Genomic DNA, 114,513 nt, shown 5'->3' with positions numbered 1-114,513 from the left:
TGGTGGCCCATCAGCCTGCCGAGGTGCGCGCCGTGCTCGACGCGGTGCAGGATGCGGCCGCGCAGGGGGCCTGGTGCGTGGGCGGCCTGCGCTACGAGGCCGCGTCCGCCTTCGACGCCGCGCTGCAGACCCATGCCGCCGATGGGCCGCTGGCCTGGTTTTCCGTGCACGACGCGCCCCGCCCCTGGCCCGCGCCGCCGCCGCCGGCCGACGCTCCCACGCTGCCGTGGCGGCCGCCGCTGGAGCGCGCCGCCTTCGACGCGGCCCTGGCGGCCATCCACGAGGCCATTGCCCGGGGCACGTATTACCAGGCCAACTACACGGCGCCGCTGCGTGCCACGCCGCAGGGCGGCGGGCCGCAGGCGGTGCTGGCGTTGTTCGCCGCCCTGCAGCGGGCGCAGCCCGGCGGCTACGCGGCCTGCATCGACATGGGCGGCGAGCAGGTGCTGTCGGTCTCGCCCGAGCTGTTCTTCGACTGGCAGGCCCGGCGCGATGGGGGCGGCGACATCCTGGCACGGCCCATGAAGGGCACGGCCCCGCGCGGCGCCACGCCCGGCGAGGATGCCGCTTTGGCCGAGCAGCTGCGCGCCTCGCCCAAGGAGCGTGCCGAGAACGTGATGATCGTGGACCTGCTGCGCAACGACCTCGCGCGCATCGCCCTGCCGCACAGCGTGCGGGTGCCTCGCCTGTTCCATGCCGAGCCGCTGCCCGCCGTGTGGCAGATGACCTCGGACGTGCAGGCGCGCACCCGGCCCGGCATGCGGCTGGCGCAGGTGTTCGCGGCGCTGTTCCCCTGCGGTTCGGTCACGGGCGCGCCCAAGGCCAGCGCCATGCAGGCCATCCGCCGGCTGGAGGACGGGCCGCGCGGCTTCTACTGCGGCGCCGTGGGCCTGGTGCGGCCGGGCGCGGATGGCGGCATCCGCGCCACCTTCAACGTGCCCATCCGTACCGTGGTGCTGCGCGGAGCGCAGGCCACGTGCGGCATTGGCAGCGGCATCACGGCGGACGCCACGGCCGACGCCGAATGGAACGAATGGCGCCACAAGCGCGCCTTCCTGGAGCGCGCCAGCATGCCTTTCGAGATCCTGGAAACCCTGCGGCTTGACGGCGGCCGGTTCCGCCACCTGGACGAGCACCTGGCGCGCATGGAGCAGGCCGCCGCGCATTTCCACCACCCCTGGAACGGCGCCGCCGTGCGCCAGTGCCTGCAGGACCTGGCGGCCGGCCATGCGCAGGGGGCCTGGCGCGTGCGCCTGCTGCAGGGTGCGGCGGGCGCGCCGCGCGCCGAGGCCTTCGCGCTGCAGCCCACGCCCGAGCCCGTCGTGCTGCGGCTGGCCGACCGCCCGCTGGCCGAGGCGCACGGTGAATTCGTGCGCCACAAGACCACGCGGCGCGCGCACTACGCCGCCTTCGCGCCCGCCGCGCCCGGGGTGTTCGACACCGTGCTCTGGAACGAGGCTGGCGAGATCACCGAGGGCACCTTCGGCAACATCGCCCTGCTGCTCGACGGCCGCTGGGTCACGCCGCCGCTCTCCTGCGGCCTGCTGCCCGGCGTGGGCCGCGCCGTGGCGCTGCGCGAGGGCCGCGTGCGGGAGGCCGTGGTGCGCCTGGACGACCTGCCGCGCGTGCAGGGCTGGGCCTTCATCAACAGCCTGCGCGGCTGGCTGGAGGCGCGGCTGGCATGAACGCACTCCCCTGCACCAAATCAAGCGCGCGCCGGCGCAGGCATGGCACGATAAGGGGCCGGGGTTTTTTCGGACCGGCCACAAGGGGAACCCATGGCGCAAGATGACATCAGTTTCACGGACTTGATTGCCTCGTCCATCCACGACATGAAGAACTCGCTGAACGTGCAGATCAGCGAGCTGGAGAAGATTTCCGAGCAGTGCAGGAAGGATGGCGACCTGCAGGCCTACGAGGACCTGGGGGGCGTGATCTACCAGGCCAGCCGGATGAACTCCAACCTGGTCCAGCTGCTGAGCCTGTACAAGCTGGACAAGGCCATCTATCCGATCGACATCGCTGAATGCGACATCGCCGAGCTGGTGGGCGACGTGCTGCTGCAGAACCAGTCGGTCATGGACTTCAAGAACATCACGGTGACCATGGACTGCAGCGGCGACTGCCTCTGGTACGTGGACCGCGACCTCGTGGCCGGCGTGCTGCTCAACGCGCTGAACAACGCCTACCAGTACACCCGCGACAAGATCCGGGTGGCCGCGCGCATCCAGGACGGCTGGCTGGAGCTGCGTGTCGAGGACAACGGCCAGGGCTACCCCGCCTACATGCTGCGCGACGAAGCGGTGGCGGGCGCCAAGGGCGTGAGTTTCCTGACCGGCAGCACGGGCCTGGGTTTCCATTTCTCCTCCCAGGTGGCGCGCATGCACAGGAACGGCGAGCGCCAGGGCGCGCTCGTCATCGAAAACGGCGGCGCCTATGGCGGGGGCTGCTTCGTGGTCCGCCTGCCTTGATCGAGGAAGAGTCCCATGTCCATTTCCCTGACCAAGGCACGCACCCTCGTCGTCGACGATTTCCAAGGCATGCGCACCATCCTGCGCGACATCGTCCGCGCCATGGGCGTCACGCAGGTGGATACGGCGGCCAACGGCCGCGAGGCGCTCAGCCTGCTGCGCGGCAGCCGCTACGACGTGGTGATCTGCGACTTCAACCTCGGCCCGGGCCTCAACGGCCAGCAGGTGCTGGACGAGGCGCGCCTGCACGACTACATCGGCGTCTCCACCATCTGGGTCATGGTCACGGCGGAGAAGACCGCCGAGATGGTCATGGGCGCGGCCGAGGTCAAGCCCGATGAGTACCTGCTCAAGCCCATCAACCAGAGCATCCTGGAGAGCCGGCTCGAACGCCTGATCACCAAGAAACAGGCCCTGCGCGGCATCGAGGAAGCCATCCGGGCGCGGGACTATGCCACCGCCATCAGCCGCTGCGACCAGCTGCTGAACGCCGAGGCCGCCAAGCCGCAGGAGATCCTGCGCATCAAGAGCGACCTGCAGCTCAAGGTGGGCGACCATGACGGCGCCAGGGCGCTGTTCGAGTCCGTGCTGGCCGCGCGCAGCGTGCCCTGGGCGCGCACCGGCCTGGGCAAGGTGCATTTCCACAAGGGCGATTTCGAAGCCGCCCGGAACACCTTCCAGCAGGTGCTCGACGAAAACCGCATGTTCATCGAGGCCTCCGACTGGCTGGCCAAGACCCTCGACGCCATGGGCGAGCGGGTGCAGGCCCAGCAGGTGCTGGCCAGCGCCGTCAAGCTCTCGCCCAACTCCGCCAGCCGCCAGAAGGTCCTGGGCGAGACGGCGTACAAGAATGGCGCCCTGGAGGTGGCCCAGGCCGCCTTCGAGAAAACCATCAAGATCAGCGAACACTCGTCCAACAAGAACCCCTCGGCCTATATGGCGCTGGCCAAGGTGCTGTCCGACAGCGATACGCCCGACGAGGCGCTGAAGCTGCTGGCGCGCACCAAGGAAGTGTTCAAGGACAGCGCCGACATGGCCATCCAGACGGCGGCGGCCCAGAGCGCCGTCTACCAGAAGGCCGGGCGGCTCGATGAGTCCCGCGCGGCCATGGCGCAGGCCGAGGAGCTGCTGGGCCAGACCGGCAAGATCAGTCCCGAGACCGCCATGGAGGTGGCGCAGGGCATGCTGGCCCTGGGGCGCAAGGACCAGGCGTTCGGCATGATGCGCGACCTCGTGAAGAACCACCACGAGGACCACCGGCTGTCGGAGCAGGTCCAGGGCCTGTTCGAGAAGGCGCAGATGGGTGCCGAGGGGCGCTCGCTCATCGCCCAGTCGCGCGAGGAGGTCGTCAACATCAACAACCAGGGGGTGATGCTGGCCAAGCAGGGCAATTTCGCCGAGGGCGCGCGTCTGCTGCGCACGGCCCTGCAGAACCTGCCCCACAGCCAGGTCGTGATGATGAACCTGTGCGGCCTGCTGATCGGCCAGATGCGCGCCGAGGGCCGCAGCGACGCGCTGACCACCGAGGTGATGGGCTTGCTCGAACGCGTGCGCGAACTCAACCCGGACAACGAGAAATACCGCCAGTACCTGGCCATCCTGCAGCCCGGCGGCGGCCGGTAGGCCGCGTGCCGGTGTGGGCCGGGCGGATGGGTGCTATCAATAGTGAAGCTGAAAGCGCCTGTCCCTTGGGCGATTTAGCGCTATTTCATCCAAAAATCAAAGTCGTTCCTTGGTGTAGGAAGGCCGGTCCATGTCCACGATCTCCACGCTCAGCTGCACCAGCACCCCGGCGGGTCGCGGCACGAGGCGGCGCAGCACGGCGGCGATGCGCTCGGAGAAGTCCTGCTTGGCCTCGGGCGTGCGGCCCGACAGCAGGCGCAGCTGCGCGTGCACGAAGGCGCGCTCCTGCGGCGCCGTGCCGATGGCGTAGCTGCCATGCACCACGCAGCGGCTCTTGAGGTCGGCCTCGTCGGCGATCTCGGGGCTGGCGGTGACGGCCTGGTTCAGCGCGGTCAGCACCTGGGCCTCGGGAAAGCCGGCCAGGTTGGCGGAGTATTCGATGGTGAGGTGGGGCATCTCGGTATTCCTTTGGGTTGCGTTGCGTCGCAGCCTATGCACCCGGCGCGGCCCAGGCCAGCGGCCGCCGTGCAAGGGCCGTCCCGCCGCACTGGCGGCGTCCCCCTTCCCGGCGGTAGCCGAGAGAAGGGGGAAGGCGCGCAGCGCCACAGGGGGTTGTCATTCTTGCTGCGTGGGGACATGGTCGCGCAGTTCGGTCTGGCGGTTGTTGGCGTCCACGAACACGAGCTGCGGGCGGTGCGCGGCCACGTCGGCCTCGGGCACCTGGGCGAAGGCGGCGATGATGAGCAGGTCGCCCACCGAGGCGCGGCGCGCGGCCGAGCCGTTCACCGAAATCATGCCGCTGCCGCGCTGGCCCTTGATGGCGTAGGTGATGAAACGCTCGCCGTTGTTGATGTTCCAGATGTGCACCTGCTCGTTCTCGCAGATGTTGGCGGCGTCGAGCAGGTCCTCGTCGATGGCGCAGGAGCCCTCGTAGTGCAGCTCGCAGTGCGTGGCGGCCACGCGGTGGATCTTGGATTTGAGCAGGGTGCGGTACATGGCGGTGTCCTTCAATGGTTGACGGGGGGCACGAGGATGGTCGGCGCGGCGGGCGCGGCCAGGTCGGGATAGTCGCGGCTGTAGTGCAGGCCGCGGCTCTCGCGCCGCATCTGCGCCGAGCGCACGATCAGGTCGGCCACCTGCACCAGGTTGCGCAGCTCCAGCAGGTCGCGCGTGATGTGGAAGTGGGAATAGAACTCGTGGATCTCGGCCGTGAGCATGGCGATGCGGTGCGCCGCGCGCTCCAGGCGCTTGTTGGTGCGCACGATGCCCACGTAATCCCACATGAAGCGGCGCAGCTCGTCCCAGTTGTGCGAGATGACCACGGACTCGTCGGCGTCGGTGACGCGGCTATCGTCCCAGCGCGGCAGCGCCGGGATCTGGGTGCGTGGCGCGGCGGCGATGTGCTGCGCGGCCGCGCGGGCGAACACCATGCATTCGAGCAGCGAGTTGCTGGCCAGGCGGTTGGCGCCGTGCAGGCCGGTGCAGGCCACCTCGCCCACGGCATAGAGGCCGGGCAGGTCGGTGCGGCCTGACAGGTCGGTGAGCACGCCGCCGCAGGTGAAGTGCGCCGTGGGCACCACGGGGATGGGTTCCTTGGTGATGTCGATGCCCAGCTCGGCGCAGTAGGCCAGGATGTTGGGGAAATGCTCGCGCAGGAACTCCGGGCTCTGGTGCGAGATGTCCAGGTGCACGCAGTCCAGGCCGCGCTTCTTCATCTCGAAGTCGATGGCGCGCGCCACCACGTCGCGTGGCGCCAGTTCGGCGCGCGCGTCGTGCTCGGGCATGAAGCGCGTGCCGTCGGGCAGCAGCAGCTTGCCGCCCTCGCCGCGCACCGCCTCGCTGATGAGGAAGGACTTGGCGCGCGGGTGGTACAGGCCGGTGGGGTGGAACTGGATGAACTCCATGTTGCCCACGCGGCAGCCGGCGCGCCAGGCGGCGGCGATGCCGTCGCCGGTGGCGGTGTCGGGGTTGGTGGTGTAGAGGTAGACCTTGCCGGCGCCGCCCGTGGCCAGGATGGTCTGCGGCGCGCGGAAGGTGACCACCTCGTCGCTGGCCGCGTCGAGTGCGTACAGGCCCAGGCAGCGCTGGCCCGCCAGGCCCAGCTTGCGGCTGGTGATCAGGTCCACCAGCGTGTGGTGCTCGAACACCGTGATGCCCGGCGTGGCGCGCACCACGTCCATCAGCGTCTTCTGCACGGCCGCGCCCGTGGCGTCGGTCACGTGGGCGATGCGGCGCGCGCTGTGGCCGCCCTCGCGCGTGAGGTGCAGTTCCTCGCCTTCCAGCGTGAACGGCACGCCCAGCCCGCGCAGCCAGCCGATGGCCTCGGGCGCGTTCTCCACCACGAAGCGCGTGGTGGCCAGGTCGCACAGGCCGGCGCCGGCCACCTGGGTGTCCTGGATGTGCGCGGCGAAGCTGTCGTCGTCGGCCAGCACGGCGGCGATGCCGCCCTGGGCCCAGCCGCTGGAGCCGTCCTGCAGCTCGCGCTTGGTGATCACGGCCACGCGGTGCGTGGGCGCCAGGTGCAGGGCGGCGGAGAGGCCGGCCAGGCCGCTGCCCACAATCAGAACGTCGAAATCGTGCGATGCCATGGGTGTCGGTGGAGTAAGGGTTGCGGGTGCCGGGCCGCCATGGGCCCGGCGGTTCAGGCCGGCGTATAGGCCAGCCGGACGTAAATCGGGGCGAAGGCCTCGGCCTGGGTGATCTCGATGAGCGTTTCCTTGGCCAGCTCCAGCAGCGCGATGAAGGTGACCACGAGCACGGTGGAGCCCTTCTCGGGGTCGAACAGCGTCTCGAATTCCACGAAGCGCTGCCCCTGCAGCGCCTTGAGCACTTGGCTCATGTATTCGCGCACGCTCAGTTCCTCGCGCGTGATCTTGTGGTGCTGCACGAGCTTGGCGCGCTTGAGGATGTCGCGCCAGGCGTCCTGCAGGTCCAGCACATGCACGTCGGGAAAGCGCGGCTGCAGGCTCTGCTCGATATAGACCTGCGCGCGCAGGAAGTCGCGCCCGTACTGCGGCAGGTTGCCCAGCTGCTGCGCGGCGAGCTTCATCTGCTCGTATTCGAGCAGGCGGCGCACCAGTTCGGCGCGCGGGTCCTCGGCCTCCTCGCCGCCTTCCTGCTTCTTGGGCGGCAGCAGCATGCGCGACTTGATCTCGATGAGCATCGCCGCCATCAGCAGGTACTCGGCGGCCAGCTCCAGGTTGCGGCTGCGGATCTCTTCCACGTAGGCCAGGTACTGGCGCGTGAGCCCGGCCATCGGGATGTCGAGGATGTTGAAGTTCTGCTTGCGGATCAGGTAGAGCAGCAGGTCCAGCGGCCCCTCGAAGGCCTCCAGGAAGACCTCCAGCGCGTCGGGCGGGATATAGAGGTCGGTCGGCAGCGCGAACAGCGGCTCGCCGTACAGGCGCGCCAGCGCCACCTGGTCCACCACCTCGGGCATGGCTCCGGGCGCCGCCGGACCCAGGGCGGGGGGCAGGGCGTGGGCCTCGGCGTCGGTGGAGCTACCCATGGGTGCTTCTGAAATGATAGCTGCCAGCGCTCATATTCATTGCGCTGGAGGCTAATTCCATTGTTAATGCTTGTCGTTGTCCGTCTGGTAGACGTAAGGCTTCTGCGGCACGCGGGCGGCGCCGAATTCCTGCCAGAGGCTGCGGTCCACCTGCTTGTCCCACAGCAGCGCGCGGCCGGCCTGCTGCTGGGCGTCCAGCTCGGGGCGTTGCTTCTTGAGCTGGTCGATGAACTGGGTGGCGTCGGAGGCGTAGTGGGGGCGGGCGAAGATGGACATGGGGTATTGGGCTAAGCTGTGGCGCAGGATTTTACCGGGGACCGCCATGCCACCTTCCAGAAGCCTTTTTGCCGCAGCCGCCATGGCGCTGGTCCTGCTGGCTGGCTGCGATCCGCAGCGCATCAGCGAGCTGGAGCCGGGCCGCTCCACCGAGGTGGATGTGCGCGACCGCTTCGGCGTACCCGACAACGTCTGGGACGCGGGCGGCGGCGTGCGCACCTTCGAATACAACCGCCAGCCCGCCGGGCAGACCAACTACATGATCGACATCGGCGCCGACGGTCGCCTCGTGGCGGTGCGCCAGGTGCTCACGCCCGAGAACTTCGCGCGCATCCAGGGCGGCATGGACATGGCCGAGGTGCGCCGTCTGCTGGGCAAGCCCGCCAAGGTCACGCCATTCGACCTGAAGCAGGAGATCCACCACGACTGGCGCTACCTCGACGGCCCGAACACGCCCATGGTGTTCACCGTGGTGACCGACCGTGGCATGAGGGTGCTCCGTACCGAATCGGGCCCGGATCCGGCCGCGCCCCAGAACGCGGGAGGGGGACGCTGACGGCTGGTGTCGGGCAGCCAGTTGGTGTTTTGCCCGGGCGCAGGTGGGCATGGTGCGGGTCGCCATGGGCCTTGGGGTCAGGTCCCGACAAGGTCCGGCCACTACACTGACGCGGCTACCGGATGATACGTACCCCCTCCATGCCGTTTTCCCCCGCCTTCCGCCCCCGACTGCTCGACGCCCTGCGCGGCTACACGCGCGGCCGCGCCCTGGCCGATATGGGCGCGGGCCTCACCGTGGGCATCGTGGCGCTGCCGCTGGCCATGGCCTTCGCCATCGCCAGCGGGCTCAAGCCCGAGGCCGGGCTGTGGACGGCCATCATCGGCGGCTTCCTGGTGGCGCTGCTGGGCGGCACCAATGTGCAGATCGGCGGGCCGGCCGGGGCCTTCATCGTCATCGTCTACGGCATCGTCGAGCGCCACGGCGTGGCCAACCTGCTCATCGCCACGGCCTGCGCGGGCGTGCTGCTGTTCCTGCTCGGGCTGTTCCGGCTCGGCAACCTGGTGCGCTTCGTGCCGGTGAGCATCGTCATCGGCTTCACCAACGGCATCGCCGTGCTCATCGCCCTGTCGCAGGTGAAGGACTGGCTGGGCCTGGAGATCGCCAAGATGCCGGGCAACTTCTTCTCGCAGATCCACATCCTGAGCCAGCACATCGGCACGGTGAACCCGCATGCGCTGATGCTCGGCGCGCTGTGCCTGTTCGGGCTGTTCCTGTGGCCGCGCCTGTTCATGCACGGTTCCCCCGTGCTGCGCATCGCCGAGGGCCACACCGTGCGCTCGTTCGCGCGCGTGCCGGCGCCCGTGGTGGCGCTGGTCTCGCTCACGCTGCTGGCCCACTGGCTCGACTACCCGGTGGAGACCATCGGCTCGCGCTTCGGCAGCATCCCGCAGCAGGCACCGGCGTTCGCGCTGCCCGATTTTTCATGGGACAGCGTGCGCCTGCTGGTCACGCCCACGCTCACCATCGCGCTGTTGGGCGCGATCGAGTCGCTCTTGTGCGCGCGCGTGGCCGACCAGCTCGCCACCGACCCGCATGTGCGCAAGCACGACCCCAACCAGGAGCTGATGGCCCAGGGCGTGGCTAACCTCGTGGTGCCGTTCTTCGGCGGCATGCCGGTCACCGGCACCATCGCGCGCACCGTGACCAACCTGCGCGCGGGCGCCACCACGCCCGTCGCGGGCATGGTGCATGCGGTGGTGCTGGCGCTCATCGTGCTGCTGGCCGCGCCGCTGGCCCTGCACATTCCGCTGGCCGTGCTGGCGGGCATCCTGCTGTATGTCGCCTGGAACATGGGCGAGTGGCATGAATTCGTGCGCCTCAAGCACTTCAGCAACCACTACCGCCTGCTGATGCTGGGCACCTTCTTCCTCACCGTGGTGTTCGACCTCACGGTGGCCGTGGAGGTGGGGCTGGTGCTGGCCTGCGTGCTGTTCGTGCGCCGCATGAGCGCGCTGTTCCGCGCCGATCCGCTGCCGCCGACGGAAGACGAAGGCGCTCCGCCACGTCTGGCCTGGCGCCTGCACGGCGCGCTGTTCTTCGGCGCCGCCGCCAAGATCGATCCGCTGGTGCAGGCCGTCGAGGCCGCGCCCACGGGCGTGGCGGTGGAGCTGGACATGCGCGACCTGTTCGCGCTCGACACCACGGGCCTCGAAGGGCTGGAGCAGATCCTCAAGGCCGTGGGTCAGCGTGGGGGCGTTCTGCGCGTGACGCACCCGCAAGAGCAGCCGCGCTCGCTCATGGAGCGCTCGGGCTTCAGCGCCCGGCTGGCGGCGCAGGATGCTGCTGCCAGTCCCCCGGCGAGCGCCCCGTCCAGCGCCGGAACGCCCGGTTGAAGGCGCTGGCCTCCGAAAACCCCAGCCGCCGCGCGATGCGCACGAAGGGCTCGCCCCCACCCGCCACCGCCGTGCAGGCCAGCGCGCGGCGCACGCCGTCCACCAGATCGGCATAGTGCCCGCCCTCGGCGCGCAGGCGCCGGGCGAAGGCGCGCTCGCCCAGTCCGAACTGCCGCGCCGCCTCGGCCCGGTCGGGCACGCGCCCGTCGAGCGCGACCACCAGCCACTGCTCGACCCGGCTGCGCAGCGGCGCCGACACCGACAGCGCCGCGAGCTGCGTGGAGGCATGGGCGCGGTGCAGGCTGGCCAGCTCGGCGTCGGCCTGGGGCAGGGGCGCGTCGAGTTCGGCGTTGTCGAGCAGCAGGCCGTTGAAGGCCTGCTCGAACTGCACTTCGGCCGCGAACACCTCGGCGTAGGCGGCTTGGGGGCCTATCTGGCGGTGGCTGAACTGCACACGGCGCGGCCGCACGGCCCGGCCCGTGACCCAGCGGCTGAAGGCCACGGTGGCCGCCAGCGCCGCCTCGACCTGGTGCGGGCTGAAGGCCAGGCTGCCCTGCTGTGGGTGGTAGACCACCCAGCTCTGGCGCTCGCCGGCCAGGATCTGGAAGCGCCCCCCGTCGCTGATGAGGCGCTGGTACTGCTGCACCACGCCGATGCCGGCGCGCAGCGTGGCCGAGGACAGCATGATGTAGCTCACCACGTTGAAGCTGCCCGGCCCCACGGTGCGCCCAGCCTGCAGGCCGAAGGCCGGGTCGCCTGTGAGTTCGGCCGCCGCGCGCCACAGCCGCGTGATGTCGTCGATGGGCCAGCGCGGCTCGGTCAGGCGCGCCGGCGGCAGGCCCGCGCGGGCCAGCAACTGCTCGCGCGTGATGCCGTGGCGCTCGGCCGCGGCCACCACGGTGTGGACCCAGCTCATGGCCACGCTGGGCTCTGAAGTCAACATGCCTGGTCTCCAAAGTCAAGGCTCTGGCGATCATAAGACGCTATCGTCCAGCCCATAGAGAACCAGACAGGTTCCACGACAAGGAGACAAAAACCATGGGAGCACAGCACCATGACGTGGTGATCGTCGGCGGCGGCCTGGCCGGCATCGTCACCGCGCTCGAAGCCCTGCGCGCGGGCCAGTCCGTCGCGCTGGTGGACCGCGAAACGCCCGAGCGCCTGGGCGGCCTGGCCCTGTGGGCCTTCGGCGGCATGGCCCTGGTGGGCACGCCGCTGCAAGCACGCATGAAGATCCCCGACACGCCCGAGACCGCGCTGCGCGACTGGGTGCGCTTTGGCGAACTCGACGCCGACGACACGCTGGCGCTGCAGTGGGCGCGCCACTACGTGGAGCATTCCCGCGCCCAGGTCTACGACTGGCTGCTGGGCGAGGGCGTGAAGTTCATGCCCGCCGTGAACTGGGTGGAGCGTGGGCGCTTTGGCGACGGCAACAGCGTGCCGCGCTACCACGTCGTCTGGGGCACCTCGCGCGAGCTCACGCGCCGCATGATCGCCGCGATGCGCGCGGCCGGCGAGGCGGGCAAGGGGCGGCTCACGCTGCTGCACCGCCACCGCGCCACCGCGCTCGACCTGCAGAAGGGCCGCGCCTCGGGCGTGCTGGCGGTGAACGAGGACACCGGCGCCGAGGTGCGGCTCCAGGCCCCCGTGGTGGTGCTGGCCATGGGCGGCATCAACGGCGGCCACGAACAGACCCGCGCCAACTGGCCGAAGGACCGCGCCATCCCGGCCTCCATGCTCAACGGCGCCCACCCCTACGCCGACGGCCAGATGCACCACTGGGTGGCCGAGGCGCTGGGCGCACGCATCACCCGCGCGGGCGAGATGTGGAACTACGCCGCCGGCTTTCCGCACCCGTTCCCGCACTTCGAGGGCCATGGCCTGTCCACCATCCCCTGCAAGTCGGCGCTGTGGCTGGACCACCAGGGCCGGCGCATCGGCCCCGAGCCGCTGGTCACCGGCTTCGACACCCACTGGCTGTGCCAGCGCGTGGCCGAGCAGGAGCAGCCCTGGACCTGGCACTTGCTGAACTGGCGCATCGCGGCCAAGGAATTCGCCATCTCGGGCGCCGAGCACAACCAGCGCATCCGCGACATGCAGTTCCCCGCGTTCCTCAAGGAAACGCTGCTGGGCAACCACCGCCTCGTCAAGCAGATGGCGGCCGAAAGCAAGCATTTCCTGGTGGACGACACGCTGGCCGGCCTGGCCGCCAGGATGAACCAGCTCACCGGCACGCAGGACGTGCGGCCCGAGGTACTGCAAGCCACGGCCGATGCCTTCGACGCCAATTTCGCCCACGGCGCCAAGCTGCACAACGACGACCAGATCCGCCGCATCCTGCACGCGCGCCAGTGGGGCCCCGACAAGCTGCGCACCTGCGCGCCCGCGCCGCTGCAGCAACGCGGCGCGGGGCCGTACATCGCCATCCAGATGCAGCTCATCACGCGCAAGAGCCTGGGCGGTTTGCGCACCGACCTGGCGAGCCGCGTGCTCGATGGCAACGACCAGCCCATTCCCGGCCTGTACTGCGTGGGCGAGGCGGCGGGCTTTGGCGGCGGTGGCGCCAGCGGCAAGCGCTCGCTGGAGGGCACCTTCCTGCCCGGCTGCATCCTCACGGGCCGGGCGGCGGCGCGGCACTTCAGCGCCGCCTGACAGGTCGGCACACCCCGCGCCGGTCCGTACCGCCGCCGGCGCCATGACACCCGTCCAGAAAGCAACGCGATGAGCACCAATCCCCCCATGGCCGACCTGGCGCCACACATTCCGGCCCCGCTGCGCGACTGCTTCGCCGCGCAGCGCGCCGCCTTTGCTAAAAACCGCGCCCCCAGCCTGGCCGAGCGCCGCGCCGACCTGCGTGCCCTGCACCGCCTGCTGGTGGACAACCGCGAGGCGCTGGTCGAGGCCGTGAACCAGGATTTCGGCTGCCGCAGCCGCTTCGAGACCCTGATGACCGAGCTGCTGCAAGGCCAGGAGGCGGCGCGGGACGCCATTCGCCAGTTGCCGCGCTGGATGAAACGGCAAAGGCGCCCGCTCGACATCACCCAGTACCCGCTGGCCAGCGCCTGGGTGCAGCCGCAGCCGCTGGGCGTGGTTGGCATCGTCGTGCCGTGGAACTTCCCCATCGCCATGGCCGTGCAGCCCATGATCGGCGCGCTGGCGGCGGGCAACCGGGTGATGGTGAAGATGTCGGAAAACTCCGCCCACCTGGCGCGCCTGCTGCAAGGCCTGCTGCCGCGCTACTTCGCGGCCGATAAGGTGAGCGTGTTTGCCGATGCGGACGCCGGGCCGGGGCAGTCGCTGGGCCCGCTGTTCACGCAACTGCCGTTCAACCACCTGTTCTTCACCGGTTCGCCGCAGACCGGCAAGGCGGTGATGGCCAACTGCGCCGCCCACCTCACGCCCGTGACGCTGGAGCTGGGCGGCAAGTCGCCGGCCATCGTCGCGCCCGACTACCCGCTGGAGAAGGCCGCCGAGCGCATCCTGTGGGTCAAGATGCTCAACGCCGGGCAGATCTGCACCAACGTGGACTACCTGTTCCTGCCCGAAGGCCAGGAGCAGGATTTCATCGCCCACGCGCAGCGCACCGTGGCACGGCGCTACCCGCAGCTGACGAATGGCGACTACACCGCCATCATCGACCAGCGCCAGTACGACCGCCTGCAGGCCATGCTGGCGGATGCCATCGCCCAGGGCGCGCAGGCCATCCCCCTGTGCCCCGGCCAGCAGGGCGACGCGGCGCGGCGCATCATGCCGCCCGTTGCGCTGCTGGGCGTGCACGACGGCATGCAGGTGATGCAGCGCGAGATCTTCGGCCCGCTGCTGCCCATCCGCGGCTACAAGAGCAAGGAAGAGGTGGTGCAGTACGTCAACGACCGGCCCCACCCGCTGGCGCTGTACCTGTTCAGCCACGAGCGCGGCCTGCAGGACTACTACCTGGGCCAAACCCTGTCGGGTGGCGTGACGCTCAATGACACGCTGCTGCACGCCGGCCAGCACCACCTGCCGTTTGGCGGCGTGGGCGCCAGCGGCATGGGGCATTACCACGGGCGCGAGGGCTTCCTGACCTTCTCCAAGCTGCGCCCGGTGTTCCGCCAGGGGCCGCTGCACACGGTCGATTTCCTCCTGCCGCCCTATGCCGGGCTGGCGGGCAAGGTGCTCGACGTGATGCTCTGGCGCAGCCGCTGAGCGCGCCGCCACCCACCGCACAACCCAAGGAGACAAGCCATGCAAGGGGATTTGGTGTCGAGCGTGCTGCTGCCGCTCATCCTGGCGTTCATCATGTTCTCGCTCGGTCTGGGCCTCACGCCGGCCGACTTCCGCCGCATCCTGGCGCAGCCGCGCGCGCTGCTGGTGGGCGTGGCCTGCCACTTCGTGCTGCTGCCGCTGGCCTGCTACCTCATGCTCACGCTGCTGGGCATGGGCGGCGTGTTCGCCGTGGGCTTCATGGTCCTGGCGGCCTGCCCCACGGGCAGCACCTCCAACCTGCTGACCTACCTGGCGCGCGGCGACGTGGCGCTGGCGCTGAGCTTCACCGCCGTGGCCAGCGTGCTCACCATCTTCACGCTGCCGCTCATCGTCACCTGGGCGCTGGGCCACTTTCTCGGCGCGGCGCGCGCCGTGGATGTGCCCGTGGGCCAGATGATGGGCCAGGTGGCCCTGGTGCTGGGCGTGCCGGTGAGCCTGGGCATGGCGGCGCGCCACCGCTGGACGGCCTGGGCGCTGCGCTTCGAGCCGCGCGCGACCCGGGTGGCCACGGTGCTGTTCGTGCTCATCGTGGTGCTGGCCGTGGCCAAGAACTGGGCGCTGCTGCGCGACAACTTCACGACCCTGGCGCCGTTCGCCGTGGTGCTCAACGTCAGCATGCTGGCCCTGGGCTTCGCCGTGGCCTGGCTGGCGCGGCTGTCCTACCGCCAGTCGGTCACGCTGGGCATCGAGACGGCGGTGCAGAACGCGGCGCTGTCGCTGGTGATCGCCAGCACCGTGCTCAAGGACGACGCCATGGCCATCCCGGGTGCGCTGTATGGCGTGCTGATGTACGCCGGCGGCCTGGTGTTCGCCCTGGCGATGCGGCGCTTCGGCCGTGGCCGCGCCCCGGAGGCCGTCCATGCTGCCTGAGCTGCGCTACCCCTCCACGGCGCAGGACTGGCGCCGCCTCGCCGAGCGGCGCCTGCCGCGCTTCCTGTTCGACTACGTGGATGGCGGCGCCGGCGACGAGCGCACGCTGGCGGCCAACGTGGAGGACTTCGCCGCCGTGCGCCTGCGCCAGCGTGTGCTGGTGGATGTGGACCGCGTCGATACCTCGGCCCCGCTCGCCGGCCAGCGCTGCAGCCTGCCGCTGGCGCTCGCGCCCATCGGCCTGGCCGGCATGGTGGCGCGCCGAGGCGAGGCCCAGGCCGCGCGCGCGGCGCATGCGGCGGGCGTGCCGTTCACGCTGTCCACCGTGGGCATCTGCCCGCTGGCCGAGGTGCGGGCCGCCGCACCGGCGCCGTTCTGGTTCCAGCTCTACATGCTGCGCGACCGCGGCGCCGTGCGCGCGCTGCTTGACCGCGCCTGGGACGCCGGCTGCCGCACCCTGGTCTTTACCGTGGACCTGCCGCTGACCGGCATGCGCCACCGCGACATCCGCCACGGCATGGCGGCCCAGGGCGCGCGGCCGGCGCTCATCAAGGCGCTGCAGGTGCTGGCGCGCCCGGGCTGGCTGGCCGACGTGGCGGTGCAGGGCAAGCCGCTGCTGTTCGGCAACCTCGCCGAGCAGGTGCCCGGCGCGCGCGATCTCAACGCCTTCAAGGCCTGGGTGGACGCGCAGTTCGATCCCAGTGTCACCTGGAAAGACATCGAATGGCTGCGCGGCCACTGGAAGGGCCGGCTGCTACTCAAGGGCATCCTCGACGTGGAGGACGCGCGCTCCGCCGTGGCCGTGGGCGCGGATGGCATCGTTGTTTCCAACCATGGCGGGCGCCAGCTCGACGCGGTGGCCTCGTCCGTATCCAAGCTGCCCGCCATCGCCCGGGCCGTGGGCGGGCAGACCGAGGTGCTGGTGGACGGCGGCGTGCGCAGCGGCGTGGACCTCTTCAAGGCCCTGGCGCTGGGCGCGCGCGGCGTGCTCATTGGCCGGCCCTGGGTCTGGGCGCTGGCGGGCGGCGGAGAGGCTGGCGTGCGCAGCCTGCTCGCCACGCTGCAGCGCGAACTGCTGCTGGCCATGACGCTGGCCGGCGTGACCCGCATCGCCGACATCGGCCCCGGCCACCTCGACGCGGATTGATAGGAAAAACGGCTGCAGCGATTACCTGTCAAGCGCCAGCAGCTATACATACAGTAGCAAGGAGATTCCCTATGAACGGCGCACAAGCCCTGATGAAGACCCTGGCCGATGCCGGCGTTGAGGTCTGCTTCACCAACCCCGGAACGAGCGAGATGCACTTCGTTGCCGCCCTCGACAGCGAACCGCGCATGCGCGCCGTGCTGGCCCTGTTCGAGGGCGTGGCCACGGGTGCGGCCGACGGCTACGCGCGCATGGCCGACAAGCCCGCCGCCACGCTCTTGCACCTGGGCTGCGGCCTGGGCAACGGCCTGGCCAACCTGCACAACGCGCGCAAGGGCAAGGTGCCCGTGGTCAACATCGTGGGCGACCACGCCACCACCCACACGCAGTACGACGCACAGCTGCAGTCCGACATCGAGACCGTGGCGCGCAATGTCTCGCCCGGCTTCGTGCGCACCTCGCAGAGCACGGCAGCGCTGTGCCAGGACGCGGTGGACGCCATCGCCGCCGCGCGCGGCCTGCCGGGCCAGGTGGCCACGCTGATCCTGCCGGCCGATGTGTCCTGGGGCGAGGGCGGCGCGCCCTGCACGCCACCGCCGGCGCCGCGCCCCCAGGCGGCGGACGACGCCACGGTGCAGGCCATCGCCCAGGCCCTGCGCGCGGGCGGCAAGACCGCGCTGCTGCTGGGCGGGCAGGCGCTGCGCGAGCCCGGCCTGCGGGCCGCCGCGCGCATCGCCGCGCACAGCGGCGTGAAGGTGTTCGCCGAGGTGTTCCCCACGCGCCTGGAGCGCGGCGCGGGCCTGCCCGCCGTGGAGCGCATCGCCTACCTGGCCGAGCTGGCCGGCGTGCAGCTCGCCGGCATCGAGCACCTGGTGCTGGTCGATGCCAAGGCGCCCGTGTCCTTCTTCGCCTACCCCGGCAAGAAGAGCTACCTGGTGCCCGACGGCTGCACCGTGCACACGCTGGCCACGCCGGAGCAGGACGCCGCCGCCAGCCTGGAAAAACTCGCCCAGGCCCTGGGCGCCGCCCAGGCGCAGCCCACGCTGCAGGCACCGGCCCGCCCGGGCCGCCCGCGCGGCAAGCTCACCGCCGAGAAGGTCTGCAAGGCCGTGGGCCACCTGCTGCCCGAGAACGCCATCGTCATCGACGAGGCCATCACCTCGGGGCTGATGCTCGGCCCCTTCACCGCCGGCGCGCCGCGCCACGACCTCATCACGCTCACGGGCGGCGCCATCGGCCAGGGCCTGCCCAACGCCGTGGGCGCGGCCATCGCCTGTCCGCAGCGCACGGTGCTGGCGCTGATCGGCGACGGCACGTCGATGTACACCATCCAGGCGCTGTGGACCATGGCGCGCGAGCGGCTCAACGTGGTGTCCATCATCTTCAACAACGCCTCGTATTCGGTGCTGAATGTGGAACTGGAGCGCGTGGGCGCCGAGGAGGTGGGCGCCAAGGCCAAGTCGCAGCTCGACCTGGCCGGGCCGGAGCTCAATTTCGCGCACCTGGCGCAGGGCATGGGCGTGCGCGGGGTGCGCACCACCACGGCGGAGGAATTCGTCTGGGCGCTGGAGCAGGCGCTGGCCACGCCCGGGCCGCACCTGATCGAGGCCATGGTGCCGCAGTCGCTCAGCGGGCTCAAGCGCAAGCTGTTGCCGTGGCTGCTGCGCTCGCTGCCGAGCCTGCCGCAGCCGGTGGCGCGGGCGCTCAAGCGGAAGATTGCTCCTTAAGGCTTTTTTGGCGTTTGGGGCTGGATGGGCATGCGGTGCTAGCTATTGTTTTCGTAGCTAGTGGCTGTTGCTTGGTTGAGGGCGGAGGCCGGGATGTCGCCCCGGCGGGCGACTCACTTTTCTTTGCTTCGCCAAAGAAAAGTAAGCAAAAGAAAGGCGACCCTACTGTCCGTGACCCCTGCGCTTCGCTCCGGGGCAACCTGCGATGCTCGCGCAGGGGGTGCGCCGTGGAACTCACTGCGCGCTGGCGCGCTCCGTTCGGACAACCACGGCAAGCCAGAGCACGAAGCATGCGTGTCCTTCGGCACGCATGCCCACCCCCTGCGCTGCGCTTCTCGGCACGGCCAGAAGGGAACCCATCGAACAGCCACACGGGCCATCGCTGCGCTCGGCCCCGAGAGGCGCTGGCGCTTTGCGCCGCGAGCGCCAGGCCGAGCGCAGCGATGGCCCGTGTGGTTTTCAACCCCTTGTGGCTGCGCCTGCGGCGGGGTGGTTGTGGGGTGGCATGCGCGTCGGAGCGCGCATGCTTCGTCAACTGACTCGCCGTGGTTGTTCGAGCGCAGCGCGCCAGCGCGTAGCGAGTTCCACGGCGCACCCCGCAAGCGCACCGGCGCAGGTTTGCCCCTTCGCAACGCGAAGGGGTCGCAGACTGAGGGTCGCCTTTCTTTTGGGTACTTTTCTTTGGCGAAGCAAAGAACAAGTACCTCGCCCGCCGGGGCGAGACCCGGCCTCCGCCCTCAATCCAGGCACGCCGAAAACTATCAAAAAGATAGCTGCCAGCGCAATACTAGAAAGCGCTAGAGGCCAAAAAATCAACGAACCCGCATCCCTGGCGTCGCCCCAGGCCACGGGTTCAGCACGTAGATCCCCGGGTTCGTCTTCTCGTCCGCATGGCTGCCCGCCAGCACCATACCCTCGGACACGCCGAACTTCATCTTGCGCGGCGCCAGGTTGGCCACCACCACGGTCAGCTTGCCCACCAGGTCGGCGGGTTGATAGCTGCTGGCGATGCCGGAGAACACGTTGCGCGTGCGGCCCTCGCCCACGTCGAGCGTGAGGCGCAGCAGCTTGGTCGAGCCTTCCACGGCCTCGCAGTTCACGATCTGGGCGATGCGCAGGTCGATCTTGGCGAAGTCGTCGATGGTGATCGTGGGGGCCAGTTCCTCGCCGCCGGGTGCTACGGTTTCAGGAGCTTCTGGCGCTTGCTGAGCCTGGGCTGGAGGCTCGAACAAGGCATCAAGCTGCTTCACGTCCACGCGCTGCATCAGGTGCTTGTACTCGCCGATCACATGGCCCTTGCCGAGCATGGCCTGGGCGCTGGCGAAGGTGAAAGGCTCGACCTTCAGGAAGGCCTCGACCTGCGCGGCCAGGGCCGGCAGCACGGGCTTGAGCAGGATGGTGAGCAGGCGGAAGGCTTCGATGCAGGTGGTGCACACGTCCTGCAGGCGGCCTTCCATGCCTTCCTGCTTGGCCAGCTCCCAGGGTTTGTTCTGGTCCACGTAGGCGTTCACGCGGTCGGTCAGCAGCATGGTCTCGCGCAGGGCCTTGCCGTATTCGCGTTCGGCCAGCAGCTCGATGATGGAGGGCGCCACGGTGCGCAGGTGGTCCAGCAGCGCGTCGCCGTCGGCCGACACCTCGCCGAGCTGGCCGCCGAAGCGCTTGCTGATGAAGCCGGCCGCGCGGCTGGCGATGTTGATGTACTTGCCGACCAGGTCGCTGTTGACGCGCAGCATGAAGTCTTCGGCGTTGAAGTCGATGTCCTCGTTGCGGCTGCTGAGCTTGGTGGCCAGGTAGTAGCGCAGCCATTCGGCGTTCATGCCCAGGCCCAGGTACTTGAGCGGGTCCAGGCCCGTGCCGCGGCTTTTGCTCATCTTCTCGCCGTTGTTCACCGTGAGGAAGCCGTGCACGAACACCGAATCGGGCACCTTGCGGCCGCTGAACTTCAGCGTGGCGGGCCAGAACAGGGTGTGGAAGGTGACGATGTCCTTGCCGATGAAGTGGTACTGCTCCAGCGCCGGGTCGGCCATGTAGGCGTCGTAATCCTCACCACGTTTTTCGAGCAGGTTCTTCAGCGAGGCCAGGTAGCCGATGGGCGCGTCGAGCCACACATAGAAGTACTTGCCCGGCGCGTCGGGGATCTCGATGCCGAAGTAGGGCGCGTCGCGCGAGATGTCCCAGTCGCCCAGGCCCTCGCTCTGCGTGCCGTCGGGGTTGGTGCGCACGGTGAACCACTCGCGCACCTTGTTGGCCACCTCGGTCTGCAGGCGGCCGTCCTGCGTCCAGTCTTCCAGGAAGGCGACGCAGCGCGGGTCCGACAGCTTGAAGAAGAAGTGCTCCGAGTGCTTGAGCACCGGCTTGGCACCCGAGAGGGCCGAGTAGGGGTTGATGAGGTCGGTGGGCGCGTACACGGCGCCGCAGACCTCGCAGTTGTCGCCGTACTGGTCCTTGGCGTGGCACTTGGGGCATTCGCCCTTGATGAAGCGGTCGGGCAGGAACATGTTCTTCTCGGGGTCGAAGAACTGCTCGATGGTGCGCGTCTCGATCAGGCCGTTGGCCTTGAGGTCGCGGTAGATGTCCTGCGCGAGCTGGTGGTTCTCGGGCGCGTCGGTGCTGTGCCAGTTGTCGAACTGGATGTGGAAGCCGTCGAGGTACTGCTGGCGCCCGGCGGCGATGTCGGCCACGAACTGCTGCGGCGTCTTGCCGGCCTTCTCGGCGGCGATCATGATCGGCGCGCCGTGCGTGTCGTCGGCGCCGACGAAGTTCACCTCGTTCCCCAGCAGCCGCTGCGTGCGCACCCAGATGTCGGCCTGGATGTACTCCATGATGTGGCCGATGTGGAAGTTGCCGTTGGCGTAGGGCAGAGCGGTGGTGACGAAGAGTTTGCGTGCGGGCATGGGAGCGGCTCTCGAAGCGGATTCGCCTTTTTGGCGGAACCCTTGATTTTACGGGCGCGTCGCCCAGGCGTCAGCCGGGCCTGGGCAAGGGCCGGGCGCCCTGGGCACAATCCGCGCCACAACAAGACCACCGAGGAGACAACCATGATCAAGAAACTGCTCATCACCGTGGGCGCCGTGGCGCTGGCCGGCCTGGCCTACCTGCTGGCCTGGCCCGTGCCCATCGCCCCCGTGGCCTGGCAGGCGCCGGCGGCGCCCGGCTACCAGGGCGCGCACGCGCCCAACCAGCGCCTGGCGAACCTGCGGATGATCGACCTGCGCGGCGAGGTCGGCCCCGAGCACATCGCCATCGGCAAGGACGGCAAGCTCTACACCACGGTGCTCAGCGGCAATATCCTGCGCATGAACGCCGATGGTTCCGACAGCGAGGTGTTCATCAACACCGGCGGTCGGGTGCTGGGCTTTGATTTCGACGCGGCGGGCAACCTCATCGCGGCCGACGCCGTCAAGGGCCTGCTGTCGGTGTCGCCCGCAGGCCGGGTGCAGCTGCTGGCCGACCGCGTGGGCGACGACCCGATCCGCTACGCCGACGGCGTGGTGGTGGCCAAGAACGGCAAGATCTACCTCAGCGACGCCTCCACCCGCTTCGCCCCCAAGGACTGGGGCGGCACCTTCGAGGCCAGCGTGCTCGACATCCTGGAGCAGGCGGCCACCGGCCGGGTGCTCGAATACGATCCGGCCAGCCGCGCGGTGCGCGTGGTGGCCAAGGGCCTGAGCTTCGCCAACGGCGTGGCGCTGAGCAGCGACGAGCAGCACCTGTTCGTCAACGAAACCGGCAAGTACCGCGTCTGGAAGATCGCCGTGGACGCGCAGGACCTCGACATCGCCCAGGGCGCAGGCGACCAGGCCCGCGTGCTGCTGGACAACCTGCCGGGCTACCCCGACAACCTCATGCGCGGGCTGGACGGAAAGATCTGGCTAGGCTTCGCCAAGCCGCGCAACCCCACCATCGACGGCATGGCCGGCAAGCCCTGGCTGCGCGCGCTGACGCTGCGCCTGCCGCGCGCACTCTGGCCCATCCCCAAGGCCTACGGCCATGTGATCGCCTTCACCGAGGACGGCAAGGTGGTGGCCGACCTGCAAGACCCCTCGGGCGCCTACCCCGAGACCACCGCCATCACCGAGACGCCCGAGCGCCTGTACGTGCAGAGCCTGCACGCCAAGGGCCTAGGCTGGTTGGGGAAGTGAGCACCCCCCTGAGGCCCTGTGGGCCTTCCCCCCGCTCTCGCAGTGCTGTGCACTGCGGGCAGGGGGACGCACCCGGTGGCCGGGCAAAGCCCGCTCCACGGGTGCCCTGGCCCTCGCTGGTAGCGCCGCGAGGGCGTACGACTCCGTGAGCGCCAGCAAGAGTGTGCCGTTGAGCGTGGGGTAGCGTCAGGCCTTGGGCTTCCGAGGCAGTTCGGCGCCGGTGTCGTTCCAGCCGAAGAACCGGCACACCGCCGCGCGCTGCGCCAGCGTGTCGGCGCGGCCCAGGGCCATGAGATCGCGCGTGTAGTTCTGCTCGAACAGCAGGTAGCTGGCCAGCGCCGCGCTGCGCACGTCCTGGCTCTTGGACGAGACGCCCAGCGCGCCGAGCATGGTGCGCACGGGCGCGGGCAGGTCGGCCACATGGCGCGCGGCCACGGCGTCGAGGCGCTCCGAGGGCGCGATCACCAGCAGCTCGATGGGGCGCAGCGCACTGCGCGCGCGCGCCTCGGGCGGGATCAGCGAGATCGTCTGGTTGATGCGCTGCATGCGCTCCACGTCCACCCAGAGCGCGTCCAGGAAGATGTTCGACAGCGCGTGGCCGGCGATCTGCGCCAGCGAGGGGTAGCCGGTGGAGAGCGCCGCCGTCACGTCGCCCTTGGGTTCGTGCATGCGGCCCGCGCCGACCACCAGCACGCGTTCGGCGCCCAGGTGGATGGCTGGCGCGATGGGGGCCGACTGGCGCATGGAGCCATCGCCGAAATATTCGATGTGCCCCTCGACGTCGATCGCCGTGGCCGGGAACACGAAGGGGATGGCGGCCGAGGCCAGCAGGTGTTCGTGCGTGATGCGGTCGCGCACCGAGCGGCGCTGCGAGCGCACCCACGGGTCCTGGCGCTCGCCCGCCTCGAAGAAGGTCACGTGCTCGCCCGAGCTGTAGCTTGACGCCGTGACCGCCAGCGCCTGCAGATGGCCCTGGCGGATCAGGCGCGGCAGGCGCATCAGCGGCACCATCTTCACCAGCAGCTGCGCCAGCGGCGCGTTGTCCAGCAGCGAGCGCGGGCGCATGCGGCGCCAGCGCGCCAGCGCCCAGCCCAGCGACAGCAGCGTGAGCCAGCGCGCGCCGCTGCGCATCACGCTGAGGGAGTCGGCGCGGTAGACATGGTGCGCGTGGAAGTTGCTCCACACGCGCACGATGCGGCGCACCGCGCGGTCGAACTGGTCGGCGCCGCAGGCCAGAGCGGCGGCGTTGATGGCGCCGGCCGAGGTGCCGGTGACGATGGGGAAGGGGTTGGGCTCCTTGCCCGCCCCGCAGGCCAGGCGCAGGTCGGCGATGGCTTCGAGCACGCCCACCTGGTAGGCGGCGCGCGCGCCGCCGCCGGTCAGCAGCAGCCCGGTGCGCGGGGTGGAGGGTGCGGGCGCGGGCGTGGGCATGGTGGCGGAGCGGTCATGGTTGCACGGAGCAGGGGGCCGTGCCTGCCCCGAGTGTGCGCGCGGGTGCTCCCTGCCGGCCTTGGGGAAACCCCATGGCCGTTGCGCGGGCGCCGCAGATCAGCGGGTGCCCAGCAGCAGGCCGGCCAGCGCGTCGCCCTGCACGACGGTGATGCCGTGGTCGCGCGCGAACAGACGGGCGTTGTCGCTCAGGCTGCCCTGGGCCAACAGGTACAGGCCCGCCTGGGCGCCGCGTGCCTGCATGGCGGCGTGCAGTTCGCGCAGCGGCTCCACGCCGTGGGTCGCGGCCTTCCAGCGCCGGGCGCTGGCCAGCAGCGCCTGCCCGTCCTGGGTCAGCACGAAGTCGGCCGCGCCGCCGCCCGCGAGGCGCTCGACGCCATGGCCGTTGGAGCGCCAGGCGGCTTCCAGCGCATCGGCGAAATCGCGCCAGGGCCAGGCCTGCAACTGCGCGTGCATGGCCGCCACGCGCGCGGCGCTGGGCGCGTGCCACTGGCGCCAGGCGGCCACGCAGCCCACGGCGAAGAACGGGAAGGTGCCCAGCACGCCGGCGTACACGTACTCGCGCGGCAGCAGGGCGGCGGCGGCCAGCGAGAACAGGCCCACCAGCGCGAAGCTGATCCACCACGGCGAGCGCAGCAGGATGGCGAACAGCGAGTTGGGCGACATCTTGAATTTCACGGGGGTCCTCAGAGGGGTGCTGGATCGGTGCGGGGCCTGCATTGTCCTGCAGCCAGTGGGGTCGGTGCGGTTCGATAGACTACCGCTCCCACAGGAGTACATCGGAATGGCTATCAACGAACAGGGCCTCATGGCGGCCCTCGGCACCGTGCAGGACCCCGGCACGGGCAAGGATTTCGTCAGCGCGCGCGCCCTGCGCAACCTGCGCATCGACGGCGGCGCCGTGTCTTTCGACGTGGAGCTGGGCTACCCCGCCCGCAGCCAGGAGAGCGCGCTGCGCGCCAGCCTGGAGGCCGCCGCGCGGACCGTGGCGGGCGTGGAGCGCGTGCAGGTGAACATCGTGACCAAGGTCGTGGCCCATGCCGTGCAGCGCGGCGTGCAGCTGCTGCCGGGCGTGAAGAACATCGTGGCCGTGGCCTCGGGCAAGGGCGGCGTGGGCAAGAGCACCACGGCGGCCAACCTGGCGCTGGCGCTGGCGGCCGAGGGCGCCACGGTGGGCCTGCTCGACGCCGACATCTACGGCCCCAGCCAGCCCATGATGATGGGCATCGCCGGCCGGCCCGAGAGCCTGGACGGCAAAACCATGGAGCCGCTGGTCAACCATGGCGTGCAGGTCATGTCCATCGGCTTCCTGGTGGACCAGGACGAGGCCATGATCTGGCGCGGCCCCATGGCCACGCAGGCGCTGGAGCAGCTCCTGCGCCAGACGAACTGGAAGGATCTGGACTACCTCATCGTGGACATGCCGCCCGGCACCGGCGATATCCAGCTCACGCTGAGCCAGCGCGTGCCGATCACCGGCGCCGTGATCGTGACCACGCCGCAGGACATCGCGCTGCTCGACGCCAAGAAGGGCATCAAGATGTTCGAGAAGGTGGGCGTGCCCATCCTCGGCATCGTCGAGAACATGGCCGTGCATGTGTGCACGAACTGCGGCCATGCCGAGCACATCTTTGGCGAAGGCGGCGGCCGCCGCATGGCGCAGGACTACGGCATGGACTACCTCGGCGCCCTGCCGCTGTCGATGCAGATCCGCCTGCAGGCCGACAGCGGCCAGCCCACCGTGGTGGCCGAGCCCGGCGGCGAGGTGGCACGGATCTACAAGCAGGTCGCGCGCGAAGTGGCCGCGAAGATCGCCCGCCAGTCCAAGGACTTCTCGGCTAAGTTCCCCACCATCTCGATCAGCAAGAGCACTTGAGCGCGGCGTTCCGTGGCCCTGCGGGCGCCCTGAAAAGATCGTGAACAGGCGCTAGGACGAAGACGCGCGGGAGAGGGCGGGCAGCAGCATCGGGGAGGACGGGCAGGCCATCACCCGGTCGCGGCCGGCCTTCTTGGCGTTGTAGAGCGCCGTGTCCGCCTGCTCGAACAGGGCCTGGGCCACTTCGGTGGCGCTGGGGAAGCCGGACGTGGGCGGTGTCGTGGCCACGGGCCTGTCGGACGCGGCGAGGGCGCCGGGGTGGATGCAGGCCACGCCGATGCTGACCGTGACATGGTCCCGCCCCTGCGCCGCGAGGTGCGCGATGCCCAGGGCGCGCACCGCCCCGCAGATCCGCTCGGCCAGGGCCATGGCCTGCGGCACGGCGGTGTCGGGCAGCAGGACGGCGAACTCCTCGCCGCCATAGCGCGCCGCCAGATCGCCTTCGCGCCCGACGGCGTGCGACAGCGCCTGCGCCACCTGCTGCAGGCATTGGTCGCCCGCCACATGGCCGTAGTGGTCGTTGTAGGCCTTGAAGTGGTCCACGTCGATCATCAGCAACGCCAGGGGGGCGCCACTGCGCATGGCGCGGTTCCATTCGCGGGCCACGGCTTCGTCGAGCGCCAGGCGGTTGGCCACATGCGTCAGCGGGTCCAGGCGCACCTGTGCCTCCAGGGCCGCGCGGTAGCGGGCGAGCTGTTCCTCGGCCTGCTTGCGCTCGGTGATGTCCTGCACGGTGCCGGTCATGCGCGAGACCAGGTTCTTGTCCTGGCCCACTTCGTATTCGCCCCACACTTCCACCCAGCGCACTTGCTGGTCGCTGGGGCGGATGAGGCGGTACTGGGTGCGCAGCGCGGTGTGCTGCTTCATGGCCTGGTCGTGCACGGCGAGGATCTGCGTGCGTTCCTCGGGGTGCAGCAGGCGCACCCATTGCGAAAGCAGCATGCGCCCGTCGGGCGGCAGGCCGTAGATCTGGCTGGCCATGTCCGACATGAAGAACTCCTCGCGCGCCACGTCGTAGGCGAAGTAGCCGAGCGAGGCGGCCTTCTGTGCATTCTGGAGCCAGCGCATGTTGCGCTCCACCTCGGTTTTCAGGGCCCGCTCGCGCCGTCTGGCGCGCCATTGCCAGTGGGCCGCCAGAAAACCCGCGAACAGCAGCACCAGGCTGATGGGCAGGCTCAGGGCCAGCCATTCCCGGGCGCGGATGTCGCTGAAGGCCTCCGCGATGTCCACTTTGGTCACCATGTACCACGGCGAATCGGGCACCGCGCTGACCATGGCCAGCACCTCCTCGCCCCGGTAGTCGCGCCCGTAGAGGATGCCGCGCTCCCCGTTGGCGGCCAGCACCGCGGGGTCGCTGCCCTGGCCCATGGGCAGGCGCAGGGACAGCGGCGGGTCGCCGTGGTGCCGCAAGGGGCTGAGGAACGCCACCTCGTCCCCCTCGCGCAGCACCAGGGCGGATTCAGCGGTGGTGCTGGGGGTGGGCCAGTTTTCCAGCAGAGGGTAGAGCGTGGTGCGCACGTCGCTGACCAGCCAGACCGCGCCCACCGGCACCATGTCCTCGAAGAGCGGGGCCAGCAGGCCGAAGAAGGGGAAGGCGAAAAAGGCGTCGCGGCGCGGCTCGACCACCATGGCCTGGGCCTGCGCGAGCGCGCGCCGCAGCGCTTGCTGTTCCGGCTCGGGCAACGGGCCCTGGGCGCTGCCGCCGGGTGAGAGCCGCAACTGGCCCTGGGTGTCCACCAAATACACTGCGGTGTAGCGCGCGCGCTCCTGCAGGGTGCGCAGGCGGTCGAGCACCTGCGATGCCTGGGGCTCCACTGGCTGTTGCAGCCACCGGGCCACCGATTGCGCGAACAGGGTGTCGTCGGTCAGCGCCATGGCATCCGACAGGCGGCGTTCGCGCCACTCGGCCACGCTCTTGGACTGCAGCTGGCTGATGGCCTGCAACTCCCACTCGACCTGGTGGCGGTAGCGCCTTTCCCGGTCCTGGTGGATGCTCTGGACGCTCCAGAACATGCCCGCCAGCACCACGATCGCCAGCAGCGGCAGGGCCTTCCAGCTCAGGAAGGGTATGCGGCGGGATGGCGGGGCGGAAGACGGCGGCATGGTGTCCGAAGAGGCGTTGACGGGGCGGGCAGGGGCAAAACGGGGTGTTTTTTCCGTGAATGCGGGCGAATGGTGCAAGCAACGAAAAGACTATGTCACACTTTGTTCCAGATCGAGCCCGGACACCGGGTGCCGATCAGCGCATTTCACCGCTTGACACGAAGGATATCGCCGTGCCACTGACCCGCCGTGCCCTGGCCCACCGCCTGATCGCCATCGCCAGCCTGGCCGGGCTGGGCTGGGCGCCCCAGGCCCTGGCGCATGCGGTGCCGCGCGCGGTGTCCATCAACATCTCGCTGGAGCCCGACAGCCTGGACCCCACCATGGCGCCCGCCGCCTCGATTGGCGAGGTGGTGCACTACAACGTGTTCGAGGGCCTCGTGAAGATCGAGGAAAACGGCGCCATCGCGCCCCTGCTGGCCGAATCCTGGAGCCAGGACCCGGATGGCAAGGCCTACACCTTCCGGCTGCGCAAGGGCGTGCGCTTCCATGATGGCGCGCCGTTCGATGCGTCGGCCGTGAAGTTCAGCTTCGAGCGCGCCAAGGCGCCGGGCTCCACCAACAAGGCGCGCAAGGCGCTGTTCGACAACATCACCCGCATCGAGACGCCCGATCCGCGCACCGTGATCCTGGTGCTGGCCCGCCCGGACGCCAGCCTGCTGTTCCGCTTGGGCGAGAACACCGCCGTCATCCTGCACCCCGACAGCGCCGGCCAGGCCGCCACCTGGCCCGTGGGGACCGGACCGTACCGCTTCGAACAGTGGGTCCGGGGCAAGCACATCACCCTCGCCAAGGCCGACAGCTACCGGCAGCCGGCCAAGGTGCGGATCGACCGCGTGACCTTCCGCTTCATCCACGACCCGGTGGCGCAGGCGGCGGCGGTGCAGGCGGGAGAGATCGACATGTTCTTCAACTTCGCCACGCACAACGTCAGCCGTTTCCGGGGCGACAGCCGCTACCACGTGCTCATCGGCTCGTCCAGCGGCAAGGGCATGCTGGCGCTGAACCATCGGCGCAAGCCCCTGGACGACGCGCGCGTGCGCCGCGCCATCACCCACGCCATCGACCGCGAGGCCTTCATCCGCGAAGTGCTCGAAGGCCGGGGCAAGGCCATCGGCAGCCATTTCTCGCCCACCGACGCGGGCTATGTGCACCTGGCCGGCATGTACCCCTACGACCCGGACCGTGCCCGCGCGCTCCTGCGCGAGGCCGGCGTCAAGACCCCGCTGGAGCTGACGCTGACCCTGCCGCCCACCCCCTACGCCCGCATGGGCGGCCCGGCCGTGGCGGCCGATCTGGCCAAGGTGGGTGTCGTGGTCAAGCTGGAGCATGTCGAATGGGCGCAATGGCTCGCGGGCACCTTCAAGGGCCAGTTCGACCTCACGCTGATCAACCACGTCGAGCCGCTGGATTACCAGATCTACACCGACCCGCAGTACTACTTCGGCTACGACAGCCCGGCCTTCCGCGGTCTCGTGGCGCGCCATGCCGAGAGCGCCAACGCCCGCGAGCGCCAGCGGCTGCTGGTCGAGATCCAGCGCCACTTGGCGCAGGACGCCGTCAACGCCTGGATCTTCGCCGCCCAGATCGGCACCGTGGCGCGCAAGGGGCTGCGCGGGGTGTGGATGAACTACCCCATCTTCGTGCACGACGTCGGCGCCATGTGGTGGGAGTGACGCGGGCTGCCTCCGGCCGCATAAAGCCCCGCCAAGGCGTGCCCCACGGGCAATTGCGCTAAGGTAGGCACCCATGAACCTCTCGATTTTCCAGCTCGGCTGGCGCACCCTGCTGCGCGACCTGCGCGCCGGCGAGCTGCGCCTGCTCGCCGTGGCCGTGACCCTGGCCGTGGCCGCGCTCACCTCGGTGGCCTTCTTTGCCGACCGCCTGCAGGGCGGCCTACAGCGCGACGCCCTGCAGATCCTCGGCGGCGACGCCGTGGTGGCCAGCGACAACCCCACGCCAGAACCCATCGTGCAGCGCGCGCGGGCGCTGGGCCTGCAAATGGTGACCACCGTGGGCTTTCCCACCATGGGCCGCGCCAGCGACGCCCAGGGCGGCGCCAGCCGCCTCGTGGCCTTCAAGAGCGTCGAAAAGGGCTACCCGCTGCGCGGCAGCCTCACCGTGGCGGCCGCGCCCGGGGCGCCCGAGCAGACCACGCGCGACATCCCCGCGCCCGGCGAGGTGTGGGTGGATGCGCCCCTGCTCGACTCCCTGGGCCTGAAAATGGGCGACCCGCTGCTGCTGGGCGACGCCAGCCTGCGCATCACCCGCATCATCGTCATCGAACCCGACCGGGGCGCCGGCTTCATGGCCTTCGCGCCACGCGTCATGGTGAACGAGGCCGACGTGCCCGCCACCGGCCTGGTGCAGCCCGCCAGCCGCCTGACCTACCGCTTCGCCGTGGCGGGCGAGCCGCGCGCCGTGCGCGAGTTCAGCACCTGGGCCGAGCAGGAGGTGCAGCGCAGCAGCGCGCGCGGCGTGCGCCTCGAATCGATCGAATCGGGCCGCCCCGAGATGAAGCAGACGCTGGACCGCGCGCAGAAATTCCTCAGCCTCGTGGCGCTGCTGGCCGCGCTGCTGTCGGCCGTGGCCGTGGCGCTGGCGGCGCGCGGCTTCGCCGCCGGCCACCTCGACGCCTCGGCCATGCTGCGCGTGCTGGGCCAGAGCCAGCGCGCCATCGCCGGCAGCTACGCGGTGGAATTCATCCTCGTGGGCCTGGCCGCCAGCGCGCTGGGCGTGCTGCTGGGCTATGCCGTGCACCATGTGTTCGTGGTGCTGCTGGCCGGGTTGGTGGAATCGGCGCTGCCCGGCGCCAGCGCCTGGCCCGCCGCTCTGGGCCTGGGCGTGGGGCTCACGCTGCTCGTGGCCTTTGGTCTGCCGCCCGTGCTGCAACTGGCGCAGGTGCCGCCGCTGCGCGTGATCCGGCGCGACATTGGCGCCCTGCGCCCGGCCTCGCTGGCCGTGCTGGGCCTGGGCATGGCAGGCTTCGCGGCGCTGCTGCTCGTGGTCAGCAGCGACCTCAAGCTTGGGCTCATCGCCGTGGGCGGCTTCGCCGTGGCCGTGGGCCTGTTCGCGCTGCTGAGCTGGCTGGCCGTGGCGGTGCTGCGCAAAACCGTGAACGAGGCCACCGCGCCGCGCTGGCTGGTGCTGGCCACGCGCCAGATCTCGGCGCGCCCGGCCTATGCCGTGGTGCAGGTCAGCAGCCTGGCCGTGGGCCTGCTGGCGCTGGTGCTGCTGGTGCTGCTGCGCACCGACCTCATCGCCAGCTGGCGCCAGGCCACGCCGCCCGACGCGCCCAACCGCTTCGTCATCAACATCCAGCCTGACCAGGCCGACACTTTCCGCCAGACGCTGAAGGACGCGGGCGTTGGCCGCTACGACTGGTACCCCATGATCCGTGGCCGCCTGGTGGCCGTGAACGGCCAGCCCATCGGCCCCGAGAGCTACGCCGACGACCGGGCCCAGCGCCTGGTGGAGCGCGAATTCAACCTCTCCAACGCCGCCGTGCAGCCGCCGCACAACCAGGTGGTGGCCGGCCGCTGGACGCCCGGCGAACAGGGCGCGGCCAGCGTGGAGGACGGCCTGGCCAAGACCCTGGGCCTGAAACTGGGCGACACCATGCGCTTCGACATGGCGGGCGTGCAGCACGAGGTACGCATCACCTCGCTGCGCAAGGTGGACTGGGGCTCCATGCGCGCCAACTTCTTCGTCATGTTCCCGGTGGACCACCTGGAGGGCGCGGCCGTGACCTACCTCGCCGCCTACCGCGCGCCCGAGACCGCCGGCTTCGACAACGCCCTGGTGCGCCAATTCCCCAACATCACCAACGTGGACATGGGCGCCACGCTGATGCAGGTGCAGCGCGTGCTCGACCAGGTGGTGCGCGCGGTGGAATTCCTGTTCGGCTTCACCCTGGCCGCCGGCCTGGTGGTGCTGTTCGCCGCCGTCACCGCCACGCGCGAGGAGCGCGCCCGCGAATACGCCATCATGCGCGCCCTGGGCGCGCGCGGCAGCCTGCTGGGCGACGTGCAGCGCGCTGAGCTGGCCGGCGTGGGCCTGCTCGCCGGCGTGCTGGCCAGTTGCGTGGCCGTGGCCGTGGGCTGGGCGCTGGCGCGCTTCGTGTTCGACTTCACCTGGACCGCCTCGCCCCTGGTGCCCCTGGCCGGCGGCCTGGCCGGCGCCGTGCTGGCGCTGCTGGCGGGCTGGTGGGGCCTGCGCGAGGTGCTGCAACGCCCCGTGGTGGACACGCTGCGCCGTGCAGCGGAGTAGAAATACTATTGTTTTAATAGCTGCTGGCGCTTGATGGTATTGCGCTGCAGCCCGTTTTTGCCATGAACCCTGAAGACACCCCGGCCGAAACCCCGCTGTTCGAGCGCATCGGAGGCGAGCCCGCCGTGCGCGCCCTGGTGGACCGCTTCTACGACCTCATGGACCTGGAGCCCGGCTACGCCGCGCTGCGCGCCACGCACGGCAGCACGCTTGATGAGTCGCGCGACAAGCTGTTCTGGTTCCTCTGCGGCTGGCTCGGCGGCCCCGAGCACTACACCAGCCGCTTCGGCCACCCGCGCCTGCGCGCACGCCACATGCCGTTTGCCATCGGCGTGAAGGAGCGCGACCAGTGGGTGGCCTGCATGGACCAGGCCATGGCGGAATGCGCCACGCCCGAGGAGTTGCGCACGCGGTTGAAGGCGAGCTTCTTCAATACGGCTGACTGGATGCGCAACAAGGGGCTGTGAGGGGCGCTATTGAATGTATAGCTGCTAGCGTTTATCGAATGGGCGTTTGAGGCGGATTCCATTCAAGAATGGCGCTGAGGCAAGATGTGCACCTGGCAACCACCCACCCAGGAGCCCCATGGCCGCGTCCACGACCCGCAAGAAAACCGCTCGCAAAGGCTTCCGCTGCGCCTGCTGCGGCGAATGGCACGACGAGCTGCTGACCGACATCGCCTGCGGCCTGCCCGACGCCGTGTTTGACCTGGGCTACCTGGAACGCTACCGCCGCGCCCGGTACAACCCCGACTTTTGCACCCTGGACGACAACCGCCACTTCATCCGCTGCGTGCTTCCCGTGCCCTTCACCCACCGCGACGACTATTTTGGCTGGGGCGTGTGGGTGGAGGTGGACCGTGCCACGCACGACCTATGCCTCCGGGTCTTCGACACCGAAGGCGCCGCCGCCGTGCTGCACCAGCATGGCATGCTGGCCAATGAACTCAAGGTCTACCGCAAGACGGCGGGTCTGCCCGTGCGCATCGAACTCTCGGACGAACACCGACCACTGGTGTACCTGCGACCGGCCTCGCGGCACGCGCTGGCGCTGGAGCAGCGGCGGGGGATCGACGAACGGCGGCATCACGCATTGGCGGCGCCTTATCTCTGACGGAGGTAGATGACGGCGGCGTCACCTTTGCCGCCCACCCACCGGCTGCAGCAGCACCAGCATCGCCCCCGCGCCGCCGTCCACCGGCCGCGCCTGCACGAAGGCCAGCACCTCGTGCTTCTGCACCAGCCAGCGCTGCACGCGGCTCTTGAGCACGGGGCTCTTGCCGGGCGAGCCCAGGCCCTTGCCGTGCACCACGCGCACGCAGCGCACGCCGTTCTTGTGGGCGGTGCGGATGAATTCACCGAGCGCCTCGCGCGCCTCGTCCACGCGCAGGCCGTGCAGGTCGAGTTGGCGCTGGATGCTCCAGTGTCCGGCGCGCAGGCGGCGCGTCACCTCCACGCCGATGCCGGGGCGGCGAAAACTCAGCTGGTCGTCGGTGTCGAGCAGGGTGCTGACGTCGAAGTCGTCGCTGATCGATTCGAGCAGCACGCGCTGCTCGTCCAGCGCGTGCTGCACGGGCAGGGGCGGTGGCAGGGGGCGGCGCAGGCGGGCCAGGTTGCGGTCGCGCAGCCGGGTGACGGGGCCCACGGCGCGGCTGAACTGGTGGCGCTCGGCCTCGCGGCGTGCTGCCGCTTCGCGCCGGGCCTTTTCCTCGGCCTCCAGGCGGGCCTGTTCCTCGCGCAGGTGGCGGGCCACGGCGGCCAGGTCCTGCAGGTCGGTCACGCGCACGCTGGCGCGGCGGGGCGCGGGGGCGCTGCTGCGGCGTGGCTGGCGCGAGGTTGGCGTGGTGCTGGAGGCCGGCGCGGGCCGTGGCGGGCGCGGTGCGGGCGCTGGCCGGGGTGGCGCGGCGGGCGGGCTGGCAGGCGCGGCTGCGGGTGGTTCCGGTGCCGCCTTGGGCGCGCGCGCTCTCTCCAGCGCCAGGCGCAGGGCGGTGTGGCCGGGCAGGCTCAAGCTGGTGTAGTGTTTCACTCTTATGGGTACTTTCAGCGAGAGCCCAAGGGGCCAGCTGCTAGGCGCAGGGGCGCAGGCATAACGGGTTACGTCAAGCCACTGCAACAACGCAGATGGCCCCTTGGGCACTCGCCCGAAGGGAGCCCCGAAAAAGCCGCCCAGCGTCGTTTCAGCGCTTGACAAGGGCGCCACCATTGCCTGCGCGCTGCGCCTAGCCGTGCGGCTTTTTCGGGGCTCTGAAAGTACCCATAAGAGTGAAACACTACACGAGGCCTTTCTCGGCCATCGACAGGGCCTGGCCGGGCGCGACGATCACATGGTCGAGCACGCGCACGTCCACCAGGGCCAGCGCGGCCTTCAGGGTTTGCGTGAGCTGTTCGTCGGCGCGGCTGGGCTGCACGCTGCCGCTGGGGTGGTTGTGGGCCAGCACCACGGCAGCGGCCTGGTGGTGCAGGGCGCGCAGCACCACTTCGCGCGGGTACACGCTGGTTTGCGCAAGGGTGCCACGGAAGAGCTCTTCCAGGGCCAGCAGCCGGTGCTGGCTGTCGAGGAACAGCACGGCGAAGACCTCGTGGCCCTTATTGGCCAGGTGCAGTTGCAGGTAGTGCTTCACCGTGTCGGCCGAGTCGAACACCTGGCGCTCTTGCAACTGCTGGGCCAGGGCGCGGCGCGCCAGTTCCAGCACGGCCACGAGTTCGGCGCGCTTGGCCGGGCCCAGGCCCTTGATGCGGCGCAGGTCGTCGGCGCCCGCGTGCAACAGGCCGGCGATGCCGCCAAAGCCGCCCGTGGGCCGGCCGGCGGCGTCGCGCCCGGGCGGGTCCAGCAGCTCCTGCGCCAGTTGCAGCACGCCCTTGCCCACGATGCCGGTGCGCAGCAGCAGGGCCAGCAGCTCGGCGTCCGACAGCGCGGCGGGGCCGCGCGCCAGCAGCTTTTCGCGCGGCTGCGCGTCGGCAGGAAGGTCTTTGAGCGGCATGGCAAGGGGGCCGAAAGGGCCCAAACGTAAAATGGCGCCAGTTTATCGAGGCACTCATGGCAACTGTTCAACCGGGTTCTTTCCTGACCCTGCATTACCGTCTGGCGGGCCCCGCCGGCGACGTCATCAACACCTTCGCCGACAAGCCGGCCACGCTGACGCTGGGCAACAGCGAGCTGTCGCCGGCCATGGAGCAGCGTCTGCTGGGCCTGGAAGAGGGCACGCGCACCACGTTCGAGCTGGCCCAGGGCGAGGCTTTTGGCGAGCGCAATCCCGAGATGCAGCAGTGGGTGGGACGCAAGCTGCTCAATGAATTGGGCGACCCGGACGACGTGTACCACGTGGGCGAGGTGGTGGAGTTCTGCACGCCCGACGGCATGAGCACCTACGCCGGCGTGGTGCTGCAGGTAGGCAATGCCGAGAGCCCCGAGGCGCTGTTGATCGACTTCAACCACCCGCTGGCGGGCCAGCCCGTCACGTTCGAAGTGCACGTGATCGGCGTGCTATGAACCACCCGCAGGAGGTGCTGCTGGCCGAACCGCGCGGTTTCTGCGCGGGGGTGGACCGGGCCATCGAGATCGTCGAGCGCGCGCTGGCCAAGTTCGGCGCGCCCATCTACGTGCGCCACGAGATTGTGCACAACACCTTCGTGGTGAACGACCTCAAGGCCAAGGGCGCGATCTTCATCGAGGAGCTGTCCGACGTGCCGCCCGGCGCCACGCTGATCTTCAGCGCCCACGGCGTGAGCAAGGCGGTGCAGGAAGAGGCGCGCGCGCGCGGCTTCCACATCTTCGACGCCACCTGCCCGCTGGTGACCAAGGTGCACGTGGAGGTGGCCAAGCTCGCCCAGGAGGGCTACGAGTTCATCATGATCGGCCACAAGGGCCACCCCGAGGTGGAGGGCACGCTGGGCCAGCTCGACGGCGGCATCCACCTGGTGGAGGACGTGGCCGACGTGGCGCGCGTGCAGCCCGCGCAGACGGACAAGCTCGCCGTGGTCACCCAGACCACGCTGAGCGTGGACGACGCCGCCGAGATCACCGCCGCCGTGCGTGCGCGCTTCCCCAAGGTGCGCGAGCCCAAGCAGCAGGACATCTGCTACGCTACGCAGAACCGCCAGGACGCCGTCAAGCTCCTGAGCCCGCAGGTGGACCTGGTGATCGTGGTGGGCAGCCCCACCAGCTCCAACAGCAACCGCCTGCGCGAGCTGGCGCAGCGCCTGGGCACCACCAGCTACATGGTGGATAGCGCCGCCGAGCTGCGCCCCGAGTGGTTCGACGGCATTGCCCGCGTGGGCCTTACGGCGGGCGCCTCGGCCCCCGAGATCCTGGTGCGCGAGGTGATCGACCGTATCAAGGTGCTGGGCGCGGTGTCGGTGCGCAAGCTCAGCGGCATCGAGGAAACCCTCAAGTTCCCGCTGCCCAAGGGCCTCAAGCTCGACGGCGCCGGGCAAGCGGCGGACGACGGCGAATGAAATGCTACTGATTCAATAGCTGCTAGCGCTTATGGAACGGGCCTTGTGGCCCGTTTTTTTATTGAAAACGGGAGTTGTTGCTGTTCAAGGCGGCTGAACAGGCGCGGCCCAGGCCAGCAGCCACCGTGCAAGGGCCGCCCCGCAGCACTGGTGGCGTCCCCCCTCCGCGCAGCGAAGCGAAGCAGAGAGGGGGGAAGCGGCGCAGCCGCTCAGGGGGGTGTCCCCTCGTCAACTCCAGAGGTCCAGCGGCGGATCGGCCGCCACGGCGCGCAGGATGTCGGTGCGCGAGATGAAGCCCACCGGCATGCCGTATTCGTCCGTCACCGGCAGGCCGGGCAGCCCGGTTTCGAGCAGCACCGTGGCCACGCGGCGCAGGTCGGTGTCGGGCGCGACGGTGGGCACGGGGCTCACCATCACGGCCGAAACGGGGCGCCGTGCCAGCGCGATCGCGTCCTTGATGTGGCCCGGCTCGGGCAGCAGGTCCAGCGGCGCCATGTCGGCGCGCAGCAGCAGGCCCACCACGCGCCCCTGCGGGTCCACCACCGGGGCCTGGGCGACGCCGTGTTCGGCCAGCGTCTGCCACGCGTTGTTGACGATGGTGTCGGGCTGCACGGCCAGGGCGTTGGCCGTCATCACGTCGCGCACGCGCGAAAGCGGCTGGCGGGGCTGGGCGGGGCCATGCACCGTCTGGGCGTAGGCGCTCACCGCGTCCTGCGACCGCAGGTTCACGGCGGCCGGCGCCGGGCCGGGGGAAGGGGCGGGTGTCGGCACTTCGAGCACGAAGGTTTCCACATCCGCGGCGCGGGTGCGCAGCGCCTGCGGGCGCTGCGTGCGGCGCACGGCCGAGATCTGCGCCAGATTCTCGGGCCCCCCCCGGTACATCTGCCCCGATGGGCCGAACACAAAAAACATGGCAGCCTCCTGCGCGCACCCCGATGGTGCCGATCATGGCCATGTTATCGGCAGCATGGGCCGCGCGGTTCAATCGCCCTTGGCGTGCCGTGGTTCCGTCCGGCCCGGGGGCTGGTGCTGGCAGGTTCTAAAATCCCGCCATGCTTGACATTCTTCTCCTTCGCAAAGACCTCGACACCGCCATCGCGCGCCTGGAAACCCGCAAGAAGCCCCAGGCCTTCTTGAACGTGGAGGCGTTCCAGGCCCTGGAAACCGAGCGCAAGACGCTGCAGACCCGCACCGAGGAGCTGCAATCCCAGCGCAACCAGCTGTCCAAGCAGATCGGCATGCTCATGGGCAAAGGCGACAAGGAAGGCGCCGAGGCCGCCAAGGCCCAGGTGGCCGCCTCCAAGGGGGAACTGGAGCAGTCCGCCGCCCGCCTGGAGCAGATCCAGGCCGAACTGCTGACCCTGCTCATGGCCGTGCCCAATCTGCCGCACGAGAGCGTGCCGGTGGGCAGCGACGAAACCGGTAACGTGGAAGTGCGCCGCTGGGGCCAGCCCGCCAGCTTTGCCTTCGAGGCCAAGGACCACGTGGACGTGGGCACGCCGCTGGGGCTGGATTTCGACATGGGCGTCAAGCTCTCGGGCTCGCGCTTCACCGTGATGAAGGGCCCGATCGCCCGCCTGCACCGCGCGCTCGCCCAGTTCATGCTCGATTTGCAGACCCAGCAGCATGGCTACACCGAGTGCTACGTGCCCTACGCCGTGAACGCCGACTCGCTCAAGGGCACGGGCCAGCTGCCCAAGTTCGAGGGCGATCTGTTCGCCGCCAAGAAGGGGGGGCAGGACGGCGAGCCCGTGCCCGACAACGCGGCGCTCTACCTCATCCCCACCAGCGAAGTGCCGCTGACCAACTTCGTGCGCGACGTGGTGGTGGCCGAGTCGGACCTGCCCATCAAGCTCACGGCGCACACGCCGTGCTTCCGCTCCGAGGCCGGCAGCTATGGCCGCGACACGCGCGGCATGATCCGCCAGCACCAGTTCGACAAGGTCGAGATGGTGCAGATCGTGCACCCCGACAAGAGCTACGAGGCGCTGGAGGAAATGACCCGCCACGCCGAGGCCGTGCTGCAGCAGCTGGGCCTGCCCTACCGCGTGATGGCCCTGTGCACGGGCGACATGGGCTTTGGCGCCGCCAAGACCTACGACCTGGAAGTGTGGCTGCCCGCGCAGAACACCTACCGCGAGATCAGCTCGGTGAGCAACTGCGAGGCCTTCCAGGCGCGCCGCCTGCAGGCACGTTTCAAGAACGCCCAGGGCAAGAACGAACTGGTGCACACGCTCAACGGCTCGGGCCTGGCCGTGGGCCGCACGCTGGTGGCGGTGCTGGAAAACTATCAGCGTGCGGACGGAACCGTCGAGGTTCCGGCCGTTCTCCGCCCATACATGGGCGGCGTGGAGGTGCTCCGGCCCTGAGTTTTACGCGTTCCCCCGCTGGCGCCATGCCAGCCATGACGGGCCCTGGAGGCCCGTTTTTTTATGTGCGAGGCGCGCCCTGGGCAGCAGCCAGCCCGGGCGGCGCCGAGAAGTCCACATGCGCTTGCGCCAGGCGCTGCAGCGCGGGAATCAGCGCCCGCGTGTCGCCATGCCGCCACTGGAAGGTGTAGTGCAGCGGCGCGAGGGGCGCGCGCGCGTCCACGGCCCGCAGGCCGAGCGGGCCCACCCAGGCCGCGGGCAGAAAGCCCAGGCCCACTTGCGCGCGCAGCATGCCCGCGACGGCACCCCAGCTGTTGCACAGGATGCGTTCCCGCACCGTCACCCGGTGGGCCAGCAGCCAGTCGTCCAGCAGCCGCGTGGTGCCCGCGCCTGGCGGCAGCGTGACCAGCGGGTGGCGCTGCAGCAGCTCGCCAACGCCCAGGCGCGTGGCGCCGGCCGTGCCCGGTGCGATGGCCCAGGCAAACCGCGCGGCGCCCACGGGGTGCGAGAGCAGGGCATGGCGCGACGAGCGCCCGGCGATCACCGCGAAATCCAGCTCCCCGTCCGCCAGGCGCCGCTCCAGCACACCGCCCACGTCCACGCAGGGCTCCAGCGTCAGGTGCGGGTGGTGCTGCCGCACCGCCGCCACGAAGGCGGGCAGCCAGGTGAGCGCGGAGAGATCGCCCACGCCAAAGCGGCAATGGCCCGTGAGTTCGGCGCGCGCGTCGAGCGCATGGCCCAGCGCCGCCACGGCGTTGAGCACACCGAGCGCGGCGGGCAGCAGGCGCTCGCCGGCTTCGGTGAGCCGGGCGCGGTGGCCGCTGCGGTCGAACAGGGGCTGGCCCAGCACGGACTCCAGTTCGGTGATGCGCTTGGACAGCGAAGACACCGACAGGTGCACGCGTTCGGCCGCCGTGGCGAAGTTGGCGCAGGTGGCGGCCCACCAGAAGGCTTCAAGCTGCTTGATCGATGGTGTGGGCATGGGTGATTGTTTGTGACTTAAAGCGAACAATTCAATTTTAAATATTTCGCTTTCATGCAATGACTTGGCGACCTAAAGTGGCCCCCGGTTCCCGAACGCAATGAATGCCTCCACCATGGCCACCACCACCGCCTTTTCTCGCGCCGCCGCTGCGGCCACGCCGGCACCCGCCCAGGACGCCGCGCCGCGCCCGCCCGCCGTGCTGCGCCGCATGCTGTCGCTGCACGACTTCGAGGAGGCCGCGCGCCAGCGCCTGCCCCGGCCCATTTATGGCTATATCGCGGGCGCGGCCGAGGACAACGCCTCGCTGCGCGACAACCGCAGCGTGTTCGACCACCATGGCTTCGTCACGCGGGTGCTGCGCGATGTGTCGCGGCGCTCGCAGGCGGTGGAGCTTTTTGGCGAGCAGTACGCCAGCCCGTTCGGCATCGCCCCCATGGGCATCAATGCGCTCTCGACCTACCGGGGCGACATCGTCCTGGCGCGGGCGGCGCGGCGCATGGGCATCGTGTCGGTGATGAGCGGAACCTCGCTGATCCCGATGGAGGACGTGGCCCGGGACAGCCCGGGCACCTGGTTCCAGGCCTACCTGCCCGGCGACCAGGCCCGCATCGACGCCCTGGTCGACCGCGTGGAGCGCGCCGGCTTTCGCACGCTCGTCGTCACGGTGGACATCCCGATTTCGGCGAACCGCGAGAACAACATCCGCACGGGCTTTTCCACGCCGCTGCGCCCCAGCCTGCGCCTGGCGTGGGACGGCATGGTGCGGCCGCGCTGGGTGGCGGGCACCTTCTTGCGCACGCTGCTGCGCCACGGCATGCCGCATTTCGAGAATTCTTTCGCCACGCGCGGCGCGCCCATCGTTTCATCCAGCGTGCTGCGTGATTTCTCGGCGCGCGACCATCTGAACTGGACCCACATCGAGGCCATCCGCCGCCGCTGGAAGGGGCCGCTCGTCATCAAGGGCATCCTGAGCGTGGAAGACGCGCTGCGGGCGCAGCGCCTGGGGGCGGACGGCGTGGTGCTGTCCAACCACGGCGGGCGCCAGCTCGATGGCGCCGCTTCGCCCATGCATGTGCTGGAGGCCGTGGTCGCCGCCGTGGGGCCGGCCTACCCGGTGCTGATCGACGGGGGTTTCCGGCGCGGCTCCGACGTGCTCAAGGCCATCGCGCTGGGCGCGCGCATGGTCCTGCTGGGCCGCCCGTTCAACTATGCCGCCGCCGTGGCCGGCGAAGCCGGCGTGCTCCATGCGATCACCCTGCTGCGCGACGAAGTAGACCGCAACCTCGCCATGCTCGGCGCCACGGGCTGCGGCGAGCTTGGCCCCCAGCACCTCGTGCGCCGGCACGGCTGATGGCCGGGCGCATGCACCCCCTTGTTTCAACCCAGGAGACTTCTCTCATGCTTGCCATTCCCTCGCGCCGTGGCGCGTTCTCCCTCTTGTGTGGCCTGATCCTCGCGTCCGGCACGGCCAGCGCCGCCGAGGCGTATCCGGTGCGGCCGGTGCGCCTCATCGTCCCCTTTGCCGCGGGCGGAACCACGGACATCGTGGCGCGCGCCATCGCGCCGCGCGTGGGCGAGGCCCTGGGACAGCCGCTCGTGGTGGACAACAAGGGTGGGGGCGGAGGATCGATCGGCGCGCACGAGGCGGCCCGCGCCCAGCCGGATGGCTACACGCTCGGCGTGGCCACGGTATCCACCACGGCCGCCAACCCGGCCATCAACGCGCGCCTGCCCTACAACCCGCTGACCGATTTCACGCCCATCATCAACATCGCAGCCACGCCCAATGTGCTGGCCGTGCATCCGGGCTTCAAGGCGCAGACCTTCGCCGCCTTCGTGGATGAAGTGAAGAAAAACCCCCGCATGCATGCCTACGGCACGGCGGGCACGGGCTCCATCGGGCACATGCTCACGGAACTGATGGCGAGCCGGGTGGGGCTGGCGCTCACGCACGTGCCCTACCGGGGGTCGAGCCCCGCCTTGAACGACGCCGTGGCGGGCCAGATTCCCATTGTTTTCGACAACCTGCCCTCGGCGCTGCCCTTCATCAAGGCCGGCCGCCTGGTGGCGCTGGCGGTGGCCGCGCCCGAGCGCCTGCCGCAGCTGCCCCAGGTGCCCACCTTCCGGGAGCTGGGGCTGGAGGAGGTCAACCGCAGTGCTTTCTATGGTCTCTATGGTCCCAAGGGCCTGCCGCCCGAGATCGTGGCGCGCGTCCACGCGGCCGTGCAGCGCGCGCTGGCGACCCCCGAGGTGCGCCGCCAGATCGAGGACACGGGCTCGCGCGTGATCGGCAATCGCCCCGAGGAATTCGCCCGCGAGATCGCGGCCGAGAACGCGGTGTACCGCAAGATCGCCTCCGACCGGCGTATCGTTGCCGACTGATGGCGCGATGCGTGGCATGCATGCGCGAAGGGGCCTGGGAAACCTTGCTATAATCGCAGGCTTCGACACACAGGAGAGGTGGCAGAGTGGTCGAATGTACCTGACTCGAAATCAGGCGTAGTGGCAACACTACCGTGGGTTCGAATCCCACCCTCTCCGCCAAAAAGCAAGAACGGGCCTTCGGGCCCGTTTTTCATTTCAGGACGAGGCGCAGGCCCAGCGTGGGCTCATGGGCTCCCGCCGGGCAGGGGCTGGCGCGGCCCACAAGGTCACGCCGGCACCATGGCGGGCAGATAGGTTTCGCAGAATTCCGGCGGCATGCGCCGGGGCTTGCCGCTGCCCAGCTCGATGCAGACCAGGTCCCAATGCCCGCGCAGGATGGTGGCGCCGTCGCGCTCGCGCACGAGCTGGAAGCGCCGCTGCATCGTGAGCTTGCCGTCGCTGGCGACGATCCAGGTGCCCAGCGTGAGCGCGTCGCCCTGCACCGAGGGCAGCAGGTAGTCGTAGGCCGCCTTGCGGATCACCATGGCGCGGTCCAGGCGCTGGTAGTCGGCCAGCGAGAGGCCCAGCGTCTCCGAGTGTGCCCAGCCGATGCGCTCGCACCATTGCACGTACACCGCGTTGTTGGTGTGGTTCAGGCCGTCGATGTCATCGCCGCCGGGCGTGGCGGGCAGCGTAAAGGGGTGCGGATAGTCCCATTCCATGCCGCCGATTGTCGCTCCTGGCCCGGGTGGCGGGTGTCAATGGGTTGACAGCGCGAGGCCGAGCGTCTGAGCCTGGAGCAGCAATAGGAGCAGCAGCGCGAACTGGGCGATGGCGATCCAGCGGACAGGGCCCGGGCGCGTGAGGAAAAGGTAGCCGAACATGGCCAGGCCGAGGCTGAGCCAGGACAGGGCCGAGGTGGCCACGACCCAGGACAGCGGCTTGTCGAACCGCCGGGTGTCGCCGTGCAGCCATGACACCAGGATCAGCAGCATGCCCATGGCGGTGGGGATGATGGACAGCATCACATGCTCCATCCACGCCAGCGCGTCGCCGCGCGGCGCGGCGCCCTGCAGGTAGATCGACGCGAGATAGGTGCCCGCGAAGGTGCAGGCCAGGGCCGCAAGGCTGTGCCAGAGCGCCCGGGGGGCGGGCAAGGCCCGCTGGAGCAGGGTGGATTCGCGCATGGCGGGAGCGAAGAGGGGGCTGTGTTTGTGACATTGTGCTTCAGCGCGTGGCGCGGTGGCCAGGGGGCACGGGCGGCGGCCCATCCTCGCGCACGAGCCGCATGCCCACCAGCGTGTAGCGGGTGTCCGGGCTGTTCCAGTTGCGGTAGCTGCAGCGCGCATACAGGGGCCAGGTGTGCCAAGAGCCGCCCCGGCGCACGCGCACGCTGCCGGTGCGGGGCCCTGGCGGGTCGTTGCGGGGGGAATGCGCGTAGTAGGCCGCGCCGTACCAGTCGGCGGTCCATTCCCAGGCATTGCCCAGCATGTCGTGCAGGCCGAAGGCGTTGGGGGCATGGCTGCCCACGGGGGCGGTGAAGGCATGGCCGTCGCTGCCCGGCAGCGCGTAGGTGCGCCAGCGTTCCCAGTAAGGAGCGGCCTCCTGGTCGAAGGTGTTGGCCGCGCCCACCAGGCCAGCGGGGTCGTCGCCGTGCGGGTAGCGCGTGCGGGTGCCGGCGCGGCAGGCGTATTCCCATTCGGCCTCGGTGGGCAGGCGGTAGCGCTGGCCCTCGGCACGGCTGAGCCAGGCGGCCAGGGCCTGGGCGTCGTTCCAGGTCACGTTCACCACCGGGTGGTCGTCGTCCTGCGCGAAGCCCGGGTCGCGCCAGGAGTAGCGTGGGTCGCGCCCCTCGAAGGCGTCGCCGCGCGGGGTGGCGGCGGGGTTGTAGGCCGGGTTGTAGCCATAGCCACCGGTGCCGTCGGCCTCGGACTCAGGGCGGTAGCCCGAGGCCTCGACGAAGCGCCGGAATTGCCCCACCGTCACCTCGTGCCGGCCCAGGTAGAAGGCGCGGCGGATATGCACCCGGTGCACGGGGGCCTCGTCGGCCAGCAGGGCGAAGCGGCGCCGCTCCATCAGGGGATAGTCCCGCGCCAACTTCGCCGCCGGTTCGGCGCTGCCCATCCGGAAGCTGCCCGCCGGGATGCGCACGAAGACCATGCCCAGCGAGTTCGTCCACTGCGCGGGAGGCGCACCGTGCCCGGGTTGGGCGGCGATGGCGGGCGCGATCATGGCCAGCAGGCCAAGGGCGTGCAAAGTCGGGCGCATGGCGGGAGACTCCGGGAAGTGCGCCGCCCAGTGTAGGCAATGCGTCGTGTGCCGGGCAGGTGGCATTCCCGATGTCCAGCCGCTGGAAACTCGACTACATTGGGTTACAGATCCCCCATTGCCCGCTTCCGATCGCGCAGAGACATGACGCACACGCAGTCCTTGGCCGATGCATGGCGCCCCTGGGCGCTGCGGGTGCTGGGCGGCCTGCTGTTGCTGGCCGCGCTGTGGCTCATGCCGCCCTGGGTGCCGCTGCAGCGGCTGGAATACGATCTGGTCGCCAGCCTCGTGGCACCGCCCCGTCCCGAGGCGGGGGTGCTGGTGGTGGGCATCGACGAACCCAGCCTCGCCGAATTGGGCCAGGCGCCGCCGCTGCCCCGGCGCCTGCATGCCCGGCTGATCGAGGCGCTGACGGATGCGGGCGCGGCGGCCCTGGGCGTGGACCTGCTGCTGGGCGCCGCCCAATCCCCCGAGGACGACGCCGCGCTGGCGCGGGCGCTGCAGGGCCCCCTGCCCGTGGTGCTGGCCAGCGCCGACGTGGTGGTGCGCGGCCCGCAGGTGGCGCATTACCAGCAGCGCGTGGAGTCGGTGTTCACGCAGGCACGCCACGGCACGGTGGCCATGCCGGTGGATGACGATGGCGTGGTGCGCCAAGCCCCCGCGCAGGACGACGCCCTCTGGCGCGTGCTGGCGCAGGCGGCGGGCCGGGCGGTCACGCCGCCGCCGCCCGGGGCCCTGCTGCGCCACTATGCGCCCGAGGTGGCGCTGCCCTACGCCCACTACACCCAGGCCCTCGATGCCGCACGTTCGCTGCCCCCGGAGGCCCTGCGCGGCCGCCTCGTGCTGCTGGGACAGAATACGCCGGTCGGCGGAGAAGACCAGTTCGCGACGCCGCTGCGCGTGCTGGGCGAGGCGTCCCGCTCCGGGGTGCTGCTGCATGCCACGGCCCTGCACAACGGCTTGGCGGGCGACTGGGTGGTGCCGGCGCATCCGCTGGGTCCATGGCTGCAGGCCGGGCTGGCCGTGGGGCTGGCGGCCTGGTTCACGCGGCGCTGGAATGGCTGGCGAGCCAGCAGCCTGAGCCTGCTCCTGGGAGGGGGGGCGGTGCTGGGGAGCCTGGCGGCGTATGTCGCGGGCCTGTGGTGGCCCGCCCTGCCCACCCTGGCGGGGCTGGCCGCGCATCTCAACGTGGGGGCGGCGGGCAGCTACTGGCGCGAGCGGCGCCGGCGCGAGCGCCTGCGCCGGGATTTCGCGCGCTACGTGCCCGAGGACGTGGTCAACGAACTGGCCCGCACCGAGGCCGGGCCGCTGGTGCAGGGCGAGCGCCGCGTGCTCACGCTGCTGTTCGCCGACCTGGCGGGCTTCACCGCCGCCAGCGAGCGCCTGCCGCCCGAGGCGGTGGCGCAGGCGCTCAATGCCTTCTTCACGCGCATGACCGAGTGCGTGCACCGCCACGGCGGCACGCTCGACAAGTTCATTGGCGACGCCGTCATGGCCTTCTGGAACGCGCCCCTGCCCGCGCCCGACCATGCTCGCCGCGCGCTCGCCTGCGCGCTGGACATGCAGGCCGCCATGGCGGCGCTGCGCGCCGGCTGGCAGGGCACGCCCTTCGCGCCAGTGCAGTTGCGCATCGGCCTGCACACGGGCGAGGCCGCCGTGGGGCACCTGGGCTCGCAGGCGCGCTTCACCTACACGGCGGTGGGCGACGCGGTGAACACCGCCGCGCGGCTGGAAGGCGCCAACAAGGCGTTGGGCACGCAGATCCTGCTGTCCGGCGCCACGCGCGAGGCCCTCGGGACTGGAGGGGGGCCGCTGCTGTGGCTCGACAGTGTGCGCCTGGCCGGTCGCAGCGGGGGCATCGATGTCTACACCCCGTGCGATGACGCGGAGCTGGCTCGCATCGCCGAGGCATTGCGCGGCCACGCCCTGGCGGGCCGCCAGGCGCAGGCGCTGGAGCACTGCGCTGCGTGGCGCGCGCGGGCGGCCCAGGTGGCGCCGCGCTGGCTGGCGCATGGGGCGCGGCTGGAAGAGCGGTTGCACGACGGTGCGCCGTTGCGCCCGCGCGCGCTCGACAAAAGCTGAGACGGAAGGAGAGCAAGCATGTCCCACCTCACCCTCTGGAAGACCCCCCTGGCCCTGGCGGCCGCGCTGCTGTGCGCCGCGCAGGCCGCCGCGCAATGCGCCGGCGTGGCGCTGGAGCCGGGCCAGCCGGCGGCGCAGGTCGTGGCCTTGTCGGGCCGGGGCGAGACGCGGCCGGCCGGCGCCGCGCCCTGGCAGCCGGCCGCGCTGTCCCAGTCCCTGGGCGCGGGGGCCGACGTGCGCACGCTGGCGCTGTCCTCGGCCGCGCTGCTGCTGGCCGACCGCACGCAGATCCGCATGGCGGCCCTGGCGCAACTGCGCCTGTGTGAATCCCGCCCCGCGCGCACGCTGCTGGAACTGGTCGGCGGGCGCCTGTGGGCGCGCACCAAGAAGACTCCGGCGGCGCTGGAACTGCAGACCCCCGCCGCCTTGGCCGTGGTGCGCGGCACCGACTGGGACGTGGAAGTGGAGGAGGGGGGACGTACCACGCTCACGGTGCTGTCGGGCCGCATCGCGGTGTCCAATGCCCAGGGCGCGGTGGAGGTCGGCCCGTCCGAGCAGGCCACGGTGGAGCCGGGCCAAGCCCCCGTCAAGCGCCTGCTGGTGCAGCCGCGCGAGCGCGTGCAGTGGGTGATGGATTCCGCGTTCGATGCCGCGCACTGGGCCACGGCCTTGCGCAACGCCGGCGGCGCGCCGCTGGCCGCCGTGGCCGACGCCTTGGAGGCCGGGCGCTGGGCCGAGGCGCGCGCGCAACTGCGGGCCCTGGCCGCGCGTGGCGAGGGTGGCGCCCTGGCCGAGCGGCTGCTGGCCGAGCTGGAACTGGCCGACGGCCAGCCCGATGCCGCGCAGGCCCGGCTGGAGCACGCCTGGCGGCACGGCCGCGACCCGCAGGCCGCCGCGCGCCGCGCCGGGCTGCTGATGGCCCTGGACCGCAGCCACGAAGCGCGTGCCTGGCTTGATGCCACCCGTGCCCAGATGCCCGACGATGCGGCGCTGCTGCGGGCCGACGCCGACTGGCACCGGCTGGAGGGGCAGGGCGACGCCGCGCTGCGCCTGTACCGTCAGGCCGTCGCACAGGCGCCCGATGCCGCCGCCGAGGCCTCCGCCCAGGCCGGCCTGGGCCGGGCACTTCAGGAACGTGGCGACCTGTTCGCGGCGCGCGCGGCGCTGGAACGCGCGGTGGCGCTGGCGCCCGGCCAGCCCGCCCACCGCGCCGAATTGGCCACCGCCGCCACCGAGGCCCTGCGCCTGTCTGCGGCGCGGGCCGACTTCGACGCCGCGCTGGCCCACGCCGGCGACGACTACGTGGCCCTGGCCGGCGCAGGATTGCTGGCACTGCGCCGGGGCGACGCCGAGGCCGCGCGCACGCAGCTGCTCAAGGCGCTGGTGATCGAGCCGCGCCATGCGCGCGCCCAGGTCTGGCTGGCCGTGGCCGAATACCAACTGGGCGAGCCGGCGGCCGCGTTCGACGCGCTGGAGCGCGCGCGCCAGGCCGACCCGAACGACCCGCTGCCCTGGCAGATCGAGGCCCAGATGCGCAACGACAGCGGCGAGCCCCAGGCCGCCATGGCCGCCGCGCGCGAGGCACTGGTGCGCCTGCCCTACCTCAAGTCGCTCAACCCGCTGGCCACCGACAGCCAGGGCTCGGCCAACCTCGGCAAGGCGCTGGGCGACTTCGGCCTGGAGCACTGGGCGCGCGCCTACGCGCAGCAGTCCTACTACCCGCTGTGGGCGGGCAGCCATTTCTTCCTGGCCGACCGCTACGAGAGCGACTTCAGCCGCCGCTCCGAGCTGTTCCAGGGCTACCTCAGCGACCCCACCGTGTTCGGCGCGAGCGACCGGCGCGCGCCGCTGATGCTCACCGAGGGCCGCGAGTGGACGGCCGGCGTGAGCGCCGAGCGCAACCCGCTGCGCCACAACGGCACGGTGGACCTAGGCCACCGGGGCTTCGCGGCGGGGGAACTGCCCGTGGCCTGGCTGCTGCGCGCCACGGACGTGCAGATGTGGCCGCGCGAAGGGCCGGCCAGCTCGCGCTACCGGCTCTCGTCACCGGGGGTGGATCTGGCCGTGGGCCTGCGCCCGAGCGAGCGCCTGGCGCTGTTCCTGCTGCACGGCGACACCATGCTGCGCTACCGCTACCCCGAGGGGCTGGACTTCGGCAACGGCATCACCTTCGACAGCGGTGCGCGCACGCGCACGCGCCGCACCGATGCCGGGGCCTCGTGGCGCTGGTCGGCCGACAGCCAGACCTGGCTCAAGGCGCACACCGGCCGCCAGACCACGGCCCTGGTGCTCGACGACGCCACCTGGGGGCCGCAGGACTACCGCTACGCCAGCGATGAGCAGGGCCTGTTCCTGCGCCACACCGTGCAGTGGGGCGCGCAGCGCCTGAGCCTGGGCTGGGAGCGCGTGGAGCGCGACACCGGCAGCGCCATTTCCGACGCCCAGATCGCCACGCCGCGCACGAACACCGAGCGCTACGACATGCCCTGGGTGGCCGGCGAATGGCGCTCCGGCCCCTGGAACCTCATGGCCGAGGCCTACTGGCCCCGCTTCGGTGCGCGCCAACTCGATCGCTTCACCGACGCGGCCGGGAACGACCAGTTGCCACCCATCGAGGATGGCGCGGCGCACCGCCGCAAGCTGCTGCCGCGTCTGGGGGCAAGCTATGCCTTCGGCCCCGGCCGCGCGCTGCACTGGGCCTGGCAGGAGAGCCTGCGCGCACCGGGCACGCACACGCTCTCGCCCGTGGCCACCGGGGCCATCGCCGTGGACCACCAGTACCTGCTGGCCGGCAGCCTGGCGCGCAAGCACGCGCTGCAGATCGACTGGGAGGTGGATGCGCGCACCTTCCTCGGCGCCAGCCTGTCGGGCCAGCGCATCGACAACCTGGTGGCGCGCGGCGGACGGCTGTTCGCGCAGAACACCGGGGCGCTGTTCGACAACCTTGCCACCATCGCGCCCGTGGTGCTCAACGCGCAAACTTCGCTCGCCACCTACGAGGAAACGCCGATCTTCGGCCAGGGCTATCTGGCGCAGGCCAGCGTGTCGGCCAACCACCTGTTGGGGCCGCGCTGGAGCGTGCTGGGCAGCTATGTGCACACCCGCTCGCGCAACACCGGCGCGGCGTTCGCGGGCCGGCCGCTGCCGGGCTTCGCGCGCCATGTGCTGCTGGGCCAGACCACCTGGCGCCATGCCGGCCGCAGCTTCTCGCTGCTACGCCTGACCTGGCGCGGCGAGCGCTTCAGCGACGAAGCGAACGCGCTGCGCCGCGCGCCGGGCTGGAGCCTGGCGCTGGCCCATGGTTGGGAGTCGCCCGACCGGCGCTGGAGCTTTACCGGCACGGTGCAGACCGGGCTGCGCGCGGGCGAGCGGCCCACGCTGTGGGCGCTGCTGCGCTACCGGGATTGATTTTGAGTGTTTTTAGCCTGTAGCGCTTTCGCAGCAAGCGCTATTAGCTATTAAAAAAGGAGCATTCGCGCCGTCATGCGGCGGCGGCCGCGTCCACCAGTGCCTGCAGCGCGGCCTGCACGTCGGCGGCGGCCACGCCGTCCACCGGCGCCAGGCGCGTGGCCAGGGTTTGCAGGGCCTGCGGGTCCTTCTGCAGCTGGGCGATGGCCTGGCCGGCTTCCTTGGGGGCGTCGAAGCCGGTGCTCTGCAGCAGCAGGCGGCCATCAAAGGCGACCAGCTTGAAGTAGAACTTGCCGTCGTTCTCGCGGTACTGCTTGAAGCTGGGCAGGGCCGCCTTGGCGGCCTTGGCCGCTTTTTGTGGGGCGGCGGCCTGCACCAGGCTGCGCAGGCCCACGGCCGAGCGCAACTCGCGCAGGAAGGGCGTGGCCATGGCGCGGGCGCGCTCGGCGCCGGTCAGCAGCGTGGCCTCGATGCGCGCGGGGTTGTTGATCAGTGCCTCGTACTGCTCGCGCATCGGCGCCACCACCTGGTCCACGCGCTCGAACAGCACCTGCTTGGCATCACCCCAGGCGATGCCGTCCGCGTAGGCCTGGCGCAGGGCGGCGGTTTCTGCCTCGGTGGCGAAGGCCTGGTAGATCTGGAACAGGGCCGAGCCTTCGGTGTCCTTGGGCTCGCCGGGCGCGCGCGAGTCGGTCAGGATGCCCCCGATGAGCTTTTTCAGCTGCTCGCGGCTGGAGAACAGCGGGATGGTGTTGTCGTAGCTCTTGCTCATCTTGCGGCCGTCCAGGCCGGGCAGGGTGGCCACATGGTCGTCAATCACCGCCTCGGGCAGCACGAAGTGCTCGCCATAGAGGTGGTTGAAGCTCGCGCCCATGTCGCGCGCCATCTCGATGTGCTGCACCTGGTCGCGCCCCACGGGCACCTTGTGGGCCTTGAACATCAGGATGTCGGCGCCCATGAGCACGGGGTACATGAACAGGCCGGCGGTCACGCCATCGTCCTGCTCGCGCCCTGCGGCGGCATTCTTGTCCTGCGCGGCCTTGTAGGCGTGGGCGCGGTTGAGCAGGCCCTTGCCGGTCACGCAGGTGAGCAGCCAGGTCAGCTCGGGGATTTCGGGAATGTCGGACTGGCGGTAGAAGGTGACCTTCTCCGGGTCCAGGCCGGAGGCCAGCCAGCTCGCGGCGATCTCCAGGGTGGAGCGCTGGATGCGCACCGGGTCCTCGCACTTGATGAGCGCGTGGTAGTCGGCCAGGAAGTAGAAGCTCTGCACGCCGGGGCGCAGGCTGGCCTGCACCGAGGGGCGGATCGAGCCGACGAAGTTGCCCAGGTGGGGCGTGCCCGTGGTGGTGATGCCGGTGAGAAAACGCGTGGTGCTCATGGGAACAATGTCTGCAGAAAAAGGGGAATAGCGGGGTTAGCGCAGCAAGGCGGTGAGTGGAACGAGCAACAGGTTGATGGCGCCATAGCCCAGCGCCATCAGCGGGCGCAGCCACAGGCTGCCGACAATGCCCGCGATCACCAGGGCCATCACGATGAAGAAGCCCCAGGGCTCCACGCGCGAGAGCAGGTGCGCCTGCTTCCAGGGCAGCAGCCCCACGAGGATGCGGCCGCCATCGAGCGGCGGCAGCGGGAACAGGTTGAAGGCCCACATGACGAGGTTGACCAGCACCCCGGCGCGGGCCATCTCGATGAAGAAGCGCTCGTCGATGCCCATGCCCACCAGGGCCACGAGCAGCACCGCCCAGAACACGGCCTGGACGAAGTTGGAGGCCGGCCCCGCGAGTGCCACCCATACCATGTGCTGCTTGGGCTTGCGCAGGTTGCCGAAGTTCACCGGCACCGGCTTGGCGTAGCCGAACAGGAAGGCGCCCGAGGTGGCGAAGTACAGCAGCAGGGGCATCAGGATGGTGCCCACCGGGTCGATGTGCTTGAGGGGGTTGAGCGTGATGCGCCCCATCATGTAGGCGGTGTTGTCGCCGAAGTGGCGCGCCGCATAGCCATGGGCCGCCTCGTGCACGGTGATGGCGAACAGCACCGGCAGGGCGTAGATCAGAACGGTTTGGATGAGATTGGAAGGGTCCACCGCGCGATTGTCTCAGACGCGCCGTCGCTGCCGCCGCCCCGGGGCGGTCACAGCCCCAGCGCCTGCAGGCTGCCGCGCCCTTCGCGCACCACCTCGGGCTCGCCGCCCGTGCCCATGGGCGTGAGGTCGACCACCGTCGTGGGCTCGGAAGGGCAGGCGCCCGCGTCGACCACGGCGGCCAGGGCATGCTCGAACCGGTCGCGGATCTCGTGCGCGTCGTTCAGCGGCTCGCTTTCGCCGGGCGGGATCAGCGTGGTGGCCAGCAGCGGCGCGCCGTGCAGGGCCAGCAGCTCCTGCAGCGTCTTGTGCTCGGGCACGCGCAGGCCGATGGTCTTGCGCGAGGGGTGGCTCACGCGGCGCGGCACTTCCTTGGTGGCTTCGAGGATGAAGGTGTAGGCCCCGGGCGTGGCCAGCTTGAGCAGGCGGAACTGGCGGTTGTCCACGCGCGCGTAGCTCGACAGTTCCGACAGGTCGCGGCACAGCAGCGTGAGGTGGTGCTTGTCATCCACCTGCCGGATGCGGCGCAACTGGTCGGCCGCGTCGCGGTCGTCGAGGTGGCACACCAGGGCGTAGCTGGAATCGGTGGGCACGGCCACCACGCCGCCCTTGTGCAGCAGGGCTGCGGCCTGCTTGAGCAGCCGGGGTTGCGGGTTCTCGGGGTGGACTTCGAAGTACTGGGCCATAGTGGAAGATCTTAGTCGGCCATGGGACTGTTTGCCGCCAGCAGCCTGTGAAACTGCCACGGCCCAAGCCAGGGCCGCCGTGCAAGGGCCGCCCCGCCGCACTGGCGGCATCTCCCCGCCCGCAACGCGTAGCGCTGCGAGAGCGGGGGGAAGGCCCGCAGGGCCTCAGGGGGGTGGTTCACTTCAGGATGCGGTCGGCCACCAGGTCCCAGACGGGGGTGAGATGGCTGGGCAGCGGGGGCAGCGTGCCCAGGTCGGTGTGGGACTCGTCGGGGCTGTGGAAGTCGCTGCCGCGCGAGGCGGCCAGGCCGAACTCCTGCGCCATGGCGGCGTAGCTCACGGCCTCGGCCGCCGAATGGCTGCCGGTGACCACCTCGACAGCCTGGCCGCCATGCTGTTTGAATTCGGAGAACAGCGCGAACTCCTCGTTGGCGCTGAGGCGGTAGCGTGCCGGGTGGGCGATCACGGCCACGCCGCCGGCCTCGGTGATCCAGCGCACCGCGTCGCCCAGCGTGGCCCAGCGGTGCGGCACGAAGCCGGGCTTGCCTTCGATGAGGTATTTGCGGAACACCTCGGAGGTGTCCTTGCACACCCCGGCCTCCACCAGGAAGCGGGCGAAATGGGTGCGCGAGATCAGTTCGGGGTTGCCCACGTAGCGCAGCGCGCCTTCGTAAGCACCGTGGATGCCCACCTGGGCCAGTTGGGCGGCCATTTCCTGGGCGCGCTCGCCGCGCCCGCCGCGCGTGCGCGCCAGGCCTTCGATGAGCCGGGTGTCGTCGGCATCGAAGCCCAGGCCGACGATGTGCACCGTGGTGTTGGCGAAGGTGACCGAAATCTCCGCGCCGGTGAGGTAGGCCATGCCCTGGGCACGCGCGGCGGCGGCAGCGCGGTGCTGGCCGCCGACTTCGTCGTGGTCGGTCAGCGCCCACAGGTCAACACCGTTGGTCCGGGCCCGGGCGGCAAGTGCCTCGGGGTCCAGGGTTCCGTCGGAAACGACGGAATGGCAGTGCAGATCGGCGTTGGTGTAGGAGGTCACCGGACCATTCTACGGGTTTGTCCCGGGGCCTGCTGGTGCGAGGTGGGTGCCGCATGGGCGTAGGCTATATACCAGGCAAATGTGACAATATGTGTATATTCTCGGGATCCAAGAGGGGAGATCATGCAATTCGACAATATCCGTGTATCGCGCAAACTGTGGGGAACCCTGCTTTGCGTGGTAGTGGCCATGGTTCTGATGTCCGGCATCCTGCTCAACCGCTATGCGGCTTCGATGGAGCAGACCATGGCGGACGTGCAGACCATCGAGGACCGCATCACCTCGGCCGTGCGCTGGCGCGGCGCCACCGAAACGGCGGTGACCATGGTGATGGGGGGCGCCGTGACCACGGACGCCGTGCTGGCGGAGCAGTACGGCACCCGCGTGAAGGAGATCATCGGCGGCATCAACAAGATCCAGGCCGATATCGCCAAGGCCACCGTCGATCCGGATGAAAAGCAGGCGCTCGACCACATCGCGGCCGAGCGCAAGAAAACCCTCGATGCCACGGCCAAGACCTGGGAGCTCAAGGGCGCGGGCGACGCGGTGGCCACCCAGCGCTTCGCCGATGAGCAGCTCACGCCGCTGGTGGCGTCCTACCTCAAGGCGCAGGACGATTTCGTCAAGGTGCTCGAAAAGCGCCGGGAGCAGGTGCGCGCCAGCGCGGAGGCGCGCCGCACGCAGTTCAGCGTCATCGCCTGGGGCGTGACGGCCCTGGTGGTGCTGGCCGCGCTGTTCATGGCGCGGGTGCTGGTGCGTTCGATCACCCGCCCGCTGGACGAGGCGGTGGCCACCATCGACGCCATCGCCGCCGGCGACCTGACCCGCGACATCCACACCACGCGCAAGGACGAGTTCGGCCACATGCTCGGCTCGCTCGGCAGCATGGTCGTGCGTCTGCGCGGCCTGGTGGGCGAGGTGCGCACGGGCGTCGAGGCCGTGACGCTCGCCTCCACCGAGATCGCCACGGGCAACCAGGACCTGTCCTCGCGCACCGAGCAGACGGCCTCCAACCTGCAGCAGACCGCCGCCAGCATGGAGCAGCTCACGGCCACCGTGACCCAGTCGGCCGACACGGCGCGCCAGGCCAACCAGCTCGCCGCCAACGCGGCCAAGGCCGCCACGCGCGGCGGCGAGGTGGTGGGCCAGGTGGTGGCCAGCATGCAGGAGATCACCAACAGTTCGCGCAAGATCGCCGACATCATCGGCGTGATCGACGGCATCGCCTTCCAGACCAACATCCTGGCCTTGAACGCCGCCGTGGAAGCGGCGCGCGCGGGCGAGCAGGGCCGGGGCTTCGCCGTGGTGGCCAGCGAGGTGCGCAGCCTGGCCGGGCGCAGCGCCGAGGCCGCCAAGGAGATCAAGCAACTGATCGGCGCCTCGGTCGAGAACGTCGAGACCGGCTCGCAGCAGGTGGCCGAGGCCGGGCAGAGCATGGACGAGATCGTCTCCAGCGTGCAGCGCGTGAGCGACCTGATCGGCGAAATCACCGCTTCGTCCACCGAGCAGCGCGACGGCATCGCCCAGGTCAACCAGGCCGTCACGCAGCTGGACCAGATGACGCAGCAGAACGCCGCCCTGGTCGAGGAATCGACCGCCGCCGCCACCTCGCTGCGCGACCAGGCGCACCACCTGACCGACGTGGTGGCCGTGTTCAACGTGGGCGCCAGCGCCGCGCCGGCCCTGCGGCAGGCGCCGCGTCCGGCGGCCGCGCCCAGGCCCGTGGCCGCGCCCTCGGCGCAGGCGCCCCGGAAGGTGGCCGCGCCGGCCAGCGCCAAGCCCGCCGTCGCGGGCCCCGCGCCCGCCCGCAAGGCCACGGCCCCCAGTGCCGCCGCGCCACGCATCCCCGCACCCGCGGCACCGCGGGCGGCCCAGGCGGCCGATGACGATTGGGAAAGCTTCTGAGCCTGCCCGGCCGTGATGGCCGGGAATTGCTTTTAAAAAGATAGCATTCGGCGCTTGTGCGGCAAGCGCTGGATGCTATTTTTGCTTGAGATGATGCGCGGGGCATGGCGCCGGGCCCGGCAGGCCGGACGGTGCTCTTCTACAATCTGCGGCCCGTCCACCACCGCTACTGCCCATGTCCGCGAACCACCGTCCCAGCGCCGCTTTGCGTCCCCTGCCTTCCATGATCTTCGCCAGCCGCTGGCTGCAGCTGCCGCTGTACCTGGGGCTGATCGCGGCGCAGGCCGTGTACGTGTTCCACTTCTGGGTGGAACTGGTGCACCTGCTGGAGGCGGCTTTCGGCAACGAGAAGGCGCTGCAGGCCCTGATCACCAGCATCGGCTACAAGACCGACGTGCAGATCACCAGCCTGAACGAGACCATCATCATGCTGGTGGTGCTGGCGCTGATCGACGTGGTGATGATCTCCAACCTGCTCATCATGGTCATCGTCGGCGGCTACGAGACCTTTGTGAGCCGCATGAATCTCGAAGGCCACCCCGACCAGCCCGAGTGGCTCAGCCACGTGAACGCCTCGGTGCTCAAGGTCAAGCTGGCCACCGCCATCATCGGCATCAGCTCGATCCACCTGCTCAAGACCTTCATCAACGCCGCGAACTACGACCTCAAGGTGCTGATGTGGCAGACCATCATCCATGTGGTCTTCCTGCTCAGCGCGCTGGCCATCGCGCTGACCGACCGCCTGCTCAGCGCATCGCACGCCGCCGCCAACGCAAGCCACTGAGCGCTTGCAGGCGCGAATGCACCGGTTGCCCCCCGGGCCGGGCTCCGCCCGCATTCCCTGAAACTGGCGCGGCCCAGGCCAGCGGCCGCCGCGCAAGGGCCGCCCCGCCGCGCTAAGCAAAGTCCCCTTTGGGGGAAGGTGCGCAGCGCCGCAGGGGGTCACTTCACCTCCGCGCCCTCCACTAGGAACTGCACCTTGCGCTCGCCCTTCCACTCGTTCACGTCGAGGCGGAAGGCCAGCAGCACGCGGGCGGGCAACTGCTCGGTGCGGCCGAACCAGATGGCGTCCACGGGCTGGCCCTGGTGGATGAGCTTGATCGACAGGTGGTTCCTGGCCTCGCCCACCAGGCGCTGGCTCAGCACCTGCACCTCCTCGCTGAAGGTCGGCGGGGCGAAGCCCTGGCCCCAGACCTCGCGGTGCAGCGTGTCCACCAGGTCGGCGCGGCGGTATTCGGGCGCCAGGGGGCCGTCGGTTTCCAGCTTGCGCGTGAGCGTGGCGGCGTCCAGCCATTCGCGCGCCACCTGGGCCAGCGCCTGCTCGAATTCCTCGAAGCGGTCTTCCGGCACGGTACAGCCCGCCGCCATGGCGTGGCCGCCAAAGCGCAGCAGCACGCCGGGGTGGCGCTTGGCCACGAGGTCGAGCGCGTCGCGCAGGTGAAAACCGGGAATGGAGCGGCCCGAGCCCTTGAGCTCGTGCTCCTTGCCCGGCGCGCCGCTGGCGGCGAAGACGAAGGTGGGGCGGTGCAGCCGGTCCTTGATGCGCGAAGCCACGATGCCCACGACGCCCTCGTGGAAGTCGGGGTCGAACACGCTGATGGCGGGCGGCGGTTCTTCGCCGTCCTCGAACAGGTTCTCGGCCAGCAGTTGCGCCTGCTCGCGCATGCCGCCCTCGATCTCGCGGCGCTCGCGGTTGATGGCGTCGAGCTGCTGTGCCAGGTGGTCGGCGCGCGCCGTGTCGTCGGTCAGCAGGCACTCGATGCCCAGCGTCATGTCGGCCAGGCGCCCGGCGGCGTTGATGCGCGGGCCCAGCGCGAAGCCGAAGTCGAAGGTGGTGGCCAGGGGCGGCTGGCGTCCGGCCACGCGCAGCAGGGCGGCGATGCCGGGTGGCATCTGGCCCGCGCGGATGCGCTTCAAGCCCTGCGCCACCAGGCGGCGGTTGTTGGCGTCGAGCCGCACCACGTCGGCCACGGTGCCCAGGGCCACGAGGGGCAGCAGCGGGTCAAGTTTTGGTTGATTGCTGGTGTCGAACACACCGCGCGCACGCAGCTCCGAGCGCAGCGCCAGCAGCACGTAGAACATCACGCCCACGCCCGCGATGGATTTGCTCTCGAAGGTGCAGCCGGGCTGGTTGGGGTTGACGATGGCGTCGGCCTGCGGCAGTTCGGCGCCGGGCAGGTGGTGGTCGGTCACCAGCACCGAGAGGCCCAGCGCCTTGGCCTGGGCCACGCCCTCGCAGCTGGCGATGCCGTTGTCCACGGTGATGAGCAGGTCGGCGCCGCGCTCCTGCACGCGCCGGGCGATCGGCGGGGTCAGACCGTAGCCATCGACCACGCGGTCGGGCACGAGGTAATCCACGTGGCGCGCGCCCAGCAGGCGCAGGCCGCGCACGGCCACGGCGCAGGCGGTGGCGCCGTCGCAGTCGTAGTCGGCCACGATGCACAGGCGCTGGTCGCGCGCGATGGCGTCGGCCAGCAGGCGCGCGGCGTCCTTGATGCCCTGGAGCCCGGCGGGCGGCAGCAGGCGCGCCAGGCCGTCGTCCAGGTCGTCCTTGGCCGTCACGCCGCGCGCGGCGTACAGGCGCGCCAGCAGCGGGTGGATGCCGGCCTGCTCCAGCGCCCAGGCGGCGCGGGGCGGGATGTCTCTGGCTATTATTTTCATAGCTGCTCGCGCACGTCCGCAAAGCGCTGGGGCCTGAAAATGCTTGAAATCTTCTGGCCCAGCGAACGCGGCGCCGTGTGCCAGGTGAGCGCGCCGCGCTCGCCGCACAGCGTGAGCCGCGCCGCGCCGCCGCGCGCCACTTGCTCGGCCAGCCGCGCCAGCGCGCCGGCGTCGAGCGCCTGCCAGGCGGCGGCCCAGGCGGCCCAGTCCTCGCGCAGCGCGGGCTCGCGCAAGCCGTCCTCCACCACGGGCGGCGGGCCCGGGGGGTGGGGCGCCTGGGGCAACTGGCCGGCACCGTGTACCCAGAAGGCGTTGACGGGCGGCAGGCGCCGCGCCTCGCGCGCCTCGTTGAAGGCGTGGGTGTAGAGCAGCATCTGCATCTCGCTGTGCAGGCGGCGCAGCGGGTGCGTTTTCTGTTCGCCGGGCAGCCAGTGCGAGACGTCGCGGTGCAGCACGCGCTCGGGCGAGGCGGTGGCCAGGTCGGCCAACAGGTCGCCCTGGGCCAGCCAGCGCGTGGGCTGGTCGTAATGCAGCGTGATGCCGTCCTCCGCGAACCAGGGCGCCATGAGGGCGAGCAGGGCGCGTGCCTCGTCCTCGGTCAGTTGCAGCTGGGCCGGGTCGTCCAGCGTGACATGGTCGGCGCCCACGCGCCAGTGGCAGGGCGTGACGAAGGCCCAGGCGCCCTGGGCGTGGCGGCCCTGCTGGTGCAGGTGGTGCGCGGCCCAGGGGATGCGGCCCGGCGCGCTCGGCAGGCCCAGCGCGCGCGCCAGGGCGCGCTCGTGCGGGGCGGAGAGGGCGTCGTCATCGGCCACATCGCTTTCCTGCAGTGTCAGGCGCGCGAGCAGCCGGTCCAGGTGGGGCAGGGCCAGGCCGGCCAGGGCCTGCTGGCCGGCCTGGGAAGCGCCGGCGGCATAGGGGATGATCAGGTGGAGGGGGTCCGGCATGCCGGGTATTTTGCGGGATGCCACAATCGCGCCCACATGCAAATCCCTTACGAACTGGCCCTGGGCTGGCGCTACACCCGCGCGGGCCGCGCCACGCGGCGCAATGGCTTCATCTCGTTCATCTCGGGCGTGTCCATGCTGGGCATCGCGCTCGGGGTGGCGGCGCTCATCATCGTGCTGTCGGTGATGAACGGCTTCCAGAAAGAGGTGCGCGACCGCATGCTCAGCGTGGTCTCGCACATCGAAATCTTCGCCCCCGGCGGCGCGGCCTTGCCCGACGTGGCGCTCACGTTGCAGGAGGCGCGCCAGCACCCGCAGGTGGTGGGCGCGGCGCCGTTCGTCGCGGCGCAGGCGCTGCTGGCGCGCGGCGAGGACATGAAGGGCGCGCTGGTGCGCGGCATCGACCCGGCGCGCGAGCCCGAGGTCACCGACCTGGTGGCCAACGGCCGCGGCGAGGCGCTGGCCCAGCTCGTGCCGGGCGAATTCCGCGTGGTGCTGGGTGGCGAGCTGGCGCGCATGCTGGGCGTGCGCGAGGGTGACGTGGTCACGCTGATCGCGCCCACCGGCCAGGTCACGCCGGCCGGCGTGGTGCCGCGCCTCAAGCAGATGCGGGTGGCCGGCACTTTCGACTCGGGCCACTATGAATACGACTCCACCCTGGTGCTGCTGCACCACGAGGACGCGCAGCGCATCTTCCGCCTCGAAGGCCCCACCGGCATCCGCCTGAAACTGCGCGACCTGCACCAGGCGCGCACCGTGGCGCAAGACCTGGCGGGTAGCCTGAGCGGCGACCTGCGCATCCGCGACTGGACGCAGCAGAACCGCACCTGGTTTGCCGCCGTGCAGCTCGAAAAACGCATGATGTTCATCATCCTCACGCTCATCGTGGCCGTGGCGGCGTTCAACCTCGTCTCCACGCTGGTGATGACGGTACAGGACAAACGCGCCGACATCGCCATCCTGCGCACCCTGGGCGCCAGCCCGCGCAGCATCATGGGCATCTTCGTGGTGCAGGGCGCGATGGTGGGCGTCATCGGCACGCTGGCCGGGCTGCTGCTGGGCCTGGGCATCGCCTTCAACATCGACGTGATCGTGCCCGCCATCGAGCGGCTCTTGAGCGCGAGCTTCCTGCCCAAGGACATCTACCTCATCAGCCGCATGCCCAGCGACCCGCAGCCGGCCGACATCGTGCCCGTGGGCGTGATCTCGCTGGTGCTGGCCTTCGTGGCCACGCTGTACCCGAGCTGGCGCGCCAGCCGCGTCAACCCTGCCGAGGCCTTGCGCTATGAATAATGTAGCTGGTAGCGCTTATCCAGAAGGCGCTGGAGGCCAGAATGGCTTCAAAACAAAGACTGTTCTGCAGGCCCGGGGCCTGACCAAGCGCTTCACCGAGGGCCGGCTTGATGTGACGGTGCTGCAGGGCGTGGACCTGGAAGTGCGCGCGGGCGAGACGCTGGCCATCGTCGGCGCCTCGGGCTCGGGCAAGAGCACGCTCTTGCACCTGCTGGGCGCGCTGGACGCGCCCACGTCGGGCAGCGTGCACCTGCATGGCCAGCACCTGGCGCAACTGTCGGCGGCGCAACAGGGCGATCTGCGCAACCAGCACCTGGGCTTTGTCTACCAGTTTCACCACCTGCTGCCCGAGTTCAGCGCGCTCGACAACGTGGCGATGCCGCTGCGCATCCGGCGCCTGCCGTATGAGGAATGCACGCGCCGCGCCGCGCAGATGCTGGACCACGTGGGCTTGGCCGGCCGCGTGCAGCACCGCCCGGCCGAGCTGTCGGGCGGCGAGCGCCAGCGCGTGGCCATCGCGCGTGCCCTGGTCACCCAGCCGGCCTGCGTGCTGGCCGACGAACCCACGGGTAACCTCGACCGCGCCACGGCGGAGGGCGTGTTCCAGCTCATGCTGCAGTTGGCGCGGGAGCAGGGGACGGCGTTTGTGATGGTGACGCATGACGAGACGCTGGCAGCGCGGTGCGACCGGGTGCTGCGGCTGGTGGCGGGGCGGTTGGATGTGGCTGGGTAGTCTGGGGCTTTGCTGAGGCCGTAGGCCGGGATGTCGCCCCGGCGGGCGACTCACTTTCTTTTGCTTCGCCAAAAGAAAGTAAGCAAAGAAAAGGCGACCCTGCTGTCCGTGACCCCCACGCTGCGCGTGGGGGCAACCTGCGATGCTCGCGCAGGGGGTGCGCCGTGGAACTCACTGCGCGCTGGCGCGCTCCGTTCGGACAACCACGGCAAGCCAGAGCACGAAGCATGCGTGTCCTTCGGCACGCATGCCACCCCCTGCGCTGCGCTTCTCGGCACGGACAGAAGGGAACCCATTGAACATCCACACGGGCCATCGCTGCGCTCGGCCTGGCGCTCGCGGCGCGAAGCGCCGGCGCCCTTGGGGGCCGAGCGCAGCGATGGCCCGTGGGGACTTCAAACCCCTTGTGGCTGCGCCTGCGGTGGGGAGGTTGCGGGGTGGCATGGGCGTCGGAGCGCGCATGCTTGCGTAGACTGACTCGCCGTGGTTGTTCGAACGTAGCTGCGCAGCAGTGCAGTGAGTTCCACGGCGCACCCCGCAAGCGCACCGGCGCAGGTTTGCCCCTTCGCAACGCGAAGGGGTCGCAGACTGAGGGTCGCCTTCTTTTGCCTTCTTTTCTTGGCGAGACAAGAAAAGAAGGTGCCCCGCCGGGGGCACATCCCGGCCTCCGTCCTCAGCAAAGCCTTCGCGCCATGAACAGCCACCCCTGTGGGATCATGTGCCCATGCCCCCCACCTGGATCGACACCCACTGCCACCTCGACGCCCCGGAGTTCGCCCCGGACGTGGATGCAGTGCGCGCCCAGGCCCGCGCCGCCGGCGTGCAGCACCTCGTCATCCCGGCCGTGCAGGTGGCCCATGCCGACGCCGTGCGCCAGCTTGCCCACCGCCATGGCGACAGCTACGCCCTGGGCATCCACCCGCTCTACACCCCGCAGGCGGCGGATGACGACGTGGAAAAACTGGCGCAATGGCTGGAGCAGCACCATGCCGACCCCCACCTCGTCGCCATCGGCGAGATCGGCCTGGACTTCTTCGTGCCGGGGCTCGACGGTGAGCGGCAGATGCGCTTCTACCGCCAGCAACTGCAGCTGGCACGGCGCTTCGATCTGCCCGTGATCCTGCATGTGCGTCGCTCGGCCGACGCGCTGCTCAAGGGCCTGCGCGAATTGCCGGTGCAAGGCGGCATCGCGCACGCCTTCAACGGCAGCCTGCAGCAGGCGCAGGCCTTCATCGCGCTGGGTTTCAAGCTGGGCTTTGGCGGCGCGCTGAGCTACGAGCGCGCGCTGCAGCTGCGCCGCCTGGCCACCGAACTGCCCATCGAGGCGCTGGTGCTGGAGACCGACGCGCCCGACATGCCGCCGCACTGGATCTACCGCACCGCCGCCGAGCGCTCCGCAGGCCAGCCGCAAGGGCGCAACGCCCCGGCCGAGCTGCCGCGCATCGCGCAGGTGCTGGCCGACCTGCGCGGCATGCCGCTGGAAGACCTGGCGCGACAGACCCATGCCAACGCCCTGCACGCGCTGCCGCGTTTGCGGGGGCGTGCTTGATAATGGATGAAAATGGCTTTGGCGCTTAAAAATCAAGCGCCAGCAGCTATTGATTTGATAGTGAATGTAACCACGGTGCCCGCCCATTGCCTGCCATGACCGCCCGCCCGAGTGCTCCACCCGCCACCGTGCCTGCCGCACGGCTCGTGGGCCTGCCGCCGGTGGCGGGCGAGGGCACGGTGGTGCTGGTGCTGGGCAGTTTTCCCGGCGTGGCCTCGCTGCGCGCCCGGCAGTATTACGCGCACCCGCAAAACCATTTCTGGCGCATCCTGCAGGCGCTGTGGCCGCAGCACCCCATGCCCGGGGATTACGCCGGGCGCTGCGCCTGGCTGCTCGCGCGCGGGCTGGGCCTTTGGGATGTGTATGGCGCTTGCGAGCGCGAAGGCAGCCTCGACAGCCGCATCCGCCACCCCGAAGTGAACGATTTCGCCGGCCTGCGCGCGTGCTGCCCGCGCCTGGCCGCCATCGCCCACAATGGTGGCGAGAGCTTTCGCCACGCGCGCGCCACGGCGCGGCTGGGCGTGCCGGTGCTCAAGCTGCCGTCCACCAGCCCGGCCAACGCCGCGTGGAGCTTCGAGCGCAAGCGCGAAGCCTGGGCGCAGGCCCTCGCCACGCATGGACTTCTTTGAACCTGAACCGAATGGCCCGCAAGAAAAACAACACCGCCGAACTGCCCGAAGTCAGCGTCTCCGACGACGGCGAGGTGCGCCACCTGCACCTGGGCACGCCCTGGATCCAGGGCTCCATGCGCATCGCCGCGCCGTTTGACCTGGAGCTGGAATACATCCAGCGCATGATGGCCTGGCTGCTGTTCATGGAGCCCGAGGCCGTGCGCAAGGGCCACGCCATGCAACTGGGCCTGGGCGCGGGCGCCATCACCAAGTTCTGCCACAAGAAGCTGCGCATGTGCGCCACCACCATCGAGCTGAACCCGCAGGTCCTGGCCGTGTGCCGCGCCTGGTTCAAGCTGCCGCCCGACGGCCCCAAGCTGCGCGTGGTGCTGGCCGACGCCGCGCAGGAGATCCGCAACCCGATGTGGCAGGGCACGGTGGACGCGCTGTGCGTGGACCTGTACGACCACCAGGCGGCCGCGCCCGTGCTCGACAGCGCCGATTTCTACACCGACTGCCGCGCTCTGCTGAGCGAGAACGGCTGCATGACGGTGAACCTGTTCGGCCGCGCGTCGAGCTTCGAGCACAGCGTGGAGCAGATCGCCGCCGCCTTCGGCGAGGATGCGCTCTGGGCCTTCAAGCCCACGCGCGAAGGCAACACCGTGGTGCTGGCCCAGCGCACGCCCAGCCGCTTCAAGCGCGGCGAGCTGGCCGCGCGCTGCGCGGACATCCAGGAGCGCTGGGGAATTCCCACCGCCAAATGGGTGCGCGGCTTCAAACCGCTCGTCCTCTGAGATCCACTTTCCTGACGGAAGCTTTCCCATGACCCACGCCGCGATCTCCCCGAAGCCGGAACTGGTGGCTGCCCCAGCGGGGCCGCTCGACTGGCGCCGTATCGTCGAATGGCTCAGCAGCGACGGCGTCATCGCCGCCGAGGAAGCGCAGCGCACCATCGCGCGCTGCTCGCAGGCCGAAAGCTCGCAGCATCCGCTGGTGCGGTTGGCCAATGTCGCCATGGCCCGCGCCAGCGACGGCAAGCCGCTCGATCTGGAAATGCTGACCGAGTACCTGGCGCAGCGCAGCGACCTGCCCTACCTGCGCATCGACCCGCTCAAGGTCGACGTGGGCAAGGTGGCCGACACCATGAGCGCGACCTACGCCGAGCGCCACAAGGTGCTGCCGGTGCAGGTGACGGCCAAGGAGGTGGTGGTGGCCACGGCCGAGCCCTTCATCACCGACTGGGTGGCCGAGGTCGAGCGCCAGTCCAAGCGGCCGGTGCGCCGCGTGATCGCCAACCCGCAGGACATCCACCGCTACACGGCCGAGTTCTTCGCGCTGGCCAAGTCGGTGCGCGCGGCGCAGAAGGCGGGCGGCAACAGCGGCGCCAGCAGCTTCGAGCAGCTCGTCGAGCTGGGCAAGAGCAACAAGCAGCTCGACGCCAACGACCAGGGCGTGATCCGTGTCGTGGACTGGCTCTGGCAATACGCCTTCGACCAGCGCGCCAGCGACATCCACCTCGAACCCCGGCGCGAGCAGGGCGTGATCCGCTTCCGCATCGACGGCGTGCTGCACCCGGTCTACCAGATGCCGCCCGGCGTGATGAACGCCATGGTGGCGCGCGTCAAGCTGCTCGGGCGCATGGATGTGGTCGAGAAGCGCCGCCCGCAGGACGGGCGCATCAAGACGCGCAACCAGCGCGGCGACGAGGTGGAAATGCGCCTGGCCACGCTGCCCACGGCTTTCGGCGAGAAGATGGTGATGCGGATCTTCGACCCCGACACGGCCATCAAGGACCTGGACGCGCTGGGCTTCTCGCAGCACGATGCCAAGCGCTGGGAAGAACTGATCAAGCACCCCTACGGCATCATCCTCGTGACCGGGCCCACGGGCTCGGGCAAGACCACCACGCTGTATTCCACGCTCAAGCGCGTGGCGACCGAGGAGGTCAACGTCAGCACCGTGGAGGACCCGATCGAAATGATCGAGACCAGTTTCAACCAGACGCAGGTCCAGCCGCAGCTCGACTTCAGCTTCGCCGAGGGCGTGCGCGCCCTCATGCGCCAGGACCCGGACATCATCATGGTGGGCGAAATCCGCGACCTGGAGACCGCCGAGATGGCGGTGCAGGCCGCGCTGACCGGCCACCTGGTGTTCAGCACCCTGCACACCAACGACGCGCCCTCGGCCGTCACGCGCCTGATGGAGCTGGGCGTGCCGTCCTACCTCATCAACGCCACGCTGCTCGGGGTGCTGGCGCAGCGCCTGGTGCGCACACTGTGCAAGCAGTGCAAGGTGCCCGACGAGGCATCGTCCCAGGAGGCGCTGGCCGAGGCGGTCAAGCCCTGGAAGCTCGGCGGCGGCTACCACCCCTACAAGCCCGTGGGCTGCGTGGATTGCCGCATGACGGGCTTTCGCGGCCGCATGGGGCTGTACGAGCTGCTCACCGTCACGGAAACGCTCAAGGAGGGCATCACCAAGGAGCCTTCCATCGACGCGCTGCGCCGCCAGGCGGTCAAGGACGGCATGCGCCCGCTGCGCATGGCGGGCGCGCTGCGCGTGGCGCAGGGCCTGACCACGCTCGAAGAGGTGGTGGCGGCCACGCCGCCGCCGCGCTAGCCGAACGCCATTTCCCCATAGCGCTGCGCGCCACCTGCGGCCCATGAAACCGGCGCGGCCCAGGCCAGCGGCCACCGCGCAAGGGCCGCCCCGCCGCGCTGGTGGCGTCCCCCTGCCCGCATCGCACGGCGATGCGAGAGCGGGGGGAAGGCGCGCAGCGACACAGGGCGGTGTTTCATCTTGCGCGGGATAACCCTCGGTCTTTGCGTAGGTGGAATCCACATCGAAAGACAGCCCCGGCGGCGACACAATCCCGGCAGTCGAGTCAACGTCGGGAGACATTCCGTGAAAATCAAGAGTCAGAAAGACTTTTTTTCCGGCCTCATGTTCATGGGGGTCGGAACCGCCTTTGCCTGGGGCGCCACCACGTACAACGTCGGCACCGGCGCGCGCATGGGCCCGGGCTACTTCCCCCTGATGCTGGGCATCCTGCTGGCTCTGATCGGCGCCGTCATCACCTTCAAGGCCACCGTGGTCGAGACGGTGGACGGCGACAAGATCGGCAAGTGGGCCTGGAAGCCGTTGTTCTTCATCCTGCTGGCCAACGTGGTCTTCGGCATCCTGCTCGCCGGCCTGCCCACGATGGGCGTGCCGGCCATGGGGCTGATCGTGGCCATCTATGCGCTCACCTTCATCGCCAGCCTCGCGGGCAGCGAGTTCCGCGCCAAGGCCGTGTTCGTGCTGGCCACCATCCTCGCGGTGGGCAGCTACGGCGCCTTCGTGCTGGCGCTCAAGCTCCAGTTCCCCGTGTGGCCCAGTTTCATTTCGGGTTGAACCAGGAGCGATAGACCATGGAACTCTTTGATAACCTCGCCCTGGGTTTTGGCGTTGCCTTCACCTTCCAGAACCTCGTCTACTGCTTTGCCGGCTGCCTGCTGGGCACGCTGATCGGCGTGCTGCCCGGCATCGGCCCGGTGGCCACCATCGCCATGCTGCTGCCGGCCACCTACGCGCTGCCGCCCGTGGCCGCGCTCATCATGCTCGCGGGCATCTACTATGGCGCGCAGTACGGCGGCTCCACCACCGCCATCCTGGTGAACCTGCCGGGCGAATCGTCCTCGGTGGTGACCGTGATCGACGGCTACCAGATGGCGCGCAACGGCCGCGCCGGCCCGGCGCTCGCCGCCGCGGGCCTGGGCTCGTTCTTCGCGGGCTGCGTGGGCACGCTGATCCTGGCGGCTTTCGCCGCGCCGCTGACCGAGGTGGCCTTCAAGTTCGGCCCGGCCGAATACTTCTCGCTGATGATCCTGGGCCTGATCGGCGCCGTGGTGCTGGCCTCGGGTTCGCTGCTCAAGGCCGTGGCCATGATCGTGCTGGGCCTGCTGCTGGGCCTGGTGGGCACCGACGTGAACTCCGGCGTGGCGCGCTTCTCCTTCGACGTGCCCGAATTGACCGATGGCATCGGCTTCGTGGCCATCGCCATGGGCGTGTTCGGCTACGGCGAGATCATCGCCAACCTGGCCCGCCCGGACGACCAGCGCGAGGTGTTCACCGCCAAGGTGCAGGGCCTGTTCCCCACCGCGCAGGACTTCAAGCGCATGCTGCCGGCCGTGCTGCGCGGCACCACGCTGGGCTCGGCCCTGGGCATCCTGCCCGGCGGCGGCGCGCTGCTGTCGGCCTTCGCGGCCTACACCATCGAGAAGAAGACCAAGCTGCAGCCCGGCGAAGTGCCGTTCGGCAAGGGCAACATCCGTGGCGTGGCCGCGCCCGAGTCGGCCAACAACGCCGGTTCGCAGACCTCCTTCATCCCGCTGCTGACGCTGGGCATTCCGCCCAACGCCGTGATGGCGCTGATGGTGGGCGCCATGACCATCCACAACATCCAGCCCGGTCCGCAGGTCATGACCAGCAACCCCGAGCTGTTCTGGGGCCTGATCGCCTCGATGTGGATCGGCAACGCCATGCTGGTGATCCTGAACCTGCCGCTGATCGGCCTGTGGATCAAGCTGCTGACCGTGCCCTACCGCTGGCTGTTCCCCTCCATCGTGCTGTTCTGCGCCGTGGGCGTGTACTCCACCAACAACAACACCTGGGACATCTGGATGGTGGGCGCCTTCGGCCTGGTGGGCTACATCTTCCACAAACTGGGCACCGAACCGGCGCCGCTGCTGCTGGGCTTCATCCTCGGCCCCATGATGGAAGAGAACCTGCGCCGCGCGCTGCTGCTCTCGCGCGGCGACTGGAGCGTGTTCGTCACGCGCCCGATCTCGGCGAGCCTGCTGGCAGTGGCGGCCCTGCTGCTCATCATCGTGCTGCTGCCCGCCGTGAAGAACAAGCGCGAGGAAGCCTTCGTCGACGACTGACGCCGAGCGTTCTTGCTCCGGCGCACGCGACGGCACCTTCGGGTGCCGTTGTTTTTTGGAGAGCCGTCCCGGCACACGGTCGCGCGCCAGCCTTCACAATAGCGCGCTCAACTGGTTCCTCCGCCCATGCCCATCGCGCTCCAACCCGCGCAGCACCCGCAACGCGCGCTGCTGCACAACGAAGTCCACGCCCGCCCGCCCGAGGCCATCGAAGGCCCCGTGGCCAGCACCCACATCGTCATGTGGGCCGACGCCGCCGGGCGCGAGGCCAGCCGGGCGCACATCGCCGCGCTGCTGCGCGACCACCATCTGGCGCCGCCCGACGAGCACACCACGCACCTGCGCGTGGACCTGGGCGCCTGGCGTATCCGCTGGGAGCTGCACACCGAATTCGTGGCCTGGACCTTCACCGTGCCGATCGCGACCGAGGGCTTTGGCGAGCGCGAGCCGGTGGCCGCCACCAGCGCCGTGCCACGCGAGTGGCTGGCGCGCCTGCCGGGCCAGTGCCTGTGCAGCCTGCACCTGTGGGCGCTGCCGACCCGGGAGTTCGGTTCGGGCTCGCTGGTGCGCCATGTGCTGAGCGAGGACACGCTGGTCGCCGCCACCGTGGCCGACGGCCATGGCGAGGTCTACACCGACTTCGCCATCCACCCCGACGGCTCATCGCGCATGGTGCTGCTCACGGGCGGCATGACGCCGCGCCGCCTGGGCCGCCTGGTGCAGCGCCTGCAGGAGATCGAAACCTACCGCATGGCCGCGCTGCTGGGGCTGCCGGTGGCGCGCGAGGCCGCCGCCGTGCTGGCCAGCGCCGAGCGCGAGCTGGCGGAGCTGTCGGATGCGATCCGCTCGGCCAACCGCGACGACGAGCCCGTGCTGCTGGACCGCCTCACGCGGCTGGCGGGGCAGGTGGAGAGCCAGTACGCGGCCACGCACTCGCGCTTTTCGGCGAGCACGGCCTACTTTGAATTGGTGGACCGGCGCATCGCCGAGATCGCCGAGTCGCGCCTGGCCGGGTTGCAGACCATCCGCGAGTTCATGGACCGGCGCCTCTCGCCCGCGCGCAGCACCTGCGAATGGGCCGCGCGCCGCCAGGAGGCGCTGTCGCGCCGCGTCTCGCGCATCAGCCACCTGCTGCGCACGCGCGTGGAGATCGAGCAGCAGCAGAGCAGCCAGGCGCTGCTGGCCAGCATGAACCAGCGCCAGGATCTGCAGCTCAAGCTCCAGTCCACGGTGGAGGGGCTGTCGGTGGCCGCCATCACGTACTACATCGTCGGCCTGGCGAGTTACCTCGCCAAGGGCGCGCAAACGCTCGGCTGGCCGCTTTCGCCCGAAACCTCGGCCGCCATCGCCATTCCGGTGGTGGGGGTCACGGTGTGGTGGTCGCTGCGGCGGCTGCACCACAAGATGTTCAAACACTGAAGGCTTCCCATGCCCAGAATCCAGTTCGAGCTGCCCGAGCGGTTCACGTTCTCGACCGAAATCCAGATCTACATCAGCCATGTCAACCAGGGCGGGCACCTCGACAACGCCCAACTCCTCACGCTGGTGTCCGAGGCGCGCGTGCGCTTCTTCCAGGCCCTGGGCTACCGCGAGGCCGGCGTGGAAGGGCTGTCCATCGTGGTGGGCGACATCGTGGCGCAGTACAAGTCCGAGGGCTTCCATGGCGAGACCATGCGCGTCGAGATGCTGCCGGCGGACTTCAACAAATACGGCTTCGACATCGTCTACCGCATGACCGAGAAGGAGTCGGGCCGCGAGGTGGCGCGCGGCAAGCTTGGCGTGGTGTTCGTGCACCCCGGCGACAAGAAGGTGGCCACGGTGCCGCCGCGCTTCATGGAGCGCATCGCGGCCTTGTAGCCGGGGCCTGCGCGCCGGGGCGTTGGCTTCCATAATGGCCCCATGCCCTTCCAGTACCAGCAGCCCTATGCCAGCGCCCGCTTGCCGCTGTTCGCGCGCAACGTGGTCGCCACCTCCCATCCCCTGGCCGTGCAGGCCGGCCTGCGCATGCTGTGGCAGGGCGGCAATGCGGTCGATGCCGCCGTGGCGGCGGCGGCGGCCATGGCCGTCTGCGAGCCCACGGGCAACGGCCTGGGCAGCGACGCCTTCTGCATCCTCTGGGACGGTGGCACCCTGCACGGCCTCAACGCCTCGGGCCGCGCGCCGCAGGCCTGGACGCCGGGGTACTTCCACCGCAAATACGGCGAGGGCGCGCGCACGCCGCCGCAGCATGGCATCGACGCCGTCACCGTGCCCGGCGCGGTGAGCGCCTGGGTGGCGCTGAGCGAGCGCTTCGGCAGGCTGCCCTTCGCCGACCTGATGGCCCCCGCCGCCGAGATCGCCGAGCGCGGCTACGCCGTGCCCGTGGTGGTGCAGCGCAAATGGGCCGCCGCCGTGCCCGGGCTGCAGGCGCAGCCCGGCTTCGCCCAGAGTTTCATGCCCTGGGGGCGGGCGCCGCAGGTGGGCGAGCTGTTCCGCTTCCCGGCGGCGGCGCGCGCGCTGCGCGCCATCGGCGCCACGCGCGGCGAGGCGTTCTACAGCGGCGAGATCGCCGAGGCGCTGGCGCGGTTCGCGGCCCAGCAGGGCGGTGCCCTCACGCTCGCCGATCTGGCGGCGCACCGTGCCGAATGGGTCGCGCCCATTGCGCGCGATTACCGGGGCTTCACGGTGCACGAGATCCCGCCCAGCGGCCAGGGCATCGCCGCGCTGATGGCACTGGGCATCCTGGAGCAGTTCGACCTCGCCAGCCTGCCCGTGGATGGCACGCAGGCCCAGCACCTGCAGATCGAGGCCATGAAACTGGCCTTCGCCGATACCTACCGCTACGTGGCCGAGCCCTCGTCGATGGAGGTGACCCCCGCGCAAATGCTCGATGGCGCCTACCTCGCGGCGCGTGCGAAACTCATCGACATGCACAGGGCGCAGGACTTCGGCGCGGGCCGACCGACCAGCGGCGGCACCATCTACCTCACCGCCGCCGACGAGGACGGCATGATGGTCAGCTTCATCCAGAGCAACTACCAGGGCTTTGGCTCGGGCTGCGTCGAGCCCGGCTTCGGCATCAGTCTGCAGAACCGGGGCTTTGGCTTCAGCACCGATCCGCGTGGCGCCAACCCGGCCAACCTGGTGGCGCCGGGCAAGCGGCCGTTCCACACCATCATCCCGGCCTTCGTCACGCAGCACGGCCAGCCCGTCATGAGCTTCGGCGTCATGGGCGCCAACCTGCAGCCCCAGGGCCATGTGCAGACGCTGGTGCGCATGCTCGACCACGGCCAGAACCCGCAGGCCGCGTGCGACGCGCCGCGCTGGCGCTTCAACCAGGGCCTGGCGGTGAACGCCGAGGCCAGCATGCCGCTGGCCACCCAGCAGGGCCTGGCGGCGCTGGGCCACGAGTTGACCGTGGTCGACGACCCCTATGGCGAGTTCGGCGCGGGCCAGTTCATCTGGCGCCTGGGCGACGCCAAGACCCAGGGTTACGTGGCCGCCAGCGACCCCCGGCGCGACGGCCAGGCCGCCGGGTTCTAGAAAATTTAGACAAAAAGTGAGTCAAAGCCAATCACAGCAAGCGCTGATAGCTCCTAAAAAAAGAGCGTCCGGCATCGTGCTGGCACTGCTGGGCGCCATCGCCTTCAGCGCCAAGGCCATCATCGTCAAGCTCGCCTACCGCCATGGCGTGGACGCGGTCACGCTCATCATGTACCGCATGCTGTTCGCGCTGCCCATCTTCGCGGCCATGGCCTGGTGGGCCAGCCGGGGGCAGCCGCCACTGACGCGCAAGGATTGGCTTGGCGTGCTGGGCCTGGGTTTTTCGGGCTACTACCTCGCCAGCTACCTCGATTTCGCCGGCCTGGCCTACATCAGCGCCAGCCTGGAGCGGCTCATCCTCTACCTCAACCCGACCATCGTCCTGCTGCTGGGCTGGGCCGTGTACGGGCGCGGCATCCGCTGGGGCCAGGCGCTGGGCATGGCCGTGAGCTACTGCGGCGTGGTGCTGGTGTTCGGCCGCGAGGTGCACCTGCAGGGCGCGGACGTGGCCTGGGGCACGGCGCTGGTGTTCGGCAGCGCCGTGAGCTATGCCGTCTACCTGGTCTACAGCGGCGAACTGGTGCAGCGCCTGGGCTCGCTGCGCCTCGTCGGCCTGGCCACCAGCGTGGCCTGCGTGCTGTGCCTGCTGCAGTTCGCGCTGCTGCGCCCGCTGGCGGCTGCTTGGGTGGCGCCCGAGGTGGTGGGGCTGTCGGTGGTCAACGCCCTGCTGTGCACCGCCGCGCCCGTGCTGATGGTGATGATGGCCATCGAGCGCATCGGCGCCGGACCGGCCGCTCAGGTGGGCATGGTGGGGCCGATGTCCACCATCCTCCTGGGGGCGGTGGTGTTGGGCGAGCCGTTCACGCCCTGGGTGGCGGCGGGCACGGTGCTGGTGCTGGCCGGGATCTTCGTCTTCACCCGGCCGGCGCGCGGCGCGCCCTAGCGGCTGCTCACTTCTTGCGCGAGCCCAGGCGCTGCGCCACGGTCACGGGCGGCGTGCCTGTGTACTTGTCGAGCCGCTTGCCCATGGCCTGTTCCAGTTGGTCGAGCCGGGCCTGGGCTGGTGGGTGGGTGGCCAGGGCCAGCGTGAACATGGGGTTGTCCGGCGTGGCCGTGCGCAGCTGCTGCAGCACGGCCACCAGGCCGTAGGGGTCGAAGCCGGCGCGCGCCGCCAGGGCCACGCCGGTACGGTCGGCGTGGTATTCGTCGGTCTGGTCCAGGCCGCGTGCATAAAGGTTGCGGCCCAGCGCGAACAGCTGCGAGGCCACGAGGTTGCCCACGGCGTTGGTCTTGATCTGCGAGGCCACGAGCTGCGTCAGCACGCCCGACTGCGCCGTCTTGCGCATGGCGTGCAGGTGGTGCTTGGCGGTCACATGGGTAATCTCGTGCGCCAGGATGCCGGCCAGCTCGGCCTCGTCGGCGCAGCTGTCGATCAGCCCCTTGGTGACGAAGATGTAGCCGCCGGGCGCCGCGAAGGCGTTGTAGCCCTTGTCGTCGAGCACGATGAAGGTCCAGGGCAGGCCGGGGCGCTCGGATTGCAGGCTGATCCAGCGGCCGAGCTGGTTCACGTAGCGCTGCAACTGCATGTCGGGGTGCAGGGGCTTGCTGCCCAGCAGCACGGCGGCGAGCTGGCGGCCGATCTCGATCTCACGCGGCTCGTCGATGCTCTCGACCGAGCGCGAGAGCAGGCTGACGAGGTCCTCGCCCTGGCCGGTGTTGCCGCCGACCACGGCGCCCAGCAGGCCGCCGCCCGAGCTCTTGGAGCCTCCGCCGAGGTTGTTCAGCAGGTTCAGCATGTTCTGGGCATGGCTGGCGGCCGGCGCGAGGGCCAGCGCCGCCGCGCAGGCGGTGGCGGCCAGCGTGGCGCGGGAAAGCAGGGGGGGAAGTCGCATGGCGGCGCTCCTCAGTTGGGACTTTGGGTGTCGGGGTTGAACTGCCCGCCGCCGCCCGTGGGCGCGGGGCGGGGCGGTTCGGGCAGGGGCTCGACGCGCTGGGCGTGCAGCGCGGCCGTGCCGGCGAACTGGCGTGCCTGGTCGGCGTTCATGCGCAGCTTCTCGGCCTGCTGCACGGCGGCCGGGTTGGGCTGGGCGTTGGCGATGTCCTCGGCGCTCAGGCCGCGGATGCCGACGGTGGCCGTGGCCGTGGTGGTGCTGCCGCTGTTGCCGCCAAACAGGCCGCCCAGGCTGCGCAGGCCACCGGTGGTGGCGCTGCCGCCGCTGGCAGGCGCCGCGCCGGCCTGGGCGCCGACGTCGAACATGTGCACCCAGCCGGCCGCGCCCTGGGGCGTGCGAACCTTCACCCAGGAGCCCTTGCGCTCGCCGGTGCGCGCCACGGCGCTGTCGGCGGCGAGTGCGCCCAGGCTGGTAGCGGAGTCAGCGGGGGATTCGCGCAGCTCGGTGGCGCGCTTGATGACCGCATCCTGCGCCAGCGCGGGCGCGGCCAGCCATCCCAGTACCAGGGCGGCGGTGAGGGCGCTTCGGTTGAACCATGAAGCCATGGGGGTTCTCCACTTATGATCGTGCTGACTGTAGCAGCGTGTTACTCCAGGGGATTGTTATGGATTTGGGTATTGCCGGCAAATGGGCGTTGGTGTGCGGCGCCAGCAAGGGGCTGGGGCTCGGGTGCGCGCAGGCGCTGGTGCGCGAGGGCGTGAACCTCGTCATCAATGCCCGTCAGGCGCCGGCCCTGCAGGCGGCTGCTTCTGATTTGATAGCTATTGGCGCACAGTCCATGGGCTCTGGAGGCCAAAATGGCTCAAATCCCGTGGTGCTGGCCGTGGCGGCCGACATCACCACGCCCGAGGGGCGCGCGGCCGTGCTGGGCGTGGCCGGCGGCCCGGGGCGCGACTTCGACATCGTGGTCAACAACGCCGGCGGCCCGCCGCCGGGCGACTTCCGCGACTGGGAGCGCGAGGACTGGATCAAGGCCGTGGACGCCAACATGCTCACGCCGATCGAGCTGATCCGCGCCACCGTGGATGGCATGGCCGCGCGGGGCTTCGGGCGCATCGTCAACATCACGTCGAGCGCGGTGAAGGCGCCGATCGACATCCTGGGCCTGTCCAACGGCGCGCGCAGCGGCCTGACCGGCTTCGTCGCCGGCGCGGCGCGCGGCGGCATCGCGGCCAAGGGGGTGACCATCAACAACCTGCTGCCCGGCAAGTTCGACACCGACCGCCTGGCCGCCACCATGGGCACCGCCGCCGCGCGCAGCGGGCGCACGGTGCAGGAGGTGCGCGCGGCGCAGCAGGCCAGCATCCCGGCGGGGCGCTTCGGCACCCCACAGGAATTCGGCGCCATCTGCGCCTTCCTGTGCAGCGTGCATGCCGGCTACATCACGGGGCAGAACGTGCTGGCCGACGGCGGCGCGTACCCCGGGGCGTTGTGACCCGCGGGCCTGGCCCCTGCTGGCGCCCGCTGGCGGCGGCGGGCCTGCTGGCGCTGGCCGGGTGGGGGGCGCAGGCCCAGGTGCAGACGCCGTTGCGCGTGGTGGGCGGCCTGGCCGGCGTGAACCAGTACACCCGCTGGGAGGAGCCGTTCTGGTCCCGCGAGCTGACACGCCTGAGCGGCGGCCGCTTCAAGGCCGAGATCGTGCCCTTCGACCGCGCCGGCGTGCCCGGCGATGAAATGCTGCGCATGCTGCAGCTGGGCGTGGTGCCGTTCGGCACCACGTTGCTGAGCACGCTGACCGGCTCGTTTCCACAGTACACGGCCATCGATCTGGCGGGGCTGAACCCGGACATGGCCAGCCTCAAGTCCAGCGTGGCGGCGTTCCGTCCCTACCTCGAAATGTCGCTGCGCCAGGACCTGGGCGTGGAGATGCTGGCGCTCTACGTGTACCCGGCGCAGGTGCTGTTCTGCCGCAGGCCGCTGGCCGGGCTGGCCGACCTGTCGGGCCGGCGCGTGCGCGTGTCCTCGGCGGGCCAGGCCGACTTCGTGGGAGCCCTGGGCGCCGTGCCCGTGCACACGGCGTTCGCCCAGGTGGTCGCGAGCATGGAGGCCGGCAGCATCGACTGCGCCATCACCGGCACCATGTCGGGCAACACCCTGGGGCTGCACGCCATCACCTCGCACCTGCACACCCTGCCCATCAGCTGGGGGCTGGCCGTGTTCGGCGCCAACCGCGCCGCCTGGGATGCGCTGCCACCGGACCTGCGGGCCCTGCTGCGCCAGGAGCTGCCCCGGCTCGAAGCATCGATCTGGGAGGAATCGGAGCGCGACACGGCCCAGGGCGTGGCCTGCAACAGCGGCGCACCGGCCTGCGCCACGGGCCGCAAGGGCCGCATGGTGGTGGTGGCCGCGTCGCCGCAGGACGAACGCCGGCGCCAGGAGATCTTCCGCGACACCGTCCTGCCCCGCTGGCTGCAGCGCTGCGGCCAGCGCTGCGCCGACCTCTGGAACCAGACCATCGGCCCCGCGCGCGGCCTGGCGACGCCCGGGAATCCATGAAATCCACGCCCCCCGCTCCCGCGACGCCCCATGTCCGGGCCATGGTCTGGGCCGTGGTCGCGCTGTTCCTGGCGGTGCTGCTCGTCGCCGCGGGCCTGCTGGCGTGGACGACGCGGCAAGCGGCGCTGGAGAATCGGGAGGTGCAGGTCACGCGCTTCGTCTCGGGGGCCGAGGTGGGAATCAATCGCGGCTTTCTGTCGGTGGACCTGCTGCTGTCGGGCATGGACAGCCTGCTGGGGCTGTCCACCTCCATGGCCGACTGGATCGACGCCAGCGCCGCCAGCAATCTGCTGGGCATTGTCACGCGCGGCAACCTGCTGGTGAGCATGACCGCGCTGCTCGACGCCGATGGCCGCGTGCTCGCGTCCTCGGATGCCTCGGGCGCGCAGTATGTCCTGCAGTTGCCGCCGGGATTCCTGCAGGCCGTGCTGTCGCCGTCGGCCGTCCACCTGATGGTCAGCGCGCCGACCGTGAGCTTCGCCAGCACCCAGAACGTCCTGTACCTTGCCCGCACCCTGAAGGTGGCCAACGGCGCTCGGCTGGTGATGGTGGCGGAGGTGCCCCTGTCCAAGCTGGCGGCGGTGCTGATGCAGGGCGCCGACCTCGCCGGGCTGGAGGTGGTGCTGGAGCGGAACGACGGCCGCCTGCTCCTGTCCATCCCCGACCTGGGCGACGGCGCGCGGCTGCAGCCCACCGAGGTTCCGAAGGAGCGGGCTGAGCAGGCTTGGGAGACCCCCGCGCGCCTGAGCCGGGAGCCGGCGTTCGTGCTGGCGCGCCCCCTCATCTACCAGGGCCTGCGCATCTCCGCGAGCCTGCCCCTGTCCGCCGCGCTGCGCGACTGGCACAAGGAGCGCAACGCGATCGGCGCTGTTGCCCTCATGTTCTGCCTGATGCTGCTCGGGGCGGGCGTGATGGTGCAGGCCTACTTTCAGCGCATCACGGCGGCGCGCCAGGACATGGCCCGCTCCAAGACCATGCTGGACCAGGCGCTGGAATCCATGGTGAGCGGCTTCCTGCTGCTGGACCACCGGCACCGGGTGCAGCACTGGAACCGCCGCTTCGAGGAGATCTTCCCGTGGATGGCCGGCACGATGGCCGAGCAGATGCCGTTCCGCAAGGTCCTGGAAATGACCGTGGCCCACCATCTGCCCGAGGGCAGCAAGGCCGAGCACCAGCAGTGGGTGGAGCAGCGCCTGGTCCGGCAGCGCCAGTCCATCGGTACGCACGAGCAGCAGACGCCCGATGGGCGTTGCATCCAGATCCTGGAGCGGCCCACGCCCGAGGGCGGCCTGGTGATCACCTACCACGATGTCACCGACCTGCGCCGCGCCAACGCCGAAATCGAAAGCCTGGCCTTCTACGACCCGCTGACCGGGCTGCCCAACCGGCGCCTGCTGCTCGACCGGCTGAGCCAGGCCAGCGTGCTGGCCCAGCGCACGGGCCAACTGGGCGCGTTGCTGTTCCTCGACCTCGACCATTTCAAGGCCCTCAACGACACGCTGGGCCACGAGGTGGGCGACGAGCTGCTGCAGCAGGTGGCGCAGCGCCTGCGGGCCTGCGTGCGCGTCGCCGACACCGTGGCCCGGCTCGGCGGCGATGAATTCGTCATCATGCTCAACGAACTGGCGCCCCACGGCGAGGAGGCGGCACGGCTTGCCCAGCGCATTGGCGAGAAGATCCTGCGCAGCCTCTCCGAGCCCTACGTGCTCGGCCCGCACTCCCACCAGAACAGCGGCAGCATCGGCGCCACCCTGTTCGGCACCACCCTGCAGACGGCGACGGAGCTGCTCAAGCAGGCCGACATCGCGATGTACCAGGTGAAGGCGAAGCGCGGCAACGGGCTGTGCTTTTTCGACCCGCGCATGCAGGTGGCCATCAACGACCGCGCGCAACTGGAGGCCGACCTGCGCGAGGCGCTGGCGCAGGGCCAGTTCACCCTGCACTACCAGCCGCAGTTCACGCTGGAGGGCGGCATCGTCGGCGCCGAGGTGCTGCTGCGCTGGGTGCATCCGGAGCGCGGCATGGTCTCGCCCGCGCAGTTCATCGCCGTGGCCGAGGAGAGCGACCTGATCCTGCGCATCGGCCAATGGGTGCTGCGCACGGCCTGCGAGCAATTGGCGCGCTGGCAGGAGCAGCCCCACGGCAGCCACCTGCAGCTGTCGGTGAACGTGAGCGCGCGCCAGTTCCGCCAGATCGATTTCGTGCGCCAGGTCACCGAGACCCTGCAGGAAACGGGCGCGCGCGCGCACCTGCTGACGCTGGAGCTGACCGAGTCGCTGGTGCTCGACAACGTGGACGATGCCATCGGCAAGATGCACCAACTGCGCACCAAGGGCGTGCGTTTCTCGGTGGACGATTTCGGCACGGGCTATTCCTCGCTGGCCTACCTCACGCGGCTGCCGCTGCACCAGCTCAAGATCGACCAGTCCTTCGTGCGCAACCTGGGCGCGCGGGCCACCGACGACGTGATCGTGCAGACCATCATCGGCATGGCGCGCAACCTCGATCTGGAAGTGATCGCCGAGGGCGTGGAAACCCAGGAGCAGAAGGACTTCCTGGCGCGCCACGGCTGCGTCCAGTACCAGGGCTACCTGCTGGGCCGGCCCATGCCGGCGGAGGCGCTGGAGGCCGTTCTGGTCGCCGCGCGGCCGCCGTCAGCGGCGTGAGGACACCACGATCCCGCCCACGATGAGCGCGAACGCCAGCGCGTGGAACAGGCGCGGCGGCTCGCCCAGGAAGGCGGCCGACATCAGCGCGGCGAACAGCGGCGTGAGGTTGGAGAAGAACCCCGCCACCGCCGGCCCGGCGCGCTGCACGCCCACGCCCCAGCAGCGGTAGGCCACCACCGCCGGCCCCACGGCGATGAAGGCCAGCGCCGCCGCCAGCGGCCAGCCCCAGGCGATGTGCGTGCGGCCGCTGGCCCACTCCAGGCCCGCGAGCGAGCCGGACCAGCCCAGGCCGAACACCAGTTGGGCCATGAGGAAGGCCGCCCAGTCGGCGCGCACGCTGGCGGGCTCGCTGGTGCGCACCAGCAGCCAGCTGTAGAAGGCCCACGAAATGGTGGCCAGCAGCATGAACACATCGCCCAGCACCAGGCGCAGCGCCAGCAACTGGCTCCACTCGCCCCGGCTGAGCACCAGCAGCACGCCGGCCATCGACAGCGCGGCTCCGGCAAACTGGCGCCGCGTGACGGAAACGCCAAAGAACACCGCGCCCACGGCCAGCATCCACACCGGCATGCTCGAACCGACCAGCGTCACATTGATCGGCGTGGAAGTCTGCAGCGCCATGTACTGCAGGGCGTTGTACAGGCCGATGCCCAGCAGCCCCAGCAGCGCATAGCGGCGCCAGTGCGCCCAGAGGGGGTTGCCCGGGCGCAGCACGCCATGCGCCAGGGGCAGCAGCAGCGCGAAGGCCAGCACCCAGCGCAGGAAGTTGAGCGTGAGCGGCGGCACCAGCTCGTGCACCAGCCGGCCCACCACGGCATTGCCGGCCCACAGCAGCGGCGCGAGCACCAGCAACGCCGCCGTGCCGGGCGTCAGTTTGTGTGTCATCCCCGCACTGTAACGGGCAAGGCTTGCAGAATCATGGCAGGATGGCGCAAGCTATTTCGAACGTTCCCGCAGGAGAGAATTTCCATGAGCCTCGCCGTCCAGATCCGCCAGCATGGCGGCCCCGAAGAACTCCAGATCGTCGACGTGGCCGTCGGCGAGCCCGGCCCGGGCGAGATCCGCATCCGCCACCACGCCATCGGGCTGAACTTCATCGACGTCTACCACCGCACCGGCCTGTACCCGCTCACCATGCCCGCCGGCATCGGCATGGAGGGCGCGGGCGTGGTCGAGGCCGTGGGCGAGGGGGTCACGCACCTGAAGGCGGGCGACCGCGCGGCCTACGCCAGCCAGCCGCCCGGCAGTTACTGCGAGGTGCGCGTGATGCCCGCCAAGTGCGTGTGCAAGCTGCCCGACGCCATCAGCTTCGAGACCGGCGCCGCCATGATGCTCAAGGGCCTCACGGCGCAGTACCTGCTCAAGAAGACGCTGCCCGTCGAGGGCCTGCAGCCGGGCGACCATGTGCTGTTCCATGCCGCCGCCGGCGGCGTGGGCCTGATCGCCACGCAATGGGCCAAGGCGCTGGGCCTGCGGCTCATCGGCACGGCGGGGTCCGACGCCAAGTGCCAGCTCGTGCGCGACAACGGCGCGGCGCATGCCATCAACTACAACACCGAGGACTTCGCCGCGCGCGTGAAGGAGATCACCGGGGGCAAGGGCGTGAAGGTGGTGTACGACTCGGTGGGCAAGGACACCTGGGACAAGTCGCTCGATTGCCTGCGCCCCTTCGGCCTCATGGCCAGCTTCGGCAACGCCTCGGGCCCCGTGCCGCCGTTCGCGCCGGGTTCGCTGGGCGCCAAGGGCTCGCTTTATGTCACGCGCCAGACGCTGTTCACCCACATCGCCACGCGTGAATCCACCCAGGCCATGGCCGACGAACTGTTCGCCGTGGTGGCCAGCGGCCAGGTGAAGATCCACATCGCGCAGCGCTACCCGCTCGCCGAGGTGCAGCAGGCACACCGTGACCTGGAAGCGCGCAAGACCACCGGTTCGACCATCCTCACGCTGTGAACGCGACCCTGCCTGACTGGTTGGCGCGTGCCCGCGCCGACGCGCGCCAGCCGCCGCGCCGCGCGCGGCTGCCACTGCTCGCCGACGGCTACGAGGTGGGTTCGGTGGAGCCTGGGATTTTGGATGAAATCGTCCTCCATGGCTTGCTGGATGCGCGCTATAAGCTATCAATTCAGGAGCGATTCGCCTCGCCCGCCTGGTGCCTGGAGGCCCAGCCCGGCGAGCTGACGGCGGCGTTCGACGCGCTCGCGCGGGCCTTGCGCGCACTGGGCCACTGCGGTCCGTGGCGCGGCGAACAACTGGCCGTGTGCACCGCGCAGGGCCAGCGCCTGGGCACCATCGAGCGCGGCCTGGTGCGCGTGCTGGGCATTGCCACGCGGGCCGTGCACCTCGTGGGCCTGGCGTCCGATGGCGGCATGTGGGTCCAGCAGCGTGCCTTCGACAAGCCCCACCACCCTGGCCAGTGGGACACGCTGATGGGCGGCATGGTGTCGGCCGCCGACACGCTGGAGCAGGCGCTCAAGCGCGAAACCTGGGAGGAGGCCGGCCTGCGCATGTCCACCCTCGTGGACGTGGTGCGAGGCGGGCATATCGATTTCGAGTGCCCCAGCCGCGAAGGCGGGGGCGTGGGCTATATGCGCGAGCGCATCGACTGGTTCCATGCCGTCGTGCCCGAGGGCCGGGTGCCGCACAACCAGGACGGCGAGGTGGCGCGCTTCGAGCGCCTGCCGTCCGGGACGGTGCGCGAGTGGGTGGCGCAGGGGCTGTTCACGCCCGAGGCGACGCTGGTGCTGGCGGACTGGTGGGGCCTGTGACCAGGCAGGAAGGCGCGCGGCCCGGGCCTTCCAGAATGGTCGAGGCGCGTGCCGGCGGCCGGTGGCGGCGCGCCGTGGTGGGCCTGGAAGCGGGTCAGCCGGTGGTCGCGGCCCGCGCCGCCGCCGTGCCGCTGCGCACCGCGCCCTCCAGCGTGGCGGGGTAGGGCCCGTCGATGTAGTCGCCGCAGGCCCACAGACCGGGCGCGATGGCGGCGCCGGGGCGCCGCAGGCCCGGGGTGCAGGCGAAGGTGGCGCGTTTCTCCACCACGGTCTGCACCGTCTGCAGACCGGCCAGGCCCAGTTGCCGCCGCGCCTGCTCCAGGATCTGGCGCTCGACCTGGGCGCGTTCGCCCTGGCTGGCGCTGGCCACGAAGGCGATCAGGCCGGGCGGTCCGCCGAGCTGGCCCCGGTCGAACACGAACTGCGCGGGCTGCTGGTCGCCGCCATGCAGCGCCAGCATGGGCTCGGGCAGCAGCCGGCCGTCGGCGTGGGGCGTGCCCTGGGCATACACCGTGGTGATGGCCTCGAAGCGCAGGGCCTGGGCGCTGGCGGCCCAGTCGCACATCTGCACCGTGAGGGCGTAGGGCGCGGTCTGCGCGCACAGCGAGACCAGCCGTGCCGCCTCGGTGCTCGGCGTGGCCAGCAGCACGGCGTCGAAGGGCTCGCCGTCGACCAGCCAGGCCGGCCCTGGCGCGGCCGTGAGAGCCAGCGCGCGCTGGCCGGTGCGTACCGTGGCGCCCTGGGCCTGCAGCCAGCGCGCCGCGGGTTCGGGGAAGAGTTCACCGAGGTGGACGCGCGGCAGCAGCAGGTGCGAGCCGCCGCGCCCGCTGAACAGGCTGTCCTGCAGCACGCGCAGGAACACCTGGCCGCTGGCCTGTGGCGCGGGGGTGTTGAGCGCGGCCACGCACAGCGGGTCGATGAAGCCGTCCTGCAGCCGCTGCGGCAGCGCCGCGCACAGGTCGGCCACCGTGTCCTGCGGCGCGCAGGCAAAGCCCGCGCGCTGCCAGGCATGGGCCGTGCGCAGCAGCGCCAGCCGCTCGCTCCAAGACCAGCCGCGCGCGCGGGCGATGCCGAGCACGGCATCCCAAGGCGGAGGCAGGTCGGGCAGGCGCAGGCCGTTGCCGTCGGGAAAGCGCAGCACCAGCGGGCGGCGCAGCAGGGCGGCGTCCAGGTCCACGCCCACCAGGCGCATGAGGCGCAGCGATTCGGTGTAGGCGCCGATGAGGATGTGCTGGCCGTTGTCCAGCGTGAGCGGCGTGCCGCCGGGGGCCGTGGCTTGCAGGCCGCGCGCGCGCCCGCCGACCGTGCGCGCGGCCTCGAACACGGTGGTTTCGTGGCCGGCCTGCACGGCGGCCATGGCAGCGGCCATGCCGGCCCAGCCGGCACCAAGGATGGCGATCTTCATGGGAGGCTTACATGCGGCCCAGGGCCTGCATCTTCCAGGCCAGCCAGAACTTGCGCAGCGGCGTGAGGCTGATGCGCTGGTGCAGCACCTGGAAGTGGTCGCGCTCGATCTCGCGCAGCAGCGTGCGGTAGATGCTGGCCATCATCAGGCCGGGTTTCTGCGCGCGCCGGTCGGTGGCGGGCAGCAGCGCCAGCGCTTCGTCGTACAGCCGGTGCGCGCGCTCGGCCTGGAAGCGCATGAGCGCCGTGAAGCGCTCGGAATACTGGCGCTTGAGGATCTCGTGCGCTTTCACGTCGAACTGCTGCAGTTCGTTCACCGGCAGGTAGATGCGGCCGCGCATGGCGTCCTCGCCCACGTCGCGGATGATGTTGGTCATCTGCAGCGCCTGGCCGAGGCGGTGCGCGTACTCGGTGGTGGCCGGGCTGGTCTGGCCGAAGATGCGCGCGGCCACCTCGCCCACCACGCCGGCCACGAGGTGGCAGTAGCGCTGCAGGCCGGGGTAGTCGAGGTAGCGGGTCTGTTCCAGGTCCATCTGGCAGCCTTCGATGACGGCCAGCAGGTGGCGCGGCTCGATGCCGTAGGTGGCGGTGTGCGGCATCAACGCCTGCATCACGGGGTGCGTGGGCTTGCCCTTGAACGACTGGGCCACCTCGCCCTGCCACCAGGCGAGCTTGCTCTGGGCCACGCCCGGGTCGGTCACCTCGTCGACCACATCGTCCACCTCGCGGCAGAAGCCATAGAAGGCCGTGATGGCCGCGCGCCGGGGGCGGGGCAGGAACAGGAAGGCGTAATAGAAGCTGCTGCCCGAGGCGGCGGCTTTTTGCTGGACATACTGTTCCGGATTCATGGGGGGCGATTGTCCCATGCCGGGTGCTCGTTCCATGCCACGGGTTCTGCCAGAGAGTCCGAGTGCCGCACTCTGGTGCCCGTATTCGGGTAAACGCGGGCGCTATGATTTCAGGCTTGTAACCAATCGAAAGCGTTCATGCTGAACAACCTGCGGATCACCCAGCGTTTCGTCATCGTTCTTTGTTCGTTCTGGCTGTCGGGGGCTGTGGTGATCGGGGTCAGCTTCTGGGGACTGTCGTCCGCGCGCGACAGTCTCAAGACCGTGCATGACGAAGCCATGCACCGGGCCCTGATGGCCGACCAGTCCATCGAACTGACGGTCCAGAACCGCCTGCAGGTGCTGCTGGCCTTCCAGCATGCCCCTGAAAGCGCGCTGGCCAGCATCCACGGCCACCCCACCACCATGCACCTGGAGGCCATCGCGGCCAACCAGGCCAAGGCCGACGCGCTCCAGAAAGGGCTGGAGAAAGGCGTCACGGACACTGAGGAGCGAAAGCTGTTCGATACGGCGCTGGCCAGCTGCAAGGCGTGGCGCGACAAGCTCGACCTGGTGGCCGCGTCCATCCAGAAGGGCGACTTCAGCCCCGAGACCATGGCCGCCTTCCTGGCGGCGGGCCGCACCGAGGGGGAAGCCGTCGTCAAGGCGATGACGGCCTTCCGGGAGCACCAGGTGCGGCGCGCGGATGCGGCCTACCAGGGCGCGCAGCAGCGCTACGAAATCGGCCTGGTGGTGTTCGCCCTGGCCACCTTCCTGCTCGGCCTGCCGGCCTCTTTGCTGGGGCTGCTGCTGCTCGCGCGCATGGTCACGGGCTTCCGCAGCGCCAATGCCGCCGCCGCCGCCATCGCGTCCAGCGACCTGACGCAGCGCATCGAATTCCAGGGCAAGGACGAGATCGGCGCCATGCTGGCGCAGATGGAAACCATGCGCGGCAACCTCCACCATGTGATCGGGCAGGTGCACCATGGCGCAGAGACCATCGCCGGCGCCTCCACGCAGGTGGCGGCGGGCACGCAGGACCTGTCCTCGCGCACCGAACAGCAGGCCAGCGCGCTGGAGCAGACGGCGTCGGCCACCGAGCAGCTCTCGGGCACCGTGCAGCAGAACGCCGACAGCGCCGCGCAGGCCAGCCAGCTTGCCGCATCGGCCACCGGCGTGGCGCAGCGCGGCGGCACCGTGGTGGCGCAGGTGGTGGACACCATGGAAGCCATCAACACCTCGTCGCGCAAGATCGTGGACATCATCGGCGTGATCGACGGCATCGCCTTCCAGACCAACATCCTGGCGCTGAACGCCGCCGTGGAAGCGGCCCGTGCCGGCGAGCAGGGCCGGGGCTTTGCCGTGGTGGCGAGCGAGGTGCGCAGCCTGGCGGGTCGTTCAGCGGAGGCGGCCAAGGAAGTGAAGGCGCTGATTTCGGACTCGGTCGCCAAGGTCGAGGTCGGCAGCGAGCAGGTGGCCCAGGCGGGCTCTACCATGCAGGAAATCGTGGCCGGCATCCAGCGCGTGGCCGACATCGTGGACGAGATCGCCTCGGCCAGCCGCGAGCAGTCCATGGGCCTGGGCCAGATCAACCAGGCCGTGGCGCACCTGGACGGCGTGACGCAGCAGAACGCGGCGCTGGTCGAGGAAACCTCGGCGGCATCCGGCGCGCTGCAGGAGCAGGCGCGCCAACTGGCCAGCCTGGCGGCATCGTTCCGCTTGCAGCAGGGCAGCAGCCTGCAGGTGCCGGCCACTCCCCGCGCAGAGGCCCGGGCACCGGCGCCGGCGCGGCTGCAGGGCGCAGGCCAGAAGGCCCTGCCGCAGCACTGACATGTCTTCGGCGACCCAACCCTTTCATCCTTGAGGATGGGGCGCAAGCCCTACACTTGCGCCACCATGGAAGTGCAGAAAAACCTGTTGGTGCTGGGCATCGAATCCTCGTGCGACGAAACCGGCGTGGCGCTGGTGCGCTCGCAGGGCAGCGCCGTGCCCACGCTGCTGGCGCACGCGCTGCACAGCCAGATCGAGATGCACCAGGCCTATGGCGGCGTGGTGCCAGAACTCGCCAGCCGCGACCACATTCGCCGCGTGCTGCCGCTGACCACGGCCGTGCTGGCCGAGGCGGGGCGCGAACTGGCCGAGGTGGACGTGGTGGCCTTCACGCGCGGCCCGGGCCTGGCCGGCGCGCTGCTGGTGGGCGCGGGCGTGGCCTGTGCCCTGGGCGCGGCGCTGGGCAAGCCGGTGCTGGGCGTGCACCACCTCGAAGGGCACCTGCTGTCGCCGTTCCTCAGCGCTGATCCGCCGGAATTTCCGTTTGTTGCCTTGCTGGTGTCCGGCGGCCACACCCAGCTCATGCGGGTGGACGGCGTGGGCCGCTACGAGTTGCTGGGCGAAACCATTGACGACGCGGCGGGCGAGGCCTTCGACAAATCGGCCAAGCTCATGGGCCTGGGCTATCCCGGCGGCCCGGCGCTCTCTCGTTTGGCCCAGCAGGGCGACCCGGCGGCGTTCAAGCTGCCGCGTCCGCTGCTGCACAGCGGCAACCTCGATTTTTCGTTCGCCGGGCTGAAAACAGCGGTGCTGACGCAGGCGCGCAAGCTGGGCAGCGACCTGGAGGCGCGCAAGGCCGACCTGGCCGCGAGCACGCAGGCGGCCATTGTCGAGGTGCTGGTGAAAAAATCGCTCACGGCGCTGCAGGAAACCGGCCTGCAGCGCATCGTGGTGGCCGGCGGCGTGGGCGCCAACCGGCTGCTGCGCGAGCAGCTCGACGCTGCCTGCGCCAAGCGCCGCGTGCGCGTGCACTACCCCGAACTGCACCTGTGCACCGACAACGGCGCCATGATCGCCATGGCTGCGGCCATGCGCCTGCAGTCGGGCCAGCAGCAGGCCAACTGTGACTATGCCTTCGACGTCAAGCCGCGCTGGCCGTTGAACGCCATAGGTGGAACACCCTCCTGAGGCGCTTTGCGCCTTCCCCCCGCTCTTGCATCTCTGCGCGATGCGGGCAGGGGGACGCCACCGGTGCCCGCATGTGGGAATGCTGGCGGCCCTTGCACGGTGGCCGCCGGCCTGGGCCGTGCTGGTTGCAGGTGTCGTGGGAAGCGCCCAACGCCATCACGGCGGTGCGCCGTCGATCAAGAGGATTTCCGGACTCGGAGCAGCTCGTCCAGGATCAGGCAGGCCGCGCCCACGCTGATGCCCGCGTCGGCGATGTTGAAGGCCGGGAAATGCCCGCCATGGAACATGCCGGACAGGAAGGCCCAGTGGAAATCCAGGAAGTCCACCACGTAGCCGTGCAGCAGCCGGTCCACCACGTTGCCCACCGCGCCGCCGAGGATGCTGGCGAGCGAAAACGCGAACAGCTTCTGCTCCGGGTGCTGGCGCAGCTGCCAGACGATGAACAGCGTGGCCGCCACGCCGATGCCCGTGAAAAACCAGCGTTGCCAGCCCCCGGCCGTGGCCAGGAAGGAAAAGGCCGCGCCCGTGTTGTGCGCGCGCACGATGTTGAAGAAGCTGGTGACGTAGGTGCTGTCACCGAGCTGGTAGTAGCCCAGGATAAGCGTCTTGGTGAACTGGTCGGCGATCAGGATCACCAGCGCCCACGCCAGCCAGGGCCACAGGCTGGCGCGGCCGCCCGCCGCGGCGCGGGCCACTCAGGCGCAGGCCCGGTTTTCACCGGCGCCGTACAGGTTGCTGGTGCAGCGGCCGCACAGCGTGGGGTGTGCCGTGTCGTGGCCCACGTCGGCGCGGTAGTGCCAGCAGCGTTCGCATTTGGCATCGGAACTGGCCGTGACGCTTATCTGTAGGTCGTCACCGGCTATCAATTCGATAGTGGATGTGATGAAGACGAACTTCAGGTCATCGCCCAGGCTGGCGAGCAGCGCGTGGTCCTCGGGCGCGGCGGTCAGCGCCACGCAGGCCTGCAGCGACGAGCCCACCTGGCCGGCGGCGCGCACGCCCTCGATCTCCTTGTTCACCAGGTCGCGGATGGCGCGCAGGCGCTCCCATTTGGCCTGCAGCCCCTCGTCGCCCGTGGGGATGGTGCCGTAGGTTTCCATGAAGATGGACTCGGAACGGCCGAACACCTTCCAGGCCTCTTCGGCCGTGAACGAGAGGAAGGGCGCCATCCAGCGCAGCATGGCGTGCGTGATCTGGTGCAGCGCCGTCTGCGCGCTGCGGCGCGCCAGGCTCTTGGGGGCCGTGGTGTAGAGGCGGTCTTTCAGCACGTCGAGGTAGAAGCCGCCGAGGTCTTCCGAGCAGTAGAGCTGCAGCTTGGCCACCACGGGGTGGAATTCATACACCTTGTAGTGCGCCAGCACCTCCTGTTGGAACTGCGCGGCGCGCGTGAGCGCGTAGCGGTCGATCTCCAGCATCTGGTCGAACGGCACGGCGTCCTGGGCGGGATCGAAGTCGCTCACGTTGGCCAGCAGGAAGCGCAGCGTGTTGCGGATGCGGCGGTAGGCGTCCACCACGCGCGCGAGGATCTTGTCGTCGATGGCTAGGTCGCCCGAGTAGTCGGTGGAGGCGCACCACAGGCGGATGATCTCGGCGCCCAGCTTGCCGCTCACCTCCTGCGGCGAGACGGTGTTGCCGAGCGACTTGCTCATCTTCTTGCCCTGGCCGTCCACCGTGAAGCCGTGCGTGAGCAGGCCGCGGTAGGGCGCGCGGCCGAAGATGGCGCTGGCCAGCAGCAGCGAGCTGTGGAACCAGCCGCGGTGCTGGTCATGGCCTTCGAGGTACAGGTCGGCCTCGGGGCCGCTGTCGTGGTGCATGCCGGCGTGCGTGCCGCGCATCACGTGCCAGAAGGTGGAGCCGGAGTCGAACCACACCTCCAGGATGTCGGTGCTCTTGGTGTAGTGCTCGGCGTCCTGCGCACCCAGGATTTCTTCGGGCGTCACGCGGCTCCAGGCCTCGATGCCGCCCTGTTCGACGATGGCTGCGGCCTGGTCGATGATTTCCATGGTGCGCGGGTGCAGCTCGCCCGAATCCTTGTGCAGGAAGAAGGGCAGGGGCACGCCCCAGCTGCGCTGGCGCGAGATGCACCAGTCGGGTCGGCCGGCGATCATGTCGCGCAGGCGGGCCTTGCCGTTTTCGGGGTAGAAGCTCGTCTGCTCGATGGCGGCCAGGGCCGTCTGGCGCAGCGTGCCGGGGGCTTTGTCCTTGGTGAACACGCCCTCGCCCTCGTCCATGCGCACGAACCACTGGGCGGCGGCGCGGTAGATCACGGGCGTCTTGTGGCGCCAGCAGTGCGGGTAGCTGTGCGTGATGGTGGTGGTGCCCATCAGGCGGCCAGCGGTCTGCAGCGTCTCGATGATGACGGGGCAGGCCTTCCAGATGTTCATGCCGCCGAACAGGGCCTGCGATTCGTCGTAGCGGCCGTTGCCCAGCACGGGGTTGAGAATGTCGTCGTACTTCAGGCCATGCGCCACGCAGGAGTTGAAGTCTTCCACGCCGTAGGCGGGCGACGAGTGCACGATGCCCGTGCCGTCGCTGGCCGTGGCGTAGTCGGCCAGGTACACGGGCGAGAGGCGGCGGTAGCCCTCGTGCACATCGTGCAGCGGGTGCTCGAACTCGATGCCCGCGAGCTTCTCGCCCTGGGCCACGGCCAGGATCTGGCCCGTCAGGCCCCAGCGCGCCATGCAGTCATCGACCAGCGTGGCGGCCATGACGTACAGGCCGCGCTCCGTGTCCACCAGCGCGTAGGGCAGTTCGGGGTTGAGGTTGAGCGCCTGGTTGGCGGGGATGGTCCAGGCGGTGGTGGTCCAGATGACGGCGAAGGCGTCCTTCTCCAGCCGTGCCAGGCCGAAGGCGGCGGCGAGCTGGGCCGGGTTGTGCGCCTTGAAGGCCACGTCCAACGTCTGGCTCTTCTTGTCCTGGTATTCGATTTCAAATTCGGCCAGCGACGATCCGCAGTCGAAGCACCAGTACACGGGCTTGAGGCCGCGGTACACGTAGCCACGCTCCATCACGCGCTTGAGGGCGCGCAGTTCGCCCGCCTCGCTCGCGTAGTTCATGGTCTTGTAGGGGTTGTCCCATTCGCCGAGCACGCCCAGGCGCTTGAAATCCTCCATCTGCTGCGCGATCTGCTCGGTGGCGAAGGCGCGGCCCTTGGCCTGCATCTCGTCGCGCGGCAGGTTGCGGCCGTGCAGCTTTTCGATGGCGTTCTCAATCGGCAGGCCGTGGCAGTCCCAGCCGGGCACGTAGAGCGCGTCAAAGCCTTCGAGCTGGCGCGCCTTGGTGATCATGTCCTTGAGGATCTTGTTCACCGCGTGGCCGATGTGGATCTGGCCGTTGGCGTAGGGCGGGCCGTCGTGCAGGATGAACTTCGGGGCACCGCAGCGCGCGTCGCGCAGCTTCTTGTAGATGCCTTTCTCGTCCCATTCCTTGGCCCAGCCAGGTTCGCGCTTGGGCAGGTCGCCGCGCATCGGGAAGGGGGTGTCGGGCATGTTCAGCGTGGCGCGGTAGGCGCTCGCCGGGGCGTTCTTGGGCGTCGATTCAGACATGGGGAAACCTTCAAAAATGGGGACGCTCAGGCACTGTGCCCGAGGCTACAAGCGAGCAGGGAGGGGCGAAGGCAGCCCCCGTCAAATTCGGTCGCGCGTGGTCTGGCGGCGGGTTTCGGCGTGGGCGGCGAACCAGGCGCGCGCGTCGGCACAGTCCCGCGCGATGCCTTGGGTGAGGGCGTCGAGGCTGTCGTACCGGAGTTCGTCGTGCAGTTTGTGCAGCAGTTCCACGCGGATGATTTTACCGTAGGCCCCCTCGGCGCCCAGATGCTGCGGCCATTCGAGGCAATGGGTCTCCAGCAGCACGCGGCCGCCGTTGACGTCGCGCGGGTCCAGCGAGGGGCGGATGCCCAGGTTGGCCACGCCGGGCAGGGGGTGTTCCGACAGGCCGTGCACCCACACGGCGAAGATGCCGCTGGCGGCGGGCTTCCAGTGTGCAAAGCGCAGGTTGAGGGTGCGAAAGCCGTTGCCCGCGCCTTCGGCGCTGGCGCCCAGGTGGCGCCCCAGCTTGCGCCCGTGCACTACATGGCCCGAGATGGCGTAGGGGCGGCCCAGCAGTTGCGCGGCGTCCTGCATGCGGCCCGCGCCCAGGGCCGCGCGCACCTCGGAGCTGGAGACGCGCAGGCCGTGCACCTCGTAGCTCATCATGCGCGCCACGTCGAAGCCCTGCACCTGGCCGGCGGCGTCGAGCATTTGATAGTCGCCCGCGCGCTGCTTGCCGAAGCGGAAATCGTCGCCCACCAGCACGTAGCGGGCGCCCAGGCCGTGCACCAGCACTTCGTCGATGAACTCCTGCGGCGAATGCGAGGCCAGCCGGGCATCGAAGGGCAGCACCACCGCCTGCTGCACGCCGTAGCGCGCCAGCTCCGAGAGCTTGTCGCGCAGCGTGCCGATGCGGGCCGGGGCCAGTTCGGGCTTGTTCAGCGCGCCAGCGAAGTAGTCGCGCGGGTGCGGCTCGAAGGTGAGCGCGCAACTGGGCACGCCGCGCTGGGCCGCCTCGCCATTGAGCAGCGCCAGCATGGCCTGGTGCCCCCGGTGCACGCCGTCGAAGTTGCCGATCGTCACGGCGCAGGCCGGGGCAATCCCTGGATGGCGAAAACCGCGAAAGATCTTCATGGAGCGTTATCTTTTTAATAGCGCCTTGCGCACGGCCACCAAGCGCAGGACACTGATTTGACTTGAAATGAGCGTATATTGTGACGCACGCGTGCCCGCGTATTGCCAGCGCAGGCACGGCGCCAGACATCTGCATCGATTCCTTGCCCTTTTTTTGTTCGAGGAGGCGTGTCGTGAAGGTCTTGAAGCTCTCTGCCCAGGGCTTGCCCCAGTCGTGGATCTCGCTGGAACAGGCGGTGATCCACTATGCCGCTGGGGAGGTGCGCTGGGAGTCCGGTGGCGAGATTACCGTTTTCCACGGCGGCCACAACGCCGTAACGGGGAGGCAGTCGGTGATCGCCGTCAACAGCATCATCGGCACCAAGGGCGTGCCCGCCATCAACCCCTTCGACCTGCACCCGAGCCTGACCAACAGCAAGCTCTTTGTGCGCGACCGCCATGTCTGCGCCTACTGCGGCGGGCACTGCCCCGAGGAATTGCTTACGCGCGAGCACATCGTTCCCTTTGCCAAGGGGGGCAAGGATCACTGGATGAACGTGGTCACCGCCTGCCGCCCCTGCAACCACCGCAAGGGCCCGCGCACGCCCGAGCAGGCCCACATGCCGCTGCTCTACGCCCCCTATGTGCCGAGCCTGTGGGAAGACTTCATCCTGCGCAACCGCCGTATCCTGGCCGACCAGATGGAGTTCCTGATGGCGCACGTACCCAAGTCCTCGCGGCTGTTGGCATGAAGGCCTGCTCATAGCGTCCCGAAGCAAGAAAAAAACCGCCCAAAGGCGGTTTTTTTCTTGCTGTGGCAAAAAGTCAGGCGAAAACCCCTGCGGTCTCTTGCATGCGCGCCGACACCTCGCCCAGGTGGTGCAGCGTGTCGCCGAAGGTCATTTCCAGCTGCGTGAGCTTCTTGAAGTAGTGGCTGCCGATGTATTCGTCGGTGACGCCGATGCCGCCGTGCAGCTGCACCGACTGCTGGCCCACGAAGCGCATGGACTGGCCCAGCTGCACCTTGGCGCGGGCCAGGGCGGCGCGGCGTTCGGGGGCGGGGGCGCCGAGCTTGAGGCTGGCGTAGTAGCTCATCGAGCGGGCCAGTTCGAGCTGCATCTTCATGTCGGCCACGCGATGGCGCAGGGCCTGGAAGCTGGCGATGGCCACGCCGAACTGCTTGCGCTGGTTCATGTAGTCCACGGTCAGGGCCACGGTCTGGTCCATCACGCCCACGGCTTCGGCGCAGGTGGCGGCGATGCCGGTGTCCACGGCCAGTTCCAGGGCGGCCAGGCCGTCCTTGGTGACCAGTGTGGCGGCGGCGTTGGCCAGCTGGACCTCGGCGGCGCGGCTGCCGTCCTGGGTGCCGTAGCCGCTCGTGGTGACGCCGGAGGCCGCGCGCTCGACCAGGAACAGCGCGATCTGGCCGTCCAATTGCGCGGGCACGAGGAAGGCGTCGGCTTGGTCGCCGGCGGGGACTATGCTTTTGGTAGCTGTCAGCGCATATCCGGTGGGCGTTGCAGCCGCTTTTGCATCGCAAACGTCGAGGCGGTAGCGGGCCTTGCGCTCCTGGTGGGCCAGCACCACCAGGGCTTCGCCGCTGGCGATGCGCGGCAGCCAGGCGGCCTGCACGTCGGCGGGCGCGTAGCGGGAGAGCACGCTGCTGGCGATGAAGGTTTGCGCCAGGGGTTCGAGCACCATGCCACGGCCCAGCTCTTCCATGGCCACCATGGCGTCGATGGCGCCCTGGCCCATGCCGTCGTGCTGTTCAGGCACCGTGAGGGCCGTGAGGCCCAACTCGGCCAGCTCACCATAGGCGGCGCGGTCGAAACCGCCGGCGGCGACGATGCCGCGGCGGCGCTCGAAGGCGTAGCCCTTGTCCACCCACTTGCGCACGGCGTCGCGCAGTTGCTGCTGGTCGTCAGAAAAATCGAAATCCATGTTCTTGTCTCCTCAGCCCAGAACCGTTTGAGCCACGATATTGCGTTGCACTTCGTTCGAGCCGCCGTAGATGGTGGTCTTGCGCATGTTGAAGTAGGTGGAGGCCAGCGGTGCGTGGGCCACGCTGCCGCCGGGGAAGTCGCCTTGCCAGCCGGCTTCCATGGCCTCCTCGATGAAGGGCAGGGCAAAGGGGCCGGCCGCCAGCATCATCAGTTCGGCATAGCGCTGCTGGATCTCGCTGCCCTTGATCTTGAGCAGGCCCGCGATGTCCAGCGAGTTCTTGCCGCTCTTCTCGGCCGAGAGCACGCGCAGCACCAGCATTTCCAGGGCCACCACATCCACTTCGAGCAGGGCGATCTGGTCGCGGAAACGCTGGTCGTCCCACAGGCCCTCGGCCTTGGCGATGCGCTTGAGGCGTTCGAGCTCGCGCTTGGCGCGGTTCACGTCGGCGATGTTGGTGCGCTCATGGCTGAGCAGGTGCTTGGCGTAGGTCCAGCCCTTGTTCTCCTCGCCGATCAGGTTCTCGGCAGGCACTTCGACGTTGTCGAAGAACACCTCGTTGACTTCGCACTCGCCGTCGAGCAGCTTGATCGGGCGCACGGTCACGCCGGGCGACTTCATGTCGATCAGCAGGAAGCTGATGCCCGTCTGCGGCTTGCCCTCGTTGCTGGTGCGCACCAGGCAGAAGATCCACTCGCCGTACTGGCCCAGCGTGGTCCAGGTCTTCTGGCCGTTGACGATGTACTTGTTGCCCACGCGCTCGGCGCGCGTCTTGACCGAGGCCAGGTCCGAGCCCGAGCCGGGCTCCGAGTAGCCCTGGCTCCACCACACCTCGCCGCTGGCGATGCCGGGCAGGAAGCGTTGCTGCTGCTCGGGCGTGCCATAGGCCATGATGACGGGTGCCACCATCACGGGACCAAAGGGCACGACGCGTGGCGCGCCGGCCAGCGCGCACTCTTCTTCGAACAGGTGCTTTTGCACGGCCGTCCAGCCCGGGCCGCCAAACTGCTTGGGCCAGCCCGAGGCCAGCCAGCCCTTCTTGCCCAGGATCTTGGCCCAGCCCTGCAGATCGTCGCGCGTCAGACGCAGCGCGTTGTGGACTTTGTGGGAAATTTCCTGGGGGAGGTTGCTTTGGACCCATGCGCGAACTTCTTCGCGGAAGGCCTGCTCTTCGGGGGTGAATGCGAGATCCATACGGTGTGTCTCCTGAGAAGATGCATTTGTAGCACGGTCGTTCGTTTTTTAGCTGTCCAAATGGAGACAACGCCCCGCCGCCGCCGGGGTCAGCCGCCGCCCGTGGGGGTGCCGGCGGGCAGGCCCAGTTCCGCGCACAGGCGCTGCACCGTGCCGCGCAGCGCCGCCACCTCGGCCTCCAGGGCCTCCACGCGCGCCTGCAGCGCGGGCGCCGCCGGCTCCGCGCCGCCGCCGGCCGGGGCGGACAGGTCCACCGGACCGCACAGCAGGTGCGCCCAGCGCGGCTCGCGCGCCCCCGGGGCGCGTGGCAACAGCACCACGAGCGGGCCGCCTTTCTCTGCGCTGCGTTCGCGCAGCTCATCCAGGAAGGCCTCGACCGAGGAAATGTCGGCAAAGCGGTGCCAGCGCTCGGCGTTGATGCGCAGCTCGCCCGCCGTCTGCGGGCCGCGCAGCATCAACAGGCCCAGCAGCACGGCGGATTGGTCGGGCACGCCCACGGCGCGCTGGAAGTTGTGCTCCCAGCGCATGGCACGGCCGCCACTGGTCTCGAACACCATCGACAGCAGCTTGAGACTGTCCAGCGCCTCCTGCGCCTCGGCGTCGCTGAGGTTCATCACCGGGTCGCGCGTGGTCTTCTGGTTGCAGCCCGTGACCACGGCGTTGAGCGTGAGCGGATAGCTGTCGGGCACGGTGCGGGCCTTTTCCATCAGCGTGGCCAGCACGCGGGCTTCGTTGGCGGTCAGGGGGCGGGCGGTGGGGTCGAAGGGCATGGAAAGGAGGTCTCCTGGATAATTGGAGCAAATGAAAAACATCGTGATTCTGATCTCCGGCGGCGGCTCCAACATGGCGGCCATCGTGAAAACCGCCCGGCAGGAGCACTGGGAGCGGCGCCTGGGCGCCCGCGTGGCCGCCGTGGTGAGCAACAAGGCGGACGCCAAGGGCCTTGTTTTCGCGCGCGAGCAGGGCATCGCCACCGAGGTGCTGGACCACAAGCAGTTTCCCAGCCGCGAAGCCTTCGACGCCGAGCTGGCCATGGTGATCGACCGCCACGACCCGGCCCTGGTGGTGCTGGCGGGCTTCATGCGCATTCTCACGCCCGGCTTCGTGGCGCACTACGCGGGGCGGCTGGTCAACATCCACCCCTCGCTGCTGCCCGCCTTCACGGGGCTGCACACGCACCAGCGCGCCATCGACGCGGGCTGCAAGTTCGCCGGCTGCACGGTGCACCAGGTCACGGCCGAGCTGGACGTGGGCCCCATCGTCGAGCAGGCCGTGGTGCCGGTGCTGCCGGGCGACACGGCCGAGCTGCTGGCCGCCCGCGTGCTGACGCAGGAGCACCTGATCTACCCGCGCGCGGTGGCTCGATTGCTATCTCATTAATAGCTTGTGGCGCTTGATACGCAAGCGCTGCGGCCGGTTTTATGCACTAGGGCCTGGGCGCCAGCGTGTGCGACAACGGTATGGGCCTGCCCGAGACCAAGCGGGAGCGCGTGCTCGCCGTTCTACCGTGGAAGAGGGTTCGCGCAACCGCCACAGCGGCGGCGTGGGCCTGTCCATCGCCCACGGCATCGTGCGGCGCCACGGCGGCCGCCTGCAGCTGCGCAACGCGCCGGGCTGCTGGCCACGGTGGCGCTGCCGCGCACGGCCGCGTGAGGGTTTATTTGCTATTGAATCAATAGCTTATGGCGCAATACCAGCGGGTGTTATAGCATTTTTTGATCCGAATCCGGTGTGCTGCCGGAGACCTGCGCGAAGCGGGGCTGAAGGCGCCCCTGCACCTCCACCATCTCCTGGAACATGGCTGCGGGCCGCACCCACAGGCCGCGTTCGCCATAGAGGGCGCGGTATACCGTCATGGCTTCCCGCGTCTCGCTGTGGCGCGCGGTGCCCAGCACCTCGTACATGTTTCCCTTGTAGTGGCGGTACAGGCCGGGCGGCGTGGGGGTGATCGGGGGCAAATCGTCGTTCATGGTGAGGGCGTGTCATCATTCAATTCCCCCACGCGAAAGCCAGCCAGGCCGTGCAGTGCTAGGCGCCCTGAGTGCCGTGTAGCACCGCTACACAAGCGAAGGGCAACGACGCAATGCGCGGCCTGGCTGGCTTTTCCTTCGGGCTGGCTGCGCAATGCGGCGTCTGCTTTGTCGCGTGGCTTGTCCATAGATGACTATGGGCTGCGCCCCGCTTCGCGCATCCATCCGCATTGCGCGGCCAGCGCGTGGGGGAATTGAATGATGACACGCCCTAAGATGGCGTTCACAAGAACATCCGGGGAGACATCCGTGGAGCAGGCAGATTTCGTGCACCTGGTGCGCATGAGCGAGCATGCCAGCGCCGAGAACAGCAGGGCCTACCGCCGCAGCGTAGCCGCTTTCGCGGCCCTGGGCTATGCCTGGGTGCTGGGCTGCCTGGTGCTGGGTGCGGGGCTGGTGGCCTGGGTGGTGCCGCAACTGCTGCACGGGCGCCTGCGGCTCGGGCTGGTGCTGTTGCTGGTCACCGCGCTGGGCCTGTTCTGGACCAGCCTGCGCGCGCTGTGGGTGCGGTTCGATGCGCCCGAGGGCGCCGAGATCACCGCGCTGGAGGCGCCCGCGCTATTCGAGGCGCTCGAACGCATCCGCCGCAAGATCAAGGGGCCGCCGATCCACCGCGTTACCCTCAACGACGAGTTCAACGCCAGCATCCAGCAACTGCCGCGCTGGGGCCTGCTGGGCGGCGCGCAGAACCACCTCACCATCGGTCTGCCCCTGCTCATGGCGCTGGACCGGCCGCGTTTCCTGGCCGTTCTGGCGCACGAATACGGCCACCTGCGCGGCGACCACGGGCGCTTCGCGGCCTGGATCTACCGCACCCGCCTGGCCTGGATGCGCCTGCACCAGGGGCTGGGCGACGACACCGGCCCCGTGGCGCTGGCCACGCAGGCCTTCATGCGCTGGTATTTCCCGCGCTTCGCGGCCAAGACCTTCGCGCTGGCGCGGCAGGACGAATACGAGGCCGACCGCATCGCCGGCAAGCTGCTGGGCCGCGACGTGGCGGCGGCCGCGCTGACCGAGATCGAGGTGCGCGGCGCCTGGCTGCAGTCCCGCTTCTGGGCGCGCCACTGGAGCAAGGCGGCCGACAACCCCCTGCCCGTGGGGCCCTACCGCTCCCTGCGCCGGCGCCTGGCGCGCATGCCCGACGCGGTGTTCGCCAACGACGCGTTGCGCCAGGCACTCAAGCGCATCAGCGACGTGGACGACACCCACCCCGGCCTGCGCGACCGCATCGAGGCGCTGGAGACCCCGCCCATCCTGCCCGAGTGGTCGCACGGCGGCGCACTCGACCTGCTGGGGCCGGATGCCAAGCGCTGGCTCGACTATTTCGACAAGCAGTGGTGCCGCGAGCACGCCAGCGAATGGAAGCTGCACCATGCCTGGCTGGTCCAGGTGCGCGAGCGCGTGCAAGAACTCAAGGCCGGCATGGCGCAGAGCAACGCCAACGAGCTGGTGGAGCTGGCCCGCCTGATGCGCCACCTGGACCCGCGCGCCGTGGTGCGCCCGCTCTATGAACTGGCGTTGGAGCGCAGCGCCGAGCACCCGGGCGCGCTGCGCGGCCTGGCGCAGAACCTGCCCGAGGGCGACCGTGAGGCCAAGCTGCAGTGCCTGCAGCGCCTGTGGGACGCCGACGATGCCGAACGCTGGTGGACGGCGCGCACCGCGCTGGCCGAGCTGGAGACACCCCGGCCTGGCATGGAGCACGACGCCGCCGCCTTCAAGCAGTGGCGCAAGCGCCTGGAGCGCGCCCAGGAGGCCGAGGAGCGCGCCTGGGAAGAATTGACCGCCGCGCCGTTCTTCAACCGCGTCACGCGGCACGACCTCAGCGCCTTCGAGCTGGCCGAACTGAAGGCCGAGCTGGTCCGCTGCCTGCCCGTGGCGCGGGCCTGGCTGGTGCGCAAGCACCTGGGCGAGTTCCCGCGGCGCCGGGCCTACCTGCTGTTCGTCGAGCTGCCCGGCCTGCACGACGCGGACCGCTACGACCTGTGCCGCCGCCTGGAGCGCCAGATCGGCCTGCCGGGCCCGGTGCTGGCGCTGTGGGCGGGCGAGTCGCCCTCGCTCGAAGACATCCAGCGCCACGCCGCCGACCCGGTGTTCACCCGTTGACCGGCCCGGGCGCGTAGCCGGGCCCAGGCCGGGGATGGGACAATCGGGCCCATGCATCCCAACGCCCTCCTGGAAGCCTGCTCGGAACTCGTCAGGCTCACCCTCACTTTCGAACACCCGGCCGATGCCGTGGTGTCCCGCTTCTTCCGCGACCACCGGGGCCTGGGCCAGCGCGAGCGCGCGGCCCTGGCCGAGACGGTCTACACCGTGCTGCGCAAGAAGCTGCTGTTCGACCACATGGCGCCCTCGGGCTCGGGCCCGAAGGAGCGGCGCCTGGCCATCCTCGGTTTCGCCCACTGGCAGGACGAAGAGGCGCGCCGCGCCAATCCGAAGGCCGTGCATGGCCCGCGCGATTTCCTCAAGGGCGCGCTGAACGACCGCGAAAAGCAGTGGCTCGACCAGTGCGACGCGGTGCAGGAGGGCGAACTGCTGGAGCGCCACCGCCACAACCTGCCCGAGTGGCTGGCCCAGCCGCTACGCGAGCAGCTCGGCAGCGATTTCTGGCCCCTGGTGCAGGCGCTGGCCACCAGCGCGCCGCTCGATTTGCGCGTCAACGCCTTGAAGGAAAAACGGGCCGAAGTGCAGAAGGAGCTTGCGCAAGCAGCTATCAAAACAGAAGCAACACCGTACTCCCCCTGGGGCCTGCGCGCCGTGGGCAAGCCGGCGCTGGCCAAGGTGCCGGCCTTTGTGCGCGGTGCCATTGAGGTGCAGGACGAGGGCTCGCAACTGCTGGCCCTGCTGCTCGACGCCAAGCGCGGCGAGATGGTGGTGGACTTCTGCGCCGGCGCCGGTGGCAAGACCTTGGCCATTGGCGCGGCCATGCGCAGCACCGGGCGGCTGTACGCCTTCGACGTGGCGGCGCACCGGCTCGACGCGCTCAAGCCCCGGCTGGCCCGCAGCGGCCTATCGAACGTGCACCCCGCCGCGCTGGCGCACGAGCGCGACGAGCGCGTCAAGCGCCTGGCCGGCAAGATCGACCGCGTGCTGGTCGACGCGCCGTGCTCGGGCTTGGGCACGCTGCGCCGCAACCCTGACCTGAAATGGCGCCAGACACCCAAGGCGCTGGAAGAACTGGTGGTCAAGCAGGCCGCCATTTTGGAGAGCGCCGCCCGCCTGCTCAAGCCCGGCGGCCGCCTGGTGTACGCCACCTGCAGCGTGCTGCCGCAAGAAAACGAGGCCATCGCCGAGGCTTTCGCCGCAGCGCACGGCGACTTCACACCGCTCGACGCCGGTGACGTGCTGGCCCAGCTCAAGGTGCCCGAGGCCGCCAGCCTGTGCAGCGGCGGCGAAACCGGCAGCCGCTACCTGCGCCTGTGGCCGCACCGCCACCAGACCGACGGCTTCTTTGCCGCCGTCTGGCAGCGCCGGGGCTGACGCCGACCCGCGCCCCGCCGCGCGGCGCTTTGGCGCTCGCGCCACAGTGGGGCAGGGTAAACGTTACGGTTTGTATGCAAAACCCATGCCTTCCACTATCATTGAATAGGTTTTCTCTATAACCCGTTGATTTGAAAAGAATTTGCGTTGTCTTCCCTCTACCTTGAGCATTTCCGGCTGAGTGAGGCTCCGTTTGGCATCACGCCCAACGGCAAATTCTTCTTCGAGGGGCAGGCGCGGGGCGCCATCCTGGAAGCGCTGCACCATGCCGTTCTCGACGACGACGGCATCATCACCGTGGTGGGCGAGGTGGGCAGCGGCAAGACCATGCTGTGCCGCATGCTGGCCGAGCGCCTGCCGCGCGACCGGGTCGATCTGGTCTACCTGGCCAACCCCTCCTTCGGGCCGCGCGAGATCCTGCAATCCCTGGTGGCCGACTGGGGCCTCGCGGTGCCTGCGGGCCAGCCGCTGGTGCTGTCCATCCAGGCCGCGCTGCTGGAGCGCCACGCCCAGGGCCGCCGCGCGGTCGTGCTCATCGATGAGGCGCAGGCCATGCCGCCCGAGTCGCTCGAAGAGGTCAAGCTCCTGTCCAACCTGGAGACGGCGCAGCGCAAGCTGCTGCAGATCGTGCTGTTCGGGCAGCCTGAACTCGACACCCTGCTGGCCCAGCCCCGCCTGCGCCAGGTCCGCGACCGCGTGGTGCACCGCTTCGACCTGCGGCCGCTCAACGCCCCCGACGCCGCCGCCTACATCGACCACCGCCTGCGCCGCGCGGGCTGGCAGGGCGGTGCGCTGTTCGAACCCCGGGCACAGCGCCAGTTGGTGGATGCCTCGGGCGGGCGCATTCGCGCTATTCACCTGCTGGCCGACAAGGCCTTGCTCGCGGCCTTCGCGCAGGGGGCGCGCCAGATCGGGCGCGCGCATGTGCGGCGCGCCGTGGCTGAATTCAGGGCGGGGGCGCCTGCCGCGCCAGGGCCGCGCAGGGGCCTGCGGCCGCTGCTCTGGCTGGCGCTGGGCCTGGCGGGCCTGAGCGCTGGAGGGGCGGTAGGCTATGGCCTGGGCCAGCGTGCCGCGCCCGTGCAAGTGCCGACACCGGCCGCCGCCGCGCCCGTGCCGGCAGCGGCCAGCGCCGCGCTGCCCGTGGCTCCGCCCCCCGTCGCGGCGGCCAGTGGTGATAGCGCCGCCGTGCCCACCCTCCCCGGTGCGCCCGCCAGCGCGGCGGCCCTGCAGCCCCCGGAGCCTGCGGCAGCACCAGCAGCAGTGGTGCCCGCCACGCCTCCCGCAGCCGGGTCCGCCACGGCGCTGGCCGAACGCTATGCCCAGCTTCCCCTGGCGCTGCGCGAAGCGGTGCTGCACACCCGCAGCGTGTTCGACGATCCGGCGCAGGATTTCCGCGTCCTGCAGATCGGCCTGGCCGCTGATGCCGCTGGAGCCCAGCGCCTGCTGGAGCAGGCCCGCGAGGCGGGCGAGGCCTGGGTGCAGGACCGGCAGTACGCACCGCAGGCTGGCCGTCCCGGGCTCTGGGCGGTCTACGCCGGCCGCTATGCCTCCCGCGAGCAGGCCGTGCAGGCCCTGCAGCAGTTTTCGGCCCCGATGAAGGCCAGACGCCCCCTGGTCCGGACCCTGGACCGCCTGCGCACCGAGTCTTACCCTGAGCGCGCGCCCACATGAACCGCATTTCCCGCATGACGCCCCAAGCTTTCCCACAGCCCATCCCACGGTGCGGCCGTTCGCCGGTCCGCACCCCATCGGCGATCGTTCTGGCATTGGTCCTGGCGGGTTGCGCGGCCACGCCGCCGCTGCCGGGCGCCGGCCACCTGCGCCCCGAGGCCGTGGCCCAGGGCAAGCCGCCCGCGCTGGTCGATGCACCGCTGCTGCCCCCGCCGCCCAGCCCGGGGCGCACGCGCGCCGATCAGTTCTCGGTCAGCGTGCACAACGTGGACATCCGCAACCTGCTGTTCGCCGTGGCCCGCGATGCGCGCCTGAACCTCGATGTGCATCCCGACCTGGCGGGCACCGTGAGCATCAACGCCATCGACCAGACCCTGCCCGAGATCCTCGACCGCGCGGCCCTGCAGGTGAACATGCGCTACGAGATGGAGGGGCGCAACCTGTTCGTCATGCCCGATTCGCCCGTGCTGCGCCACTACCGGGTGGACTACCCGAACGTCGCGCGCGAGGCGCGCAGCGAGGTGGCCGCCAGCACCAGCATTTCGCGGGCCGGCGGCGGGGGGACGGGTGCTGGCAACAGTTCCAGCAGTTCCCTGGCCAACACGTCGAACAACAAATTCTGGGAAACGCTCACGCAGAACATCCGCGATCTGCTGCGCGAGACCGACAAGCTGCTGCCCGAGGGCGCTGATGCCGCTGCCGCCGGTGCAGCGCCCGCTCCGGCCGCTCCCGTGATTCCCGCGCCCGTGGTGCCGGCCTCGGCGGCCCCCGGCGCGTCGAATGCCGCGCCAGCGGCGCCCGTGGCGCCGGTGCCCACGGCCGCGCCCGCACGCTTTCGCGAGTCGGCCTCGGTCATCGCCAACCCCGAGACCGGCGTGATCTCGGTGCGCGCCACCTACCGCCAGCACATGCGGGTGCGCGAGTTCATGGACCGGGTGATGCTCAGCGCGGGCCGCCAGGTCATGATCGAGGCCACCATCGTCGAGGTGAACCTGTCCGACGAATACCAGCAGGGCATCAACTGGACGGTGCTGCGCCGTGGCCTGCCCATGTTGCAGCTCGGCCCCACGGGCAGCTCCTTGCCTTCGGGCGTGCCGGTGGGCGGCGTCATTCCGAGCATGGCCTCCATCACGCCCTCGTACACCAGCGCCAGTGGCGGGCTGACGCAGATCGGCATGGCCCTGCGGCTGCTGGAGTCGTTCGGCAACACCAAGGTGCTCTCCAGTCCCAAGATCAGCGCGCTCAACAACCAGGCGGCCCTGCTCAAGGTGACCGAGGACTTGGTGTATTTCACCCTCTCGGCCAACTACACGCCGGGAACGGGGACGTCGCCGGCGACCTTCACGCTGACCTCCACGCCCAACACGGTGTCGGTTGGCTTCGTCATGAACGTCATGCCCCAGGTGGGCGACGGCGACCAGGTCACGCTGATCCTGCGGCCCACGCTGTCGCGCGTGGTGGGCTACGTGGAGGATCCTGCCGTGCCCATCTACCTGGCGCAGGCGCGTGCCGGGGGCATGACCGTGAACGAGGTTTCCAGCCGCATCCCGCAGATCCAAACACGCGAGCTGGAGTCCGTCATCAAGGTGCGCTCGGGCGACACGGCGGTGCTGGGGGGACTGATGCGCGAAGACGTGGCGGGCAGCACCGACCAGACGCCGGGCGTGGGCAGCGTGCCCTTGCTGGGGGATCTGTTCAAGTACAAGAAGCGCAGCAGTGCCAAGAGCGAGCTGGTCATCTTCCTGCGGCCCACCGTGGTCCAGCATGCCAGCCTGGCGGGGGACCACCAGGCTTTCGAGCCCCACCTGAGCGAGGCTCTGCGCGCCATGCCCGAGCGTCCGCAGAACGCGCCCGCCTACGCGCCGGCGGAAAGGAGCGTGCGGTGAGCCTGTTGCTCGATGCCTTGAAGCGCAGCGAGCAGCGCCCGCTGTCGCTGGCCCCGGCCGATGATGCCGCACCGGTCACCCAGGCTCCGGAGCCAGTGGCGCCCCCGCCGCCCGCTCCAGAAGCCACCCAGCCACAGCCCGCGCGCCCCGCGCCGGCCGCTGCCGCGGCGCGGGAAGCCGCGCACACCATGGTGCATGCCGCCGCCGCGTCCGACCCCCGGGCGCGCACGCGCCGCATGGTGTTCGGGCTGCTGGCCGGGCTGGCGTTGTCGGTGGTTTCCTGGTTGGGCTGGAACTATTGGCAGGCCAGCCAGGGCGGCCTCATGGCGGTGGCGCTGCCGCCGGTCGCGCCTGTGGCGGCGCCGCCGGAGCCCGGCCCCGCCGAGGCCGCTTCGGAGGCTGGCGCGGCGCAGGCCGCCGAAACCCAGGCCGCGCCCTTGCCGGCCGAGTCCGCGGCCTCCGTGGCGGCACCGGCCGTGCCTGCTCCGGCCCCCGCCGTGGTGGCGGCCCCGGAGCCACTGGCGCCGGTCACCCGCAAGCCGGCATCCGAAGCCGTGTCGGCGCGCGCCAAACTGTCCGCTGCCGAGCGTGCCGCCGCCGTGTCCGCGCCCCAGGGCCCTGGGGGCGCCGAGTCCGGCGCCCCGGAGCGGACGGCGCCAGCAGGCCGTGATGCCGTGGCGCCGGGGCGGCCCCGCCCTGCGGCGGCGCCGGCCGCGCCAGCACTGGTGCGCTCGCTGGCGCAGCGCCACCTGCAGGACGCCTGGGCCGCCCTGGGCCAGGGCGATGCCGCACGGGCGCAAGCGCTGTACCGCCAGGTGTTGGCCGAGCGGCCCGACGATCCCGATGCCACCCTGGGGCTGGCCGTGGCCCTGCATCGCCAGAAGCAGCTGCAGGAGGCCTGGGCGGCCTACCAGCGCAGCCTGCAGCTGTGGCCCGACAACGCCACCGCGCGCACGGGGCTGCTGGCCATCCTGTCCGAGTCCGACCCCGCCACCGCCGAAAGCCGTCTGCAGGAATGGGTGCAGGCCCGTCCGCGCGACGCGGCCGCGCAGGCCGCGCTGGGCAACCTGCTGGGCCGTCAGGGCCGCTGGGCCGAGGCGCTGGGGCCGCTCACGCTGGCGCAGTCGCTCGCGCCCGAGCAGGCCGCCTACGCCTACAACCTGGCGGTAGCGCTCGACCAGTCGCGCCGCTACGCCGAGGCGCTGCGCCTGTACCGTCAGGCCTTGCAGCTCGGCGGCGCGGGCATTCCGGTGAAATCCATCGAGTACCGTCAGGCCGAATTGCAGGAGCTGTTGTCCCAATGACCGAACCCCAATCCGCGGCCGCTGCGCGCCCGGCCATGCGCCTGGGCGACCGCTTGCAGCACATGGGCCTGGTGTCGGCCGACCAGATCCAGATCGCCCTGCTCGAACAGAAGAAGACCGGTAAGCAGCTCGGCGACGCGCTGATCGCGCTGGGCTTCGTGACCGAGGAGGCCATGCGCGAGGCCCTGGGCCAGACCCTGGGCCAGCAGACCATCCTGCTGCAGACGGTGCTGGCCGACCCCGAGGCCCTGCAGCGCCTGCCCAAGGCCATGGCCAGCCGCTTCCAGGTGTTCCCGGTGTCGTTCACGCCCGAAACGCAGAAGCTGGTGCTGGCCAGCCCCAAGCCCAACGACATCATCGCTGCCGACCAGATCCGCGCCCATGTGGGCCTGGGGGTCAACATTTCCTGGCGCCTGGCCAGCGCGGCCGACGTGCTGGGCGCCATCGACCAGTTCTACGGCTACGAGCTGTCGATCGACGGCATCATCCACGAGATCGAGACCGGCCAGATCGACATGGCCTCGCTCACACAGGGGCAGGGCGGTTACAGCCACCCGGTGGTGCGCCTGGTCGATGCGCTGCTGTCGGATGGGGTGCACAAGCTCGCCTCGGACATCCACTTCGAGCCCGAAGGCCAGTTCCTGCGCATCCGCTACCGCATCGACGGCGTGCTGCGCCAGGTGCGGGTGCTGCACGGGCGCTACTGGGCCGGCATGCTGGTGCGCCTCAAGCTGGTGGCGGGCATGAACATCGCCGAAAGCCGCGCGCCGCAGGACGGCCGCGTGTCGCTCTCGATCGGCGGGCGCAACGTGGATTTCCGCGCCGCCGTGCAGCCCACCATCCATGGCGAGAACTTCGTGCTGCGCGTGCTCGATGCCAAGCGCGGCATCGTGGACTATGACAAGCTGGGCCTGACCGACCGGCAGTACGACATCCTCAACCTGATGCTGGCGCGCCCCGAGGGCATCATCCTCGTGACCGGGCCGACGGGCTCGGGCAAGACCACCACGCTGTATTCCGTCCTCAGCCACATGAACGAGGAAAGCGTCAACATCATGACGCTGGAAGACCCGGTGGAGTACCCCATCACGCGCATCCGGCAGACCTCCATCGCCGACGGCAGCAAGATCGACTTCTCCGACGGCGTGCGCTCGCTGATGCGCCAGGACCCGGACATCATCCTCGTGGGCGAGGTGCGCGACAAGGACACCGCCGAGATGGCCTTCCGCGCCGCCATGACGGGCCACCAGGTGTTCACCACCCTGCACACCAATTCGGCCCTGCGCAGTTTCCAGCGCATCAAGGACCTGGGCGTCTCGCCCGAGGTGATGGCCGGCAACATCATCGGCATCATCGCCCAGCGCCTGCTGCGCCGCCTGTGCACGCACTGCCGCGAACCCGTCGAGGTGGCGCCGGGGAGCATCGAGGCGCGCGTGCTGGGCGACCAGGCCCTGGGCCGCACCATCTACCGCCCCCATGCCGGCGGCTGCGAGGCCTGCGGCTTCCAGAGCTACAAGGGCCGCCTGGCCATCATGGAACTGCTGCGCATGGACAGCAGCCTCGATGAACTCATCACCCGCAATGCCTCGCTGGGCGAGCTGTCGGCCCATGCGCTGGCCCAGGGTTTCACACCCATCGCCGAGGACGGCCTGCGCCGCGTGCTCGAAGGCATCACCAGCATCGAAGAGGTGGGCCGCGTGGTCGACCTGACCGTGAGGCTGGCAGGGTAGGGCATGGCCAGATTCCGTTACCGTGCCATCAACGCCGCGGGCGAGGTCGTCAAGGGCGATGTCACGGCCCTGCATCTGGCCGACATGCAGGCGCAGCTGCGCGCGGCGGGGCTTTCGCTCATCCGCGCCAGCGAGGTGCGGCGCCGCGCGGTGCGCACGGCGGGCCTGCCCACGCGCGAGCTCATCAACCTGCTGTTCCACGTCCAGATGCTGCTGCGCGCGGGCGTGCCCATGATGACCGCCCTGCAGGACCTGCGCGACGGCGCCGACAGCCTGGAGCTGCGCCAGGTGGCGGCCAGCCTGATGGACCGCATCCAGAGCGGCAGCACGCTGGCCGACGCCATGGCCGCCGACCCGGGCATCTTCTCCGAGGTCATGGTCCACCTGGTGCGCTCGGGCGAGGTCAGCGGCCAGCTGGCCGAGGTGCTGGGGGAACTGGTGCGCTCGCTCAAGTGGCAGGCCGAACTGGCGGCGCAGACCAAGAAGCTGCTCATGTACCCGGCCTTCGTCACCGTCACCATCACCGGCGTGGTGGTGTTCCTGATGGTGTACCTGGTGCCGCAGCTGGTCAGCTTCATCCGCAACATGGGCCAGGAAATACCGTTCCAGACGCGCCTGCTGATCTGGATCTCCGAGGCCTTCGTGGCCTACTGGTGGCTCATCCTGCCCACGCCCGTGGTGGCCATCGTGGCACTGTCGGCGGCGGCCCGCGCGAACGAAGAGGTGCGCTTCCGGCTGCACCGCGCGCTGCTGGCCCTGCCCGCCGTCGGGCCGGTCATCAAGAAGATCATCCTGGCGCGGCTGACCGACAGCTTCGGCCTCATGTACCGCACCGGCATCCCGGTGATCGAGGCCCTGGGCTACTGCGAGAAGATCACCGGCAACCTGCCCGTGCAGCGCGCGCTGGTGCGCGCGCGCGAGCGCATCGCCAACGGCTCGTCCATCAGCGACGCGTTCGCCATGGAGAACCTGTTTCCCTCGCTGGTGGTGCGCATGCTGCGCGTGGGCGAGGCCACCGGCGCGCTGGACGAGGCGCTGAGCAACGTCAGCTACTTCTTCACCCGCGACATCGACGAGTCCATCGGCAAGGTGCAGGCGTTGATCGAGCCCGTGCTCACCGTCGTGCTGGGCCTGATCCTGGGCTGGATCATGCTGGCCGTGCTCGGCCCTATCTACGACACCATCTCCAAGATCCGGACATGACATCCATGGCAAGCGCACGGTCGGGGCTGCTGCTGGTGCAGCCGCTCCAAGCCCAATGGCACGACGCCGCCGGTCTGCCGTTGGCCCAGCCGCCGGCAGCGCATGTTCCGGTGCGCGTGGTGGCCGACCTGATCGAGGAGACCCATGTCCGCATCGAGGTGCCGGCCCTCATGGGCTCGGACCGTGCCGGCTTCATCCAGGTGCAGTTCCAGACCCTGCTGCCCGACGTGCCGCTGCGTGCCACCTGGCAGCCGGCCTCCCGCCAGCCCCTCCTGCCCAAGGCCTTCGCGCTCAACGCGGTTGGCGTGTCATCGCAGCCCCTGCGCGCGCTGCTCGACGCGCAGTCGCAACAGCAGCGCCCGCTGGAAGGCGTATGGACGCTGAGCTACCTCATGGCCCGCTGGGCCGGGCTGCAGCATGGCCTGCCCGCCAGCGGCTGGCTGTTCCTGTGCCTGGCCCTGCCCTACGGCATGCGCATGGTGCTGCTGCACGACCATGTGCCGGTGTTCTCGCGCCTGCTGCTCGACCTCGATCCGCAGCAGCAGGTGCAGGAAGTTGGCCAGACCCTCAAGTACCTGGTGGACACCCGGGTGCTCGACCGCGCGGCCTCGCCCGGCGTGGTGCTGATGCAGCCGGACCCCGGCTTCGCCGAGGCCTTGCAGGCCCAGGGGCTGAACCTCCTGCCCCCGGTGCCCGTGCGCCATCCGCGCGGCGTGCTGGCCGAAGTGCTGGCATTGGCGCATGGCCGCACGCCGGGCCAGCTCGCCCCGACGGAACTGCGCCGCCATTTCCTGGCGGGCAAGGCGCGGCAGGCACTCCATCTGGCAGGCGCGGCGCTGGCCCTGGTGGCCGTGGCGGGCCTGTACCAGCAGGCGCATGGCGTGCTGGACAGCATGCAGCAGGCACGCCACGCACAGCAGCAGGCCGTGGCCTTGAACCAGACGGCCCAAGCCCTGCGGCAGGGTATCGCGTCGAGCGGCATGGATATCGCGCTGTTGAGGCTGGCCATGCAGGTGCGCGAGAGCGAACTGCAGCCGGGTATCGCGTTGCCCGAACCCCTGTGGCGGTTGGGCCAGCTCTTGCAGGCACAGCCCCAGGCCGATCTGTTGCGCATGGAGATGGCGCTGGTCCCCCAGGCCTGCGCCAGCGCGCCGGCCGATGCGGGGCAGCAGCCCGCCGTGCAGGTCGAAAGCAGCAAGACCTGGACGCAGTGGTCCTTCGAGATCCGGCCGTCGCCGGGCCTGCTGCCCCGGGCCCGGCAGGCCCTGCTCGACGATCTGGGCCGGGGGGTGGCCGGTTGGAAGGAATGGAAGGTGCTGGCCGATCCGGCACGGGCCGAGAGCGGCGCAGTCATCGCGGGCGGGCAGGCGGGCACGGCCGACTCCGCAGGCGCTTGGCGCTGGTGCCTTGCGCCACGGGCCGAGCAGGAGGGCGCCGTGACCGAAGGAGCAGGTTCATGAAACAGTCGTTCGCCCTTGTTTTCCCGCTGGTGCGGGGCCTGGCCCTGCGGTGGGGCGGCGCCCTGCTGCTGCTGGCCCTGGCGTGGGGCGGGCTGTGGGGTGCGCGGTACATCCTCCAGCCCGGGTGGCAGAAGGCCGAGGCGGAGATGCAGGCGGCCCAGGCGCTGCTCGACGAGGCGCGCACGGACCAGGGCGACATTGAAACGCACCGAGGCAGCTTCGATGCGCTCAAGGCGGCGGGCCTGGTCGGCGGCGAGCAGCGTGCCGTCTGGGTGGAGGACCTGCTGCGCACGGCCCAGGCCCTGGGCCTGCAGTCCCAGACCAGCTTCACCCTGGCTGCTCCCCAGGCGGTGGAGCTGCCCGAGGCCGAGGCCGCCGGGGCGCGCGTCACGCGCCATGTGCTGGAGTACAGCCTGGCGCGGGTGCACGAAGTCGAGGCGCTGCGCTTCGCGCAGCAATACCACCAGGCCCATGGACGCGTGTCCCGGCCCGTGGCGTGCACCTGGGAGCAGCCCACGCCCGAGGGCCTGACAGCGCGCTGCCGTGTCAACTTTCTGCACATTGACCCTGTTCCGGCGGCTGGCCACAATGCAGGCACCTGACCCATGGAACAGGTTGTCGCCGCCATGAAACCCGCGCTGGTCCCCGTCGCATCCGTCGTCCTGGCCTGCACGCTGGTGGTGCCGGCCTGGGCTTCCGTGTCCACGGCGGCGGCTTCGCTGCAGTCCGCCGAGGCGGTGGCGGGCTGGCCCCGGCTTTTCTTCAGCGCCGAGCAGCGCAAGGCCATCGAACGCGCCCGCCTTCCGGTGGAAAGCGCGGCGCCTGCCGAGCCCGGCGCCGCCGCCATGCCCACGGCCACGCCTTTCGTCCTCCAGGGTCTGGCCCAGGGGCGCCGTGGCGCGAGTGCCTGGATCAATGGTGAAATGCTGCAGCAGGGAGACATGCTGGCGGGCCGCACTGTGGTGATCGAGCCGCTGGCCGTGCGCCTGCGCCTGGCGGGTCAGCCCGATATCGTGTTGCGCCCAGGCCAGCAGAGCCAGGAGGGCGGCGCGCCCGTGCAGGACCTCGTTCCCACCGATGCGTTTCGAAAGAAATAAGCCTCCGAGGCTTTATTCATGCGCGGAAATAGCTATCATTTCAGTAGTATGAAAACTACCCGTCCGGTCGGTCGCGATACCCGCGTGGGTGGTTTCACGCTGGTGGAAATGGCCCTGGTGCTGCTCATCGTGGGCCTGCTCGGGGCGGTGTTCCTGCCGGCCACCAACACCATGCTGGAAAACAGCCGCCGCAAGGAAACGCGCACCAAGATGGAGGCGCTGGAGCAGGCGATGGCCCGCTTCGTCATGGTCAACCGGCGCCTGCCCTGTCCGGCGGATGGCGATCTGCCCCCGGGCAATGTGGAGCAGGGGCTGGAGCAGCCCCATCCTGGAACGGCCGCCTGTACCGGGCCGGGCCTCACCAACGGCGTGGTGCCCTGGAAGACCTTGGGCATCAGCCAGGGCGATGCGACCGATGCTTGGAACACCCTCGTCACCTACCGCGTCTGGGCCGGCGCGGCCGTGGCGGCGGACGCGCTGACGCAGACCAATGGCATGAACATGTCCACGCTGGACCCCGCGACGGCGGGTGCGGTCAGCGGCTGGCTGGCCAGCCGGGGCTTCCGGGCGTGCAACGCGACGGCCTGCCCCGCCGGGAGCGCGGCGGAACTGGCGAGCCGGACTGCCAGCAACGGCGTCGCCTATGTCCTCATCAGCCACGGCGCCAACCGCATCGGCGGTTTCAATGTGGAGGGCAATTACGTGGCCGTGGCGAGCGGCCCCGGCCCCGGGCCGCTGGAGAACATCAACTTCAATGCGGCGGCCGTGCGCACGGCCGGCCTCAATGACTTCTATGTCGATGCCGATTTCGCGGAAAACCCGGCGGCCTACTACGACGACATCGTGCTGCGCCCCACGGTGATCTCCGTCGCGCTGGCGGCAGGCCTCGGGCCGCGCAAGCCCTGATCCCCGTCCCCCATGCCGCAGCCCGCTCTTCGTCCCACGGCCGCGCCGGCCATGCGCTCCCGGCAAGTGGGCGGAGCCGTGCTGGCGCTGGTGGTGAGCCTGCTGGTCACGGCGGCCGCCACCCTGGCCATCCGCCTGGCAGGCCAGGTGAGCGAGAAGACGGCGCAACAGCAGCTGACCCAGCAGCGCATGGCTCGCATCGGCAGCGCGCTGCAGGCCTATTGGATGGTGCACGGCTGCACCTTGCCTGCCGGCGCCCTGGGGAGTGCAAGCACCGGCGATGCTGCACCCGGCGGCACCACCGTGCCCTGGCGCACCCTGGGCCTGGCGCGCGATGACGCGTTCGATGCCTGGGGCCGCAAGATCCGCTACCTCAGTCCTGGCTCTGTCGCGCAGTTCGGCGCTCCGGCCCAGCCCTCGACCTGGGCGCTGGTCAGCCATGGACCGACCGGATTCGGGGGCTGGCTCGCGAGCGGCCAGCAGATGCCGCCGCCCGTGAATGCCGACGAACTGGCCAATGTCAACGGGGGGGGCTTGCAGCTCAAGACGGAGACGGCGGGCACGGACATTGCGCCCGCGAACCTCTTTGACGACGCCTTGCTCTGGGGCACGCTGGACACGGCCGACTGCAGCGCCACGCCGCCCGCCACGCCGCCAGTCGTCGGCGCGCCCACGGCGCTGAACCTGACCACGGCCCTGCTCAACTCCATTGCGCCCGTGTCCTACTCCGGCCGCGACAGCAACACCACCTCCATCACGATCGACGGTGGCGCCGCGCTGGGCAACATCACCATCACCTCCAGCGGCGGCAACATCTCCCGCAACGGTGTTCCCAATGGAACGGCCATCGGCGTGTGCACCACGGGCTGTGGCAACAACAACTCCAGTCTGAGTTTTCCCGAAACGCTGAGCTTCAAGCTCGACGGCAAGACCGCCGAGAAGTTCGCGCTGGGCGTGCTGAGCCTCGACCCCACCGTGCAGGTGGCCGTGACCTTCCGCCGCAACGGCAGCGATATCGGGCTCTACGTCTCGCCCGTGGTCCCGGCGGTGTCGGGTGTGCCCACCGTGTTTGCCGATTTGATGCCCTCGCCGGCCTCGCCATTCGATGAGGTTGTCGTTCAGCCCCAGGGCAGCTCGCGCCTCTTCGTGGCCAGCATCCGTTTTTGCGCGGCTGGCTCCACATGCAATTGATGGGTCTCGCAGGCAACACCATGCCCCAGGACTTCGAAGACTCGGCCCAGGCCCATGCGCACCATGTGGTGCGCAGCCGCAGGGCGCGCCGCCGCTGGCAGCAGTTCGCGGGCATCCTCATGCTGCTGGCCGGGTATGTGTGCCTGGCGGTGACGGCCGATACACCGTCCGAGTGGCTGCTGTTGCGTGTTGTCTGCGGGTTCGGGCTGCTGTTCGCCGGGTTTGCCGTGGCCATTGGCCCCACGGTGTCGTCCATCTTTGGAGACCATGACTGAAGCTCCACAAAGCCAGGCTGCCACGGTAGGCCGTGGCACGGATTGCCCCCTGCTGTGGGTGGAGGACGACCCGGTGCTGTCGGACTGGGTGGCCCAGTCGCTGCAGGACGACGGCTGGAGCGTGCTGGTGGCCCACAACCGGCTTGATGCGCTGTTGAAGCAGGAGCATGAAGTGCCCAAGGGGCGGGCCTGCGTGGCCATCCTGGACCTGGGTCTTCCGCCCCATCCGGGCCGTCCTGACGAAGGCCTGCAATTGCTGGCCGAGCTGGTGGCGCGGTGGCCCCTGCTGCACGCGATCGTTCTCACGGGCCAGAACGAGGTGGCCGTGGGCCAGCAGGCCGTGCACGCCGGGGCCTTCGACTTCCTGGCCAAGCCGGTGGCGCTGGCCGTGCTGCGCCAGGCCCTGCAGCGCGCCGCCTGGTTTGCGCTGCGCCAGCAGGAACTGCTGGCGCAGGGGCGGCTGCATCTGTCGGTGTCGGCCGAACTGTCGGAGGGCGTGCGCGAGGCCAGCGACCACGTGGCCGAGCAACTCATCCGTCATGTGCTGGGCTGCAATGGCTTCAACGTGACGGCTGCCGCGCGCACGCTGGGCTTGGAGCGCGAGCAGCTCTACTACCACATGAAGAAATTCGGCATCCAGCGCCAGAGCCCCGCCGAACCATCGGACGCGCCATGAACGCGCTGCCGTGGTTGCTGGTCGCCGTCGGGCTGGTGCTGCTGCTGGCCGCCTGGGCCGTGTGGCACCGGGGGCAGCGCATCCGCCAGTGCATCGCGCAGCTGCTGGCGCTGCCTGCCGACATGCACCCGCTGCGCTGGCCCGAGCGCGCGCGCCCCGTGTTGCAGCGCGCCGGCATTGCCGGGCTGCAGTGGCAGGGCGAATGGTTCGGCGATACGGTGCAGGGGCACTGGGGCCAACCCGTGGCTTCCGACTGGCTGTGCCAGACCCTGCAGGCCGGGCCCGACTGCCAGATCGAGCTGCGCTGGGCCGACGTGGCCCGCACCGACGAGGCGCGGGCGTTGGCGCTGGCGGTGTTCGATGTGTTCGCCCAGACCTGGCTCTCGCGCATGCGCGAGCGCACCCAGGCCGTGGCCGTGGCCCTGGCGCAACGCGCGCATGTGCAGCTCTACTGGCAGCACGACATGCGCAACCTGGCGCAGTGGGTGGGGCTGTTGGCAGAGGAGTTCGGCGCGGCCACGCCCGAGCAGCTGCCGCGCCTGGCCCTGCGTCTGCAGCGGCAGGCACCGCTGGCGCAGGCGCGCGCCCGCAAACTGCTGGAGGCCTCGCAATGGGCCGATGGGCAGGAGCCCTGCTCCAGCAAAGGCCCCCCTCCGGCACGGGCCGATGCGCCGCCCGTGGATGTGGAGGCGCTGGTGCAGAACGCCGCCGATCTGGCCGGGCTGTCCCTGCGGTTCGAGTGGATCGAGGCGTCCGAAGCCGGTGCCCGGCCCGTGCTGAAGCTGCCCGACG

Annotated in this window: 96 protein-coding genes and 1 tRNA gene (2 of these 97 only partly in view); 62 read left to right on the top strand and 35 right to left on the bottom strand. The window is 70.1% G+C overall.

Translation table 11 applies throughout. The annotated features are described in order from the left end of the window. From D8S75_RS11890 to D8S75_RS11880, 3 genes are all read left to right on the top strand, one after another. Positions 1-1,685 carry the 3' portion of a chorismate-binding protein gene (locus D8S75_RS11890; RefSeq protein WP_119966550.1) on the top strand. The gene continues 91 nt to the left of window position 1, outside the view, so only the last 1,685 of its 1,776 coding nucleotides appear in the window; its start codon lies beyond the left edge, outside the window; it ends in the stop codon at positions 1,683-1,685. A 93-nt stretch (positions 1,686-1,778) separates the two neighbouring features. Continuing rightward, a complete protein-coding gene (locus D8S75_RS11885; protein ID WP_119966549.1) occupies positions 1,779-2,471 on the top strand; it encodes a sensor histidine kinase in 693 nt (230 codons plus the stop codon). A 15-nt stretch (positions 2,472-2,486) separates the two neighbouring features. Further along, positions 2,487-4,094 carry a tetratricopeptide repeat-containing response regulator gene (locus D8S75_RS11880; RefSeq protein ID WP_119966548.1) on the top strand — a complete coding sequence of 536 codons (1,608 nt, stop codon included), beginning with the start codon at positions 2,487-2,489 and terminating at the stop codon, positions 4,092-4,094. A gap of 96 nt (positions 4,095-4,190) precedes the next feature. Here D8S75_RS11880 and D8S75_RS11875 read toward each other — a convergent pair whose 3' ends face one another. From D8S75_RS11875 to D8S75_RS11855, 5 genes are all read right to left on the bottom strand, one after another. Then, positions 4,191-4,550, bottom strand: a complete 360-nt coding sequence (locus D8S75_RS11875; protein WP_119966547.1) for a 5-carboxymethyl-2-hydroxymuconate Delta-isomerase — start codon at positions 4,548-4,550, stop codon at positions 4,191-4,193. 159 nt (positions 4,551-4,709) lie between these two features. After that, complete coding sequence (gene panD / locus D8S75_RS11870) at positions 4,710-5,090, bottom strand: aspartate 1-decarboxylase (protein ID WP_119966546.1); 381 nt, start codon at positions 5,088-5,090, stop codon at positions 4,710-4,712. A gap of 11 nt (positions 5,091-5,101) precedes the next feature. Next, positions 5,102-6,682 carry an L-aspartate oxidase gene (gene nadB / locus D8S75_RS11865; RefSeq protein ID WP_119966545.1) on the bottom strand — a complete coding sequence of 527 codons (1,581 nt, stop codon included), beginning with the start codon at positions 6,680-6,682 and terminating at the stop codon, positions 5,102-5,104. A 53-nt stretch (positions 6,683-6,735) separates the two neighbouring features. Next, positions 6,736-7,533: a segregation and condensation protein A gene (locus D8S75_RS11860; protein ID WP_119966610.1), complete on the bottom strand. Its 798-nt coding sequence runs from the start codon at positions 7,531-7,533 to the stop codon at positions 6,736-6,738. Positions 7,534-7,665: 132 nt separating this feature from the next. Next, positions 7,666-7,878, bottom strand: coding sequence for a DUF3460 family protein (locus tag D8S75_RS11855; RefSeq protein ID WP_119966609.1), 213 nt, complete (start codon positions 7,876-7,878; stop codon positions 7,666-7,668). Between the two features lie 46 nt (positions 7,879-7,924). On the opposite strand from D8S75_RS11855, the gene D8S75_RS11850 reads away from it, so the two are divergent. Continuing rightward, on the top strand, positions 7,925-8,434 hold the full coding sequence (locus tag D8S75_RS11850; protein WP_119966544.1) for an outer membrane protein assembly factor BamE: 510 nt from the start codon (positions 7,925-7,927) through the stop codon (positions 8,432-8,434). 140 nt (positions 8,435-8,574) lie between these two features. Continuing rightward, positions 8,575-10,269 (top strand): SulP family inorganic anion transporter, encoded by a 1,695-nt coding sequence (locus tag D8S75_RS11845; RefSeq protein WP_119966543.1) that lies wholly within the window; start codon positions 8,575-8,577, stop codon positions 10,267-10,269. Here the strand turns inward: D8S75_RS11845 and D8S75_RS11840 are convergent. After that, positions 10,190-11,212, bottom strand: coding sequence for an AraC family transcriptional regulator (locus D8S75_RS11840; protein WP_232829030.1), 1,023 nt, complete (start codon positions 11,210-11,212; stop codon positions 10,190-10,192). The genes D8S75_RS11845 and D8S75_RS11840 overlap by 80 nt on opposite strands. A gap of 95 nt (positions 11,213-11,307) precedes the next feature. On the opposite strand from D8S75_RS11840, the gene D8S75_RS11835 reads away from it, so the two are divergent. The 5 genes from D8S75_RS11835 (at position 11,308) to D8S75_RS11815 (ending at position 18,258) form a co-directional block, all read left to right on the top strand. After that, the gene (locus D8S75_RS11835) at positions 11,308-12,921 is read left to right on the top strand and encodes an FAD-binding protein (RefSeq protein WP_119966542.1); all 1,614 of its coding nucleotides are present in this window, start codon (positions 11,308-11,310) and stop codon (positions 12,919-12,921) included. Positions 12,922-12,990: 69 nt separating this feature from the next. Next, the gene (locus tag D8S75_RS11830; protein WP_198673195.1) at positions 12,991-14,454 is read left to right on the top strand and encodes a coniferyl aldehyde dehydrogenase; all 1,464 of its coding nucleotides are present in this window, start codon (positions 12,991-12,993) and stop codon (positions 14,452-14,454) included. 39 nt (positions 14,455-14,493) lie between these two features. Then, entirely contained in the window at positions 14,494-15,384 is an 891-nt protein-coding gene (locus D8S75_RS11825) for a bile acid:sodium symporter family protein (RefSeq protein WP_119966541.1), read from the top strand. Next, positions 15,374-16,531: an L-lactate dehydrogenase gene (locus tag D8S75_RS11820; protein WP_119966540.1), complete on the top strand. Its 1,158-nt coding sequence runs from the start codon at positions 15,374-15,376 to the stop codon at positions 16,529-16,531. Before D8S75_RS11825 ends, D8S75_RS11820 begins: the two co-directional genes overlap by 11 nt. Positions 16,532-16,602: 71 nt before the next feature. After that, complete coding sequence (locus D8S75_RS11815; protein WP_119966539.1) at positions 16,603-18,258, top strand: acetolactate synthase large subunit; 1,656 nt, start codon at positions 16,603-16,605, stop codon at positions 18,256-18,258. An 812-nt stretch (positions 18,259-19,070) separates the two neighbouring features. Here the strand turns inward: D8S75_RS11815 and metG are convergent. Then, on the bottom strand, positions 19,071-21,152 hold the full coding sequence (gene metG, locus D8S75_RS11805; protein ID WP_119966537.1) for a methionine--tRNA ligase: 2,082 nt from the start codon (positions 21,150-21,152) through the stop codon (positions 19,071-19,073). Between the two features lie 144 nt (positions 21,153-21,296). Between metG and D8S75_RS11800 the strand changes: the two genes are divergently transcribed. Then, positions 21,297-22,400 carry an SMP-30/gluconolactonase/LRE family protein gene (locus D8S75_RS11800; RefSeq protein ID WP_119966536.1) on the top strand — a complete coding sequence of 368 codons (1,104 nt, stop codon included), beginning with the start codon at positions 21,297-21,299 and terminating at the stop codon, positions 22,398-22,400. A gap of 186 nt (positions 22,401-22,586) precedes the next feature. Here D8S75_RS11800 and D8S75_RS11795 read toward each other — a convergent pair whose 3' ends face one another. Continuing rightward, positions 22,587-23,831, bottom strand: coding sequence for a patatin-like phospholipase family protein (locus D8S75_RS11795; protein ID WP_119966535.1), 1,245 nt, complete (start codon positions 23,829-23,831; stop codon positions 22,587-22,589). 117 nt (positions 23,832-23,948) lie between these two features. Next, a complete protein-coding gene (locus D8S75_RS11790; RefSeq protein WP_442475541.1) occupies positions 23,949-24,527 on the bottom strand; it encodes a restriction endonuclease in 579 nt (192 codons plus the stop codon). 106 nt (positions 24,528-24,633) lie between these two features. Between D8S75_RS11790 and apbC the strand changes: the two genes are divergently transcribed. Continuing rightward, complete coding sequence (gene apbC, locus D8S75_RS11785; protein ID WP_119966534.1) at positions 24,634-25,725, top strand: iron-sulfur cluster carrier protein ApbC; 1,092 nt, start codon at positions 24,634-24,636, stop codon at positions 25,723-25,725. A gap of 51 nt (positions 25,726-25,776) precedes the next feature. On the opposite strand, the gene D8S75_RS11780 is transcribed toward apbC, so the two are convergent. Further along, positions 25,777-27,828, bottom strand: coding sequence for a sensor domain-containing diguanylate cyclase (locus D8S75_RS11780; protein WP_119966533.1), 2,052 nt, complete (start codon positions 27,826-27,828; stop codon positions 25,777-25,779). A gap of 173 nt (positions 27,829-28,001) precedes the next feature. Here D8S75_RS11780 and D8S75_RS11775 point away from each other — a divergent pair, with 173 nt between their 5' ends. From D8S75_RS11775 to D8S75_RS11760, 4 genes are all read left to right on the top strand, one after another. Continuing rightward, the gene (locus D8S75_RS11775; protein ID WP_232829029.1) at positions 28,002-29,504 is read left to right on the top strand and encodes an ABC transporter substrate-binding protein; all 1,503 of its coding nucleotides are present in this window, start codon (positions 28,002-28,004) and stop codon (positions 29,502-29,504) included. A 73-nt stretch (positions 29,505-29,577) separates the two neighbouring features. Beyond that, positions 29,578-32,097, top strand: a complete 2,520-nt coding sequence (locus D8S75_RS11770; protein WP_119966531.1) for an ABC transporter permease — start codon at positions 29,578-29,580, stop codon at positions 32,095-32,097. Positions 32,098-32,159: 62 nt separating this feature from the next. Continuing rightward, on the top strand, positions 32,160-32,564 hold the full coding sequence (locus D8S75_RS11765; protein ID WP_119966530.1) for a group II truncated hemoglobin: 405 nt from the start codon (positions 32,160-32,162) through the stop codon (positions 32,562-32,564). Positions 32,565-32,682: 118 nt separating this feature from the next. Continuing rightward, positions 32,683-33,210, top strand: a complete 528-nt coding sequence (locus D8S75_RS11760) for a DUF2199 domain-containing protein (protein WP_119966529.1) — start codon at positions 32,683-32,685, stop codon at positions 33,208-33,210. Between the two features lie 21 nt (positions 33,211-33,231). Here D8S75_RS11760 and D8S75_RS11755 read toward each other — a convergent pair whose 3' ends face one another. Both D8S75_RS11755 and radC read right to left on the bottom strand, forming a co-directional pair. Then, complete coding sequence (locus D8S75_RS11755) at positions 33,232-33,882, bottom strand: Smr/MutS family protein (protein ID WP_119966605.1); 651 nt, start codon at positions 33,880-33,882, stop codon at positions 33,232-33,234. A 484-nt stretch (positions 33,883-34,366) separates the two neighbouring features. After that, the gene (gene radC / locus D8S75_RS11750) at positions 34,367-35,077 is read right to left on the bottom strand and encodes a RadC family protein (RefSeq protein WP_119966528.1); all 711 of its coding nucleotides are present in this window, start codon (positions 35,075-35,077) and stop codon (positions 34,367-34,369) included. A 56-nt stretch (positions 35,078-35,133) separates the two neighbouring features. On the opposite strand from radC, the gene D8S75_RS11745 reads away from it, so the two are divergent. Both D8S75_RS11745 and ispH read left to right on the top strand, forming a co-directional pair. Beyond that, entirely contained in the window at positions 35,134-35,586 is a 453-nt protein-coding gene (locus tag D8S75_RS11745) for an FKBP-type peptidyl-prolyl cis-trans isomerase (protein ID WP_119966527.1), read from the top strand. Further along, positions 35,583-36,551 (top strand): 4-hydroxy-3-methylbut-2-enyl diphosphate reductase, encoded by a 969-nt coding sequence (ispH, locus tag D8S75_RS11740; protein WP_119966526.1) that lies wholly within the window; start codon positions 35,583-35,585, stop codon positions 36,549-36,551. Before D8S75_RS11745 ends, ispH begins: the two co-directional genes overlap by 4 nt. 228 nt (positions 36,552-36,779) lie before the next feature. Here ispH and D8S75_RS11735 read toward each other — a convergent pair whose 3' ends face one another. Further along, positions 36,780-37,463 (bottom strand): CBS domain-containing protein, encoded by a 684-nt coding sequence (locus tag D8S75_RS11735; protein ID WP_119966525.1) that lies wholly within the window; start codon positions 37,461-37,463, stop codon positions 36,780-36,782. A gap of 140 nt (positions 37,464-37,603) precedes the next feature. On the opposite strand from D8S75_RS11735, the gene serS reads away from it, so the two are divergent. Continuing rightward, positions 37,604-38,920 (top strand): serine--tRNA ligase, encoded by a 1,317-nt coding sequence (gene serS, locus D8S75_RS11730; protein WP_119966524.1) that lies wholly within the window; start codon positions 37,604-37,606, stop codon positions 38,918-38,920. Positions 38,921-38,981: 61 nt separating this feature from the next. On the opposite strand, the gene D8S75_RS11725 is transcribed toward serS, so the two are convergent. Beyond that, positions 38,982-39,902: a LysR family transcriptional regulator gene (locus tag D8S75_RS11725; RefSeq protein WP_119966523.1), complete on the bottom strand. Its 921-nt coding sequence runs from the start codon at positions 39,900-39,902 to the stop codon at positions 38,982-38,984. A gap of 115 nt (positions 39,903-40,017) precedes the next feature. Between D8S75_RS11725 and D8S75_RS11720 the strand changes: the two genes are divergently transcribed. The 3 genes from D8S75_RS11720 (at position 40,018) to D8S75_RS11710 (ending at position 42,449) form a co-directional block, all read left to right on the top strand. After that, the gene (locus D8S75_RS11720) at positions 40,018-41,256 is read left to right on the top strand and encodes an alpha-hydroxy acid oxidase (RefSeq protein ID WP_119966604.1); all 1,239 of its coding nucleotides are present in this window, start codon (positions 40,018-40,020) and stop codon (positions 41,254-41,256) included. A gap of 47 nt (positions 41,257-41,303) precedes the next feature. Then, positions 41,304-42,287, top strand: a complete 984-nt coding sequence (locus D8S75_RS11715) for a Bug family tripartite tricarboxylate transporter substrate binding protein (RefSeq protein ID WP_119966522.1) — start codon at positions 41,304-41,306, stop codon at positions 42,285-42,287. A gap of 72 nt (positions 42,288-42,359) precedes the next feature. Further along, positions 42,360-42,449, top strand: a tRNA-Ser gene (locus tag D8S75_RS11710). Positions 42,450-42,556: 107 nt separating this feature from the next. On the opposite strand, the gene D8S75_RS11705 is transcribed toward D8S75_RS11710, so the two are convergent. Genes D8S75_RS11705 through D8S75_RS11695 form a run of 3 tightly spaced genes read right to left on the bottom strand, consistent with a single transcriptional unit; the run spans position 42,557 to position 44,537 of the window. Next, positions 42,557-42,991, bottom strand: coding sequence for an acyl-CoA thioesterase (locus tag D8S75_RS11705; protein ID WP_119966521.1), 435 nt, complete (start codon positions 42,989-42,991; stop codon positions 42,557-42,559). A 36-nt stretch (positions 42,992-43,027) separates the two neighbouring features. Continuing rightward, positions 43,028-43,456: a hypothetical protein gene (locus D8S75_RS11700; protein WP_119966520.1), complete on the bottom strand. Its 429-nt coding sequence runs from the start codon at positions 43,454-43,456 to the stop codon at positions 43,028-43,030. 40 nt (positions 43,457-43,496) lie between these two features. Further along, positions 43,497-44,537, bottom strand: coding sequence for a formylglycine-generating enzyme family protein (locus D8S75_RS11695; RefSeq protein WP_119966519.1), 1,041 nt, complete (start codon positions 44,535-44,537; stop codon positions 43,497-43,499). A 144-nt stretch (positions 44,538-44,681) separates the two neighbouring features. Between D8S75_RS11695 and D8S75_RS11690 the strand changes: the two genes are divergently transcribed. Then, a complete protein-coding gene (locus D8S75_RS11690; RefSeq protein ID WP_198673194.1) occupies positions 44,682-46,619 on the top strand; it encodes an adenylate/guanylate cyclase domain-containing protein in 1,938 nt (645 codons plus the stop codon). An 18-nt stretch (positions 46,620-46,637) separates the two neighbouring features. Further along, positions 46,638-50,027 (top strand): FecR domain-containing protein, encoded by a 3,390-nt coding sequence (locus D8S75_RS11685; protein WP_119966517.1) that lies wholly within the window; start codon positions 46,638-46,640, stop codon positions 50,025-50,027. 73 nt (positions 50,028-50,100) lie between these two features. On the opposite strand, the gene D8S75_RS11680 is transcribed toward D8S75_RS11685, so the two are convergent. From D8S75_RS11680 to D8S75_RS11660, 4 genes are all read right to left on the bottom strand, one after another. Continuing rightward, positions 50,101-51,405, bottom strand: a complete 1,305-nt coding sequence (locus D8S75_RS11680) for a tryptophan--tRNA ligase (protein ID WP_119966516.1) — start codon at positions 51,403-51,405, stop codon at positions 50,101-50,103. 36 nt (positions 51,406-51,441) lie between these two features. Next, entirely contained in the window at positions 51,442-52,110 is a 669-nt protein-coding gene (locus tag D8S75_RS11675; RefSeq protein ID WP_119966515.1) for a site-2 protease family protein, read from the bottom strand. A 47-nt stretch (positions 52,111-52,157) separates the two neighbouring features. After that, complete coding sequence (locus D8S75_RS11670) at positions 52,158-52,793, bottom strand: L-threonylcarbamoyladenylate synthase (RefSeq protein ID WP_119966514.1); 636 nt, start codon at positions 52,791-52,793, stop codon at positions 52,158-52,160. Between the two features lie 178 nt (positions 52,794-52,971). After that, a complete protein-coding gene (locus D8S75_RS11660; protein ID WP_119966513.1) occupies positions 52,972-53,829 on the bottom strand; it encodes a 3',5'-nucleoside bisphosphate phosphatase in 858 nt (285 codons plus the stop codon). Positions 53,830-53,952: 123 nt separating this feature from the next. Between D8S75_RS11660 and D8S75_RS11655 the strand changes: the two genes are divergently transcribed. After that, on the top strand, positions 53,953-55,734 hold the full coding sequence (locus D8S75_RS11655) for a methyl-accepting chemotaxis protein (RefSeq protein WP_119966512.1): 1,782 nt from the start codon (positions 53,953-53,955) through the stop codon (positions 55,732-55,734). Between the two features lie 175 nt (positions 55,735-55,909). Further along, the gene (locus D8S75_RS11650) at positions 55,910-56,518 is read left to right on the top strand and encodes a TIGR00645 family protein (RefSeq protein WP_119966511.1); all 609 of its coding nucleotides are present in this window, start codon (positions 55,910-55,912) and stop codon (positions 56,516-56,518) included. A gap of 158 nt (positions 56,519-56,676) precedes the next feature. On the opposite strand, the gene recJ is transcribed toward D8S75_RS11650, so the two are convergent. After that, positions 56,677-58,395: a single-stranded-DNA-specific exonuclease RecJ gene (gene recJ, locus D8S75_RS11645; RefSeq protein ID WP_119966510.1), complete on the bottom strand. Its 1,719-nt coding sequence runs from the start codon at positions 58,393-58,395 to the stop codon at positions 56,677-56,679. Beyond that, positions 58,392-59,339: a phosphoglycerate mutase gene (locus D8S75_RS11640; protein ID WP_119966509.1), complete on the bottom strand. Its 948-nt coding sequence runs from the start codon at positions 59,337-59,339 to the stop codon at positions 58,392-58,394. Before D8S75_RS11640 ends, recJ begins: the two co-directional genes overlap by 4 nt. A 36-nt stretch (positions 59,340-59,375) precedes the next feature. Between D8S75_RS11640 and D8S75_RS11635 the strand changes: the two genes are divergently transcribed. The 12 genes from D8S75_RS11635 to D8S75_RS11575 all read left to right on the top strand — a co-directional run bounded on the left by D8S75_RS11635 (position 59,376) and on the right by D8S75_RS11575 (position 72,909). Further along, the gene (locus D8S75_RS11635) at positions 59,376-60,632 is read left to right on the top strand and encodes a lipoprotein-releasing ABC transporter permease subunit (protein ID WP_119966508.1); all 1,257 of its coding nucleotides are present in this window, start codon (positions 59,376-59,378) and stop codon (positions 60,630-60,632) included. Next, entirely contained in the window at positions 60,625-61,365 is a 741-nt protein-coding gene (gene lolD / locus D8S75_RS11630; RefSeq protein ID WP_119966507.1) for a lipoprotein-releasing ABC transporter ATP-binding protein LolD, read from the top strand. The genes D8S75_RS11635 and lolD overlap by 8 nt, the downstream gene beginning before the upstream one ends. Before the next feature lie 724 nt (positions 61,366-62,089). Beyond that, entirely contained in the window at positions 62,090-62,914 is an 825-nt protein-coding gene (locus D8S75_RS11625) for a TatD family hydrolase (protein WP_119966506.1), read from the top strand. 95 nt (positions 62,915-63,009) lie between these two features. Further along, positions 63,010-63,543, top strand: coding sequence for a DNA-deoxyinosine glycosylase (locus D8S75_RS11620; protein ID WP_119966505.1), 534 nt, complete (start codon positions 63,010-63,012; stop codon positions 63,541-63,543). An 11-nt stretch (positions 63,544-63,554) separates the two neighbouring features. Continuing rightward, a complete protein-coding gene (locus tag D8S75_RS11615; protein WP_119966504.1) occupies positions 63,555-64,319 on the top strand; it encodes a class I SAM-dependent methyltransferase in 765 nt (254 codons plus the stop codon). 28 nt (positions 64,320-64,347) lie between these two features. Further along, entirely contained in the window at positions 64,348-66,141 is a 1,794-nt protein-coding gene (gene tfpB, locus D8S75_RS11610) for a type IV pilus assembly ATPase TfpB (RefSeq protein ID WP_119966503.1), read from the top strand. Between the two features lie 285 nt (positions 66,142-66,426). After that, a complete protein-coding gene (locus D8S75_RS11600; RefSeq protein ID WP_119966501.1) occupies positions 66,427-66,915 on the top strand; it encodes a tripartite tricarboxylate transporter TctB family protein in 489 nt (162 codons plus the stop codon). Positions 66,916-66,932: 17 nt separating this feature from the next. Continuing rightward, on the top strand, positions 66,933-68,444 hold the full coding sequence (locus D8S75_RS11595; RefSeq protein ID WP_119966500.1) for a tripartite tricarboxylate transporter permease: 1,512 nt from the start codon (positions 66,933-66,935) through the stop codon (positions 68,442-68,444). 126 nt (positions 68,445-68,570) lie between these two features. Then, a complete protein-coding gene (locus D8S75_RS11590) occupies positions 68,571-69,863 on the top strand; it encodes a DUF3422 family protein (RefSeq protein ID WP_119966499.1) in 1,293 nt (430 codons plus the stop codon). 9 nt (positions 69,864-69,872) lie between these two features. Continuing rightward, positions 69,873-70,301, top strand: coding sequence for an acyl-CoA thioesterase (locus D8S75_RS11585; RefSeq protein ID WP_119966498.1), 429 nt, complete (start codon positions 69,873-69,875; stop codon positions 70,299-70,301). Between the two features lie 42 nt (positions 70,302-70,343). Then, positions 70,344-71,966 (top strand): gamma-glutamyltransferase family protein, encoded by a 1,623-nt coding sequence (locus D8S75_RS11580; protein WP_119966497.1) that lies wholly within the window; start codon positions 70,344-70,346, stop codon positions 71,964-71,966. After that, on the top strand, positions 71,857-72,909 hold the full coding sequence (locus tag D8S75_RS11575; protein ID WP_119966496.1) for a DMT family transporter: 1,053 nt from the start codon (positions 71,857-71,859) through the stop codon (positions 72,907-72,909). The genes D8S75_RS11580 and D8S75_RS11575 overlap by 110 nt, the downstream gene beginning before the upstream one ends. A gap of 7 nt (positions 72,910-72,916) precedes the next feature. Here the strand turns inward: D8S75_RS11575 and D8S75_RS11570 are convergent, their stop codons facing one another. Both D8S75_RS11570 and D8S75_RS11565 read right to left on the bottom strand, forming a co-directional pair. Continuing rightward, entirely contained in the window at positions 72,917-73,858 is a 942-nt protein-coding gene (locus D8S75_RS11570) for a M48 family metalloprotease (RefSeq protein ID WP_119966495.1), read from the bottom strand. Positions 73,859-73,869: 11 nt separating this feature from the next. Further along, entirely contained in the window at positions 73,870-74,463 is a 594-nt protein-coding gene (locus tag D8S75_RS11565) for an SH3 domain-containing protein (RefSeq protein WP_119966494.1), read from the bottom strand. 59 nt (positions 74,464-74,522) lie between these two features. Between D8S75_RS11565 and D8S75_RS11560 the strand changes: the two genes are divergently transcribed. Genes D8S75_RS11560 through D8S75_RS11550 form a run of 3 tightly spaced genes read left to right on the top strand, consistent with a single transcriptional unit; the run spans position 74,523 to position 79,080 of the window. Next, a complete protein-coding gene (locus D8S75_RS11560; RefSeq protein WP_119966493.1) occupies positions 74,523-75,353 on the top strand; it encodes an SDR family oxidoreductase in 831 nt (276 codons plus the stop codon). Between the two features lie 47 nt (positions 75,354-75,400). Then, positions 75,401-76,414, top strand: coding sequence for a TRAP transporter substrate-binding protein (locus tag D8S75_RS11555; RefSeq protein ID WP_370807638.1), 1,014 nt, complete (start codon positions 75,401-75,403; stop codon positions 76,412-76,414). After that, a complete protein-coding gene (locus tag D8S75_RS11550) occupies positions 76,411-79,080 on the top strand; it encodes a bifunctional diguanylate cyclase/phosphodiesterase (protein ID WP_119966491.1) in 2,670 nt (889 codons plus the stop codon). Before D8S75_RS11555 ends, D8S75_RS11550 begins: the two co-directional genes overlap by 4 nt. Here D8S75_RS11550 and D8S75_RS11545 read toward each other — a convergent pair. Further along, complete coding sequence (locus D8S75_RS11545) at positions 79,069-79,968, bottom strand: DMT family transporter (protein WP_119966490.1); 900 nt, start codon at positions 79,966-79,968, stop codon at positions 79,069-79,071. The genes D8S75_RS11550 and D8S75_RS11545 overlap by 12 nt on opposite strands. Positions 79,969-80,052: 84 nt before the next feature. Between D8S75_RS11545 and D8S75_RS11540 the strand changes: the two genes are divergently transcribed. Both D8S75_RS11540 and D8S75_RS11535 read left to right on the top strand, forming a co-directional pair. After that, positions 80,053-81,036, top strand: coding sequence for a quinone oxidoreductase family protein (locus D8S75_RS11540; protein ID WP_119966489.1), 984 nt, complete (start codon positions 80,053-80,055; stop codon positions 81,034-81,036). After that, positions 81,033-81,851, top strand: a complete 819-nt coding sequence (locus tag D8S75_RS11535; RefSeq protein ID WP_119966488.1) for an NUDIX hydrolase — start codon at positions 81,033-81,035, stop codon at positions 81,849-81,851. Before D8S75_RS11540 ends, D8S75_RS11535 begins: the two co-directional genes overlap by 4 nt. A gap of 94 nt (positions 81,852-81,945) precedes the next feature. On the opposite strand, the gene hpnE is transcribed toward D8S75_RS11535, so the two are convergent. Continuing rightward, positions 81,946-83,256 carry a hydroxysqualene dehydroxylase HpnE gene (hpnE, locus tag D8S75_RS11530; protein ID WP_119966487.1) on the bottom strand — a complete coding sequence of 437 codons (1,311 nt, stop codon included), beginning with the start codon at positions 83,254-83,256 and terminating at the stop codon, positions 81,946-81,948. Between the two features lie 7 nt (positions 83,257-83,263). Beyond that, the gene (hpnD, locus tag D8S75_RS11525; RefSeq protein ID WP_119966486.1) at positions 83,264-84,103 is read right to left on the bottom strand and encodes a presqualene diphosphate synthase HpnD; all 840 of its coding nucleotides are present in this window, start codon (positions 84,101-84,103) and stop codon (positions 83,264-83,266) included. Positions 84,104-84,241: 138 nt separating this feature from the next. Here hpnD and D8S75_RS11520 point away from each other — a divergent pair, with 138 nt between their 5' ends. Continuing rightward, on the top strand, positions 84,242-85,912 hold the full coding sequence (locus tag D8S75_RS11520; protein ID WP_119966485.1) for a methyl-accepting chemotaxis protein: 1,671 nt from the start codon (positions 84,242-84,244) through the stop codon (positions 85,910-85,912). Positions 85,913-85,978: 66 nt separating this feature from the next. Continuing rightward, positions 85,979-87,040, top strand: a complete 1,062-nt coding sequence (gene tsaD, locus D8S75_RS11515; protein WP_119966603.1) for a tRNA (adenosine(37)-N6)-threonylcarbamoyltransferase complex transferase subunit TsaD — start codon at positions 85,979-85,981, stop codon at positions 87,038-87,040. A 176-nt stretch (positions 87,041-87,216) separates the two neighbouring features. Here tsaD and lspA read toward each other — a convergent pair whose 3' ends face one another. The 3 genes from lspA to D8S75_RS11495 all read right to left on the bottom strand — a co-directional run bounded on the left by lspA (position 87,217) and on the right by D8S75_RS11495 (position 91,701). Beyond that, on the bottom strand, positions 87,217-87,735 hold the full coding sequence (gene lspA / locus D8S75_RS11505) for a signal peptidase II (protein ID WP_119966484.1): 519 nt from the start codon (positions 87,733-87,735) through the stop codon (positions 87,217-87,219). After that, positions 87,736-90,585, bottom strand: coding sequence for an isoleucine--tRNA ligase (ileS, locus tag D8S75_RS11500; protein WP_119966483.1), 2,850 nt, complete (start codon positions 90,583-90,585; stop codon positions 87,736-87,738). A gap of 81 nt (positions 90,586-90,666) precedes the next feature. Further along, entirely contained in the window at positions 90,667-91,701 is a 1,035-nt protein-coding gene (locus D8S75_RS11495; RefSeq protein ID WP_119966482.1) for a bifunctional riboflavin kinase/FAD synthetase, read from the bottom strand. 173 nt (positions 91,702-91,874) lie between these two features. Here D8S75_RS11495 and D8S75_RS11490 point away from each other — a divergent pair, with 173 nt between their 5' ends. Then, positions 91,875-92,432 (top strand): HNH endonuclease, encoded by a 558-nt coding sequence (locus D8S75_RS11490; protein WP_119966481.1) that lies wholly within the window; start codon positions 91,875-91,877, stop codon positions 92,430-92,432. 73 nt (positions 92,433-92,505) lie between these two features. On the opposite strand, the gene D8S75_RS11485 is transcribed toward D8S75_RS11490, so the two are convergent. The 3 genes from D8S75_RS11485 to D8S75_RS11475 form a co-directional block, all read right to left on the bottom strand. Then, positions 92,506-93,621 (bottom strand): acyl-CoA dehydrogenase family protein, encoded by a 1,116-nt coding sequence (locus D8S75_RS11485; protein ID WP_119966480.1) that lies wholly within the window; start codon positions 93,619-93,621, stop codon positions 92,506-92,508. 12 nt (positions 93,622-93,633) lie between these two features. Next, a complete protein-coding gene (locus D8S75_RS11480) occupies positions 93,634-94,815 on the bottom strand; it encodes an acyl-CoA dehydrogenase family protein (RefSeq protein WP_119966479.1) in 1,182 nt (393 codons plus the stop codon). Positions 94,816-94,904: 89 nt separating this feature from the next. Beyond that, entirely contained in the window at positions 94,905-95,585 is a 681-nt protein-coding gene (locus D8S75_RS11475) for a YceH family protein (protein ID WP_119966478.1), read from the bottom strand. 31 nt (positions 95,586-95,616) lie between these two features. Here D8S75_RS11475 and purN point away from each other — a divergent pair, with 31 nt between their 5' ends. Further along, entirely contained in the window at positions 95,617-96,195 is a 579-nt protein-coding gene (gene purN, locus D8S75_RS11470) for a phosphoribosylglycinamide formyltransferase (RefSeq protein WP_119966477.1), read from the top strand. A gap of 323 nt (positions 96,196-96,518) precedes the next feature. Here purN and D8S75_RS11465 read toward each other — a convergent pair whose 3' ends face one another. Next, complete coding sequence (locus D8S75_RS11465) at positions 96,519-96,785, bottom strand: DUF1653 domain-containing protein (RefSeq protein WP_119966476.1); 267 nt, start codon at positions 96,783-96,785, stop codon at positions 96,519-96,521. A 309-nt stretch (positions 96,786-97,094) separates the two neighbouring features. On the opposite strand from D8S75_RS11465, the gene D8S75_RS11460 reads away from it, so the two are divergent. From D8S75_RS11460 to D8S75_RS11390, 15 genes are all read left to right on the top strand, one after another. Then, positions 97,095-98,948: a M48 family metalloprotease gene (locus D8S75_RS11460; protein WP_119966475.1), complete on the top strand. Its 1,854-nt coding sequence runs from the start codon at positions 97,095-97,097 to the stop codon at positions 98,946-98,948. 51 nt (positions 98,949-98,999) lie between these two features. Further along, on the top strand, positions 99,000-100,322 hold the full coding sequence (locus D8S75_RS11455; RefSeq protein ID WP_119966474.1) for an RsmB/NOP family class I SAM-dependent RNA methyltransferase: 1,323 nt from the start codon (positions 99,000-99,002) through the stop codon (positions 100,320-100,322). A gap of 147 nt (positions 100,323-100,469) precedes the next feature. Then, positions 100,470-101,993, top strand: coding sequence for an AAA family ATPase (locus tag D8S75_RS11450; protein ID WP_119966473.1), 1,524 nt, complete (start codon positions 100,470-100,472; stop codon positions 101,991-101,993). Next, positions 101,990-103,879: a type II secretion system protein GspD gene (locus tag D8S75_RS11445; protein ID WP_198673193.1), complete on the top strand. Its 1,890-nt coding sequence runs from the start codon at positions 101,990-101,992 to the stop codon at positions 103,877-103,879. The genes D8S75_RS11450 and D8S75_RS11445 overlap by 4 nt, the downstream gene beginning before the upstream one ends. Then, positions 103,876-105,183, top strand: coding sequence for a tetratricopeptide repeat protein (locus tag D8S75_RS11440; protein WP_119966471.1), 1,308 nt, complete (start codon positions 103,876-103,878; stop codon positions 105,181-105,183). Before D8S75_RS11445 ends, D8S75_RS11440 begins: the two co-directional genes overlap by 4 nt. After that, on the top strand, positions 105,180-106,913 hold the full coding sequence (locus D8S75_RS11435) for a GspE/PulE family protein (RefSeq protein ID WP_232829027.1): 1,734 nt from the start codon (positions 105,180-105,182) through the stop codon (positions 106,911-106,913). The genes D8S75_RS11440 and D8S75_RS11435 overlap by 4 nt, the downstream gene beginning before the upstream one ends. A gap of 3 nt (positions 106,914-106,916) precedes the next feature. Beyond that, complete coding sequence (locus D8S75_RS11430) at positions 106,917-108,116, top strand: type II secretion system F family protein (RefSeq protein WP_119966470.1); 1,200 nt, start codon at positions 106,917-106,919, stop codon at positions 108,114-108,116. Positions 108,117-108,121: 5 nt separating this feature from the next. After that, positions 108,122-109,576, top strand: coding sequence for a hypothetical protein (locus D8S75_RS11425; RefSeq protein ID WP_119966469.1), 1,455 nt, complete (start codon positions 108,122-108,124; stop codon positions 109,574-109,576). After that, positions 109,573-110,178, top strand: a complete 606-nt coding sequence (locus tag D8S75_RS11420) for a hypothetical protein (RefSeq protein ID WP_119966468.1) — start codon at positions 109,573-109,575, stop codon at positions 110,176-110,178. Before D8S75_RS11425 ends, D8S75_RS11420 begins: the two co-directional genes overlap by 4 nt. A 3-nt stretch (positions 110,179-110,181) precedes the next feature. Beyond that, positions 110,182-110,673, top strand: a complete 492-nt coding sequence (locus tag D8S75_RS11415) for a hypothetical protein (RefSeq protein ID WP_119966467.1) — start codon at positions 110,182-110,184, stop codon at positions 110,671-110,673. Between the two features lie 48 nt (positions 110,674-110,721). Next, entirely contained in the window at positions 110,722-111,579 is an 858-nt protein-coding gene (locus D8S75_RS11410) for a type II secretion system protein (RefSeq protein ID WP_157982641.1), read from the top strand. A gap of 12 nt (positions 111,580-111,591) precedes the next feature. After that, the gene (locus D8S75_RS11405) at positions 111,592-112,770 is read left to right on the top strand and encodes a hypothetical protein (RefSeq protein ID WP_157982640.1); all 1,179 of its coding nucleotides are present in this window, start codon (positions 111,592-111,594) and stop codon (positions 112,768-112,770) included. After that, on the top strand, positions 112,761-113,045 hold the full coding sequence (locus tag D8S75_RS11400; RefSeq protein WP_232829026.1) for a hypothetical protein: 285 nt from the start codon (positions 112,761-112,763) through the stop codon (positions 113,043-113,045). Before D8S75_RS11405 ends, D8S75_RS11400 begins: the two co-directional genes overlap by 10 nt. After that, entirely contained in the window at positions 113,038-113,721 is a 684-nt protein-coding gene (locus D8S75_RS11395; RefSeq protein WP_119966463.1) for a response regulator, read from the top strand. Before D8S75_RS11400 ends, D8S75_RS11395 begins: the two co-directional genes overlap by 8 nt. Then, on the top strand, positions 113,718-114,513 hold the 5' portion of the coding sequence (locus tag D8S75_RS11390) for a histidine kinase (protein ID WP_119966462.1). Its footprint extends 338 nt past the window's final position; the window shows 796 of its 1,134 coding nt (coding positions 1-796); the start codon lies at positions 113,718-113,720; the stop codon falls past the right edge of the window. Before D8S75_RS11395 ends, D8S75_RS11390 begins: the two co-directional genes overlap by 4 nt.

The sequence above is a fragment of the Simplicispira lacusdiani genome (assembly GCF_003604195.1).
GTDB classification, from domain to species: Bacteria; Pseudomonadota; Gammaproteobacteria; order Burkholderiales; family Burkholderiaceae_C; genus Simplicispira; species Simplicispira lacusdiani.
The sequence above is the reverse complement of the archived record's forward strand: the minus strand, read 5'-3'. Positions and strand labels throughout refer to the sequence as shown.

Bases quoted from the DNA above. Each gene is read 5' to 3' on its own strand.
- D8S75_RS11885 (WP_119966549.1), top strand. From the start codon at position 1,779: ATGGCGCAAGATGACATCAGTTTCACGGACTTGATTGCCTCGTCCATC.
- D8S75_RS11880 (WP_119966548.1), top strand. From the start codon at position 2,487: ATGTCCATTTCCCTGACCAAGGCACGCACCCTCGTCGTCGACGATTTC.
- D8S75_RS11875 (WP_119966547.1), bottom strand. From the start codon at position 4,550: ATGCCCCACCTCACCATCGAATACTCCGCCAACCTGGCCGGCTTTCCC.
- panD (WP_119966546.1), bottom strand. From the start codon at position 5,090: ATGTACCGCACCCTGCTCAAATCCAAGATCCACCGCGTGGCCGCCACG.
- nadB (WP_119966545.1), bottom strand. From the start codon at position 6,682: ATGGCATCGCACGATTTCGACGTTCTGATTGTGGGCAGCGGCCTGGCC.
- D8S75_RS11860 (WP_119966610.1), bottom strand. From the start codon at position 7,533: ATGCCCGAGGTGGTGGACCAGGTGGCGCTGGCGCGCCTGTACGGCGAG.
- D8S75_RS11855 (WP_119966609.1), bottom strand. From the start codon at position 7,878: ATGTCCATCTTCGCCCGCCCCCACTACGCCTCCGACGCCACCCAGTTC.
- D8S75_RS11850 (WP_119966544.1), top strand. From the start codon at position 7,925: ATGCCACCTTCCAGAAGCCTTTTTGCCGCAGCCGCCATGGCGCTGGTC.
- D8S75_RS11845 (WP_119966543.1), top strand. From the start codon at position 8,575: ATGCCGTTTTCCCCCGCCTTCCGCCCCCGACTGCTCGACGCCCTGCGC.
- D8S75_RS11840 (WP_232829030.1), bottom strand. From the start codon at position 11,212: ATGTTGACTTCAGAGCCCAGCGTGGCCATGAGCTGGGTCCACACCGTG.
- D8S75_RS11835 (WP_119966542.1), top strand. From the start codon at position 11,308: ATGGGAGCACAGCACCATGACGTGGTGATCGTCGGCGGCGGCCTGGCC.
- D8S75_RS11830 (WP_198673195.1), top strand. From the start codon at position 12,991: ATGAGCACCAATCCCCCCATGGCCGACCTGGCGCCACACATTCCGGCC.
- D8S75_RS11825 (WP_119966541.1), top strand. From the start codon at position 14,494: ATGCAAGGGGATTTGGTGTCGAGCGTGCTGCTGCCGCTCATCCTGGCG.
- D8S75_RS11820 (WP_119966540.1), top strand. From the start codon at position 15,374: ATGCTGCCTGAGCTGCGCTACCCCTCCACGGCGCAGGACTGGCGCCGC.
- D8S75_RS11815 (WP_119966539.1), top strand. From the start codon at position 16,603: ATGAACGGCGCACAAGCCCTGATGAAGACCCTGGCCGATGCCGGCGTT.
- metG (WP_119966537.1), bottom strand. From the start codon at position 21,152: ATGCCCGCACGCAAACTCTTCGTCACCACCGCTCTGCCCTACGCCAAC.
- D8S75_RS11800 (WP_119966536.1), top strand. From the start codon at position 21,297: ATGATCAAGAAACTGCTCATCACCGTGGGCGCCGTGGCGCTGGCCGGC.
- D8S75_RS11795 (WP_119966535.1), bottom strand. From the start codon at position 23,831: ATGCCCACGCCCGCGCCCGCACCCTCCACCCCGCGCACCGGGCTGCTG.
- apbC (WP_119966534.1), top strand. From the start codon at position 24,634: ATGGCTATCAACGAACAGGGCCTCATGGCGGCCCTCGGCACCGTGCAG.
- D8S75_RS11780 (WP_119966533.1), bottom strand. From the start codon at position 27,828: ATGCCGCCGTCTTCCGCCCCGCCATCCCGCCGCATACCCTTCCTGAGC.
- D8S75_RS11770 (WP_119966531.1), top strand. From the start codon at position 29,578: ATGAACCTCTCGATTTTCCAGCTCGGCTGGCGCACCCTGCTGCGCGAC.
- D8S75_RS11765 (WP_119966530.1), top strand. From the start codon at position 32,160: ATGAACCCTGAAGACACCCCGGCCGAAACCCCGCTGTTCGAGCGCATC.
- D8S75_RS11760 (WP_119966529.1), top strand. From the start codon at position 32,683: ATGGCCGCGTCCACGACCCGCAAGAAAACCGCTCGCAAAGGCTTCCGC.
- radC (WP_119966528.1), bottom strand. From the start codon at position 35,077: ATGCCGCTCAAAGACCTTCCTGCCGACGCGCAGCCGCGCGAAAAGCTG.
- D8S75_RS11745 (WP_119966527.1), top strand. From the start codon at position 35,134: ATGGCAACTGTTCAACCGGGTTCTTTCCTGACCCTGCATTACCGTCTG.
- ispH (WP_119966526.1), top strand. From the start codon at position 35,583: ATGAACCACCCGCAGGAGGTGCTGCTGGCCGAACCGCGCGGTTTCTGC.
- D8S75_RS11735 (WP_119966525.1), bottom strand. From the start codon at position 37,463: ATGTTTTTTGTGTTCGGCCCATCGGGGCAGATGTACCGGGGGGGGCCC.
- serS (WP_119966524.1), top strand. From the start codon at position 37,604: ATGCTTGACATTCTTCTCCTTCGCAAAGACCTCGACACCGCCATCGCG.
- D8S75_RS11725 (WP_119966523.1), bottom strand. From the start codon at position 39,902: ATGCCCACACCATCGATCAAGCAGCTTGAAGCCTTCTGGTGGGCCGCC.
- D8S75_RS11720 (WP_119966604.1), top strand. From the start codon at position 40,018: ATGGCCACCACCACCGCCTTTTCTCGCGCCGCCGCTGCGGCCACGCCG.
- D8S75_RS11715 (WP_119966522.1), top strand. From the start codon at position 41,304: ATGCTTGCCATTCCCTCGCGCCGTGGCGCGTTCTCCCTCTTGTGTGGC.
- D8S75_RS11705 (WP_119966521.1), bottom strand. From the start codon at position 42,991: ATGGAATGGGACTATCCGCACCCCTTTACGCTGCCCGCCACGCCCGGC.
- D8S75_RS11700 (WP_119966520.1), bottom strand. From the start codon at position 43,456: ATGCGCGAATCCACCCTGCTCCAGCGGGCCTTGCCCGCCCCCCGGGCG.
- D8S75_RS11695 (WP_119966519.1), bottom strand. From the start codon at position 44,537: ATGCGCCCGACTTTGCACGCCCTTGGCCTGCTGGCCATGATCGCGCCC.
- D8S75_RS11690 (WP_198673194.1), top strand. From the start codon at position 44,682: ATGACGCACACGCAGTCCTTGGCCGATGCATGGCGCCCCTGGGCGCTG.
- D8S75_RS11685 (WP_119966517.1), top strand. From the start codon at position 46,638: ATGTCCCACCTCACCCTCTGGAAGACCCCCCTGGCCCTGGCGGCCGCG.
- D8S75_RS11680 (WP_119966516.1), bottom strand. From the start codon at position 51,405: ATGAGCACCACGCGTTTTCTCACCGGCATCACCACCACGGGCACGCCC.
- D8S75_RS11670 (WP_119966514.1), bottom strand. From the start codon at position 52,793: ATGGCCCAGTACTTCGAAGTCCACCCCGAGAACCCGCAACCCCGGCTG.
- D8S75_RS11655 (WP_119966512.1), top strand. From the start codon at position 53,953: ATGCAATTCGACAATATCCGTGTATCGCGCAAACTGTGGGGAACCCTG.
- D8S75_RS11650 (WP_119966511.1), top strand. From the start codon at position 55,910: ATGTCCGCGAACCACCGTCCCAGCGCCGCTTTGCGTCCCCTGCCTTCC.
- recJ (WP_119966510.1), bottom strand. From the start codon at position 58,395: ATGAAAATAATAGCCAGAGACATCCCGCCCCGCGCCGCCTGGGCGCTG.
- D8S75_RS11640 (WP_119966509.1), bottom strand. From the start codon at position 59,339: ATGCCGGACCCCCTCCACCTGATCATCCCCTATGCCGCCGGCGCTTCC.
- D8S75_RS11635 (WP_119966508.1), top strand. From the start codon at position 59,376: ATGCAAATCCCTTACGAACTGGCCCTGGGCTGGCGCTACACCCGCGCG.
- lolD (WP_119966507.1), top strand. From the start codon at position 60,625: ATGAATAATGTAGCTGGTAGCGCTTATCCAGAAGGCGCTGGAGGCCAG.
- D8S75_RS11625 (WP_119966506.1), top strand. From the start codon at position 62,090: ATGCCCCCCACCTGGATCGACACCCACTGCCACCTCGACGCCCCGGAG.
- D8S75_RS11620 (WP_119966505.1), top strand. From the start codon at position 63,010: ATGACCGCCCGCCCGAGTGCTCCACCCGCCACCGTGCCTGCCGCACGG.
- D8S75_RS11615 (WP_119966504.1), top strand. From the start codon at position 63,555: ATGGCCCGCAAGAAAAACAACACCGCCGAACTGCCCGAAGTCAGCGTC.
- tfpB (WP_119966503.1), top strand. From the start codon at position 64,348: ATGACCCACGCCGCGATCTCCCCGAAGCCGGAACTGGTGGCTGCCCCA.
- D8S75_RS11595 (WP_119966500.1), top strand. From the start codon at position 66,933: ATGGAACTCTTTGATAACCTCGCCCTGGGTTTTGGCGTTGCCTTCACC.
- D8S75_RS11590 (WP_119966499.1), top strand. From the start codon at position 68,571: ATGCCCATCGCGCTCCAACCCGCGCAGCACCCGCAACGCGCGCTGCTG.
- D8S75_RS11585 (WP_119966498.1), top strand. From the start codon at position 69,873: ATGCCCAGAATCCAGTTCGAGCTGCCCGAGCGGTTCACGTTCTCGACC.
- D8S75_RS11580 (WP_119966497.1), top strand. From the start codon at position 70,344: ATGCCCTTCCAGTACCAGCAGCCCTATGCCAGCGCCCGCTTGCCGCTG.
- D8S75_RS11575 (WP_119966496.1), top strand. From the start codon at position 71,857: ATGGCGAGTTCGGCGCGGGCCAGTTCATCTGGCGCCTGGGCGACGCCA.
- D8S75_RS11570 (WP_119966495.1), bottom strand. From the start codon at position 73,858: ATGCGACTTCCCCCCCTGCTTTCCCGCGCCACGCTGGCCGCCACCGCC.
- D8S75_RS11565 (WP_119966494.1), bottom strand. From the start codon at position 74,463: ATGGCTTCATGGTTCAACCGAAGCGCCCTCACCGCCGCCCTGGTACTG.
- D8S75_RS11560 (WP_119966493.1), top strand. From the start codon at position 74,523: ATGGATTTGGGTATTGCCGGCAAATGGGCGTTGGTGTGCGGCGCCAGC.
- D8S75_RS11550 (WP_119966491.1), top strand. From the start codon at position 76,411: ATGAAATCCACGCCCCCCGCTCCCGCGACGCCCCATGTCCGGGCCATG.
- D8S75_RS11545 (WP_119966490.1), bottom strand. From the start codon at position 79,968: ATGACACACAAACTGACGCCCGGCACGGCGGCGTTGCTGGTGCTCGCG.
- D8S75_RS11540 (WP_119966489.1), top strand. From the start codon at position 80,053: ATGAGCCTCGCCGTCCAGATCCGCCAGCATGGCGGCCCCGAAGAACTC.
- hpnE (WP_119966487.1), bottom strand. From the start codon at position 83,256: ATGAAGATCGCCATCCTTGGTGCCGGCTGGGCCGGCATGGCCGCTGCC.
- hpnD (WP_119966486.1), bottom strand. From the start codon at position 84,103: ATGAATCCGGAACAGTATGTCCAGCAAAAAGCCGCCGCCTCGGGCAGC.
- D8S75_RS11520 (WP_119966485.1), top strand. From the start codon at position 84,242: ATGCTGAACAACCTGCGGATCACCCAGCGTTTCGTCATCGTTCTTTGT.
- tsaD (WP_119966603.1), top strand. From the start codon at position 85,979: ATGGAAGTGCAGAAAAACCTGTTGGTGCTGGGCATCGAATCCTCGTGC.
- ileS (WP_119966483.1), bottom strand. From the start codon at position 90,585: ATGTCTGAATCGACGCCCAAGAACGCCCCGGCGAGCGCCTACCGCGCC.
- D8S75_RS11495 (WP_119966482.1), bottom strand. From the start codon at position 91,701: ATGAAGATCTTTCGCGGTTTTCGCCATCCAGGGATTGCCCCGGCCTGC.
- D8S75_RS11485 (WP_119966480.1), bottom strand. From the start codon at position 93,621: ATGGATTTCGATTTTTCTGACGACCAGCAGCAACTGCGCGACGCCGTG.
- D8S75_RS11480 (WP_119966479.1), bottom strand. From the start codon at position 94,815: ATGGATCTCGCATTCACCCCCGAAGAGCAGGCCTTCCGCGAAGAAGTT.
- D8S75_RS11475 (WP_119966478.1), bottom strand. From the start codon at position 95,585: ATGCCCTTCGACCCCACCGCCCGCCCCCTGACCGCCAACGAAGCCCGC.
- purN (WP_119966477.1), top strand. From the start codon at position 95,617: ATGAAAAACATCGTGATTCTGATCTCCGGCGGCGGCTCCAACATGGCG.
- D8S75_RS11465 (WP_119966476.1), bottom strand. From the start codon at position 96,785: ATGAACGACGATTTGCCCCCGATCACCCCCACGCCGCCCGGCCTGTAC.
- D8S75_RS11455 (WP_119966474.1), top strand. From the start codon at position 99,000: ATGCATCCCAACGCCCTCCTGGAAGCCTGCTCGGAACTCGTCAGGCTC.
- D8S75_RS11445 (WP_198673193.1), top strand. From the start codon at position 101,990: ATGAACCGCATTTCCCGCATGACGCCCCAAGCTTTCCCACAGCCCATC.
- D8S75_RS11435 (WP_232829027.1), top strand. From the start codon at position 105,180: ATGACCGAACCCCAATCCGCGGCCGCTGCGCGCCCGGCCATGCGCCTG.
- D8S75_RS11430 (WP_119966470.1), top strand. From the start codon at position 106,917: ATGGCCAGATTCCGTTACCGTGCCATCAACGCCGCGGGCGAGGTCGTC.
- D8S75_RS11425 (WP_119966469.1), top strand. From the start codon at position 108,122: ATGGCAAGCGCACGGTCGGGGCTGCTGCTGGTGCAGCCGCTCCAAGCC.
- D8S75_RS11420 (WP_119966468.1), top strand. From the start codon at position 109,573: ATGAAACAGTCGTTCGCCCTTGTTTTCCCGCTGGTGCGGGGCCTGGCC.
- D8S75_RS11415 (WP_119966467.1), top strand. From the start codon at position 110,182: ATGGAACAGGTTGTCGCCGCCATGAAACCCGCGCTGGTCCCCGTCGCA.
- D8S75_RS11410 (WP_157982641.1), top strand. From the start codon at position 110,722: ATGAAAACTACCCGTCCGGTCGGTCGCGATACCCGCGTGGGTGGTTTC.
- D8S75_RS11405 (WP_157982640.1), top strand. From the start codon at position 111,592: ATGCCGCAGCCCGCTCTTCGTCCCACGGCCGCGCCGGCCATGCGCTCC.
- D8S75_RS11400 (WP_232829026.1), top strand. From the start codon at position 112,761: ATGCAATTGATGGGTCTCGCAGGCAACACCATGCCCCAGGACTTCGAA.
- D8S75_RS11395 (WP_119966463.1), top strand. From the start codon at position 113,038: ATGACTGAAGCTCCACAAAGCCAGGCTGCCACGGTAGGCCGTGGCACG.